101 protein-coding genes, 1 tRNA gene and 14 pseudogenes (2 of these 116 cut by a window edge) are annotated in these 115,343 nt (G+C 39.4%); 71 read left to right on the top strand and 45 right to left on the bottom strand.

From position 1 onward, the window contains the following. The 7 genes from zapE to lpdA form a co-directional block, all read left to right on the top strand. Positions 1-271 carry the end of a cell division protein ZapE gene (gene zapE / locus FS875_RS01070; RefSeq protein ID WP_144751804.1) on the top strand. 899 nt of this gene lie to the left of the window's left edge, so the window shows 271 of its 1,170 coding nt (coding positions 900-1,170); the start codon falls outside the window, past its left edge; it ends in the stop codon at positions 269-271. A 276-nt stretch (positions 272-547) separates the two neighbouring features. After that, entirely contained in the window at positions 548-1,510 is a 963-nt protein-coding gene (gene mdh / locus FS875_RS01065) for a malate dehydrogenase (protein ID WP_144751801.1), read from the top strand. 94 nt (positions 1,511-1,604) lie between these two features. Further along, on the top strand, positions 1,605-2,801 hold the full coding sequence (gene sucC / locus FS875_RS01060; RefSeq protein WP_144751798.1) for an ADP-forming succinate--CoA ligase subunit beta: 1,197 nt from the start codon (positions 1,605-1,607) through the stop codon (positions 2,799-2,801). A 3-nt stretch (positions 2,802-2,804) separates the two neighbouring features. Beyond that, a complete protein-coding gene (gene sucD / locus FS875_RS01055) occupies positions 2,805-3,707 on the top strand; it encodes a succinate--CoA ligase subunit alpha (protein ID WP_144751796.1) in 903 nt (300 codons plus the stop codon). A 164-nt stretch (positions 3,708-3,871) separates the two neighbouring features. Beyond that, positions 3,872-6,871, top strand: a complete 3,000-nt coding sequence (locus tag FS875_RS01050; protein WP_144751793.1) for a 2-oxoglutarate dehydrogenase E1 component — start codon at positions 3,872-3,874, stop codon at positions 6,869-6,871. 33 nt (positions 6,872-6,904) lie between these two features. Further along, positions 6,905-8,116: a 2-oxoglutarate dehydrogenase complex dihydrolipoyllysine-residue succinyltransferase gene (gene odhB, locus FS875_RS01045; RefSeq protein ID WP_144751789.1), complete on the top strand. Its 1,212-nt coding sequence runs from the start codon at positions 6,905-6,907 to the stop codon at positions 8,114-8,116. Positions 8,117-8,147: 31 nt separating this feature from the next. Beyond that, entirely contained in the window at positions 8,148-9,554 is a 1,407-nt protein-coding gene (gene lpdA / locus FS875_RS01040; RefSeq protein ID WP_144751786.1) for a dihydrolipoyl dehydrogenase, read from the top strand. 379 nt (positions 9,555-9,933) lie between these two features. On the opposite strand, the gene FS875_RS01035 is transcribed toward lpdA, so the two are convergent. Continuing rightward, a complete protein-coding gene (locus FS875_RS01035) occupies positions 9,934-11,172 on the bottom strand; it encodes a saccharopine dehydrogenase family protein (protein WP_144751783.1) in 1,239 nt (412 codons plus the stop codon). Positions 11,173-11,233: 61 nt separating this feature from the next. Then, positions 11,234-12,331, bottom strand: coding sequence for a carboxynorspermidine decarboxylase (locus tag FS875_RS01030; RefSeq protein ID WP_144751780.1), 1,098 nt, complete (start codon positions 12,329-12,331; stop codon positions 11,234-11,236). A 169-nt stretch (positions 12,332-12,500) separates the two neighbouring features. On the opposite strand from FS875_RS01030, the gene FS875_RS01025 reads away from it, so the two are divergent. From FS875_RS01025 to mnhG, 7 genes are all read left to right on the top strand, one after another. Then, on the top strand, positions 12,501-12,983 hold the full coding sequence (locus tag FS875_RS01025; RefSeq protein ID WP_144751777.1) for a BA14K family protein: 483 nt from the start codon (positions 12,501-12,503) through the stop codon (positions 12,981-12,983). Between the two features lie 246 nt (positions 12,984-13,229). Beyond that, positions 13,230-16,151: a monovalent cation/H+ antiporter subunit A gene (locus tag FS875_RS01020; RefSeq protein WP_144751774.1), complete on the top strand. Its 2,922-nt coding sequence runs from the start codon at positions 13,230-13,232 to the stop codon at positions 16,149-16,151. Further along, positions 16,151-16,492 (top strand): Na+/H+ antiporter subunit C, encoded by a 342-nt coding sequence (locus FS875_RS01015; protein ID WP_144751771.1) that lies wholly within the window; start codon positions 16,151-16,153, stop codon positions 16,490-16,492. Before FS875_RS01020 ends, FS875_RS01015 begins: the two co-directional genes overlap by 1 nt. Next, complete coding sequence (locus FS875_RS01010) at positions 16,492-18,114, top strand: monovalent cation/H+ antiporter subunit D (RefSeq protein ID WP_144751768.1); 1,623 nt, start codon at positions 16,492-16,494, stop codon at positions 18,112-18,114. The genes FS875_RS01015 and FS875_RS01010 overlap by 1 nt, the downstream gene beginning before the upstream one ends. Next, complete coding sequence (locus FS875_RS01005; RefSeq protein WP_144751764.1) at positions 18,111-18,596, top strand: Na+/H+ antiporter subunit E; 486 nt, start codon at positions 18,111-18,113, stop codon at positions 18,594-18,596. Before FS875_RS01010 ends, FS875_RS01005 begins: the two co-directional genes overlap by 4 nt. Beyond that, a complete protein-coding gene (locus tag FS875_RS01000; protein WP_144751761.1) occupies positions 18,593-18,874 on the top strand; it encodes a K+/H+ antiporter subunit F in 282 nt (93 codons plus the stop codon). The genes FS875_RS01005 and FS875_RS01000 overlap by 4 nt, the downstream gene beginning before the upstream one ends. Further along, positions 18,871-19,287, top strand: coding sequence for a monovalent cation/H(+) antiporter subunit G (mnhG, locus tag FS875_RS00995; protein WP_144751758.1), 417 nt, complete (start codon positions 18,871-18,873; stop codon positions 19,285-19,287). Before FS875_RS01000 ends, mnhG begins: the two co-directional genes overlap by 4 nt. A 16-nt stretch (positions 19,288-19,303) precedes the next feature. On the opposite strand, the gene FS875_RS00990 is transcribed toward mnhG, so the two are convergent. The 5 genes and pseudogenes from FS875_RS00990 to FS875_RS00975 form a co-directional block, all read right to left on the bottom strand. Continuing rightward, positions 19,304-19,696 carry an MliC family protein gene (locus FS875_RS00990; protein WP_144751755.1) on the bottom strand — a complete coding sequence of 131 codons (393 nt, stop codon included), beginning with the start codon at positions 19,694-19,696 and terminating at the stop codon, positions 19,304-19,306. Between the two features lie 17 nt (positions 19,697-19,713). After that, positions 19,714-20,109, bottom strand: a complete 396-nt coding sequence (locus FS875_RS00985; RefSeq protein ID WP_144751752.1) for an MliC family protein — start codon at positions 20,107-20,109, stop codon at positions 19,714-19,716. Positions 20,110-20,220: 111 nt separating this feature from the next. After that, the gene (locus FS875_RS10780) at positions 20,221-20,352 is read right to left on the bottom strand and encodes a hypothetical protein (protein ID WP_281282237.1); all 132 of its coding nucleotides are present in this window, start codon (positions 20,350-20,352) and stop codon (positions 20,221-20,223) included. 161 nt (positions 20,353-20,513) lie between these two features. Then, the gene (aroB, locus tag FS875_RS00980; protein WP_144751749.1) at positions 20,514-21,647 is read right to left on the bottom strand and encodes a 3-dehydroquinate synthase; all 1,134 of its coding nucleotides are present in this window, start codon (positions 21,645-21,647) and stop codon (positions 20,514-20,516) included. Then, a pseudogene (locus FS875_RS00975) lies at positions 21,622-22,255 on the bottom strand (shikimate kinase). Before FS875_RS00975 ends, aroB begins: the two are co-directional and overlap by 26 nt. Before the next feature lie 100 nt (positions 22,256-22,355). Between FS875_RS00975 and FS875_RS10105 the strand changes: the two are divergent. The 4 genes from FS875_RS10105 (at position 22,356) to FS875_RS00960 (ending at position 25,280) form a co-directional block, all read left to right on the top strand. Further along, entirely contained in the window at positions 22,356-22,529 is a 174-nt protein-coding gene (locus FS875_RS10105) for a hypothetical protein (protein ID WP_166428875.1), read from the top strand. Further along, positions 22,519-23,457, top strand: coding sequence for a site-specific tyrosine recombinase XerD (locus FS875_RS00970; RefSeq protein WP_144751744.1), 939 nt, complete (start codon positions 22,519-22,521; stop codon positions 23,455-23,457). The genes FS875_RS10105 and FS875_RS00970 overlap by 11 nt, the downstream gene beginning before the upstream one ends. Positions 23,458-23,535: 78 nt before the next feature. Beyond that, a complete protein-coding gene (locus tag FS875_RS00965) occupies positions 23,536-24,492 on the top strand; it encodes an acetyl-CoA carboxylase carboxyltransferase subunit alpha (protein WP_144751741.1) in 957 nt (318 codons plus the stop codon). A 38-nt stretch (positions 24,493-24,530) separates the two neighbouring features. Beyond that, positions 24,531-25,280, top strand: coding sequence for a L,D-transpeptidase family protein (locus FS875_RS00960; RefSeq protein WP_144751738.1), 750 nt, complete (start codon positions 24,531-24,533; stop codon positions 25,278-25,280). Positions 25,281-26,844: 1,564 nt separating this feature from the next. Here FS875_RS00960 and FS875_RS00955 read toward each other — a convergent pair. The 3 genes from FS875_RS00955 to FS875_RS00945 form a co-directional block, all read right to left on the bottom strand. Then, positions 26,845-27,906, bottom strand: a complete 1,062-nt coding sequence (locus FS875_RS00955) for a CobW family GTP-binding protein (protein WP_144751734.1) — start codon at positions 27,904-27,906, stop codon at positions 26,845-26,847. A 5-nt stretch (positions 27,907-27,911) separates the two neighbouring features. Then, positions 27,912-29,018: a D-alanyl-D-alanine carboxypeptidase family protein gene (locus FS875_RS00950; protein WP_144751731.1), complete on the bottom strand. Its 1,107-nt coding sequence runs from the start codon at positions 29,016-29,018 to the stop codon at positions 27,912-27,914. 644 nt (positions 29,019-29,662) lie between these two features. Next, complete coding sequence (locus FS875_RS00945; RefSeq protein ID WP_144751728.1) at positions 29,663-30,463, bottom strand: lysophospholipid acyltransferase family protein; 801 nt, start codon at positions 30,461-30,463, stop codon at positions 29,663-29,665. Positions 30,464-30,604: 141 nt separating this feature from the next. Here FS875_RS00945 and thiD point away from each other — a divergent pair, with 141 nt between their 5' ends. The 4 genes and pseudogenes from thiD to FS875_RS10345 all read left to right on the top strand — a co-directional run bounded on the left by thiD (position 30,605) and on the right by FS875_RS10345 (position 33,151). Then, positions 30,605-31,468, top strand: a complete 864-nt coding sequence (gene thiD, locus FS875_RS00940) for a bifunctional hydroxymethylpyrimidine kinase/phosphomethylpyrimidine kinase (protein WP_144751725.1) — start codon at positions 30,605-30,607, stop codon at positions 31,466-31,468. A gap of 713 nt (positions 31,469-32,181) precedes the next feature. Continuing rightward, positions 32,182-32,409, top strand: a pseudogene (locus FS875_RS10425) (NADPH-dependent FMN reductase); the annotation flags it as partial. 227 nt (positions 32,410-32,636) lie between these two features. After that, positions 32,637-32,853, top strand: a pseudogene (locus FS875_RS10420) (hypothetical protein); the annotation flags it as partial. An 88-nt stretch (positions 32,854-32,941) separates the two neighbouring features. Further along, the gene (locus tag FS875_RS10345; protein WP_207999924.1) at positions 32,942-33,151 is read left to right on the top strand and encodes a hypothetical protein; all 210 of its coding nucleotides are present in this window, start codon (positions 32,942-32,944) and stop codon (positions 33,149-33,151) included. A gap of 371 nt (positions 33,152-33,522) precedes the next feature. Here FS875_RS10345 and FS875_RS00925 read toward each other — a convergent pair. Further along, positions 33,523-33,597, bottom strand: a tRNA-Gly gene (locus FS875_RS00925). 194 nt (positions 33,598-33,791) lie between these two features. Here FS875_RS00925 and FS875_RS00920 point away from each other — a divergent pair. The 4 genes from FS875_RS00920 to holA all read left to right on the top strand — a co-directional run bounded on the left by FS875_RS00920 (position 33,792) and on the right by holA (position 37,560). Further along, positions 33,792-34,769 carry an ABC transporter substrate-binding protein gene (locus FS875_RS00920; RefSeq protein WP_144751721.1) on the top strand — a complete coding sequence of 326 codons (978 nt, stop codon included), beginning with the start codon at positions 33,792-33,794 and terminating at the stop codon, positions 34,767-34,769. A gap of 62 nt (positions 34,770-34,831) precedes the next feature. After that, entirely contained in the window at positions 34,832-35,728 is an 897-nt protein-coding gene (locus tag FS875_RS00915; protein WP_144751719.1) for an ABC transporter permease, read from the top strand. Then, a complete protein-coding gene (locus tag FS875_RS00910) occupies positions 35,721-36,515 on the top strand; it encodes an ABC transporter ATP-binding protein (RefSeq protein ID WP_144751716.1) in 795 nt (264 codons plus the stop codon). The genes FS875_RS00915 and FS875_RS00910 overlap by 8 nt, the downstream gene beginning before the upstream one ends. 4 nt (positions 36,516-36,519) lie before the next feature. Then, the gene (gene holA / locus FS875_RS00905) at positions 36,520-37,560 is read left to right on the top strand and encodes a DNA polymerase III subunit delta (RefSeq protein WP_144751713.1); all 1,041 of its coding nucleotides are present in this window, start codon (positions 36,520-36,522) and stop codon (positions 37,558-37,560) included. Between the two features lie 262 nt (positions 37,561-37,822). Here the strand turns inward: holA and FS875_RS10945 are convergent. Then, positions 37,823-38,090 (bottom strand): annotated as a pseudogene (locus tag FS875_RS10945) (integrase arm-type DNA-binding domain-containing protein); the annotation flags it as partial. 956 nt (positions 38,091-39,046) lie between these two features. On the opposite strand from FS875_RS10945, the gene FS875_RS00895 reads away from it, so the two are divergent. From FS875_RS00895 to FS875_RS00885, 3 genes are all read left to right on the top strand, one after another. Then, entirely contained in the window at positions 39,047-39,979 is a 933-nt protein-coding gene (locus FS875_RS00895; RefSeq protein ID WP_144751710.1) for a prephenate/arogenate dehydrogenase family protein, read from the top strand. 957 nt (positions 39,980-40,936) lie between these two features. Next, entirely contained in the window at positions 40,937-41,791 is an 855-nt protein-coding gene (locus tag FS875_RS00890; protein ID WP_144751707.1) for a YihY/virulence factor BrkB family protein, read from the top strand. Beyond that, a complete protein-coding gene (locus FS875_RS00885) occupies positions 41,788-42,300 on the top strand; it encodes a YaiI/YqxD family protein (RefSeq protein ID WP_144751704.1) in 513 nt (170 codons plus the stop codon). The genes FS875_RS00890 and FS875_RS00885 overlap by 4 nt, the downstream gene beginning before the upstream one ends. A 1-nt stretch (position 42,301) precedes the next feature. Here FS875_RS00885 and FS875_RS00880 read toward each other — a convergent pair whose 3' ends face one another. Next, a complete protein-coding gene (locus FS875_RS00880) occupies positions 42,302-42,997 on the bottom strand; it encodes a TlpA disulfide reductase family protein (protein WP_144751701.1) in 696 nt (231 codons plus the stop codon). Positions 42,998-43,030: 33 nt separating this feature from the next. Between FS875_RS00880 and argH the strand changes: the two genes are divergently transcribed. The 5 genes from argH (at position 43,031) to FS875_RS00855 (ending at position 49,835) form a co-directional block, all read left to right on the top strand. Further along, on the top strand, positions 43,031-44,431 hold the full coding sequence (gene argH, locus FS875_RS00875) for an argininosuccinate lyase (RefSeq protein ID WP_144751697.1): 1,401 nt from the start codon (positions 43,031-43,033) through the stop codon (positions 44,429-44,431). 76 nt (positions 44,432-44,507) lie between these two features. Further along, positions 44,508-44,687, top strand: coding sequence for an LPS translocon maturation chaperone LptM (gene lptM, locus FS875_RS00870; protein ID WP_144751694.1), 180 nt, complete (start codon positions 44,508-44,510; stop codon positions 44,685-44,687). A 9-nt stretch (positions 44,688-44,696) separates the two neighbouring features. Further along, complete coding sequence (gene lysA / locus FS875_RS00865; protein ID WP_144751691.1) at positions 44,697-45,971, top strand: diaminopimelate decarboxylase; 1,275 nt, start codon at positions 44,697-44,699, stop codon at positions 45,969-45,971. Positions 45,972-46,374: 403 nt separating this feature from the next. Then, entirely contained in the window at positions 46,375-48,810 is a 2,436-nt protein-coding gene (locus tag FS875_RS00860; RefSeq protein ID WP_144751865.1) for a TIGR02302 family protein, read from the top strand. Between the two features lie 260 nt (positions 48,811-49,070). Further along, positions 49,071-49,835 (top strand): methyltransferase domain-containing protein, encoded by a 765-nt coding sequence (locus FS875_RS00855; RefSeq protein ID WP_144751688.1) that lies wholly within the window; start codon positions 49,071-49,073, stop codon positions 49,833-49,835. 382 nt (positions 49,836-50,217) lie between these two features. Here FS875_RS00855 and FS875_RS00850 read toward each other — a convergent pair whose 3' ends face one another. Further along, positions 50,218-50,901 carry a response regulator transcription factor gene (locus tag FS875_RS00850; RefSeq protein ID WP_144751685.1) on the bottom strand — a complete coding sequence of 228 codons (684 nt, stop codon included), beginning with the start codon at positions 50,899-50,901 and terminating at the stop codon, positions 50,218-50,220. Between the two features lie 407 nt (positions 50,902-51,308). Here FS875_RS00850 and FS875_RS10415 point away from each other — a divergent pair, with 407 nt between their 5' ends. Next, a complete protein-coding gene (locus FS875_RS10415) occupies positions 51,309-51,503 on the top strand; it encodes a hypothetical protein (protein ID WP_246067836.1) in 195 nt (64 codons plus the stop codon). A 14-nt stretch (positions 51,504-51,517) separates the two neighbouring features. Here the strand turns inward: FS875_RS10415 and FS875_RS00840 are convergent, their stop codons facing one another. Together FS875_RS00840 and tsaD are read right to left on the bottom strand one after the other, a co-directional pair. Beyond that, on the bottom strand, positions 51,518-51,952 hold the full coding sequence (locus FS875_RS00840) for an EVE domain-containing protein (RefSeq protein WP_144751681.1): 435 nt from the start codon (positions 51,950-51,952) through the stop codon (positions 51,518-51,520). Positions 51,953-52,426: 474 nt separating this feature from the next. After that, positions 52,427-53,521, bottom strand: coding sequence for a tRNA (adenosine(37)-N6)-threonylcarbamoyltransferase complex transferase subunit TsaD (tsaD, locus tag FS875_RS00835; protein WP_144751862.1), 1,095 nt, complete (start codon positions 53,519-53,521; stop codon positions 52,427-52,429). A gap of 386 nt (positions 53,522-53,907) precedes the next feature. Here tsaD and FS875_RS00830 point away from each other — a divergent pair, with 386 nt between their 5' ends. The 6 genes from FS875_RS00830 (at position 53,908) to FS875_RS10095 (ending at position 59,255) form a co-directional block, all read left to right on the top strand. Then, positions 53,908-55,095 carry a COG4223 family protein gene (locus FS875_RS00830; RefSeq protein WP_144751678.1) on the top strand — a complete coding sequence of 396 codons (1,188 nt, stop codon included), beginning with the start codon at positions 53,908-53,910 and terminating at the stop codon, positions 55,093-55,095. A gap of 11 nt (positions 55,096-55,106) precedes the next feature. After that, entirely contained in the window at positions 55,107-56,669 is a 1,563-nt protein-coding gene (locus tag FS875_RS00825) for a heme biosynthesis protein HemY (protein WP_144751675.1), read from the top strand. 95 nt (positions 56,670-56,764) lie between these two features. After that, positions 56,765-57,502 (top strand): glutamine amidotransferase, encoded by a 738-nt coding sequence (locus FS875_RS00820; RefSeq protein ID WP_144751672.1) that lies wholly within the window; start codon positions 56,765-56,767, stop codon positions 57,500-57,502. Between the two features lie 157 nt (positions 57,503-57,659). Beyond that, positions 57,660-58,715, top strand: a complete 1,056-nt coding sequence (locus tag FS875_RS00815; RefSeq protein ID WP_144751669.1) for a DUF2125 domain-containing protein — start codon at positions 57,660-57,662, stop codon at positions 58,713-58,715. 204 nt (positions 58,716-58,919) lie between these two features. Beyond that, positions 58,920-59,075, top strand: coding sequence for a hypothetical protein (locus FS875_RS10100; protein ID WP_166428867.1), 156 nt, complete (start codon positions 58,920-58,922; stop codon positions 59,073-59,075). 24 nt (positions 59,076-59,099) lie between these two features. Next, a complete protein-coding gene (locus FS875_RS10095) occupies positions 59,100-59,255 on the top strand; it encodes a hypothetical protein (protein WP_166428874.1) in 156 nt (51 codons plus the stop codon). Here the strand turns inward: FS875_RS10095 and FS875_RS00810 are convergent. Continuing rightward, on the bottom strand, positions 59,252-63,961 hold the full coding sequence (locus FS875_RS00810; protein ID WP_144751666.1) for an NAD-glutamate dehydrogenase: 4,710 nt from the start codon (positions 63,959-63,961) through the stop codon (positions 59,252-59,254). The two genes, FS875_RS10095 and FS875_RS00810, sit on opposite strands and share 4 nt — an antisense overlap. A gap of 277 nt (positions 63,962-64,238) precedes the next feature. On the opposite strand from FS875_RS00810, the gene FS875_RS00805 reads away from it, so the two are divergent. The 4 genes from FS875_RS00805 to rpsP all read left to right on the top strand — a co-directional run bounded on the left by FS875_RS00805 (position 64,239) and on the right by rpsP (position 67,423). After that, positions 64,239-64,880 (top strand): carbonic anhydrase, encoded by a 642-nt coding sequence (locus tag FS875_RS00805; RefSeq protein WP_144751662.1) that lies wholly within the window; start codon positions 64,239-64,241, stop codon positions 64,878-64,880. Between the two features lie 234 nt (positions 64,881-65,114). Then, entirely contained in the window at positions 65,115-66,683 is a 1,569-nt protein-coding gene (gene ffh, locus FS875_RS00800; RefSeq protein WP_144751659.1) for a signal recognition particle protein, read from the top strand. A 24-nt stretch (positions 66,684-66,707) separates the two neighbouring features. Next, positions 66,708-67,004, top strand: coding sequence for a chorismate mutase (locus FS875_RS00795; RefSeq protein ID WP_144751859.1), 297 nt, complete (start codon positions 66,708-66,710; stop codon positions 67,002-67,004). Between the two features lie 50 nt (positions 67,005-67,054). Next, positions 67,055-67,423: a 30S ribosomal protein S16 gene (gene rpsP, locus FS875_RS00790; RefSeq protein WP_144751656.1), complete on the top strand. Its 369-nt coding sequence runs from the start codon at positions 67,055-67,057 to the stop codon at positions 67,421-67,423. 565 nt (positions 67,424-67,988) lie between these two features. Here the strand turns inward: rpsP and FS875_RS00785 are convergent. Continuing rightward, entirely contained in the window at positions 67,989-68,204 is a 216-nt protein-coding gene (locus FS875_RS00785; RefSeq protein WP_144751653.1) for a DUF1674 domain-containing protein, read from the bottom strand. An 83-nt stretch (positions 68,205-68,287) separates the two neighbouring features. Between FS875_RS00785 and htpX the strand changes: the two genes are divergently transcribed. The 6 genes from htpX (at position 68,288) to FS875_RS00755 (ending at position 74,993) form a co-directional block, all read left to right on the top strand. Continuing rightward, on the top strand, positions 68,288-69,328 hold the full coding sequence (htpX, locus tag FS875_RS00780) for a zinc metalloprotease HtpX (RefSeq protein ID WP_207999918.1): 1,041 nt from the start codon (positions 68,288-68,290) through the stop codon (positions 69,326-69,328). 34 nt (positions 69,329-69,362) lie between these two features. Further along, positions 69,363-70,730: an RsmB/NOP family class I SAM-dependent RNA methyltransferase gene (locus FS875_RS00775; RefSeq protein WP_144751650.1), complete on the top strand. Its 1,368-nt coding sequence runs from the start codon at positions 69,363-69,365 to the stop codon at positions 70,728-70,730. A 64-nt stretch (positions 70,731-70,794) separates the two neighbouring features. Further along, on the top strand, positions 70,795-72,492 hold the full coding sequence (locus FS875_RS00770; RefSeq protein WP_144751646.1) for a heparinase II/III family protein: 1,698 nt from the start codon (positions 70,795-70,797) through the stop codon (positions 72,490-72,492). Positions 72,493-72,662: 170 nt separating this feature from the next. Beyond that, positions 72,663-74,279 (top strand): bifunctional phosphoribosylaminoimidazolecarboxamide formyltransferase/IMP cyclohydrolase, encoded by a 1,617-nt coding sequence (purH, locus tag FS875_RS00765; RefSeq protein WP_144751643.1) that lies wholly within the window; start codon positions 72,663-72,665, stop codon positions 74,277-74,279. An 82-nt stretch (positions 74,280-74,361) separates the two neighbouring features. Then, on the top strand, positions 74,362-74,709 hold the full coding sequence (locus tag FS875_RS00760; protein WP_144751640.1) for a hypothetical protein: 348 nt from the start codon (positions 74,362-74,364) through the stop codon (positions 74,707-74,709). A gap of 131 nt (positions 74,710-74,840) precedes the next feature. Beyond that, positions 74,841-74,993 carry a DUF1127 domain-containing protein gene (locus FS875_RS00755; protein WP_144751637.1) on the top strand — a complete coding sequence of 51 codons (153 nt, stop codon included), beginning with the start codon at positions 74,841-74,843 and terminating at the stop codon, positions 74,991-74,993. 225 nt (positions 74,994-75,218) lie between these two features. Here FS875_RS00755 and FS875_RS00750 read toward each other — a convergent pair whose 3' ends face one another. Next, positions 75,219-76,034, bottom strand: a complete 816-nt coding sequence (locus FS875_RS00750) for an SURF1 family protein (protein WP_144751634.1) — start codon at positions 76,032-76,034, stop codon at positions 75,219-75,221. Positions 76,035-76,317: 283 nt separating this feature from the next. Here FS875_RS00750 and rpmB point away from each other — a divergent pair, with 283 nt between their 5' ends. Both rpmB and FS875_RS00740 read left to right on the top strand, forming a co-directional pair. Continuing rightward, positions 76,318-76,623, top strand: a complete 306-nt coding sequence (gene rpmB, locus FS875_RS00745; RefSeq protein ID WP_144751630.1) for a 50S ribosomal protein L28 — start codon at positions 76,318-76,320, stop codon at positions 76,621-76,623. A 112-nt stretch (positions 76,624-76,735) separates the two neighbouring features. Next, positions 76,736-77,423, top strand: a pseudogene (locus FS875_RS00740) (VUT family protein). A 599-nt stretch (positions 77,424-78,022) separates the two neighbouring features. Here FS875_RS00740 and cobT read toward each other — a convergent pair. The 3 genes from cobT to FS875_RS00725 all read right to left on the bottom strand — a co-directional run bounded on the left by cobT (position 78,023) and on the right by FS875_RS00725 (position 81,898). Beyond that, positions 78,023-79,927, bottom strand: a complete 1,905-nt coding sequence (cobT, locus tag FS875_RS00735) for a cobaltochelatase subunit CobT (protein ID WP_144751624.1) — start codon at positions 79,925-79,927, stop codon at positions 78,023-78,025. A 14-nt stretch (positions 79,928-79,941) separates the two neighbouring features. After that, complete coding sequence (gene cobS, locus FS875_RS00730; protein ID WP_144751621.1) at positions 79,942-80,928, bottom strand: cobaltochelatase subunit CobS; 987 nt, start codon at positions 80,926-80,928, stop codon at positions 79,942-79,944. 349 nt (positions 80,929-81,277) lie between these two features. Next, a complete protein-coding gene (locus FS875_RS00725; protein WP_144751619.1) occupies positions 81,278-81,898 on the bottom strand; it encodes a J domain-containing protein in 621 nt (206 codons plus the stop codon). Positions 81,899-82,017: 119 nt separating this feature from the next. Here FS875_RS00725 and FS875_RS00720 point away from each other — a divergent pair, with 119 nt between their 5' ends. Further along, the gene (locus FS875_RS00720; RefSeq protein WP_144751616.1) at positions 82,018-82,296 is read left to right on the top strand and encodes a BolA family protein; all 279 of its coding nucleotides are present in this window, start codon (positions 82,018-82,020) and stop codon (positions 82,294-82,296) included. 128 nt (positions 82,297-82,424) lie between these two features. Here FS875_RS00720 and FS875_RS10410 read toward each other — a convergent pair. The 3 genes and pseudogenes from FS875_RS10410 to FS875_RS00705 all read right to left on the bottom strand — a co-directional run. Next, positions 82,425-82,633: pseudogene (locus tag FS875_RS10410) on the bottom strand (Arm DNA-binding domain-containing protein); the annotation flags it as partial. Between the two features lie 216 nt (positions 82,634-82,849). After that, a complete protein-coding gene (locus FS875_RS00710; RefSeq protein ID WP_144751613.1) occupies positions 82,850-83,818 on the bottom strand; it encodes a tyrosine recombinase XerC in 969 nt (322 codons plus the stop codon). Between the two features lie 3 nt (positions 83,819-83,821). Next, a complete protein-coding gene (locus FS875_RS00705; protein WP_144751610.1) occupies positions 83,822-84,631 on the bottom strand; it encodes a SapC family protein in 810 nt (269 codons plus the stop codon). A gap of 145 nt (positions 84,632-84,776) precedes the next feature. On the opposite strand from FS875_RS00705, the gene rimM reads away from it, so the two are divergent. From rimM to FS875_RS00655, 10 genes and pseudogenes are all read left to right on the top strand, one after another. Further along, positions 84,777-85,307, top strand: a complete 531-nt coding sequence (gene rimM, locus FS875_RS00700) for a ribosome maturation factor RimM (protein ID WP_144751606.1) — start codon at positions 84,777-84,779, stop codon at positions 85,305-85,307. Positions 85,308-85,583: 276 nt separating this feature from the next. Next, complete coding sequence (gene trmD / locus FS875_RS00695) at positions 85,584-86,282, top strand: tRNA (guanosine(37)-N1)-methyltransferase TrmD (protein ID WP_144751603.1); 699 nt, start codon at positions 85,584-85,586, stop codon at positions 86,280-86,282. Positions 86,283-86,498: 216 nt separating this feature from the next. Beyond that, complete coding sequence (rplS, locus tag FS875_RS00690; RefSeq protein ID WP_144751600.1) at positions 86,499-86,939, top strand: 50S ribosomal protein L19; 441 nt, start codon at positions 86,499-86,501, stop codon at positions 86,937-86,939. A gap of 478 nt (positions 86,940-87,417) precedes the next feature. Then, positions 87,418-87,819 carry a succinate dehydrogenase, cytochrome b556 subunit gene (sdhC, locus tag FS875_RS00685; RefSeq protein WP_144751596.1) on the top strand — a complete coding sequence of 134 codons (402 nt, stop codon included), beginning with the start codon at positions 87,418-87,420 and terminating at the stop codon, positions 87,817-87,819. A gap of 18 nt (positions 87,820-87,837) precedes the next feature. Then, positions 87,838-88,224, top strand: coding sequence for a succinate dehydrogenase, hydrophobic membrane anchor protein (sdhD, locus tag FS875_RS00680; RefSeq protein ID WP_144751593.1), 387 nt, complete (start codon positions 87,838-87,840; stop codon positions 88,222-88,224). Between the two features lie 5 nt (positions 88,225-88,229). After that, positions 88,230-90,074 carry a succinate dehydrogenase flavoprotein subunit gene (gene sdhA / locus FS875_RS00675; protein ID WP_144751590.1) on the top strand — a complete coding sequence of 615 codons (1,845 nt, stop codon included), beginning with the start codon at positions 88,230-88,232 and terminating at the stop codon, positions 90,072-90,074. Between the two features lie 14 nt (positions 90,075-90,088). Continuing rightward, positions 90,089-90,868 carry a succinate dehydrogenase iron-sulfur subunit gene (locus tag FS875_RS00670; protein ID WP_144751587.1) on the top strand — a complete coding sequence of 260 codons (780 nt, stop codon included), beginning with the start codon at positions 90,089-90,091 and terminating at the stop codon, positions 90,866-90,868. 68 nt (positions 90,869-90,936) lie between these two features. Then, positions 90,937-91,235, top strand: a pseudogene (locus FS875_RS10405) (4Fe-4S dicluster domain-containing protein); the annotation flags it as partial. Between the two features lie 68 nt (positions 91,236-91,303). Next, positions 91,304-91,602 (top strand): annotated as a pseudogene (locus tag FS875_RS00660) (4Fe-4S dicluster domain-containing protein); the annotation flags it as partial. Between the two features lie 117 nt (positions 91,603-91,719). Then, a pseudogene (locus FS875_RS00655) lies at positions 91,720-91,957 on the top strand (succinate dehydrogenase iron-sulfur subunit); the annotation flags it as partial. Between the two features lie 1,203 nt (positions 91,958-93,160). Here FS875_RS00655 and virB11 read toward each other — a convergent pair. From virB11 to FS875_RS00560, 19 genes and pseudogenes are all read right to left on the bottom strand, one after another. Continuing rightward, complete coding sequence (virB11, locus tag FS875_RS00650) at positions 93,161-94,225, bottom strand: P-type DNA transfer ATPase VirB11 (RefSeq protein WP_207999915.1); 1,065 nt, start codon at positions 94,223-94,225, stop codon at positions 93,161-93,163. Then, positions 94,197-95,381: a type IV secretion system protein VirB10 gene (gene virB10 / locus FS875_RS00645; protein ID WP_144751581.1), complete on the bottom strand. Its 1,185-nt coding sequence runs from the start codon at positions 95,379-95,381 to the stop codon at positions 94,197-94,199. Before virB10 ends, virB11 begins: the two co-directional genes overlap by 29 nt. Further along, positions 95,381-96,187: a P-type conjugative transfer protein VirB9 gene (gene virB9, locus FS875_RS00640; protein WP_144751578.1), complete on the bottom strand. Its 807-nt coding sequence runs from the start codon at positions 96,185-96,187 to the stop codon at positions 95,381-95,383. Before virB9 ends, virB10 begins: the two co-directional genes overlap by 1 nt. 13 nt (positions 96,188-96,200) lie before the next feature. Further along, positions 96,201-96,896, bottom strand: coding sequence for a VirB8 family type IV secretion system protein (locus FS875_RS00635; RefSeq protein WP_144751575.1), 696 nt, complete (start codon positions 96,894-96,896; stop codon positions 96,201-96,203). Beyond that, positions 96,893-97,036 (bottom strand): lipoprotein, encoded by a 144-nt coding sequence (locus tag FS875_RS00630; protein ID WP_144751573.1) that lies wholly within the window; start codon positions 97,034-97,036, stop codon positions 96,893-96,895. Before FS875_RS00630 ends, FS875_RS00635 begins: the two co-directional genes overlap by 4 nt. Positions 97,037-97,247: 211 nt before the next feature. Beyond that, positions 97,248-98,086 (bottom strand): annotated as a pseudogene (locus FS875_RS10940) (TrbL/VirB6 family protein). A gap of 173 nt (positions 98,087-98,259) precedes the next feature. Further along, complete coding sequence (locus FS875_RS00620; RefSeq protein WP_144751570.1) at positions 98,260-98,967, bottom strand: TrbJ/VirB5 family protein; 708 nt, start codon at positions 98,965-98,967, stop codon at positions 98,260-98,262. Positions 98,968-99,064: 97 nt separating this feature from the next. Then, on the bottom strand, positions 99,065-99,949 hold the full coding sequence (locus FS875_RS00615) for a TrbL/VirB6 family protein (RefSeq protein WP_144751567.1): 885 nt from the start codon (positions 99,947-99,949) through the stop codon (positions 99,065-99,067). A 171-nt stretch (positions 99,950-100,120) separates the two neighbouring features. Beyond that, entirely contained in the window at positions 100,121-100,861 is a 741-nt protein-coding gene (locus FS875_RS00610) for a TrbJ/VirB5 family protein (RefSeq protein ID WP_144751564.1), read from the bottom strand. Continuing rightward, complete coding sequence (gene trwK, locus FS875_RS00605; protein WP_144751853.1) at positions 100,858-103,329, bottom strand: VirB4 family type IV secretion/conjugal transfer ATPase TrwK; 2,472 nt, start codon at positions 103,327-103,329, stop codon at positions 100,858-100,860. The genes FS875_RS00610 and trwK overlap by 4 nt, the downstream gene beginning before the upstream one ends. A gap of 5 nt (positions 103,330-103,334) precedes the next feature. Then, complete coding sequence (locus tag FS875_RS00600; protein ID WP_144751561.1) at positions 103,335-103,643, bottom strand: VirB3 family type IV secretion system protein; 309 nt, start codon at positions 103,641-103,643, stop codon at positions 103,335-103,337. 12 nt (positions 103,644-103,655) lie between these two features. After that, a complete protein-coding gene (locus FS875_RS00595; RefSeq protein ID WP_144751558.1) occupies positions 103,656-103,967 on the bottom strand; it encodes a conjugal transfer protein in 312 nt (103 codons plus the stop codon). Between the two features lie 142 nt (positions 103,968-104,109). After that, positions 104,110-104,421: a VirB2 family type IV secretion system major pilin TrwL gene (trwL, locus tag FS875_RS00590; protein ID WP_144751554.1), complete on the bottom strand. Its 312-nt coding sequence runs from the start codon at positions 104,419-104,421 to the stop codon at positions 104,110-104,112. A gap of 137 nt (positions 104,422-104,558) precedes the next feature. After that, complete coding sequence (trwL, locus tag FS875_RS00585) at positions 104,559-104,879, bottom strand: VirB2 family type IV secretion system major pilin TrwL (RefSeq protein ID WP_144751550.1); 321 nt, start codon at positions 104,877-104,879, stop codon at positions 104,559-104,561. Between the two features lie 127 nt (positions 104,880-105,006). Next, complete coding sequence (gene trwL, locus FS875_RS00580; RefSeq protein ID WP_144751547.1) at positions 105,007-105,324, bottom strand: VirB2 family type IV secretion system major pilin TrwL; 318 nt, start codon at positions 105,322-105,324, stop codon at positions 105,007-105,009. Positions 105,325-105,394: 70 nt separating this feature from the next. Continuing rightward, positions 105,395-105,705, bottom strand: a pseudogene (trwL, locus tag FS875_RS00575) (VirB2 family type IV secretion system major pilin TrwL). Positions 105,706-105,847: 142 nt separating this feature from the next. Beyond that, positions 105,848-106,165, bottom strand: a complete 318-nt coding sequence (gene trwL / locus FS875_RS00570; RefSeq protein ID WP_144751543.1) for a VirB2 family type IV secretion system major pilin TrwL — start codon at positions 106,163-106,165, stop codon at positions 105,848-105,850. Beyond that, on the bottom strand, positions 106,128-106,427 hold the full coding sequence (korA, locus tag FS875_RS00565) for a KorA family transcriptional regulator (protein ID WP_144751541.1): 300 nt from the start codon (positions 106,425-106,427) through the stop codon (positions 106,128-106,130). The genes trwL (FS875_RS00570) and korA overlap by 38 nt, the downstream gene beginning before the upstream one ends. A gap of 126 nt (positions 106,428-106,553) precedes the next feature. Continuing rightward, complete coding sequence (locus FS875_RS00560; RefSeq protein ID WP_144751538.1) at positions 106,554-107,174, bottom strand: lytic transglycosylase domain-containing protein; 621 nt, start codon at positions 107,172-107,174, stop codon at positions 106,554-106,556. Between the two features lie 707 nt (positions 107,175-107,881). Between FS875_RS00560 and FS875_RS00555 the strand changes: the two genes are divergently transcribed. Further along, positions 107,882-108,169: an H-NS histone family protein gene (locus FS875_RS00555; RefSeq protein ID WP_144751535.1), complete on the top strand. Its 288-nt coding sequence runs from the start codon at positions 107,882-107,884 to the stop codon at positions 108,167-108,169. Between the two features lie 1,179 nt (positions 108,170-109,348). Here FS875_RS00555 and FS875_RS00550 read toward each other — a convergent pair. Continuing rightward, positions 109,349-110,629, bottom strand: coding sequence for a ubiquinone biosynthesis hydroxylase (locus tag FS875_RS00550; protein ID WP_144751850.1), 1,281 nt, complete (start codon positions 110,627-110,629; stop codon positions 109,349-109,351). Positions 110,630-111,110: 481 nt separating this feature from the next. On the opposite strand from FS875_RS00550, the pseudogene FS875_RS10935 reads away from it, so the two are divergent. The 6 genes and pseudogenes from FS875_RS10935 to FS875_RS00525 form a co-directional block, all read left to right on the top strand. Beyond that, positions 111,111-111,653 (top strand): annotated as a pseudogene (locus FS875_RS10935) (DNA translocase FtsK 4TM domain-containing protein); the annotation flags it as partial. A gap of 441 nt (positions 111,654-112,094) precedes the next feature. Continuing rightward, a pseudogene (locus FS875_RS10930) lies at positions 112,095-113,546 on the top strand (DNA translocase FtsK); the annotation flags it as partial. Positions 113,547-113,942: 396 nt separating this feature from the next. After that, positions 113,943-114,165, top strand: a pseudogene (locus tag FS875_RS10925) (DNA translocase FtsK); the annotation flags it as partial. A 15-nt stretch (positions 114,166-114,180) separates the two neighbouring features. Next, positions 114,181-114,354, top strand: coding sequence for a DNA translocase FtsK (locus tag FS875_RS00535; protein WP_425456886.1), 174 nt, complete (start codon positions 114,181-114,183; stop codon positions 114,352-114,354). Between the two features lie 159 nt (positions 114,355-114,513). Beyond that, positions 114,514-115,137 carry a LolA family protein gene (locus tag FS875_RS00530; protein WP_144751526.1) on the top strand — a complete coding sequence of 208 codons (624 nt, stop codon included), beginning with the start codon at positions 114,514-114,516 and terminating at the stop codon, positions 115,135-115,137. A gap of 29 nt (positions 115,138-115,166) precedes the next feature. Next, positions 115,167-115,343 carry the 5' end (the start) of an exodeoxyribonuclease III gene (locus FS875_RS00525; RefSeq protein ID WP_144751523.1) on the top strand. Its footprint extends 639 nt past the window's final position, so only the first 177 of its 816 coding nucleotides appear in the window; it begins with the start codon at positions 115,167-115,169; its stop codon lies beyond the right edge, outside the window.

Below are 115,343 nucleotides of genomic sequence, written 5' to 3'. Positions count from 1 at the left end.
AGGAGAGCGTTACCATACGATTTTTGTCGATAATGTACCGGTGATGGATGATACATATCGTAATGAAACAAAACGATTTATTTTACTTATTGATGTTCTTTATGAACGCCATATAAGATTATTTATGTCAGCAGCAGCAAAACTTGAGGATTTATATAAGGGACATGCACAGACGTCCGAAACTTTTGAATTTCAGAGAACGCAATCGCGTCTTTTTGAAATGCAAAGTCAAGATTATTTAAAAGTTTGGGCAGAACGTTTTCTTCTTTAAGGGAAAAGCTGATTATCGTTTTACTTTTTGAATTTAAAAGAAGTGTAATAATTCTATTGTATTTTTTAAAAATTCACTTTATCGGTACATTTATAGTAATTTTCTAATAGTATGTTTCCGTGGAGGATTGTGGCTTCTATAAAGTAAAGAAGTTTAGTGAATTTCAGATTTTTTCTTTTGAAGACATTGTTGAAATGTAGCTAAAAGCAGAAAAATATTTAATATACCGGCGCGGCTTAAGTATATGCTGCGTTTTCTAAAGTTAGGAAAAATAAAATGGCACGGAAAAAAATAGCTCTCGTTGGTTCGGGTATGATCGGTGGTACTCTAGCACATATAATTGGGCTTAAAGAGCTTGGTGATGTTGTCTTATTTGATATTGCAGAAGGTATGCCGCAGGGAAAGGCTCTTGATATTGCTGAATCTTCACCTGTTGATGGTTTTGATGTCAGTTTAAAAGGTGCAAATGCTTATGAGGCAATTGAGGGGGCCGATGTTGTTATTGTAACAGCAGGTGTTGCCCGTAAGCCAGGTATGAGCCGTGATGACCTTCTCGGCATTAATTTAAAGGTCATGGAACAGGTTGGTGTTGGGATTAAAAGATACGCGCCTTCAGCGTTTGTTATTTGTATTACTAATCCCCTTGATGCAATGGTATGGGCATTGCAGAAATTTTCGGGTCTTCCCGTACATAAAGTGGTTGGTATGGCTGGTGTCCTTGATTCGGCACGTTTTCGTTATTTCTTGTCTGAGGAGTTTAAGGTCTCTGTTAAAGATGTGAGCGCGTTTGTTTTAGGAGGACACGGTGATTCAATGGTGCCTTTGGTGCGCTATTCAACGGTTGGTGGTATTTCTTTGCCCGATCTCGTGAAGATGGGTTGGACTACACAAGAAAGAATTGATCAAATTATCCAACGTACCCGCGATGGTGGTGCAGAAATTGTTAGTTTGTTAAAAACAGGTTCTGCTTTTTATGCACCGGCTGCTTCTGCTGTTTCTATGGCTGAAGCCTATTTGAAGGATACTAAGCGTGTTTTACCTGTTGCAGCTTATCTTTCAGGGGAATACGGAGTTAATGATACCTATGTTGGTGTTCCTGTCGTGCTTGGAGCGGGCGGTGTTGAGAGAGTCATTGAAATTGAGCTTGATAAAGAGGAAAAAAGTGCGTTTGAATATTCAGTGAATGCGGTTCAGAAGCTGTGTGAAGCTTGTATCGCTCTTGCGCCTGCTCTCAAATAAATTGAGTAAGATTCTGTTCCTTAAAATTAGAGTATTTAAAATATTAGTATTTGAAGATTAGTTAAAGTAATTCATAAAAGAAAAGGACAAATGCATGAATATCCATGAATATCAGGCCAAACGTCTGCTTCATGAATATGGAGCACCAATCGCAAATGGTGTTGCTGTTTATTCTGTAGAGCAAGCTGAAAAATGGGCAAAGAAGTTGCCTGGACCTCTCTATGTGGTGAAAAGTCAGATACATGCTGGTGGCCGTGGTAAAGGTAAGTTTAAAGAACTTGGCCCTGATGCAAAAGGTGGTGTTCGGCTTGCAAAATCCGTTGAAGAAGTTGTCGCATATGCTCAAGAAATGCTTGGTAAAACTTTGGTAACCAAACAAACTGGTCCAGAGGGTAAACAAGTCAATCGTCTTTATATTGAGGATGGTGCCGATATCGAGCGAGAGCTTTATCTTTCGCTTTTGGTTGATCGTAGTGTTGGTCGAGTGGCTTTTGTGGTTTCAACAGAAGGTGGAATGGATATTGAAACAGTCGCTGAAGAAACTCCAGAAAAAATATTAACTCTACCCATTGATGCTACACAAGGCGTTACCTCTGATGATTGTGCAAGGCTTTGTGATGCATTAGAATTGCAAGGGTGTGCAAGAGAAGATGGGGAAAAGCTTTTTCCCATTCTCTATAAGGTGTTTTGCGAAAAAGATATGAGCCTTCTTGAAATCAATCCCCTTATTGTGATGAAAGATAGTCATTTGCGCGTTCTGGATGCAAAAGTTTCTTTTGATAATAATGCCCTGTTTCGTCATTCAGATATTTTGGAATTGCGTGATACTTCTGAAGAAGATCCCAAAGAGATTGAAGCATCAAAACATGATCTTGCTTATGTCGCTCTTGAGGGTACAATTGGCTGTATGGTCAATGGTGCGGGGCTTGCTATGGCAACAATGGATATCATTAAGCTCTATGGCGCAGAACCAGCAAACTTCCTCGATGTTGGTGGTGGAGCTTCAAAAGAAAAAGTAACTGCTGCTTTTAAAATTATTACTGCTGATCCCAATGTTAAAGGGATTTTGGTCAATATTTTTGGTGGTATTATGCGTTGCGATGTCATTGCTGAGGGTGTGGTTGCTGCCGTTCGCGAGGTTGGTTTAAAAGTTCCTTTGGTTGTTCGTCTTGAAGGTACAAATGTTGAGCAAGGTAAAGCAATTATCAGTGACAGTGGTTTGAACGTTATTCCCGCTGATGATTTAGATGATGCTGCTCAAAAAATTGTTGCAGCCGTAAAGGGAGCTTAAACAATGTCAATTCTTGTGAATAAAGATACAAAAGTTCTGGTTCAAGGGCTTACAGGAAAAACAGGAACATTCCATACAGAACAAGCGCTCGCTTATTACGGCACGCAAATGGTCGGTGGTGTCAATCCTAAAAAGGGTGGTGAAACATGGGAAGGCTCTCAAGGCGAAACCTTGCCTATTTTTGCTAGTGTTGCAGAAGGAAAAGAAAAGACAGGTGCTGATGCTTCGGTTATTTATGTTCCTCCTGCGGGAGCCGCGGCGGCTATTATAGAAGCTATTGATGCTGAGATCCGTTTGATTATCTGTATTACCGAAGGCATTCCTGTTATGGATATGGTGAAAGTAAAGGCAAGATTAGAAAATTCACAATCGCGTCTTATTGGTCCTAATTGTCCTGGTATTCTTACACCAAATGAATGCAAAATCGGTATCATGCCTGGTTCTATTTTTAGAAAAGGCTCTGTTGGGGTTGTTTCACGGTCAGGAACCCTAACCTATGAAGCAGTTTTTCAAACAAGTCATGAAGGACTTGGACAGACAACAGCTATTGGTATAGGTGGCGATCCTGTTAAGGGTACAGAATTTATTGATGTACTGGAAATGTTTTTGGCAGATGATGAAACGCAATCTATTGTTATGATTGGTGAAATTGGTGGGTCTGCTGAAGAAGAAGCAGCGCAGTTCCTCAAAGATGAAGCAAGAAAGGGTCGCAAAAAACCAGTAGTTGGTTTTATTGCTGGTCGTACAGCACCTCCAGGACGCACAATGGGGCATGCTGGTGCTGTTATCTCGGGTGGAAAAGGTGGAGCAGAAGATAAAATTGCTGCAATGGAAGCTGCTGGGATTCAGGTTTCTCCTTCACCCTCAACGATAGGTAAAACCTTGATGTCGGTTTTGAAGGGCTAAGAGAAAACTTCATTTGAATAAGGGTATATATATCTTATTTAGATGAAGCGTTAGATGGAAAAAGGTGAGAGCTTTTTTGAACTTTCTGATTTTCATTTGTTTTGCAAGCGCTTAAAGGTCGGAAAAAGATATAAGGAGACGGAATAAATGTTCCGGAGAAATATATGGCAAGGCACGACGAGATAAATAGTCTTTTTGCACAAACGTCGTTTCTGTATGGTGGAAATGCGGATTACATAGATCAACTTTATGCCGAATATGAAAAAGATCCCAGCAGTGTAGATTCACAGTGGCGTACCTTCTTTGAAAATCTGCATGATAAAAAAGAAGATGTTCTCAAAAATGCTGAAGGGGCGACATGGCAACGTGATCATTGGCCGTTAAAGGCAAATAGTGAACTCGTCTCTGCTCTCGATGGTGATTGGTCTGTTCTTGAAAAACAGGTTGGTGATAAATTAAAGGAAAAAGCAGCAACAGATGCTGCGCGAAAAGGAATAGTCTCTAGCGAACAAGATATTATTCAAGCAACGCGTGATTCTGTTTATGCGCTGAGGATGATTCGTGCTTTTCGCACACGGGGGCATCTTCGTGCAAAGCTTGATCCCCTTCAATTGGCAGAAAAACTTGAGGACTATAAAGAACTTTCTCCAGAAGCTTACGGTTTTACTCCTGCTGATTATGAGCGGCCCATTTTTATTGATAATGTTTTGGGTTTGGAATACGCAACTATCCCGCAAATGCTTGAGATTCTCAATCGTACCTATTGTTCAACAATTGGTGTGGAATATATGCATATTTCTGATCCTGCTCAAAAGGCGTGGCTTCAAGAGCGTATTGAAGGACCAGATAAGCGTGTTGCTTTCTCACAGGATGGCAAAAAAGCGATCCTTAACAAGCTTATTGAGGCAGAAGGATTCGAACAGTTTTTAGATATAAAATATAAAGGAACAAAGCGTTTTGGACTTGATGGTGGTGAAGCACTGATTCCTGCTCTTGAACAAATTATTAAATGCGGGAGTGCTTTGGGAGTGCAGGAAGTTGTTTTAGGAATGGCTCATCGTGGTCGTTTAAATGTTCTTTCCCAAGTTCTTGCAAAACCACATCGGGCTATCTTTCACGAATTTAAAGGAGGGTCTTATAAGCCTGATGATGTAGAGGGGTCTGGTGATGTCAAATATCATTTGGGAACTTCAGCCGATCTTGAATTTGATGGTAAAAAAATTCATTTATCGCTTTTGGCAAATCCATCTCACCTTGAGATTGTTAATCCGGTGGTGATTGGAAAGGCGCGTGCTAAGCAAGATCAACTTGTGGGGCGTATGCATATGGATGCACTCCCATTAAATGAACGCTCAAAGGTTTTGCCATTGCTTATTCATGGTGATGCTTCCTTTGCAGGGCAGGGGGTTATTCAGGAAACTTTTGGTCTTTCAGGTCTTAAGGGTTACAATGTTGCTGGTTCTGTTCACGTGATTGTGAATAATCAGATTGGTTTTACAACAGATCCGCGTTTTTTGCGCTCTTCACCTTATCCATCCGATGTCGCAAAAATGATCGATGCGCCTATTTTCCATGTGAATGGTGATGATCCTGAGGCGGTGGTCTTTGTTGCGAAAGTGGCAACAGAATTTCGTCAAATTTTCCATAAGCCGGTGGTGATTGATATGTTCTGTTATCGTCGTTATGGGCATAATGAAGGTGATGAACCTTCCTTTACACAGCCGCTTATGTATAAGGCTATCCGTAATCACAAAACGACTCTTCAACTTTATAGCGACCAGTTGGTAGCAGAGGGGGTGCTCGCTCTAGAAGAGATTGAACAGAAAAAAAAGCATTGGCGGGATAAGCTTGAAGCTGAACTTGAAGCAAGTGCTTCTTATAAGCCAAATAAAGCAGATTGGCTTGATGGAAGCTGGACTGGTCTTAAAGCTTCAACCAGTGCTGATGAACAACAGTGTGGCGCGACGGGAGTTGAATTAAAAACTTTACAGGAAATTGGTAAGAAACTTGTCGAGATTCCAGAAGATTTTCATGTTCATAAAACAATTCAACGTTTTTTAAGCAATCGTGCTAAAATCTTTGAAACCGGTGAGGGCGTTGATTGGGCAACCGCTGAAGCTCTCGCTTTTGGCTCGCTTTGCTTAGAAGGGGCGCCGGTACGTCTTTCCGGTGAGGATGTTGAACGGGGAACTTTTTCACAACGTCATTCTGTTCTTTACGACCAAGAAAATGAAGCGCGTTATATTCCTTTAAATAATTTGCAAAAGGGACAAGCTCTTTATGAGGTTGTTAATTCTATGCTTTCTGAAGAAGCTGTTCTTGGTTTCGAATATGGATATTCCCTTGCTGAGCCGCGAGGATTAACGCTTTGGGAAGCACAATTTGGTGATTTTTCTAATGGCGCGCAAGTTGTTTTTGACCAATTTATTTCATCTGCTGAACGTAAGTGGCTTCGTATGTCTGGTCTTGTTTGTTTGTTGCCTCATGGTCTAGAAGGGCAAGGACCAGAACATTCTTCAGCACGTTTGGAACGTTTTCTGCAACTTTGTGCGGAAGATAATATGCAGGTTGCAAATTGTACAACGCCTGCAAATTATTTTCATATTTTGCGTCGGCAGATTAAACGTGACTTCCGTAAGCCATTGATCTTAATGACGCCGAAATCACTCTTGCGTCATAAGAGAGCAGTTTCTTTCCTCAGTGAAATGGCACCAGAAACGAATTTTCACCGCTTGTTGCTTGATGATGCGGAAAGACTCAAAGATTCTGTTATTAAATTGCAAAAAGACAATAAAATTCGTCGTGTCGTCCTTTGTACGGGAAAAGTTTATTACGATCTTTATGAAGAACGTGAGAAAAGAGGTGTTGATGATGTCTATTTGCTTCGTGTTGAACAGCTTTATCCTTTTCCTGCGAAAGCCTTGGTGGATGTGTTGTCACGCTTTTTGCAGGCAGAAATTGTTTGGTGCCAAGAGGAACCAAAGAATATGGGGGCTTGGTCATTTATTGAGCCTTATTTAGAATGGGTTTTGACGCATATTAATGCGCAATATTCACGTGCACGTTATGCAGGGCGTCCTGCAAGTGCATCACCGGCCTCTGGGTTGATGGTGAAACATCTAGAACAGCTTGCTGCGTTCCTTGAAGACGCATTAGGCTCTTAAATTTATGACTACTCTGATGTATGGAAAAATATTATGACTACTGAAATCCGTGTTCCTACTTTAGGCGAATCGGTTACCGAAGCAACTGTTGGTAAATGGTTTAAAAAACTTGGCGAAACTGTTGCTATGGATGAACCTTTGGTTGAATTAGAAACTGATAAGGTAACAGTTGAAGTACCCTCACCCGTTGCAGGGAAATTGTCTGAAATCATTGCAAAGGAAGGCGATACAGTTGAAGTGAATGCACTCTTAGGGACAGTTGAAGCTGGAGCTGCTGGTGTTTCTCAATCATTTTCGCCTGCTGCTACACCTATCCCTGCAGCTGAATCTACAGTAAAGCAATCTTCTTCCAGTGGTACAATGCCTCCTGCACCTTCAGCAGCGAAAATGATGGCAGAAAATAATATTGTAAAAAGTGATGTTGCTGGTTCTGGAAAGCGTGGACAAATTCTCAAAGAAGATGTTCTTGGCGTTTTCGAACGGGGAACAAAAACGCTTTCTCCTGCTGTTTCTACATCTAGTTCTTCTGTTACTCCTGTGCAGGAAGTCCATGAAGAGCGTGTTCGTATGACAAAATTACGTCAAACAATTGCCCGTCGTCTTAAAGATGCGCAAAATACCGCGGCAATGCTAACCACATTTAATGAGGTTGATATGTCCGCAGTAATGGATTTGCGTAAGCGTTATAAAGATATTTTTGAAAAAAAACACGGTGTTAAGCTTGGTTTTATGGGCTTTTTTACCAAAGCTGTTTGTCATGCATTAAAAGAACTTCCTGCTGTCAATGCAGAAATTGATGGTACAGATATTATTTATAAAAACTATGTTAATGCGGGAATCGCTGTTGGAACAGATAAAGGGCTTGTTGTTCCTGTGGTACGTAATGCTGATCAGATGTCACTCGCAGAGATTGAGAAAGAGATTGGTCGGTTAGGACGTCTTGCCCGTGATGGAAAATTAGCCGTTTCTGATATGCAAGGTGGTACTTTTACCATTACCAATGGGGGGGTTTATGGATCATTAATGTCTACGCCAATCTTAAATGCGCCGCAGTCTGGTATCTTGGGGATGCATGCGATTAAAGAGCGTGCAGTGGTTGTGGAGGGACAAATTGTGATTCGCCCCATGATGTATCTAGCACTCTCTTATGATCATCGTATTGTAGATGGCCAAGAAGCTGTGACTTTCCTTGTGCGTGTTAAGGAAAGTTTAGAAGATCCGGAACGCCTTGTTCTTGACTTGTAAAATACAATTTTCAGGATGAAAGGAAAAACGGATGTCTTATGATGTGGTTGTGATTGGAGCGGGACCAGGTGGTTATGTTGCAGCAATAAAAGCGGCGCAATTGGGGCTTAAAACAGCAATTATTGAAAAACAGGTAACATTAGGGGGGACATGTCTTAATGTCGGCTGTATTCCTTCTAAAGCATTGTTGCATGCCTCAGAAGTGTTTGCTGAAACGCAACATGGTTTTGAAACACTTGGTATTTCTATTGCAAAATCAAAGCTTAATCTTGAACAAATGATGGCGCATAAAAAAGCTGTGGTGACTGCAAATACAAGTGGTGTCTCTTTTTTAATGAAAAAAAATAAAGTTGACACTTTTTTTGGTACCGCCAAAATCTTAAGCGCAGGTCATGTGGAGGTTACTACTCGGGATGGTAGTACACAAAAAATTGAAACAAAGAATATTGTTATTGCTACGGGATCAGAGAGTTCAGGCATTCCGGGTATGAATGTTGAGATTGATGAAAAGGTTGTTGTCTCTTCTACAGGAGCACTTTCCCTTGAAAAAGTACCAACACGTATGATTGTTGTGGGGGCTGGTGTTATTGGTTCAGAGCTTGGTTCAGTTTGGAGCCGTTTAGGTGCTAAGGTAATCATTATAGAGTATCTTAATAAAGTTTTAGGATCAATGGATGGTGAAATTTCACGCCAATTCCAAAAAATAATGGAAAAACAGGGTGTTGAGTATAAGACTGGTGCAAAAGTAACAGCTATTACGCGCTCTACTTCAACGGCTCAGGTAAGTTTTGAAGCGGTTAAAGGTGGTACTTCTGAAACTTTAGAGGCTGATGTTGTGCTCATTGCGACTGGACGTTCTCCATACACGCAAGGTCTGGGTTTGAGTGAGGCTGGTGTTCAGGTAGATGAGCGCGGCTTTGTTGTTATCGATGCGCAGTGGCAGACAAATATTCCAGGAATTTATGCGATTGGTGATGTTGTTAAAGGACCAATGTTGGCGCATAAGGCAGAAGAAGAAGGCGTTGCTGTCGCAGAAATTTTGGCGGGGCAAAAGGGCCATGTTAATTTTGATGTGATTCCTAGCGTTGTTTATACTCAGCCGGAAATCGCTAGTGTAGGCAAGACAGAAGAAGAACTTAAAGCTGCTGGTATTGAATATAATGTTGGTAAGTTCCCTTTCATGGCAAATGGTCGTGCACGTGCTATGCAAAAGAGTGATGGATTTGTTAAAATTCTCGCTGATAAAAAGACTGATCGCGTATTGGGGGGACATATTCTTGGATTTGGTGCTGGTGAAATGATCCATGAAATCGCAGTTTTAATGGAATTTGGTGGTTCATCAGAAGATTTGGGACGTTGTTGCCATGCACATCCTACTTTATCTGAAGCTGTGCGCGAAGCAGCTTTAGCCACATTTGCTAAACCGCTTCATATCTAAATGGGATTTGAATATTTCATAAGCTTTCTTGGAAAAGCCTAAAAGATAGTTTATGAGTCAATTTATACGCTGTATGTTTTTGGAAAAACCGCTCTCTCAAGAGCGGTTTTTCTACATTTTCATCAATATATCAGAAAAGCTTTTTAAGTGTTCCAATCTATAATAAAATAGAATGCTATCTTTCAGGTAAATTATATCCAGTTAATAATTCTACGATTTCTCTATAAATTTTACAGAGAAATCTTATTTCTCAATATTTCTGTTAATTATAGAAGACCTTATTTGCTTGATACAAAAGATGATCTCAAACAGTTTTTACCATGCATCAGAGAGCTTTCTTATCGTAAAAAACAATATTTATATTGGCACTATAGATAAATTAAAACTGCAATTTTTTCTCTTCTTGTTGCTCTTTTATCCAGGTGGAAAGTCCCATACGGTCGAGAGATTTAAGAAAGGGTTGTGGTGGTAATTCTTCTACATTGATCATGGTTTTTACATCCCACTCACCGGTGGCAATAAGGAGAGCTGCTGCTGCTGCTGGTACGCCGGCAGTGTAAGAAATACCTTGTGCACCCGTTTCGTTAAAAGCTTGTTTGTGATCGGCTATATTATAGATAAACACTTCTCTTGGTTTTCCATCTTTTTTGCCTTTAATAAGATCTCCAATACAAGTTTTTCCTGTGTAGTCTGGTGCCAAAGAAGCTGGATCGGGTAAAACAGCTTTCACAACTTTTAAAGGAATGACTTCTTGACCTTCTGCTGTTGTAACAGGCTGTTCAGATAAGAGGCCAAGATTTTTCAAAACGGTAAAAACATTGATGTAATGTTCACTAAATCCCATCCAAAAACGGATATTTTCAACATCAAGATTTTTGGATAAGGAATGAATTTCATCATGTCCTGTCATGTAGGCTTTTTGTTTTCCAACAACAGGAAGATCCCATTCGTGGCTGACTTCAAACATTTTATTGGAAACCCATTTTTTATTTTGCCAAGACCATACTTGTCCCGTAAATTCACGAAAGTTGATTTCTGGATCAAAATTCGTGGCAAACCAACGTCCATGACTTCCAGCATTAATGTCAATGATATCAATATCAGTGATCTTATCAAAATAACATTCACGTGCTAATGCTGCATAAGCATTTACAACTCCTGGATCAAAACCAGCGCCTAAAATAGCAGTGATGCCAGCTTTTTCACACTCTTGGCGTCGAGGCCATTCATAATTGCCATACCAAGGTGGTGTTTCGCAAATTTTCATAGGATCTTCATGAATGGCAGTATCGATATAAGCACATTTGGTTTCGATACAAGCGGAAAGAACGGACATGTTAAGAAAGGCTGAGCCAACATTGATGACAATTTCACATTTGGTCTTTTGGATAAGTTTTACAGTTTCTTCTCTATTCATTGCATCGAGTTTGTGACTCTGAAGAACACTTTGTTCTTTCATTGTGTTTTTTTCTCTAATGGAAGAAATGATGGCTTCACATTTTTTGAGAGTTCGTGAAGCAATATGAATTTCACCGAGAATATCGTTGTTTTGAGCACATTTGTGCGCAACAACTTGTGCAACACCTCCAGCACCAATAATGAGAATATTTTTCTTCATCGTGGGATCATCTCCTTGTTCAATACTGTTTGTTGTATAATCGTTTTTTACGGTTATTCTTTCATGAAAGACTTATCTGATAATCATGATAGTTAAATTGACGTTGAAGCGTTAGTGTACCATCAAATTCTTTGATGACAATGGCAGGCATTGCAACGCCATTAAACCAGTTTTTCTTGACCATTGTATAACCTGCTGCATCCTGAAAAGACAATCTGTCACCTATTTTCAGAGGTTTTGGAAATTGAAATGTTCCAAAAATATCACCGGCAAGGCAGGATTTTCCGCAGACCATAATTTCGTACGGACCTTGATTTGGTTCTAATTTCGCATTTTCGCGGTAAATGAGAAGATCAAGCATATGTGCTTCAATGGAACTATCAACGATAGCGAGTCGTTTTTCATTATACAATGTATCAAGAACACTGACTTCTAGAGTGGTACTTTTTGTTATAGCCGCTTCTCCTGGTTCTAGAAAAATAGTGACACCATAGGTTTCTGAAAACTGTTTTAGGCGTTCTGCAAAAGCTTCTAAAGGATAATTTTCATCGGTAAAGTGAATTCCACCACCAAGGCTAATCCAATCAACCGCAGCGAAAAGTTCTGCAAATTTTTCTTCCATGTAGTGAAGCATTTGATTGAAAAGATTAAAATCAGCATTTTCACAATGGTTGTGGATCATTAAACCATTTATGAGTGGTAGAACTTCTTTTATAGCATTTTGGTTGGTTTCTCCTAAGCGACTAAAAGGGCGGGTGGGATTGGCAAGATCAAAATTGGATGCACTGATGCCTGGATTTAACCTGAGACCTCGTTGAAGAGTTTTTGTTGCATCAGAAAAACGTTGAAGTTGTTGAATGGAGTTAAAAATAATTTTGTCTGCATAGCTACAGACTTCATCAATTTCATGATCTGCCCAAGCAACCGAATAAGCATGGGTTTCTTTACCAAATTTTTCCCTTCCCAAACGTAGTTCATAAAGGGATGATGATGTGGTTCCATCCATAAATTCAGACATGACATCAAAAACACTCCATGTGGCAAAACATTTTAAAGCAAGCAAAACTTTCGCTCCGGACATGCTGCGTAAGCGAGCGATAACTTCCATATTTTTTATGAGCTTAGATTTATCTATAAGATAATAGGGGGTTTTTATCATTGTCTCTTAATTCTCTTTTGAAGGATCTTATTCTTTAGATCAACGTTTAGTACAAAGAGCAACAGGATGTCTCTAGAAAAAAGATTTTTAAAAAAAGAATCTGCTTCTGTCTAGCACTAGTAAGACTTTCTGTAACTGCGTTTTGTTTTTGTATGTTGAGATTTGCGTTATGTGTATGAAAAAAAAATTGTATTATGCTTTAGCTCTTGTACTCTTTGGCAGTTTTTTCATTATAACAACCAATATTGTGAATTTGGTGCAAGATAAAAGAGATCTTGAGAGCAAAGTGGTTTCTTCAGACTTTGGTGACGAGAATTCGGTGCCGTTGGTTTTTACAGGGCGTAGAGAACTTAATGGTTTTAAGGGCTATCATAATTATCGGCGTGGTTATGTTAAATATAAAGATAATTGGTGGTATCCTCAAGCAGCTTTCGTTGCATTACCAAATTCAGAAACAAAACATGCGCCACAAAAAATTATGTCAGGGGCGAAAAAGGTATTTTTAATCTCTTCTGCAGAGAAAAAGCAACCGTGGATGCTTAAACAACATGTTGAATCCTGTCAGATGCGTTATCGTTCTTACAATAAAAACGATAATAGTTATCAACCTTTTCATGGGCCTCGTAAGCAGTGTCTTTCACGTTTTTTTTAAAGCTAGAAGTTAATTAAATATAGAAAAACTTCTAGCAAACCTTGTCGTACTCATTCTCGTTCTTAAAATAAAGAGGGAATGTGTATGCTCTATTGTTTTTTATGTAATAGTGGCTTTTTGAAAATTTTAAATGCTTTTAAGTTTTATTAAATCTTATTATCGTTAAGTATGGGATGAGGGGGGTAAGAATGTAAATTCTTATTTTGTCGTCGACAAAATATTGAAGGACAATATGGAGTTTAAAGAATGACAACACGGGAAGCAATGTTAATGTTGCTCGTTTTGCTTCCCTTTGGCGGAAGTGCTGTTATCAGCTTGTTTCGTTCGACAGTAAAAAATAATGAAGCATGGTTTGCTGGAATTATTGCACTTTTCAGTCTTCTTTTTACAATCATGCTTTATCCATCGGTTCGCGAAAATAGCGTGGTACGTTTAGATATTTCATGGCTTCCAGAATGGGGTGTCGATTTGATCTTCCGTATGGATGGTCTGGCGTGGCTTTTTTGTTTGCTTATTACAGGTATTGGGCTTCTTGTTGTTGTCTATGCGCGTTATTATATGGATCAGGCAGATTCTGTGGCGCGCTTTTTTGCTTTTTTTCTGGCATTTATGGGATCAATGACAGGGATAGTTTTATCTGGCAATCTCATTTTTTTGGTTATTTTTTGGGAACTCACCAGTATTTTTTCTTTTTTGTTGATCGGTTATTGGTACCATAATGCAAGTGCGCGTGAGGGCGCGCGCATGGCTTTAACAATCACAGGTTTTGGTGGTTTTGCTCTTTTGGCTGGTGTTTTGTTGATTGGTCACATCGTTGGTAGCTTTGATGTGGATAAGGTGTTGCAGTCTGGGGATATGATCCGATCAAGTGCTCTTTATAATCTTGTCCTTATTTGTATTTTATTGGGCGGATTAACAAAAAGTGCACAGTTTCCTTTTCATTTTTGGTTGCCTGGTGCAATGGCTGCTCCAACGCCGGTATCGGCTTATTTGCATTCCGCAACAATGGTAAAAGCAGGATTGTTTTTGCTTGTTCGTTTATGGCCTGTGCTCTCAGGAACGGAAACTTGGTTTTGGTTGGTGGGATTTTCAGGGCTCTCAACGCTTCTGCTTGGAGCTTATTTTTCTATGTTTCAGCAGGACTTGAAAGGTTTACTTGCTTACTCAACGATTAGTCATCTGGGATTGATTACCACGCTTTTAAGTCTTGGTAGTTCGCTTGCGTGTGTTGCGGCAATCTTTCATATGGCTAATCATGCTACTTTTAAAGCTTCTCTATTTATGGCTGCTGGAATTATTGATCACGAGACTGGAACACGTGATATGCGTAAGTTGACAGGCCTTTATCGTACTATGCCTATTACAGCAACTCTCGCTTTGGTGGCGAGTGCAGCAATGGCTGGCGTTCCTTTGTTAAATGGCTTTTTATCAAAGGAAATGTTTTTTGCGGAAGCGGTTGAAATGCATATGGATTCATGGCTCGATTGGATTGCGCCTTATGTGGCAACGCTTGCTAGTCTGTTTAGTGTGACTTATTCTATACGCTTTATTCATGGTGTCTTTTTTGGAAACAAACCTGTTCATTTACCCAAATCTCCCCATGAACCACCGCATTTTATGCGTTTACCCATGGAACTTTTGGTATTTATTTGTTTGGCAGTTGGTATTTTTCCTAATTTAACAATAGGACCTATTTTGGATAATGCTGTTGTCTCTGTTTTAGGACCCATGACAATTCCTTATAGTTTGGCTGTTTGGCATGGGTTTAATACTCCCTTGATGATGAGTTTAGTGGCTTTATTAGGAGGCGGATTGCTCTATATCATCGGGCATCATTATTTTTTATCTTGTGATGATGGGCCTCCTTTTTTTCGTCATTTGAAAGGAACGCGCATTTTTGAACGCGTTTTGGTGGTTATTTCTTGGAAATGGGCACGAGCACTGGAAGCTATTTTGTCGACACGTCGTTTGCAAATACAATTACATTGGATTTTTTTGATATGTTTTGTCTTTGTTGGTTTGTTACTTTGGTACGATGGTTTCATTACAGCCGGTTCGTTACCACTTTTTCCACTTGATATTCCTTTTCTTGTTGTTTGGTTGGTGGGGGGATCGTGTGCTCTTTTAGTTGCTTGGCAGGCAAAATTTCATCGTCTTGCATCACTTATGCTGTTGAGTGGGGCTGGTTTGATGACTTGTGCAACCTTTTTGTGGCTCTCTGCACCTGATTTGGCAATAACACAATTGGTTGTTGAAGTGGTGACAATTGTTTTATTATTGCTTGGTTTGCGGTGGTTGCCTAAGCGTTTATATCATCCTGCTCCAACTTCTGTTTGTTTTTTGGTGCGTTTGCGTCGTATTCGTGATTTCGTGATCGCTCTTGTGGGAGGCGTTGGTGTGGCATGGCTCTCCTTTGCAATGATGACACGTCCTCAAGGCGCAACAGTTTCTGATTTTTTTCTGACGAATGCTTACAGTGGTGCTGGGGGGCGCAACGTTGTGAATGTGTTGTTGGTTGATTTCCGTGGTTTTGATACCATGGGAGAAATTGTCGTTTTGGGTGTTGTTTCACTTACGGTTTTTGCTCTTTTACGACGCTTTCGTCCTGCTCCTGAAAGTATAGATGCGCCTTTTCAACAACGTATCCAGAAAGCTTTTGATATGGCACAGCCTGATCGTGATGTGGGGGATACAGTTTTGAATTATCTTGCTGTTCCAGCTGTTATTATGGGGTGGCTCTTTTCAGTTATTATCGCTTTTTCGGTTTATTTATTCATGCGTGGGCATGATCTTCCAGGAGGTGGATTTGTTGGAGGGGTAACTTTAGCGATAGGCTTTATTTTGCAATATCTTGCCCGTGATATTCGTTGGGTGGAAAACCATTTGAAGGTTTTGCCATTGCGCTGGATGGGCTTTGGTTTGTTATTATCGGTCGTAACAGGGGCTGGCGCTTGGCTTTTTGGCACTCCTTTTTTAACCTCCTTTTTTCAATATACGCATCTTCCAGTCATTGGAAAGATTCCTATGGCGTCTGCTTTTTTATTTGATTTGGGCGTGTTTTCTGTTGTGTTGGGAGCAACAGTTCTTATTCTAATTGCATTGGCACACCAGTCCATTCGTAGTTATCGAATCGGTAAAAAACCTCTTTTGAAAGAGAAGGAAAACTAATGGAAATTGTTCTTTCTTTGGCTATCGGTGTTCTTGTTGGGTCAGGTATTTGGCTCATTTTGCGCCCACGAACTTTCCAAGTCATTCTTGGTTTGTCTTTGATTTCCTATGGTGTCAACCTTTTTATGTTTTCAATGAGTCGACCGCGTAGCAATGCTGCGCCAATTGTGGATCCTACTAAAGTGATTAATCCAGAAAATTATGTTGATCCTCTTCCACAGGCTCTGGTCTTAACAGCAATTGTGATTGGTTTTGCAACGACAGCTCTCTTTTTGGTTATCCTGCTCGTTTCACGCGGATTAACAGGTTCAGACCACGTTGATGGACGTGAGGTGCAGTGATGGCAGCCTATGTGCAACATCTTCTTATTTTACCTATTGTTGTACCATTAATTACTGGAGCTCTCCTGCTTTTTTATGATGAACGTCGCGCAAAACTTAAATCATTCATAAGTCTGTTTTCTGCGGGATTGTTGATTATTATCGCTGTTTTATTAATTACGCGTGCCCTTGAAATTGCGCCTGCTGCAGGGGTGTATCGGCTTGGCAATTGGCCTTCTCCCTTTGGAATTATTTTGGTCCTTGATCGTTTAAGCGCTATGATGCTTTTACTTTCCAGCTTGGTGATGACGAGCGCATTGGTTTTTGCACAGGCATATTGGTACAAAACTGGTCCTCATTTTCAGTCTCTGATGCAGTTTTTTATGGTCGGAATAAATGGTGCTTTTTTAACAGGGGATTTGTTCAATTTATTTGTATTTTTTGAAGTGATGTTAACAGCTTCTTATGGGCTTGCCTTACATGGCTCTGGTCAATTACGCGTGCGTGCCGGATTACATTATGTGGTGGTTAATCTTGTTGCTTCCTTGTTGTTTCTCATTGGTGCCGCACTTATCTATGGAGTCGTTGGTACTCTGAATATGGCTGATTTGGCTGTAAAAATAAAACAGATAGCTTCTGTGGATATTGTTCTCTTTGAAATAGGTGCTGCGCTTTTGGGTGTCGCTTTTTTACTCAAAGCAGGTATGTGGCCACTTAATTTTTGGTTAATGCCAACTTACAGTGCAGCAGCAGCACCGGTTGGGGCTTCTTTTGCACTTTTGAGCAAGGTGGGCATTTATATTATCTTACGTCTGACATTGTTATGGTTTGGTCCTGAAAGTGGATATTTCAGCTATTTTGGGCATCTGATTTTGTTTTATGGAGGGCTTGCTACTATAGCGTTCGGTTTTATTGGAATCTTGGCTAGTCAAGTTTTGGTACGTTTGGTAGCTTATAGCGTTCTTGTCTCTTCTGGGACATTGTTGAGCGCAATTGGGATTGGCCATACAGCACTGACAGCAGGTGCACTCTTTTATATCGTTTCTTCAACTCTAGCACTTAGCGCTTTTTTTCTTTTGGTGGAACTTGTGGAACGCTGTCAGGATGTAGCGGCAAATGTTTTGACTGTCACAATGGAAGTTTATGGTGACGATGAAGAGGAGGAAGAAGATGAGGTTGGTACCTATTTACCAGTAACTTTGGCAATTCTCGGGGGATGTTTTTGTATCTGTGCTCTCTTAATTATTGGCTTACCACCTTTTTCTGGTTTCGTGGCTAAATTTATGATGTTTATGGCAATTCTCAACCACACTCAGGGAAATTTATCTGTTTTTCTACCTGCTTACCAAGATTGGTTGTTTGTGATTTTTGTTTCTTTGTCTGGTTTTGCCACTTTAATTGCTCTCACCCGAATGGGTATGCGAACTTTTTGGGTTTCTCTTGAAGGAAGAATTCCGCGTGTGCAGGTGATTGAATTTGCACCTATTGCTGCTTTGCTTGCTTTGTGTTTTCTTATAACGATTGTGGCCGCTCCTGTGAGCCATTATATGTCTGAAACGTCTGAGACTTTGTATAATCCTCAAAATTATATTGGAAGCGTTTTAGGTGGTTTCTCTCTCAAAAATGGGGAGATCAATCAGTGAAGTATTTTTTCCCTTTCCCTTTTTTTAGTGCGGCAATTGTTTTGATGTGGTTGACCTTGAATGGTTTTAGTTTAGGTCAATTGCTTTTAGGAATTATTGTTGCTTTGTTTAGTGGTTGGGTGATGCGGTTTCTTGAGCCAGAAAAAGTCACCGTTAAAAGTTGGCGCGCAGTTTTTCGGTTGATCTTTCGCGTGTTTATCGATTCTATTATGGCAAATATTTCTGTAGCGCGCTTTGTTTTGACAAGAAGATCTCAAAAGCAGAAGTCTGGTTTTATTGTGGTGCCTCTTTTGCTTGAAAGCCGTACTGCTCTGGCGGTTTTAGCATGCATCCTCTCTGTTACTCCAGGAACCGTTTGGATTGCTTATAATAGAAAAAATAGTGAGCTTTTACTGCATGTTTTAGATTTTAAAGATGGATATAATTATCAACAGTCTATCAAACAACGCTATGAGCAATTGCTTTTGGAGATTTTCTCATGAGTATGATGATTCTTTATTGGGGGATTTTTCTTGCACAGTTTTTTTTGAGTTTGGCAATGCTTTTTGCATTGTTTCGATTAATTCGTGGTCCACGGGCGCAGGATCGAATCGTGGGATTGGATGCTCTTTATGTGACAACTATTCTTTTGTTTCTGACATTTGATCTTCGTTCAGGAACAACCATTTATTTTATAGCGCCTCTCATTATTGGTTTGTTGGGTCCTGTATCAAGTATTGCTTTGGCAAAATTTCTTATGCGAGGGGAAATTATTGAATGAAAAATGACATATCGCTTGTGGTTGCTATTGCTGTCACAGTCTTTTTAATATTGGGATCGGGTCTTACATTGATTGGAACGATAGGGTTGGTGCGTCTTTCCAGTTTTTATAAGCGTTTGCATATGCTTTCACTCAGTACCAGTTGGGGGGCTGGAAGTATTCTTATTGCATCGTTTCTCTATTCCATCTTTGTGGATCATCATATTGTGCTTCATGAGATATTATTGATGATTTTTCTACTCGTAACAATACCTGTAGCTTCCATGCTGGTATCACAGGCAGCAGCTTATCGACACCATTCAGAAAATACATTAGAAAAACCGCTGGCTCTTTTATCACATCAGACGAAAGATCAACCGATTACATCAGAAGAAATATCATCTGATGCGCATGAGAACCAGCGCGATTCTTGATATGCAACTGCCCTTTTTATTGCATACGTTGTTCTTCTACACAGCGAATAGGATTTTCTTCTTTTGGATCATTGATGAGATCATAAAATAAAGCTTCATTTTTAGCTGTCCACCATACATATTGCCCGCTTACATATTTTGCTCCAGAAGCAGCAATGACATTGGAACCGACAATACGCTTTCCTTTCCACTTGAAATCAACGAGCGCAATATTACCAGCAGTGTAATAAATTGCTTCAACAGACTCTTTATCCTTTCCCATATCGCATTTATAGGAAACAATTTCTGTCGTTGGTGCTGGATCATCTGGTACTTCAATGACTAAAGAACCAGCCAACGCATTGATTGAACTGAAGAATAATAGACTTAAAACGGCAGAAAACCGTAATGTAAAAGATGTTGTTTTCATAATATCCCTTTCATTCTTTAGAACAATAACATTGATTCATCTTTACAGAGGATAGGTTTTTGTTGTTCTGGATCATGAGCAAGATCATAGATTGTGACTTCTTTGTTCTTTTCCCACCAGATATACTGGGCTCCTGCATATTTTGCTCCAGAGGCAGCGATGACATTCGCAGCAATAACGCGGTCACCTTTCCATTTGAAATCAACCAATGTAATATTATCAGCTTTGTGATAGGTTGCTTCAACGCGCTCTTTACTTACTCCTGTATTACATTGATAGGTTATTGTTTGTGTTGTTGGCTCTGGACTATCTGCTACCTCAAGGATTATAGAGCCTGCTAAGGCATTATTTAAGCTAAAAAGTGATAAACTTGACGCGGCTAAAAATCCTAAGATATGTAGAGTTTTTTTCATAATGCTTCCCTATATTGCACGAAGAATAATTTGACTGATAGGATGGTGTCCACGGCAGGATTCGAACCTGCGACCCCAGGATTCATACCACTTCGATTTTCACCGCCAGCTTTAAAAGCTGTTTGTGGTCTGGACTGTCTCTTCACCATAAAGCTTATGCTCTTTAGGTGCTGCCCGTTCAGTCTCTACACCTTCCCCTTTTTGAAGAGGGGCTTGGCTCGGGATTGGCATATGGTTTCCCATGAAGCTTTCCCCGAATTTGAGCAGATCCACTTTGAAGATTTCTCCTCAAGGCGCCCAATTCTTTAGGAATCCTGTGCTCTATCCTACTGAGCTACGCAGACATCATCATATCTATTTCTTTAATAGAAGTATAAAAGCGAATCAATTATATTCAATATGAATTAACGAATTTCCGTTAATTTTTGTTCCAAAAAGGTTAAAACTGCGTTTGGTGGAACATTTTTTGCAATAAATGATTGGCCAAGTCCCCGTGTTAAAATAAACGTTAAGTTGTTTTGCGAAACCTTTTTGTCTTGAGCAATGAAAGCCATCAGTGTTTGTGCGTTTGGTAATTGGCCAGGGATATCCTTTAGTTGGGTAGGCAATCCCACGGCTTTACAATGGGCTTCAATGCGCTGTGTGAGAGCGGCATTTGTTAAATTCAATTGTGCGGAAAATTGATGGGCTAGAATCATCCCAATTGCTACAGCTTCACCATGGATTAAACGGTTTGAGTCATAAGCGGTTGCTGTTTCAAGCATGTGCCCAAATGTATGACCAAGGTTTAAGAGTGCACGTTCTCCTGTTTCGTATTCATCGCGTCCTACAATGTCGGCTTTAAATTGGCATGAGCGAACAATGGCTTCTGTTCGTACGGGGCCGTTGGAGAAAATTTTTTGGCCATTTTTTTCAAGCCATGCAAAGAATTCAGGTTGGTTAATAAGACCATATTTGATCATTTCCGCATAACCAGCGCGAAATTGGCGCAGTGGGAGTGTATCAAGAATACCTGTGTCAGCAATAACGCAGCGCGGTTGATAAAAAGTGCCAATAAGATTTTTACCATATGGGCTATTAATACCCGTTTTTCCTCCAACAGAGGAGTCAATTTGTGCAAGCAGTGTTGTGGGTATTTGAATAAAGTTCATGCCGCGGCGTATAATGCTTGCGGCAAATCCTGCTAAATCGCCAATGACACCACCACCAAAAGCAATAACACAGTCACCTCTCTCTAAACGTGCAGCAAGAATTTTATCAATGACGCTTTGCAGGGTGGAAAACGATTTTGATTGTTCTCCTGCTTCCACAATGATTGGAACTGTATGAATTTTATTTTTTGTTAATTCTGTTTGTAATGTTTCCAAATGGAGGGAGGCAACATTGCTATCTGTAACAATTGCTAAACGTGTTTGATGAAAATCTGTTTTCTGGAGAGAACGTTTAATCTGTAAAGCTGCTTGCGCAATGAGATTTGGTCCAATGATGATATCGTAACAGCGTTTGTCCAGCTTAACAGTGACGGTTTTGGTTTGCATGCTTGTTGTTCCTATGGTGATTGTTCTGTATCGAGGTAGTGATGCACAGACCGTATGACATTTTTTGCCACGGTAAGGCGGCTTTCTTTATGCGTGTGAATTATTACGTTGGCCTGTGCATAAATAGGATAACGCTGCTCCATGAGCTTTTGCATGGTTTCTTTAGGATTTTCTGTTTGGAGAAGGGGGCGCGTTTTGCGCTTCGAGACACGTTGCATGAGGATATCAAGGTCCGCTTTAAGCCAGATCGATATAGCATTTTGATGAATGGCTTTTCGGATGTTTTGATTTATGTAGGCACCACCACCGGTTGCTAAAATGAGAGGACTTTTTTTTATAAGATTGAGCATAACACGCTGTTCAAGAGCGCGGAATTCTGATTCACCATAAATTTTAAAGAGTTCGGTGATGGTCATTTTTGAAGCTTTTTCGATTTCTTGATCAGAATCATAAAAGGGCAAATGAAGCATCGTGGCAACACGTTTGCCGATGACTGATTTGCCTGCCCCCATCAAACCAACAAAGACAAGGGCTCGTTTATCCAGAGACGATAAGAGCTGACTTTTTATCTGTGTCATTGGAATATGTTTTGGTTGGTTATTTTTCATAACTTATTTCGGCATTTATCTCTTTTAAAGTCAATTCCTGTTAATCTTTGTAAGGCATAATTCGAGTCATAGAATAGTTCTGGGGAGAGTTTATTATCTTATGCCAACATTGACCAGATTTTTAATGATTCTTTTTATTTCCTTTGTTATTCTTCTTGGTATCATGGTTGCTCTTGTTGTTTTTGTTAAACCTGTAACTGTGGATATGTATGTTGATATTCCTTTGGATTCAGTAAATCTTTCTTCAACAGCGGATCAAGGAAATGAAAAGTGATATTGTGATAGAACGTTTTCTTGAAATGATGAGTGCTGAACGGGGTGCTTGTGACCATACACTTGCAGCTTATCAACATGATTTGCACTGGGCAGAGGAGGTTTTATCTTCCCGCTCTTGTTCACTTTTTTCAGCACAAAAAGAAGATTTAATTGGTCTTTTATCACTTATGCACAGTCTTGGTTGTGCAGCGTCTTCACAAGCGCGTCGTTTATCAACTTTGCGTCAATTTTATCACTTTCTTTATGCCGAAGGATTGAGAGAAGATGATCCTTCCCATGATATCGATGCACCTCGTCAGGGGCGTTCTTTGCCAAAAATCATCAGTGAAGATATGGTCACGAAATTGCTTGATTTGGCGCAAGCAGAGGTTGTCCAAGCAGATTATGGGTCAAAAGATTATTTGCGTGCATTGCGTCTTCAGGTGTTGATTGAAATGCTTTATGCAACAGGACTCCGTATTAGTGAATTGGTAAGTCTTCCTGTGCAAGCTGTTCGGGGAAAGGGGTATAGTTTTTTGGTACGTGGTAAGGGTAAAAAAGAACGAATGGTGCTGTTATCAAAAAAAGCCTGCCAGGTTCTGGCGCAGTGGTTGGAATTGCGTGATAAGGGAAAAGATGCAAAAAGCCCTTATCTTTTTCCTGCCCATTCTCAGACAGGGTATATCGCTCGACAAGTTGTGGCACGGGAGTTAAAAAGTCTTGCTACAAGAGCAGGAATAAAAAGTGAAGGCTTTTCTCCCCATGTATTGCGCCATGCTTTTGCTAGTCATCTCTTGCAAAATGGTGCTGATTTGCGTGCTGTTCAACATTTATTGGGTCACTCTGATATTGCGACCACTCAGATTTATACCCATGTATTGGAAGCAGGGCTTTATCGTCTCGTTAATGAACATCATCCGCTTGCTGATGAGCAAAAGGCTCATTAAAGAAAAGGTGATGTTTTTGAAAAATACTTTATAAAACGGATTATAAGTTTATAAGTGATACCAAATAAGTTGGGTACAATGTATAATTATCTTGATTTTGAAAAACCAGTTGCTGACCTCGATGGAAAAATTCTTGAATTAAAACAGATTTCTCAGGAAGAAGGCAGTCTTGATATGAATGATGAGATTGCACGCCTCGAAGCGCGTTCTCAAACAGCATTGCGCGATATTTATAAAAAATTGTCGCCATGGCAAAAAACACAAGTGGCTCGCCATCCTGATCGTCCCCATTTTATGGACTATTCTGCACGTTTGCTCAGTGATGTTACACCTTTGGCAGGAGACCGAAAATTCGCCGAGGATGAGGCTATTCAAGCAGGATTTGCACGCTTTAGAGGAGAAGCTGTCGCTTATATAGGTCAAGAGAAAGGGCATGATACGCAAACGCGTTTGCGCTATAATTTTGGTTCTGCTCGTCCAGAAGGCTACCGCAAAGCCGTACGTATTATGGAAATGGCCGATCGTTTCGGTTTGCCACTTCTTACTTTTGTCGATACGGCAGGCGCTTATCCTGGGGTGAGTGCTGAAGAACGCGGCCAAGCAGAAGCGATTGCCCAGTCAACAGCGGCAACTTTGCGCCTGAAAGTTCCGATTGTTTCGGTGGTTATTGGAGAAGGGGGGTCTGGGGGGGCGATAGCAATTGCTGCTGCTAATAAAGTTTATATGTTAGAACATGCTATTTATTCCGTTATTTCTCCAGAAGGTGCTGCTTCTATTTTATGGCGTGATCCAACCCGTGCAAAAGATGCTGCAATGAATATGCGTATTACTGCGCAAGATTTACATCGGTTAAAGATTATTGATGGCATTATTCCTGAGCCTTTAGGAGGAGCACATCGAGGCAAAGAAACCGTAATTGATGAAACTGGTGAAGTGATTGCAGAGGCTTTAAAGGATATGACTGGAAAAGATGGTGAAACTCTTAAACAAGAACGTTGGGAAAAATATCTTCAGATTGGTCGGTCTTTAACATAAGTCATTTTTTATGAGGGGATGGATTGGAGTTTTATTCGATGATATTCAACAGATTCCTCGCACTGTGTGTGTTGTTTGCAATGGGAATATTGACAGCGTGTGAGGGAAGATTGCCTGCTTCTATTCGTGCTAAAGTTGAGCAACCTCTCCCCCAAGAAATTCAAAATAGAATGGTTTTGTATGATATCGATCCTTATGCACCAATTATGATGCGGTTTTTTAAGCAGGAAAATGTTGCTGAAATTTGGAAGCAGTCCCGTTCTGGACCTTTTGTGTTGATGGCACGCTATGGCATTTGCAAATGGTCTGGTCAGCTTGGACCTAAATATAAGGAAGGGGACCTGCAAACACCAGAAGGTTTTTATACCATTAGTGCAAGTCAAATGAATCCTTATTCGAAATATTATCTTTCTTTTAATATAGGATTTCCTAATCTTTATGATAAAGCTCATGGACGAACAGGAAGCAATCTTATGGTACATGGTTCTTGCTTTTCCTCTGGTTGCTATTCTATGAGTGATAAGAATATGGCACAGATTTATGCCTTTGCACGCGATGCTTTTAGAGGTGGACAAACAGAATTTCAGTTGCAGGCTTTTCCTTTCCGCATGACCGATGCTAATATGGAGCGCTATAGATCTGATCCTCATTATCAATTTTGGGCTATGCTTAAGGAGGGCTATGATTTCTTTGAGGAAAATCGTATACCCCCAAAGGTTGAAGTGTATGAAAAACGTTACGTTTTTAATCGTGGCATAAACAAGACTTCAAGTGCTCTAACGCCTTGAGTATTACCTTCTCGTAAAATGGAGATCTTTCCAAAAAATAAAAAGATCTCCTTCTTTCTTTAGGAATGTTTTATTCCTTTTATCACTCATGCTGTAAAATCTTGTGTTTTCGTACGGTGATAGAAAGTCTATTCATGCATATGTGAAATACCATGTCATTTCTGTGTAGAATGAGTTTTTTGCATCAATCAAATAAAAAACTCTATGATTTTGGTTATATATTCTGGGCAAGGCTTATATGGTCAATTTGTGAGACGAATCACACAAGTTCAGTAGCAGGTAAACTTTATGCACGATTGAGAGATGGATTGATAATAATTCATGGTTTTGTAATCTGAACGAGAGATCCACATACTGTAAGCTTGTTTTATTTCAGATTTCTCTCATAGTGAATCACTCAAAATTCTTTGCTTCCCTCTTACAAGTGAGGTTGGCATATGGATAAAAATATTTGAAGATGAGAAATAAAATTCTTGTTATGTCTTTTCTCAAAGACAAGGGGTGTTGCATTACTTAGAGCGGAAAAAGTATGGTGATATTGGCTTGTATCTTCAAGTACGTAAAGATGGTGGTGCACATGCTTTTATCGTTATACCATTCACAGTATTTACGGGACGCGCCTACGAAATAGGTTTGAGTACATTGAAAGATATTGCTTTTAAAATGTACGTAAATTGGCCATACAGGAGTGTTCTGTTTGCATGGGCGTTACCACCACTTGTAAGAGAAATATACCTTTCATAAAGTGCTTAGATAGCATTCTTTGATTTAAACACTTTATCTTCTGCTGAAAATGTACTCACTGAGCGCTATTGCGATTTCTTTGCACTTGCTTCTCTCATACAAGTAAAGAGCTCGTCTTCTATGCTGAACTCTCTCCAGTCCGAAAAACTCTAGCGATTGCCTTTAAAATATAAAGATAAGTCCAAAACGTAAAATTTAAGGTGTCTTGTTCTTAAAAAGATAACACATTGACTTATCATAATAAATCAATGTTTTTTCAACTTTAATAACTCAAAAATGTTAAGTTTTTTGTATCCAAATCCTCTTATCTTGAATCAATTAAAATCGCCTGCTTGCACGTTTGGGGTGGTATATGGCTCAAAACATTTTAGAAAGGAACTAGAATATCTTTTATAAAGCTCTCAGGTGCCAAGAATTGTTGCAAGATTGAGAGCTCGTAAAGAGTGTGATGGTATCGTCTTAAATTTTCATAAGTGTGAAAATGGTGTGCATAATGGCTTTACCTTTATAGCATTTCTGGTTTCCGCTACAGTTTTCGTCATAAAATGGGGCTTGGTTGCCTTGAGGGATGTTCCTTGAAAACAAGTCGCGTAACTTAGCCATATAATGGCGTTTTGTGACGCTCTATTTTGCGTGAGGGGAATGACTCTGTAAAAGAGAAATCAATCTGATTATAGGTTGATAAGGAACAGAAGCTTTCATCTTTTATGAGGAGGAGATCAAATGATATGTTCATGCTTGTAGCGCGATATAATAGAACTTGTTTGAAAGACGCCCATCTTGTTCATTAGGATGTTTTTTGAAAAGATGGCAGAAAAGATTAAAATTTCATTCCTGGAATTACCAAGGGATTATCCATTATAGCGGTTTTATCGGCGGTATCTATTGCTGGTTTGTTGAAAAAAGCATTGAAAAGTTTTTCTATGACCTCTTTTTCAAGACCATCAGCAATGATGACAAGATGTGTTTGTGTTATTCCTTTTGGCCATGCTGGAAGTCTTGTTGGTGGATGAAAAAATGTCTGTATACCATGTAAAACAAGTGGGCGATGTGGGTCGTCACACAAGGCGATAATTGCTTTAATACGTAGTATTTTTGCGCCATAAAAATTGTTTAGGAGCTCTAAAAAAGTATGAAGGGTAGTATAGTCTATTGGTTCTTTACAGTTTAGTGAAAAAGCACGAATGGTTGAGTGGTGTGTATGATCATGAGGGGCAGGGGGGCGTCCTTGTTGAAATTGTGTCTTTTCTGCTTCTTTATCCCATAATGTTTTGCTTATTAATGCATTTGGACAGCACGCATCAGAGTGGACATCAATGATTTGTGCCGTAGGGTTTATTATTTTGAGTGTTTTAAGCAGCGTATTTGAAAGTGCTTTGGGGTTGGTGAGGTCCGTTTTGGTGAGGATAATTTTGTCTGCAAGTGCTAATTGTTTATGTATTTCAGGATAGCGTTCGAGTATAGACAGCGTGTTTAAAGTATCAAATGTTGCAAGAACAGTCTCAATCGATAATGTGCGCATTAAGAATGGATGGCTTAAAAGAGTTTGTAAAATAGGCGCTGGATCAGCCATACCTGTTGTTTCAATGATGATGCGGTTGAATTGTTTGAGATTTCCCGTTTGAACGCGATTTACTAAATCAGTCAATGTATCGATAAGGTCACTGCGCAAACGACAGCATAAGCAACCATTGGCAAGTTCGATAATTCCTTCTGTCGTTTTTTCAACTAAGAGATGGTCAATGCTTACTTCACCAAATTCATTGATGATCACAATACAATCAGCCAAAAGAGGATCGCGTAGCATCCGGTTGAGTAAAGTTGTTTTGCCAGAGCCTAAAAAGCCAGTAATAAGCGTGAGGGGAATGCGCTTTATTTTCATGTTTCTTATCGACCGTAGTTTGCGGCCTTTTTTATAGAGCTGTTTGCTGGTTTGTTATGTGGAATGTAAAGTTTTTTTAGCGGTTTTGCTGTAATGGTGGGCTCCTGAGGCGCACTAATGAGGCGTACTTGTAGAGGAAGTATAAAAGAAGGTGGATCAGTAATAAAAGGTGAAGAAAAGATAATTTTTCCTTGATCATCATAAGAATTCGCATGCATTTTTATGGCTTCAGGAGTGCACATTTGTTGTTTCATATCGCTTACTTGTGTTCTCTTTATACCATAGGGTTTTAGTGTTTCCAGCGTGAGCTCGGGTGTTCCTTTATGTAAAAAACCCGTTTCCAGCAGTTGTGCGGCATTTTCTTCTCTTTCACTTATATTATTGGCTCCTAAAATGACAGCAATAATTGTACGTTTATTGCGGGTTGCGGAGGCAACAAGATTAAAGCCAGAGGCACAAATAAAGCCTGTTTTCATGCCATCTATACCATGAAAACGACCAATGAGGTTGTTTGAATTGGGCTGAATTTTTCGTTTGTTACCAAAATCAATGGCAGGAATAGAAAAATAATGGGCATATTGCGGAAATTCACGGCGAATCTGAATCGCTAAAAGAGCAATATCGCGTGCCGTGGAGTAATTTTGTGAATCTGGTAATCCACTTGCATTAGCAAAATGCGTACCAAACATTTTTAAACGTTGCGCTTCCATATTCATTTTCTGTACAAAAGCTTCTTGTGAGCCGGCAACTGCTTCACTCATAGCAATGGCTAGATCATTGGTGGAAGTCGCCAAAGTAATCTTTAAGGCTGTTTCAAGGGTGAGAACAGAACCAGCTTTATAGCCTGAACGGTGTGCTGGAGCTTTCGCTGCATATTGGCTGATGGTGATGTGTTTTTGCGATGAAACTTTGCCTGCGCTCATGGCGCGGAAAATGACATAAGCAGTCATTAATTTTGTTAAGGAGGCTGGATACCAACGTTCAAAAGCTTGATTGTGCGCTAAAATACGTCCCGTTGTAACATCAACAGATATAAAGGGCTGAGACAGAGCAAAAGTGCTTATCAAGGTCAAAATAAGAGACAAAAAAAGATTAATAAAGAGTCGTTGCATTAAGTTTAAATCCAATACCTTCTTATCAGTGATTGAGGACTGTTTTAATTTAGTACAAAAAGCTTTTAAGTCTATGATAGAGAGGGGAGAGAGTTAATGCCGTATGCGTTTTTTTGCTGAAATAAAAAGACTACCATTTTTTAATTTTCCCCTTTGTGTTCAACTTCATGGCTTGTAAAAGCCCCTCATGCAATATCTTTTCCATCATGGATATTGCGCTATGCCTTACTCGTTGATCATGTTCTTCATTGAAAAAGACCATGCTATTGTGCTGTTTGTCTACGCATTTCTTTTAAAGAGATTTTTTATCTTATCTCCCGCCCCATCTCTTTGCACAGCTTGTAATATATCATCTACAGTTTATTCGGTCTTACCATTTTTGTGCTTATATTTATGCTTATAGATGTACAGACACCTACTGTATTCTACTTATCAACTTCTAATATTGCAACTGGTCTTCTCTTGAGACAGTTTATAATCAGTATATTTACTTCCTCTTTACAATATTTTGTGTTTTACACATTGTTCTCTTTTTCTGGAATACGCTGCAAGCAAATTTTTTGCTGTTTCCTTAGAGGTTAAGTAAGATGAAAAGTGTCCCTGTATTTGTTACTTTAAGCTTCATCTGAAAAGCGATTATTATTTTATTCATCAATATTTTGATCATGATATTTTAGTGCTTGAAGCTTTTTAATAGCACAAGCGGGTAACGGTGGGGGATTAGAATCTTGGGCTGCTAATAAAAGCAGTTCGTCACAGGCTTTTTCTGTTTTTTCAACGAGTTGGTTTAGAAAATCGCGTTTGCTTAAACCTGCTGCTATAGGGGGAAGGATGCGAACGCGAATTTTCCCAGGATAGCGGCGAAAATTGTTTCGTGGCCAATATAGGCCGGCATTATGCGCAATCGGAACAACTTGAAGTTCGAGCTCATTGTAGAGAGCAACAATTCCTGATTTGTAATTTGGCTTTTGACCGGGCTGTCGGCGTGTTCCTTCGGGAAAGATGAGAATTTGGCGCCCTTGTTTTGCTTTTTCTTTGGCTTTTTGTATGATGGTTTTTAAGGCTTTAATAGGTGTTGTTCTGTTAATGGGGATAATTTGTGTTTTTGCCATGTACCAGCCAAAAAGTGGAATCCACGTTAATTCACGTTTTAAAATAAGAGCAGGGTCATCCAAATAGGGGACAAGACCAAAGGTTTCCCACGCAGATTGATGTTTTGGAGCGATGATATAGGCCCCTTTAGGGAGGTTTTCTAATCCTTCAATTTCATAGGTTGTGCCGGCAATGTATTTTTGTAAAAAAAGTGTAACACGCGCCCATGTTTTGGGAACAATCCAAGCTTTTTTGCGTGGCATGAGAAAATAAACAGGGGCATAAAGAATCATTTGTATAAAAGTTGCTGTGTAAAAAGCGAAGGTAAAAAGAAGAGAACGAAGGATTAACACTATACTTTCCTATTTTATCTTTATAAGAAGGCTGGATATATAACGTAATTTATATGAGAAAACACTTTCTTTCTGTTTTTTCACAATTCTACTTTCGGGAACCTATTTTCCGATATTTACAAACATAGGGAAAAAAGGTTGATGAAACCACAAGAAAACCAAGATAAACTTTTTATTCCACGGATTTTATCTATTGCTGGTACTGATCCTTCTGGTGGTGCTGGAATGCACGCGGATTTAAAGGTTTTTTCAGCCATGAAAACCTATGGTATGAGTGTGGTTACGGCTGTTGTTGCACAAAATACACAGGGCGTGCGTGCTTTTCAAGCGTTGGATGCTTCTTTTGTTGCTGATCAAATTGACGCAGTTTTTGAGGATATTCACGTTGATGCTGTTAAAATTGGTATGGTGGCAAATGCTCAGATTGCGCAAGTTATAGCAGAGCGCCTTGCTTATCATAAAGCGCGTTTTATTGTTTTTGATCCTGTTATGGTGGCAAAAAGTGGTGATGTTCTTTTACAGCCTGACACCATTGAAATTATGCGTGATGTTCTTGCACCCATGGCGACTTTGATCACGCCAAATTTACCGGAGGCCACTCTGTTGTTGGGAGGTAAGGTACAATGGTCATTAAATGCTATGTATCAATATGCACCACAGCTTCTGGCACTTGGTTGTAAAGCTGTTCTCTTAAAAGGTGGGCATTTAAGCACTCTTGCTAAAGAGAATATGGAGAATGACAATTGTTCTAGTCCAGATCTTTATTGTGATGATGAGGATCTTGTTATGCTTGAGGCTCCTCGTCTTACAACTACTCATGATCACGGTACGGGTTGTACCATTTCTGCTGCAATTGCAGCTCTATTGCCTACACAGCCTTTGCTTTGTGCGGTTAAACAAGCAAAGGACTATTTGCATGGCGCCTTATCTGCCTCAAATGCTTTGCAAGTAGGGAAAGGGCGAGGCCCCCTTCACCATTTCTATGAGTTATGGAAGAGTATATGAAGCAATTGCTGTAAAAAATTTCTATTCTGTTGTGTATTTTGTTGTAATGTTTTTCATGCCCATACAAAAACGGATAAAATAAATGCCATTGGACATGAGGATTTAACTTAAGTGAAAAGAGATAGAAATTCTTAGTAACTTATTATTTTTTAAATTGATATTTTCCATTAAGTGAGAATTTTATTAGAATGGATTTTGAGACTTAAAAATTATAAAAAGAGGGAAAAATAGTAAAATCAGAATTTGGTAGCAAAAGTGAGAAAAGAAGATTTGAAAGGTCTTTGAAGATTTTTTACAAAGATTAAACAAGAAGTTGAGTGTATCTTAAAAACACGCCGAAAGACAAAAAGCAAAAAGATTTCTGCTCTCATTGGTTAGAGATATGAGTTTTTAATATTATTATAATTCCACAAACAGTAGCTCTTTACTGAGTCTAGAATTTTAAAATAGTTGAGGGCTATTACTATCTTTTATTTTTGAGGACGTTTCAAGGCTTTGCTTTGCCCAAAATATTATGAATGGTGATTGAGTTTAAATCATATTTTGCCATCACGATTGGTGTGATGATAGATGGTGTATTTCTATCAGTTGTGCTGTTTGCGATCATGTTTCAATATGTAGTCAGATTTATTGGGGAAAAGAGAGGGGGAATTCTATTAAATGTTGCAATTATTTGGGAGTCTATACGTCAACTATCATGAACAAGAACTGTCGCCAATTGCTTAGCTGATTACTTATTAATGCAGGGAGTATCGCTTCATTGGGTTGTTTTGCGTGAACAGCCTTGGCCGATTGTTGATCTAGATTATCATCATGATGTTGGGGCTCATCCAAGTGCTGCTGTCCGTCAATTTGTTAAAACAATTGCGACAGCTGATGGTGTTATTCTCGCTAGCCCCCTTTATCAAGGATCTTATTCGGGTGTTTTAAAATGCTCTTGATCATTTGGTCTATAATGCTTTTTTAAGAAAGCTAATTGGGCTTATTTCTTATGCTCATAGAGCCAAAAAATGTACACAACCATGTGAGCATTTGTTGCCAGTTATAGGCTTTATGGTTATCCCCTATAGTGTCAAGTTGCTTCAGCGAGAGAGGATTTTGTATCGGATGATGAGGGATGCCCATGGAAAGTTATCAATGAAGAGATACGGGCACGTTGTGCCCGACTTGCTACCCTTGTGAGGCAGAAGCACAAGCAGCAGCAGCTTCCGTCGGATAGGCTTTGTCGAGCCATAGGCAGTGGCTCTTTAAGCCTCGAGGGGCGCCCTGAAATCATGGCGGGTCAACCGCTTCTCTTGCAAGGGTTTCGAGGCGAAATCAATGGCCCATGGAAGGCTGCTACCGTGATCCATCGCTATGAAAAGCAAAGTGGCTACACCACATAAATCACCCTAGAAGCGCCAAATCAGGGAAAGGAAACAGGAGAAAAGGAAACTTGATCAGAACAGAAAATCAAAGGGACAACTTGTCCTTTTGAACGATGGTGATGATCATTTGGAGGAATTGGTGCAAGTTGCACCAATTGCAGAAAGAAGCAATAGTGCAAACATTGCGCAATTGCATATAGAAGTGCAATACGGTCAACATGACCGAATTCCTCAAAGCTTATTTTGTTTTGCTTTAGAAATCCGAAAAACTTTCAGTCAGTACCTTAAAAGAGGTGAGAACAATTTATTCCTGTAATTTGTCAAATAATGCGATTCCGGTAAAAGAACTGTTCATTACCAATTGCGATATTTAGGAGAAGAAAAAAAGATTCATTAAAGGGGCTTTAAATGATCTTTGAAAGGTCTTTGAAGATCCTTTGAGAACCCCTTAAAAATCATTTTAAAGAAAATAAATTGGTACAAAACTTGCTGGCAAGCTACATGCGTAAATGAATTAAAATCGTGATTTATTTGAGAGGGTAGATTGGCTTTGGGATTTTTCTGAAACGTCACAATACTTATCATAAAGAAGGCAATAGAAAACCCGTCGAAATTTTGTCATGACGTAGTTGAAGGACAATTTGTACAAGGTAGGGCAAAAATAAGCCTACAAGTATAAGACTTAAATGGAGCGGGCGATGGGATTCGAACCCACGACCCCAACCTTGGCAAGGTTGTGCTCTACCCCTGAGCTACACCCGCTCACCGATTCGAAACATTTTTTGCTTCAGATGTTGCTTGTATGGCTTAGGCTTTAGCGAATTGCAACAAAAAAATAACATGTCAGTCTGATTTATTTCGTAAATCTTTCAAAAATAAAAATAAAGATTGATTTTAGTAGTACTCTTCAATAGATTAACCGCTCTTTAATTGGAGCAAAAGAGGGGCGGATTTAAATGTTGAAAAGAATCAATATATTATGGGTTGTCATTGCAACTGTTTTTATCATGAGTAGCTTTGCAAAAGCTGGTGATCACGTTAAGCACATTAAGGTTGCAGTTACACAAATTATGGCACATCCTGCTGCAGATGCTGTTCGTAAAGGGGTTGTGGATACACTTGCAGAAAATGGTTATAAGCAGGGTGACAATTTCGAAATTACCTTTTTATCAGCACAGGGCAATATTTCTACAGCAACACAAATTGCACGTAAATTTGCTGGTGATAAACCCGATGTTATTGTAGCAATTACTACGCCTTCAGCACAAACAATGGTTGCGGCAACAAAAACCATCCCTATTGTGTTTGCTGCGATTTCTGATCCTATTGCTACCAAAATAGTTTCTTCACTTACAAAACCTGGTGGAAATGTAACAGGCTCTTCTGATCGCATAGATGTGGAAGCAAGTGTTAAACTTTTGCAAGAAGTAAAACCAGATTTAAAAAAAATTGGTTTCCTTTATAATGCCTCTGAAGCCAATTCTGTTGCAACATTGAAAACCTTAAAGGATGTAGCGGATAAAGCTGGCATTGAAATCATTTCTTCATCGGCACCTAAACCTTCTGATATTCAAGCAGCAACACGTGCTTTGGCTGGTAAAGTAGATATTATTTTTGTTCCGGCTGATAATACCGTGCTTTCTGTTTTAGAGGGTGCAGTACAAGTTACACAGGAAACGAATACACCTTTATTTACGGTTGATGCTAATTCTATTGGACGTGGTCCTTTTATGACACAAGGTGTCAATTTCTATGATGTAGGAGTTGAAGCTGGAAAATTGGCTGTACGTATTCTAAAGGGTGAAAAGCCTGGCGATATTGACGTTGTGCAAGCTGCTAATAATGATATTAGAATCGATGTGAAAGCAGCCAAAAAGGTTGGTATTGTTATTCCACAGGCAGTTATTGAACGTGCAACAAAAGTTCTTCAATAGGCTTCTATTCTATAACATTGACAAAATAAAAGTACGTTAAATTTTTATGGGGTGGTCTTTGGATGAGTATATTTGCGTTTTCTGGCGCTGTAGAGTTAGGCCTTATTTATGCGTTTGTGGCTATAGGGGTTTATCTCTCTTTTCGCGTTTTAGATTTTCCTGATTTAACGGTTGACGGTTCATTTCTTCTTGGCGCTTGTGTTTGTGGTGTGTTGATTCTTTTAGGTTTCAATGCGTGGATTGCTATGGTTGGTGCTTTTTGTGCTGGTATGATAGCAGGTTTGGTAACAGCTTTACTCAATTTGCGTTTTGGAATTTTGAATCTTTTGGCTTCGATTTTGACAATGTCAGCACTCTATACAGTTAATCTTCGTATTATGGGGATTATGGGGGGCTCTAATGTTAATTTGGCACTTTCTGATACGGCGTTAACACCCTTTTATAATTTATTTGGGTTACCTGATATCTTTGTGCGTCCTCTTTTCGTTGGTACTGTGTTGCTGGTGGTGGCATTCTTGATCTGGCGCTTTTTGGAAAGTGAAATAGGTCTTGCTATGCGTGCCATGGGAGCTAATCCACGAATGGCTGCTGCACAAGGAGTTCATACTTCAGCATTGATTTATTTTGGTATGGGGCTCTCTAATGCTTGTGTTGCTCTTGGTGGCTCCCTTTATATTCAAACTGCGATTGCTACCGATATTACTGGTGGAGCTGGTACGATTGTTTTCGGCTTAGCAGCGGTTATTATTGGGGAAACGCTCTTTCGTACGCGCAATATTTTTTGGATTATTGTCAGCTGTATTATCGGATCTATCCTGTATCGTGTGGCCGTGCAATTTGCTTTTGAGGCAAACGGTATCGGTATTGATACATCGACGGATCTGCAATTCATTACTGCGCTGCTCGTTGTTATAGCCCTTGTAATACCACGCTATTGGAGGAGACGTAAACATGATTGAGTTTTCTCACGTCAGTGTGACTTTTAAACCGCAAACCCCCTTAGAAAAACAGGCTCTCATTGATATTAATCTTAAGATTGATCAGGGTAGTTTTGTCACGGTTATTGGATCAAATGGAGCTGGTAAATCAACCCTGCTTAGTGTTTTAGCAGGCGCAATTCTGCCCACCACAGGAAAAGTGGTCATCAATGGACAAAATGTTTCTAGGCAATCGGTTAGTGAGCGTGCAGGAAAAATTGCTTGTGTTTTTCAAGATTCATTAATGGGAAGTTGTGGTTCTTTAACAATTGAAGAAAATTTGGCTCTTGCTGCTCTTCGGGGAAATCGTCGTGGTTTGCGGCCAGCTTTAAATCATGGAAAACGGCAGTTTTTTCGAGATATGATTGCGCAACTAGGCATTGGTCTTGAGGCATATATTCATAATCCTATGGACAGTTTGTCTGGTGGACAGCGCCAAGCAGTTTGTCTTGTGATGGCGACTTTAGCCCATGCGGATGTTTTATTGCTTGATGAACATACCTCGGCATTGGACCCTGGAATGGCTGATTTTGTGATGAAACTGACTGAAAAAATCGTTGAAGAGAAAAAATTAACAACTATTATGGTGACACATTCTATGCGTCAGGCTCTTGATCACGGAGATCGCACATTGATGTTGCATAGCGGTAAAGTGATTTTGGATGTCTGTCAAGAAGAGCGTAAGGGATTGAATGTCAATGATTTAATTGGCATGTTTCAAAAAGTGCGTGGGGAAGCTCTTGATGATGATGAACTGTTAATGGATTAATATTTTGGCTCAGAAAAAAGCGCATGAAGTTGGTCATTTTCTAACGCGTCTTTCACGTGCTTTTCCTATTGTTCTCATTTATGGACCAGATCGCGGGCTTGTTTGTGAAACTGCACAGCGCTTTGCTAAGCTTACACAGGTCGCAATAGATGATCCATTTTCAACGATTCGTTTGGATGCAGCTGAGATTGATAAAGATCCTGCTCGTTTGGAAAATGAAGCACGTACCTTGTCGCTGTTTGGCGGTGATCGTTTAATATGGATTTCTCATGGTGCTAACCAAAAAGGTTTTCTTACAGCTTTAAAGCTTCTTATTGAAGAGCCACCAGAAAAAAGTTTTATTCTTATTGAAGCAGGCGATTTGAAAAAAGGAACGGGTTTACGCAATGTTATTGAAACCGCAGCAAAAGCGATGGCTCTACCTTGTTTTGCCGATGATGCGCGTTCTCTTGATGCTCTGATTGATGAGGTTTTAGGTTATTTTAAAAAGACTCTTTCTTTGGATGCGCGCAAGTGGTTACACGAGAGTTTGGGAGGAGATCGTCTTGTTTCTCGAAGCGAATTAGAAAAACTTTGTCTTTATGCTTCAGAAAAATATATCACTCTTGAGGATGTGAAAGCTGTTGTCAGTAATGTGAGTGCTGTTTCTATCGATGAAGTGGTTGATGCTCTTTTATTAGGGGATATCAGAAATTTCGAGGCGCATTTTAGCCAACATATAACACAGCATGGAACAGTTTTCTTTATTTTAAGTACGGCACAGAGGCATTTTCAGCAATTACAGCTGTTGCGTTATCAGGTGGAGGTGGAAAGGAAATCTCCTTCTCTCGTGGTTTCTCAGGCAAGGCCACCGATTTTTTTTCAACGGAAAAAAATTGTGGAGCAAGCTTTAAAATATTGGAAGTTAGAACATATTGCCTATGCTATGGAAAAAATTCAAACTGCTGTTTTAGAAAGCCGTAAAAATCCGCTTTTGAGTGAAGCTATCATTCGTCAGGCCTTGTTGGGGCTTACAATTATTGCGCGTCGCCAGATGGCTGCTTAAAATATGAAGCTGTATTTGAAAGCTTAAAAATTTTTCTCATAAGTTTTCTTTGTTTTTGAACGATAGTGGTCTCTCATAGGGAGATTTGATGGGGTTTGCATTTATCAGAGAAATATTTAAAACGGGAAGGCAGCTTCATTTAAGAAGAATATAAAGATGTAAAGCTAAAAATCTATCTATCATTCTTTCATTCAGCTTTGCGGTTTTTTTCAAGCATCCACGGTTCTGTCTTTTAATAACAGAGATTATACATTGCTTAAGGCTTTTGTTTCTCACATTCTTTCATGGAGGGAGGTTCTTCATGCAAAACAGAGCGCCGCCCAGTTATATATTTACAGGCTTGTTTTAAAGAGACATCTCTCAATGCACCCAAACCCATTTCGCGACGGCGTTCATAAATGGATAACGATAAAGCCATTGAGCACGGACATCTTTATGCTTATGAAGCAGCAATCCTGCACCATCATTGTTTTCCAGCCTCTAATATGAGCCAACAGCTCTTGGCACTTGAGAGCATTCATAAGAGCCATTTTTACTCCTTTTTACTGGTTTTGTTTATGCACTAGCCTTGTTTGTGATGTGCAAGTTGCATGATTATCAAGAAATAACAGGTTTGAGGCCCCAAAATCTTACGAACTTCAGGGGCTTATTTAAATTGTAAGATGATAAAATAGTATTATAAATCAATGCATTGTGTCTATCATTCGTATAATCGATTTGAGGAAAACAAGAGAGTTGTAGGATAAGAAGTTTTCATTTTGATAGGTTTGGTGAAAGGTGAATATTGATTTTATTTATGGGTTTTTCTGGTCATAAGTAAGTTATGTTGTTTTTTCAAAACTCTTTTGTTGGTAGGGTGAAGTTTTTATTGGGAGAGTGAAATTTTCTCCGTATTTGTTTGGTTTATGGTATGGGGAGAAAAGAAATATTTTTAGAATGGCGCTGTCTTTTCATACGATTTATTGAATAGAATTTTTAATATTTGAGAAATTTGTATTGATTGTTGTGGTTAGGGATGGTGCTGAAACGCGAGTGTTGTGCGAAGAAATGATATCTGCTCGCAGTTTTGGGGTATTTGCGAATAAATCGTGGTTTTATGACCATTTTCATAAAAGTTTTTCAGGGTGCAAGATCCTTCATATTTGCTTTGAAAGAAGAAGATGCTGTTTTATGCTTTTGTGCGGAGCGGTTGTTATTTTTTTCAAGAATTTAAAAGGAACTATTTGTATTTTGTGTCATGGTGCATGCTTATAAGCAAGCATTGACAAATTTTAGAGCTTTATATTACCTTTCTCGCATTATTTTGGAGTGCATTTTCCAAATAAAAGTAATCTGTTAGTGGTTTGTGCAGAGAATTATCAGGTGGCCGCGTGATTTTTTTATTTATTCTTTTGCCGGATTAAATGTTTGGTAGATAATTTTTGAATAAACAGGTGGACAAATTTTCGCTTTATGACCATTTTCACAAAGTTTTTGAAGGTGAAAGATGCTTCCTATTCGGTTTGAAAAAATAGCTCTCATTGGTATTGGTCTTATTGGCTCTTCTTTAGCAAGGGTGATTAAAAAGAAAAATCTTGCAGCTCAAATTTCTATTGCAACGCGTCGTCAAGAAACATTGAAAAGAGCGCGTGAATTGCAACTTGGGGATTTTTATACGATCGATAATGCAGAAGCGGTTGAAGACGCAGACCTTGTTATTATTTCTGTTCCCGTTGGAGCAAGTGCTGAGGTGGCGAAAACCATATGTGATTATTTAAAACCTGGGGCGATTGTGAGTGATGTTGGCTCTACAAAAGCGTTGGTTATCGCAGAAATGGCACCTTTATTGCCCAAAACAGTTCATTTTATTCCAGGGCACCCAATTGCTGGAACAGAATATTCAGGACCGGATGCTGGTTTTGCTGATTTGTTTGTGAATCGTTGGTGCATTTTAACACCTTTTGCTGACAGTGATGCTACCGCTGTAGCGCTCTTGGCAGCATTTTGGGAAGCTTGTGGTGCGCGTGTCGAAAAAATGGAGCCTAAACATCATGATCTTGTGTTGGCTATTGTTTCGCATTTACCGCATTTGATTGCTTATAATACTGTTGGAACAGCCAGTGATCTAGAAAAGGTGACAAATTCAGAAGTGATTGCTTATTCTGCCTCAGGTTTTCGTGATTTTACCCGTTTGGCATCTTCTGATCCTGTTATGTGGCGTGATATTTGTTTGCATAACAAGGATGCTATTTTAGAAATGTTGAGCCGTTTTAGTGAAGGGCTTGCTTTTTTAGAGCAGGCAATTCGTTTGGGAGATGGTGAGACACTGTTTAACTTTTTTACACAGACACGTGCTGTGCGCCGTAGTATTATTGAGGCGGGGCAGGAAGTTGATGCTGCTGATTTTGGACGCTATAATGTTTTTAAAGAGGGCAGATAAAACAAGAGATTTTTTGTCAATTTTCTTTGTTTTTTCTAGGAATTTATGTTCCTTTAAGCAGTGGATTATTATAAAGAAAGATCTCTTATTGCTTCCAGATTATCTTATGATACCGCCTATGAATGATATCAGATAAGATCCATTGGCATGACTCCCTTGGCATATGCAAGATATAAATTAACGCTGCCATTTTATGTGCTCATTTCTGATGTTGTATATTAAAATGGGTGATGAGAAGTATTGTTATTTCTGTCTTTAAAGGGTTTTACCCATACGCTATCCTTTTTATGATGCATAAGGGAAGAGTTGTTCTTGGTTTGTTATGAAAAGGCTTAAAATGGGGTGTTCTATGATATTCGGCTTTCTCATTCAATATCAGAAATAATAAATTATCTTTATAAATCAGCCTATTTATATAAAATAGGCGATTTCTTGGATAGAGAGACGGGGGGGCAAAAGTTTTTATGGGTGCAGGATGATTGTCTGTGGCATGGGAATGCATAAAGCAATCACGGAATCTAGAGTTCCTCCTTTTAGTGGTTGGAGAGCTTGGGATAATGCAATGCCTTGCTTTTTGTATTTCATGGTTATTTCTGGATGATACCGATGGTGTCTTGATGCGAGGTTGTTTTTCAACTGTGATGGATGTGTTTTTAAATCACAAAAATCCTTGGGAGTGTATCCAAGGTTGTCATATCATAGGTTGATTTTGTTTCGTTTATATCAATGCGTCGTCTTTTTTATTCATAATCTTAGAATGTTATCTGTATCGCTCTTTAGTGTTTTGGGATTTTGATGCATAAAATTTTTTGATTTGTTATTTTCCAATTTGGCACATTAACTAGGCTTGACCGTATTGATTATTGCCCTTTATATTAAGAGGTATTTTTTTTAATTTTGATGATTTTTATAAAGTTTGTATAGATGAGAGAGAGTATTACCAGAAAGTATTGAGATTTGTTAAGGAATATCTTTTGGTATAGCTATCGTATTCTTGCTGATGCAATAAGCCATTATTGGCGTGATAATGGAAGTGCTTTTGCTAGTCATGTTGCGCTGTCGGGCCTGTTGGCATTTTTCCCTTTTTTTATTTTTGGAACATCTCTTGCGAGCTTTCTTGGTGCATTTACATACACGCCGCAAAAAATTAAAGCGCTTGTGCAATTATTACCGGATGTCATTGCAGATCCTTTATCTCAGGAAATTATCAGTGTTTCAACTATTCAGAGAGGGGATGTGTTAACGCTTTCTGTCATTGGGGCGGCTTATTTTGCTTCGAATGGAATAGAAGCATTGCGTGCCGCTTTAAATAAAGCTTATCGCGTTGTTGATCGACGGAGTTTGTTGTTTTGTCGTTTTCAAAGTTTATTTTTTGTCATCCTTGGAGCTTTTGGCCTTGTGGTGATTAGCTTTTTATTGATTTTAGCACCTTTGCTGATCAAAATTATGCAAAATCATTCTTTTTTCATTACCGAACATATCGGTATCATTCGTCTGTGGCGTTATATAATCGCGGCAGTTGTTTTATTTGTAAGTCTTTTGATTGTTCATAAATGGCTTCCAGCAGAGCGGCGGAAATTTATAGATATTTTACCAGGAATCGTGGTGACAATGTTGGTCTGGTTTATGGCTTCTATTGCTTTTGCACAGTATTTAACAATGTTTGATTATATTTCCACCTATGCAGGGTTAGCTTCTATTATGGTGGCTATTATTTTTCTTTACATATTAAGCGCAATTTTTATTTTGGGAGGTGAAATAAATGCAGCAATCATGTTTTATCGCAAGCATTTACAACATTCAGATAAATGAAAGAACCTTTTTTGTGTGAAAAAAGCCAAGAGACGAATAAACAGATCAAACCTGCCATCACTTTGTTTATTGATGCGGATGCTTGTCCTGTAAAAGATGAAGTTTACCGTGTGATGAATCGTTATCAGCTCAAAACATTTGTGGTGGCAAATCGCTTTTTAGTTCTTCCTAATGAATTGCTTATTGAAAGAGTGATTGTGCCTGGTGAACCCGATGGCGCAGATGATTGGATTGTTGAGCATGTGCATGAGGCAAGTATCGTTATTACCAGTGATATCCCTTTAGCAGCGCGGGTTGTGCGAGCTGGGGGTGTTTGTCTTTCGCCTATGGGGTGTATTTTTGATGTAAATTCTGTTGGTCAAGCTTTGGCAATGCGCAATTTGATGGAAGATTTGCGCGGACAGGGTAATATGATAGGTGGTCCACGTCCTTTTGGACGCAAGGATCGTTCTGCTTTTTTGTCAGCATTGGATTTGGCTATACAACGTTTAAAAAGGCGTGGTTATTAGGTTATTGGGCTTCTTTTATGACAGCTTTTATAAGCGCTTTGGCATCGTCATTGGCCCATGGAGCAGCACCATTATAGGAAGCAATCAGATGACCATTTTTATCAATTAAAACTGTGATGGGTAATCCTAAAGCAAGCCCTTGTTTTCGAAGGTTGTTGAAAATTTCCATTGTTTCATCGCGATAGTAGACTAAATTATCAGCGCCGACATTGTGTAAAAACTGTTGAATTTTTTGGGGAGAGGCTGTTTTATCGGTATTAATGGCTATTACATCGAAATTTTCTCCACCCAATTCACGCTTTAATGTTGCAAGTTCAGGCATTTCTGTGCGACAGGGTGCACACCAAATAGCCCATAGATTGAGCAGTATCGGTTTGCCGGTAAATTGTGCAAGTGTGTGGTCTTTTCCTTGAATATCCTTAAAAGAGAGTTGATTCATATCTGTGGGCGTATCAGAAAATCGCATATTGGCGAAAAAGCCTGTTGCGGCTTTTTGGAGTGCTCTTGTTTTTTCTGTTTGTGTTTTTTTGCTCTGTTCTTCTGAAATAAAGTTAGCAAAAAAAGGCGCTTTCTTGTTATAAGGACCTTTTGTGGCGTATAAACTGATACCAGCTAAGATGACGGCAACAAAAAAGGATATGATAAAGAGCTTCTTTTTGCTGTGCTTTTTTTGGTTACTAACAGTTTGAGGAATCATGATTTTTATCCTTTTTAGGGGTGTTTTTAGAGTATGACAGATGAAAAGCTAAAGAACCAAATGTGGGGTGGCCGGTTTATAGCAGGACCTGCTGCAATTATGGAAGAAATTAACGCCTCAATCGATTTTGATCAAAAACTTTATCGGCAAGATATTGAAGGTTCACTTGCCCATGCTGCAATGTTAGCGCAAACAAAGATTATTTCGCAATCAGATTATGAAAAAATTGTTCATGGTTTAGAACGTATTCGTCAAGAAATTGAGGATGGTACATTTGTTTTTTCACGAAAGCTGGAAGATATTCATATGAATATTGAAGCACGGCTTTGCGAATTGATTGGTCCTGTTGCGGGACGTTTGCATACGGCGCGTTCACGTAATGATCAAGTGGCTGTCGATTTTCGTTTGTGGGTGCGTGAGACAACAGAGAAAATAGCGCAAGCTTTAAAGGGATTAATAGAGCAATTGCTTGTTCAAGCAGAACAACATGTCGATAGCTTTATGCCTGGATTTACACATTTACAATCGGCACAGCCCGTTACATTTGGCCATTATATGATGGCTTATGTGGAAATGTTTGGTCGTGATTTATCACGGATGCGTGATGCTATTGAACGCATGAATGAATCGCCTTTAGGGGCTGCGGCTTTGGCTGGTACAAGCTTTCCCATTGATCGTTTTATGACAGCACAAGCATTAGGTTTTCGAGAACCAACACGCAACTCCATTGATAGTGTTTCAGATCGCGATTTTGCTTTAGAATTTTTAAGCGCTGGTGCTCTTTGTGCAATGCATCTTTCGCGTTTAGCAGAAGAAATTATTCTCTGGTCAAGTGAACAATTTCATTTTATTCGTTTATCAGATGCTTTTTCCACCGGCTCGTCTATTATGCCACAAAAAAGAAATCCTGATGCGGCGGAACTTGTGCGCGCCAAAAGTGGACGGTTGAATGGTGCATTGATAGGTTTGTTAACGGTCATGAAGGGGTTGCCCCTTGCCTATTCAAAAGATATGCAAGAAGATAAAGAATATGTGTTTGATGGCGCTTTAAATCTCGAATTATCGCTGGCCGCAATGACAGGGATTATAGGGGATTTGCGGGTCAATAAAGAAGCCATGAGGCAAGCAGCAGATTTGGGTTATGCAACGGCAACAGATTTTGCTGATTGGTTGGTGCGTGAGTTAGGGATACCTTTTCGTGAAGCTCACCATATTACGGGGCGTGTTGTGGCGTTGGCAGAGAAAAAACAATGTGGGCTTCATGATTTGCCATTGAGTGAACTTCAAACAATATGTTCAGAAATTAATGCAACAGTTTTTGATGTTTTGACAGTTGAAAAATCAGTTGAAAGCCGTAAAAGTTTTGGTGGTACAGCCCCTTCAGAAGTACTTTATCAAATTAGCTATTGGAAAGAATATCTTGTTACAGCTTGAAGGATGGGATTTACACTTCAACAAAGTAACCAACCCATAAAATAAAAAGAAACATCAATAGGAGAGCAAAGGGCATATGAAAATCATTTTAAGGAATTTAACAATTGTCCTTTTGGGGGGTGTTGTTATGGTTGGATGTGGACGTAAGGGAGCATTGGAGATGCCACCTCTCAATGTGGAGAAGCCTGGGCAAGGAACATCTGTTGCTAAAGGTGAAAAAGATAAGCCTTTTATTCTTGATCGTTTGATAAAGTAGGAGGAAAATGTGCAGTTTTTCCCCTATCGTCAAGCTATGCTCCATGCTGAAGGTGTTTCGTTTTCTACTCTTGCGCAGGATGTAGGAACACCTTTTTATTGTTATTCGGCTAACGCAATAATGACCCGCTTTCACGATTATCAAAAGGCATTTCAAGAGATGCCAAATTTGATTGCTTATGCGGTTAAGGCTAATTCTAATCAAGCAATTTTACAGCTTTTAGCCGCAAATGGATCGGGAGCGGATGTCGTTTCAGAAGGTGAGTTACGGCGCGCTCTTGCTGTTGGTATTCCTGCCAACCATATTGTCTATTCTGGTGTTGGGAAAACTGTGAGAGAGATAGATTTTGCTCTTGCCCAAGATATTTATTGTTTTAATGTTGAATCCGAGCCGGAACTCGAACAATTGTCGCAGCGTGCTGTGGCGCTTGCAAAAAGAGCACGTGTCTCATTGCGCATTAATCCAGATGTTGATGCAAAAACACATAAGAAAATTACAACAGGAAAGTCCGAGAATAAATTTGGTATTCCATTGGTGTTTGCAAGAGAGGCCTATAAAAAGGCTGCTTCTCTCCCTGGATTACAGGTTTGTGGTGTTGATATGCATATTGGGAGTCAGATCTGTGATTTAAAACCGTTTGAGGAAGCTTTCCTTATTATCACAGATTTTGTGCGCCAATTATGGGGTGATGGTTATGCGATAACACATATTGATATTGGCGGTGGGCTTGGTATCGCATACGGTCATGAACAACATGTCATACCTTCTCCTTTCGATTATGCAGCGCTGGTGAAAAAACATATTTCTCCTTTAGGAATAAAGATTATCCTAGAGCCGGGACGTAGCATTGTTGGTGAAGCGGGTGTGTTGCTGACATCTGTTCTCTATTTAAAAAAAGGTGAAGGGCGGAATTTTGTTATTGTTGATGCGGCGATGAATGATTTTATACGTCCAACACTTTATGATGCTTGGCAAAATGTGCTCCCTGTGAAACAAAGACCTGAAGATACATCATTCATTCAAGCCGATGTTGTTGGTTCGGTTTGTGAAACTGGGGATTATTTAGCTTTAAATCGCTGTCTACCCATTTTGGCACCAGGTGATCTTTTGGCGATTACTGGAGCAGGCGCTTATGGTGCTGTGATGGCGAGTACCTATAATAGTCGGCTTTTGATACCGGAAGTTCTTGTCCAAGATACACGTTATGCGGTTATTCGTCCTCGCCTTGATTATGCACAATTGATAGAATGTGATCATATTCCAGATTGGATTGAACGTTGTTAAGTGTTCTTGGCCTTATTTTGACTCAATTTTGATGAAACAACGCATGCTTTGGAAGTCATTTTTATGGGATTTGCTTTAAGCGTCATAAAATATTTTTCTTCAATATGATGAGAAAAGGTATAATCAGGTATTTTTAAAATACTATGTTGTTTCTCTTGGATTGCAGTTTTCTTTTGCATTCCCCAAGTGTAAAAGTGTAAAAATATAAAGTTGAAGAATATTCAGGGTAAGATTTATCTGGTAAGCCTATAAGGTGAATCCTATAAGTGGTTGGAAAGTCAACTGACTTGAGAGGAAATAATCTGCTTACAGGGTGGTGGGGATTTTAAAATCCTCGTTCTTTTAGGCCAAGAGAAGATCAAGGTCTCAATTCACCGCTGTAAAAGGGGAAAAATGCTTGTCTATGGAAAATGAAAACATCAAAAGTTTTGCAATTATAAAGCTTTTGTGTGTGCGCATTTTGATGTGGTTTATCCTCTTATTTGAGCGGATATGGGGGCGGTTGTTGCCGTTTTTCCTCGTTCTTAGTCTTTTTTGTTCGCTTAGTTGGTTGGGTATTTTTAGCATTCTCAGTTATTGGCCCCATCTGCTCTTGCTTGGGCTTATGTTGTTTTTGGCTGTGGGGAGTTTATTTTTTCTTCAAGGTTTTCGCTTTCCTAAAATGAAGGAAGTTCATCAGCGTCTTGAACAAGTAAACGGTCTTAAAAATCAACCCTTAAGCGTTCAAACAGATCATTTATGTGCTGAAAATGACGATGATTTTCGTACAATTGTTTGGCATGAACATCAACGCCGCATGGCAAGACAATTATCCCATTTAAAAACAGGGTTTATTCATCTTAATAGTGTGGCTTATGATCCTCTGGCTTTGAGAACTGTTTGTTTCCTGCTTTGTGTGTGTGCTTTTAGTTTTTCTTTTGGCTCGCTAGGAGGACGTTTAACAGATGCCTTTGATTTTCGTCCTTTCATTGATGAAGCATCTATGCGGGTTGATGCTTGGGTAACACCACCTGCTTATACCAGTGTTGCGCCCCTTTATTTAACAAAAGATGAGAAAACACAGGTGACAATTCCTCAAGGGAGTAATCTCGTTGTACGTGTTGTTAATGGGGCTGGTATTACAGTGAAAGCAGTCTCTAAAAAAGATGGGCAAGAAGTTTTGTTTGCAAAGAAAAATGAAAAGGTGACTTTGAATGAGCCAATTATTCATTTTGAAACACACTTAGAAAATTCAATAGATTTGTTGGTTTCATCACGTCATAGGCAACAGAAGTGGCATTTGCAGGTAATGAAAGATCAGATCCCCACAATTCGTTGGCTGGAAAAGCCAGGACGGATTTTGACTGGTTCATTAGAGTTACAGTATGAACTGGATGATGATTATGGAGTATCAAAGGCTTTTGTTGAAATAGAGCCTTTTTTGAATCAACATAAAAGCAATCTTTCCCTTTATAAAGCGCCTGAAATAAAACTTCTGCTGCCACGTGGTGGAAAGGGTAAAATGCGGACGGTGCAAGATGTATCAGCACATCCATGGGCTGGTGCGGAAGTCAAAATCACTTTGGTAGCAGAAGATGGTGCGGGACAACAAGGACGGAGCAAAACTTTTGTTATGATATTGCCACAGCGTGTGTTTTCGAATCCTGTTGCACGTGCGGTGATTGAATTGCGTCGTTTACTTGCTCTTGATGTTTCTATGCGCGAGCGTGTGCTCGATATGCTTTCTGCTTTGCTGGTGCGCCCACAAGAAGGGCTACAAAATTTTACACATTTTCTTGTTTTACAGAGTGTATGGACAAGGCTTTCTATGGCAGAGACACAAGAGGATTTGCGTGATGTCGTCGATTATCTATGGCAGATTGCTTTGGGTATTGAAGGCAATCAGCTTGAATCTGTCCAGAAAAATTTAAAACAAGCTCAAGCTGCTTTGCGTGATGCACTTCGTTATGGTGCTCCAGAGACAGAAATTAAACGGCTTGTGGAAGATTTACGTCAAGCTATGGATGCTTATATTCATGCTTTGGCTGAAGCGCCACACGATAAGAGTCATCCTAACAATAACAATATAAGGCGTCCCAATCTTGCAGAAGATTCATTGGAAAAAAAGCTGAATCTTATTGAAGAAATGGCAAAAACAGGTTCCTCTTTAGCTGCTGAACAACTGTTGGCTGAATTGGAAAAGACTCTTGATCATTTGCAAGTTCAAAAAGGCGATCAAGGTGGTGAGAAACATCAGAAACAATCTGCAAAGATGAAAGAAAAAATGGATCAGCTTGGAGATTTAATGCGGCGTCAGCAAGAAATTCTCAATGAAACACATCAATTAGAAAAAGAACGACAACGTGGAGAAAACATACCAGAGGAGCAAAGAAAATCTTTAAAAAAACGTCAGGATGCGTTGCAGTCTGAATTGTCAATGTTAGAAAAAGAATTATCAAGCCAAGGGTTTGAATCGCGTGATGCCTTCAAAAAGGCAGAGGAAAAAATGAATTCTGCTGGAGATGCTCTTGATCAGGGCAACAATCAAATGTCTATGCAAAATCAGGCAGATGCTTTAGAAGCTTTGCGGCAGGGTGCACAAAATATCGTGGAAAAAATGCGTGAAATGCTTAAAGAAGCCGGAGATAAACAAAATGCCAATTCGGGTTCTGAAGATCCATTAGGGCGCTCACTTTCTTCCACAACAGATCAAGAAGGGCAACAAGGCAGCTCTCTGCCACAAGAAAGTGACCAAACGCGAGCACGACAGATTTTAGAAGAGATTCGCAAACGTTTGGCTAAAGAGCATATCCTAGAAGTAGAAAAAAACTATCTTGAAAGGCTGCTTCATTTTAATTAATTACGGTGTGTTTCTTTTAATCGAGGCAAAAAAGGTATATGGAAGGCTTTTATAAGGCACAAGATTTAAAGATAAAGGACATGATGAGAGCGTTTGTTTGAAGTGATCAATAAAAATGTTCTGTATGTTGTTTTGTTATTTGAGTTTGAAATATGCAATATTAAAAGCTTTTGATATTGTGGAGAAAAGGCAGAATTCCATATAAAAGGGTATATGAAAGCCTGTGATGTTCAAAGTTTTTTTCTACGCGGTATGTTGAGTTGGATATAATCACACTGAGAGATTTTTATGCTTCGACACTTGGGTTGCGCGTGCAGGCGACATTGTGTGACCAATTAGATTTATGGTGGCCTGATCTTGCTGATAAACGGGTGATGGGATTAGGATATGCGCTTCCTTACCTTTCTGCGTTGCGTACGCGTGCACAACAATGTTTCGCTTTTATGCCTGCCGCTCAGGGCGCTGTACCTTGGCCTTGTGATGAGAAAGTTTCTACAGCACTTGTTTTTGAAGAAGACCTACCGCTGCCGGATGCTTCGGTTGATTGTGTGTTATTGGTACATGCACTGGAATATACAGAAAATTCTTTCGAAACACTCAATGAAATATGGCGTATCTTAGTGCCTAATGGCAGTTTAATTGTTATTGTTCCTAATCGTTCTGGGTTTTGGGCACGCAATAGTTCCACACCTTTTGGTTATGGCGAGCCTTATAGTCGACAACAAATTGCTCGTTTGTTTGAAAAAACAAATTTTATTTCTGAAGCCGTGCAAGAAATTGTATATTACACACCTTCTTCAGGTTATATCTCACGGTTATTCTCATTTTTTTATGGACCCTTTGCACGTCATCTTTTGCCTTATTTTGGTGGACTCTTAATGTGTCAGGCACAGAAACGTGTTTATCAAGGTTTGCTTGTAAAACGTCGTCAGTCGCGGCGTGTTTTTATTCCTGCACTATCACCCCAAGCCTATGAGGGTTTTTCTCATCTTTCTTCCAATTCCATCTCACGATGGCATTCTTGAAGTGTATACCTCAAGATCCTTTGAGTAAAAACTCTTTGACTGATATGAGGAACAAAAGAACATTATCATGCTCTTTTTCAGTTTTCTATGTTGTTATTGTTCCTATATTGAGACAGCTTATGCGTGGACATAGTGTGTGGTTTCAAACATTTTTTGTCGTCTGCGCTGTTTCTGTTTATGATGTGCAAGCAACATCTTTTATGAATGAATCTCAAATGGGTTTGTAGTGAAAAAGCTTATTTTATATAGGTGCTCATCCAAAGGAAAAATGATCAATGACCCTTAAAATGAAAATGCTCTCTTAAATTTTCTATGCAATTTATCGCGGAGAAAAATTGAGGGCATCAAAATTATTTTTGAAGCAGTTCATGTCAAAGAAGTGTTAAAGATTCAAACGATAGCCATTTTGATCGGTAATGAGAATTTGTGCGTTAGAGGGGTCTTTTTCGATTTTTTGTCGTAAACGATAAATATGGGTTTCTAGGGTATGGGTGACAATATTTTCATTATAGCCCCAAACTTTTTCTAACAGTGTTTCACGGCTTACGATTTGATCATTGGTAGAATAGAGGTATTTAAGAATAGCTGCTTCTTTTTCTGTAAGACGAATTTCATTGTTGTGTTGGTCAATAAGGAGTTTTTGTCCAGGTTTGAAAATATAGGGACCAATGCAAAAAGTTGTATCGTCACTTTGCTGATATTGGCGCAATTGGGCACGGATTCGTGCCAATAATACTGCAAAGCGAAAAGGCTTTTTCACATAATCATTGGCGCCTGTTTCAAGATCTAATAGGCTATCGCAATCTGTATCACAATTTGTAATCATAATAATGGGAGCACGAAATCCTTGGAGGCGTAATTTTTTCACAGCTGTACGGCCATTAAGATCAGACAGCTCAAGTCCAAAAATAGCTAGATCAACATTTCTCTCTTGGGTTATTGTTATTCCTGATTCAGCTGTTTTCGCTTGGAAGACTTCAAATTCCTTATGCATTTGCAATTGTTCTACCAAAATAGGGCGCAGATCATTATCTTCTTCAACAATTAAGAGGGTATAGCGGTTCATTTTTATTCCTTATAAGATATGTTGATGCACCGATTGATAGAGAGTAGTTTCATGAAAAATGAGATTTCATGCAAGAAAAATTGAAAAAGAAATTTCCTAAAAAACAAAATTTTGTTTCTTCTATGGCTGTTTGCTGACAAACAGAACATTATGCACAAGGCCTTTTGTGCATTTGTCAAAATCTTTTTTTATGCTCTAGAATGGCCTAGTATTTCCGTTTTTAAGCGTGAATATGTTTCTGTATCTTTTTAGCACATATGCGCTGTTTAAGTGGATTTTGTGGCAAATTTTATCACTCTTGCTACATTTTGTTTCGCCTTTTCACTGTCTTTGCAGGCAAGATAGTTGGTATGATTCGAGCGCTGATACCAATTATAATAGTTTAAGACATTTTGCTTGCGGTAACAGTGCTGAAAAAATATATTGTGAAGGATAGGCTTCATGAAATTGTTTTGGTTTTGAATTTGAATATTGCAGAACAAAAATGGCGAAAAAATTCTATATTTATGTACTTAGCGCAAAAGGATTATGCACTTACAGAAGGACGTATTGCACTTGCTTGCCGCGATAGAGAACATCTCTTGCTGCATATGAATTGGTGATGAAGATTATTATGTTAAGATGAAAACATCTCTTTTTTAAGGTTGCCCATTAAACAAACTTCTTTCCATTCATCTTCTGTTACGGGTTGTACTGATAAGCGACTGGCATTGACCAGCACCATATTTTTCAGTTTAGGGTTTGCTTTAATTTGTTTTAATGAGACAGGGGTTGGCATATCGCAAACTGCACGGATATCTACACATTCCCAGCGTGGATCAGAAGTGGTAGAATCAGGATGTGCTTCTGCACAAACCTCTACAATACCTACAATTTCCAGCCCTTTATTAGAATGATAAAAAAAGCCTTTATCGCCATATTTCATGGCACGCATATTGTTACGGGCTTGATAATTGCGCACACCATCCCATTGTTCTCCAGTAGTGCCTTTTTTCTTCTGCATGTCCCATGACCATTTATGAGGTTCAGATTTAAAAAGCCAATAAGCCATGCCTTCTCCTTTTCATGGATTGTGAATATTGATACATCACATCTCTATTTTTAGATGTATTTGAGAACATTGCCAAGTACGATCTTGAATTTAAAATGAAATAAAGAATGCAGATTATCGTTTGTTTCTTGGTTTTTTAATAGAGAATAAAATTGTCATATCATCATGCGTTATATTTGTTACTTGTTTTATAGAATGCGTGAAAATGTTCTGTCTTTTCCTTAACTCTTAGGAGCACAAATATGCGTGGCGAGCAGAGAATATGCTAAAGTAAATCACTAAGCATGATAAGTTTAATTATCTTTGATTTTGATCTCAAAAGACTCATCTATGATGATTGGGTTGCGTTGAAAAATGATGGACAAAAATTGTGTCGTGGAAGCTTTAAGAGGGCAATGATCATAGTAACGAGATGAAATATTCAATAACAGCCATTCATGTTGTGCTTTGTAGAGAGCATATATGTTGACTTTTTTAGGCTTTGGTTCCACGACGTCCCATTCCGATTAGGGGAGCAGATTTTTCGTCCAATGGCCAGCGTGAGCGGGGGGCAAGATCAAGGGGGCTTGTTTCTCCCCGGACAAGCTTTTGTGCACCAGCAAAAGCAATCATTGCGGCGTTATCGGTACATAAGGAAAGAGGGGGCGCTATAAATTCAAAACCATGTTGCTCTGCAAGTTTTTGCAATGTCAATCGAATGGCTTGGTTGGCAGCAACACCACCTGCCACAACTAAAGCAGGAGGACGCTGTCCTTGACCATGAGAGAGAGGATATTGCTGGGTAAAATGTTGTAGAGCCAAATGAATGCGGTCATGTAGCGTATCGGTAACAGCTGCTTGAAAGCTTGCCGCAATGTCAGCAACGTCGCTTTCTGTAAGAGGCGCCATGGCTGTTGCTGCTTGTCGAACAGCGGTTTTGAGACCTGAAAAAGAAAAATCTAACCGTTTTTCCCCTTTTAAAGGTCGTGGAAGAGGAATACGATTTTTATCACCCAATAAAGCAGCTTTTTCAAGTGCTGGGCCTCCAGGATAAGGAAGGCCTAAGAGTTTTGCTGTTTTATCAAAAGCTTCTCCCAAGGCATCGTCAATGGTGGTTCCTAAACGCTGGTAATTTCCTATTCCGTGAACAAGAATTGTTTGTGTATGGCCACCTGAGACTAACAGTAATAAATAAGGACATTGAACATTATGCGTTAGCATGGCTGTTAACGCATGGCCCTCCAGATGATTGACGGCAATAAAAGGCTTTCCGGTGGCAAGAGAGAGTGCTTTTGCACTCATAACGCCTACCAACAGCCCTCCTACCAGACCTGGACCACTGGTGGCAGCAATGGCATCAATATCTTGCAATTTTGTGTTCGCGTCTGTGAGTGCTTTGAGAATTAAACTATCAAGAATTTCAACATGGGCACGAGCGGCAATTTCAGGGACAACACCGCCATAGGGTGCATGATGATCAATTTGGCTCCAAACAACATTGGAAAGAATGCTACTGTTTTCATTATTGTTATATTCAACAACAGCAGCAGCCGTTTCATCGCAACTTGTTTCTATTCCTAACAGGCGCATTTCAAACAAAACCTTCTGTTAAAGATTCTTTCCTGTTGTGGGTACCACGAACGGAAAAAGATACAAGGAAATTCTCATAAAATTATTTTTTCTATAAAATGTGTTTTAAGGTATTCTTTTTAAATATAATGGTGCTCTTGACTTAAAATGAAATTGTGTTTTTTAGTATAAAATGGTGATATTTTTTCAAAATAATGTTTATTAAACTCTATAAGTCTAACGGTTTTCTATAAAAATAGAGTGTTAAAAATTTCGGTAAAGTTATACTCTTTAATAAAAATGGTTTTAAATACACTAAGTTCTTTTAGAAATTCTTTATTTTTTAAAGATTTTTTCATTTTATGATTTTATCAATAAAAGAAGAGTGTGCACAAAAAGTGACTAAAATGGTAGATTCTTCAAAACCAAAAGCTAAACCTCATTATGCTGGTACGCGTCGTAAAACGCCGGTGATTGAACATGAAACTGGGGATCATAATTCAGAACAAAGAACACAAAATCCAGTAGAATTGGATGCCATAGAGAAACAGAGTGAAAAAACTGAAAAGAAGAAATGCATGTCTTATAGGGCTTTGCTTTACATACTTATTTCAGGAATTTTAGGTGGTCTTATCGCTTTTTGTATTATGATCGGTCTTCAATGGACAGGTATATTCCCTTCTCCTTTGGTGAAAAAAAATGCTGTAGGGGAAAAAGTTTTACAAATTGCTGAAATCGCAAAAAGTCAAAGTGAAGAAACACGCAAGAAATTAGAGTATGTTCTTCAGGAAATTGATGTATTAAAAGCAGAATTTGCTGCTTTTGCATCGCAATATACAGAAACAATTCAAAGTAATGACACATTACAAGAGGAAAACAAAAAGGCTTTTACTGTTTTAGAGCAAAAAGTCAGTGATCTTGAAAAGTCTGTGCAAGCTTTTGTTGAGGTTTCAAAAGAGGTAGAAGCGGCTTTGTCCGTTGGACAAAGTCATGCAAGTGCTCTTGCTGCTTTCAAGCAACAGTTAGAAACTATGCAAGAAGAAATTGCTGCTGCAAAGAGTGAGAAAAAAGAAATCAATACTGCACTGTTTACTGCTATCAGTTCTCTAAAAAATGCTGTAGAACGCGGTGGATCTTATAGTGATGAATTAAAGCTCTTACAACAATTATCGCCTTCAATTGATGGACTTGATTTATTGCAAAAGACAGCAACTGTAGGTCTTCCAAGTTCAGCCCAACTTTCAAGTGATTTTGCTCGTGTTGCAGATGTCATCGTTGCAACACAAAATAGTGTTCCACCAAATACCGGTTTTTTGCAACGGATTTTAGCATGGGCAAAAGGTCTTATCGTTTCGCGTCCGATTGGAAATGTTGAAGGGGAAACATTGGGAGCAATTGCGGCGCGGATGGAAGTTGCTATTGAGAAAGGTGATTACGAAAAAGCTTTGAGCGAATGGCAAACATTGCCTCAAAATGCAAAAGATGTTTCGGTAGATTTTGTGCATCAGCTTGAAACACATATTGCTGTTCATCAGTTGCTTCAGAAGTTATTGATATCTGTGCAACAAGGATCTTTTAAGGCAACAAAGATGTAAATAGGCTCCAGATGATACGTGTTTTTATTTATAGTTTTGTTGTATGTACGCTCGGTTTATTGTTCGGGTGGGTTGCTAATCACAATGGTGTTTTGGTTCTCACGTTTTTGCATTTTCGCTTCTCTGCTTCTCTGCTTACAGTGTTAAGCGTGCTTATTTTGCTTTTTGGAATTTTAGCGCTTTTATGGTGGCTCTTTTCGGTTCTTTTTTCTGTCCCTAGTGCTCTTTCCAATTACTTTTATAAACGCCATAAAAGGCGCGGTTATGAAGCCCTTTCACAAGGGATTCTAGCAGTTTTTTCAGGTGATGGTGTGTTGGCACAACAAATGGAAGCTCGTGTTGACAAATATCTTGCCGGTAAAGATGAGCCGTTGGTAAAACTTTTACAAGCGCAGACCTTGTCATTGCAAAATAATTCTGCTGCTGCCATTCCTCTTTACGAGGAAATGAGAAAAGAAACACCAACAAAATTGGCGGGGCTTTATGGTTTGTTTCGTGAAGCTATCAAGAACAAAGCTTATGAAGCAGCACAGCAATATGCAGAAGAAGCGCTGGCTTTATCACCAGCACTTGTATGGGCAAATCAAACTGTGCTTGACCAGCTTAGCAGGAGCGGGCAGTGGGATAAAGCACTGACTGTTTTTGAACGTGCAAAACAAGCTTTACCACGCTCTGTTCGCTCGACTTCAGAGCGTCAACATATACAGGCTTTGCTGCTTTGTGGGAAAGCGCTTCATCTGTTTGAAACACATCCGGCAGAAGCACGTGCAGCCATTTTGAAAGCACATAAATTGGAGCCTGATTTTGTTCCCATAACAGTTATTGCTGCTGATATTCTTTATAAGCTTAATGAAGTGCGTAAAGCTGATAAGATGATTATGACAGCTTGGCAGAAAGAACCTCATCCTGATTTGAGTGCGCTTTATCTTGAAAGAGAAGAAGGAGCTGTGGGGCGATTGAAAAAAGCGAAAACACTTGCTTCTTATCATAAAGACACATTTGAAGCAGCTTTTCTTATTGCTAAAGCTGCTTTGGATGCTGGTGAGATAGTATTAGCAAGGGAGCAGGCACAAAAAGCGCTCCAGTATCATCAACGGGAAAGTGTGTACTTATTGTTGGCAGATATTGAAGAAGCACAGGGGAATAATCAGGGAGCTGTGCGTCAATGGCTTTCTCTAGCACTTCGTGCTGAACGTGATCCGGTGTGGATGTGTGATGGGTCTATTTTCGCCTCTTGGTCAGTGGTTTCTCCCATAACTGGACGTTTGGGCTGTTTTGAATGGAAAGAGCCGCCTCGTATGCCTCCCCTTACATTAGAGGCTGCCAATATTATGCCGAAAAAACAAGATAGAGAAGATATCGTGGAAGAAAGTGCTGGTGTTGAAGAAAAGACGCTTGAAGAGTTACCATCTCTAGAAGATTCCTTGTTGCATAATATACAGGGGGAAAAACAAGATATAAAAGAGCAAGATGTTAAAATGTTCAATAAAACCCATTTAAATGTTGATGATCCAGGGGTTAAAACAGAAGAAGAAGAGACATCTTTATCGAAAAAGAACTTTCATTTATTTTAAAAAGTAGAATGATAAGAAATATTGTTCGCCAAAATTATTCTTTTGTGTTTTAAAAACGAAATTTTACTTGGTTTACAGAAGTGGTTTGTTAAAAAATGTTTTTGAGTCAAAGGTGTGTTGGGCAGAAGAAAGAAACGAGTAAGCCAAGGATCGCAGTTGTTACTCATCGCCGGTCTACATATACAGGGCGGTTGGGAAAGTTTTTGCAACAAAGTGGTTTTGTTCTTGATATTTATCGCCCTATTTTGGGACAAAAACTCCCTGATACATTGCAACATTATACTGGTGTTGTCATTTTAGGGGGACCAATGAGTGTCAATGACAAAGATACTTACATTGCTGAGGAAATTGATTGGATTTCTTTATCGCTAAAAGAGAATAAGCCTTTTTTAGGCATTTGTCTTGGAGCGCAAATGCTCGCGCGAAATCTAGGAGGGCGTGTTGGAACAAGAAGTGATGGAATTGTTGAAGTGGGCTGGTATCCATTGGAAGCAACTTCGCAGGGAAAAGCAGTGATGAATTGGCCAGAAATGGTTTACCATTTTCATGATGAAGGTATTTATGATTTACCTAAAGAAGTAGAGCTTTTGGCAACAGGTGATACATATCCTACACAAGCTTTTCGTTATGGAAAAAATGCGTGGGGTATACAATTTCATGCCGAATTTACGCGGGCTATGATGCGGCGTTTGGTCTTGCGTTCGGCACATAAATTAACCGAAAAAGGTGCTCAACCCGCTTCAGCACATTTGCAAGGTCGTTTAATCTATGATCAAGCTTTGAGCAAATGGTTCGAAAATGCATTGCAAAAAATCTTTTTATATTCATCATAAGTGCAAGAGAGTTAAGAAATTTTTATCATTATGAAATAAGGAAAGTTTTTATTTTGTTTATGTTTTCTTCATTGAAATCAATCCGGAAAAGTTGTCCTTTAAGCTATTTGTTTTGTGGGCTATTTTGTTTTGCTCTGATACTTATTTATAGCACATTGTGGTTTTTTTTTCACGTAAAATAGAAGACTATGTAGCCGATCTCTTCGAAAGGGCTGCTGCCCATGATATGACGGTTTTATGCGAGCATTTTAGCAAGAGTGGTTATCCGTTACGTGTTGGTATTACTTGTGATCAAGTTCAGTTTACTTGGCCTTTGCATGGGGTTTCATTATCAACAGGCAATTTGACGGTTGGGACACCAATTTATGCTCCCCATTGGGTAGAGTTTAACATTCATTCTCCTGCATCAATTGTTTTTGATGGAGAAACTTCTATCGTGTCACAATGGCGCAATTTGGTCATTGAAACAGAACCTTATTGGAAAACAAGTAAGACCTTTAAACTGATAGCTGAAGGGCTTGAAATCTCCACCACTTTTTCCTCTCGTAAAGATCAGAAAGTTCAAGAAAAATTAGAATCGCAGACGGAAAACAGAAAAACAATACAAAAAAATATTGAAGATAAAGCATCTTTCAAAGATTCCCTAGATGTGATTATGCCTTCATTAAATCAAGAGGATGTGCCGCAAAAAATAACAGCAGAATTTTTACGAATTGATCTGAAACACGAGAAAAATCATTTATCGGGGCATCTTACTTTTGATGATTTTGATCCTTCTATGTTTTTTGCTTCTTACTTTGTGGATGTTCCCAAGATTGATGGCAATTTAAAATGGATTCTTAATGATGTACCTCATTTTTTTGAAAATAGAGGGGACAATTGGAAACAGCACTTGTATGGGAAAAATGGATTTTTAAAGCAGGGTGAATTGATTTTTCATACAGGTGGTACATTACATGTTAGTGGGCCTTTTTCTTTTGATGATGAAGGGTATTTAACAGCAAAATTTGATCTTGTTTTGGTAAAGCATATGGAGCTTCTTACTACTATGCAGCGTTTGTTTCCTGAGCAAGCAAACAATCTACAAGCTTTATTTTTTGTTTTAGGTGTTATGCCTAAAAGTGCAGATGGCTACCCTATTATTTCCTTGCAGGTTCGTCATGGCTGGGCAAAACTAGGTTTTTTAAAACTTGGTCGTCTTGCTCCACTTTGACTTTGAAAACTGCATTTTAAAATCGTGCGTTTAACTTCTGCTCTAGAGATCAAAATAGGGTTTTTTACTTTGAGCATTCTGCCTAAAAGAGCAGATGGTACCCCTATTATTCCCTTGCGGGTTCGTCATTGCTGGGCAAAACGAGGTTTTTTAAAACTTGGCCGTCTTGCTCTACTTTGACTTTGAAAACTGCATTTTAAAATTGTGCATTTAACTTCTACTCTAGAGATCAAAATACGGCTTTTTACTTTGAGTGCTCTGCCTAAAAGAGCAGATGGCACCCCTATTATTCCCTTGCGGGTTTGTCATTGCTGGGCAAAACGAGGTTTTTTCAAACTTGGTCGTCTTGCACCACTTTGACTTTGAAAACTGCATTTTAAAATCGTGCGTTTAACTTCTGCTCTAGAGATCAAAATACGGCTTTTTACTTTGAGTGCTCTGCCTAAAAGAGCAGATGGCACCCCTATTATTTCCTTGCAGGTTCGTCATGGTTGGGCAAAACGAGTTTTTTTCAAACTTGGTCGTCTTGCATCACTTTAAGTTTGAAAGCTGGTATTTTGAAGTTGTGCAATCAACCCTGCGGCAAAAGTAAAGCGAGAAATGTTGAGATCATTTTCAATAAGAGCGCTAATACGGTTTGTTACATTGTAAATATGCTCTTCTTCTATTTTATTCCAAGTGGCAAAAGGATCGTTTTTTGCTCCATAATTTTTTAGAATTTTTATAACAATTTTCCGTAAGCTTTCAGCAATATTTTCTTTAGCTTGGCTTAATGCCATACTATCATAATAATCAAGTACAGGAATTGTCTGACTTGCTTCATTAATGCGGTTGATACGAATAGCCTGCGCAAGTGAGAAATAGACCTCTGCCGTTTTAATAAGGTCACTATTGCTTTGTTGTGCAATCAGAGAAATATCACAAATTATTGGAGCGGTTTCTAAGAGAGCCAATTGTTTTGCTAAAGCTTTTGGTGCTCCTTCTTCACTATAATGGAGTGTTTTTTCTTTCATTTTTTTGTTGATATCTTTATCATTGGAATGCGTAAGCAGTTTTTCAATAACAGTACGCGCTTGCTTGATTGTTTGTACAAGCACTTCTAATGGAGTTGAGAGATCCATATTGCGCAATCCCCAATTTGTTGTCTCAAAGAGCATTGAAGTAATCGCTGCGTAGAATTTGTTTTGGACAAGACCGGGTATCTTATTATCAAGCTTATCGATTTGATCAGACAGTTGCGGTATTTCAAAACCATCGCACAGTGCGATGAAAACACGAACAATATTTTCAACCTTTTGTTCTGTGGCATCTTGTAACCGACTTACAAAAGTAGGTCCTCCACGATTGACAATATCATTGGCAAGCAGCGTTGCAATAATATTACGACGCAACTGATGGTTAATGATTTCTTTGGTAAAGCTTGTTTGAAGTTGTGTTGGGAAATAGTGCAATAAGATTGTATCAAAATAATGACTATCAATAATAGGGCTATGGGCAATTTCTTCTTTTAGGGTTAATTTAGCATATGCCAAAATAACAGCGAGCTCTGGACGGATAAGTCCCTGACCTTGTGTTATTCTTTGTCGTAAAATTTGTTCATCAGGGAGAATTTCTACTCTACGATCTAGAAGATTTTTTTGTTCTAAATCATGCATAAAGCGGATTTGATAAGGCAAATCAACAATGCTTTGGCTTTCAGCTAAAGAAAGAGCAAGGGGCTGCAAATAATTGTTGCGCAAAACCAATTGTTCAACTTGTGAAGTCATCTTTTTCAAGAGTTCATCGCGTGCTTCGCGGGTAAGTGTTTTTGCACGAAGAGCTGATGCTAGAACAATCTTGATATTGACCTCAACATCTGAACAATTAACACCTGCCGAATTATCAATGGCATCCGTATTGCAGCGTCCGCCACTTAAGACATATTCAATTCGTCCACGTTGTGTAACGCCAAGATTTGCTCCCTCACCAATCACTTTTGCACGAACTTGTTCACCAGTAATGCGGAGTGCATCATTGGCACGATCTCCTACTTGGGCATCGGTTTCTGTGGTTGCACGAATATAAGTGCCAATGCCGCCAAACCATAAAAGATCAACAGGTGCTTTAAGAAGTGCAGAGATAATTTCAAAGGGGGTTCCTGTTTGTTTTTCAAAACCAATAGCCTGTGCCGCTTCGGGGGAGAGCGTAATGGTTTTCATGGTGCGTGAGAAAATACCACCGCCCTTTGAGAGTTTTGTTTGGTCATAATCTTGCCAACTGGAACGAGGAAGTTGAAAAAGCCGCATACGTTCTGCGTAGCTTTCAGCTATGTTTGGATCTGGATCGATAAAGATATCACGGTGATCAAAGGCGGCTATCAGCTTTGTTTGTTTGGAAAGAAGCATGCCATTGCCAAAAACATCGCCAGACATATCACCCACACCAACACAGGTGAAAGGCGTTGTTTGAATATCGTGGTTAAAGGATTCTCGGAAATGTCTTTTAACCGCTTCCCATGCACCTTTGGCGGTAATGCCAATTTCTTTGTGATCATAACCTGCGGAACCTCCAGAGGCAAAAGCGTCATCAAGCCAAAAGTGGTTTGCTTGGCTAATACTGTTGGCTGTATCAGAAAAAGTTGCGGTACCTTTGTCTGCTGCGACAACAAAATAAGGATCATTACCATCATGGCAGATGATGTCGCAAGGAGGGATTATTTGATCGTTTACCAAATTGTCGGTGATGGAAAGCAAAGCTGTGATGAAATCAATATAAGCTTGACGTGCGGCTTCTATGACTATGGCACGATCATTCGTTTGGGGAAGGCGATGAGGATAAAAACCCCCTTTAGCACCAACAGGAACAATAACAGCATTTTTGACCTGCTGGGCTTTGACTAAGCTAAGAACTTCAGTACGATAATCGAGTGCACGGTCTGACCAACGAATTCCACCGCGCGCAATAGGACCGAAACGTAAGTGAACCCCTTCCACTTCCGGTCCATAAACAAAAATTTCGCGATAAGGACGCGGTTCAGGTAAGCCTTCAATTTGGCGTGGGTCTAACTTAGTGGCTAAAATACGCCGTGGATTCCCATCGCTAAGAGGCGTAAAGGCATTGGTCCGCAAACTTGCATCGATAAGATTACGATAACGGCGTAAGATGAGATCATCATCTAAACCCGATACGTTCTGTAATTTTTCTTCAATACGTTTTTGAATAACCTGTTGGTTTTCTTTTCGTTCTTTTTCCGTATGGCTTGGATGAAATTTCAAATGAAATAGTGCATAAAGATCTTGGGTAATGTCAGGATAGGTGTTTAAAGTTTGGGCAACACGGTCCTGTGAATAAGGAATGCCAGCTTGTTGGAGATAGCGTCCATAATGGCGTAAAATCACAATTTCGCGCCAATCAAGTTCAGCGGTTTGGGTTAGGGCATTAAAGCCATCATTATCAGCATCTTGTGCCCAAATGGCTTCAAATGTTTCGGCGTGCTTTTGGCCGTTTTTTTCAAAATCAATACACAGTTGGAAAGCACTTTCTAGTTGCATATCATGAAGATACACAGAGTGCCCGTTGCCATCTGGTAACTCAAGGGTTTGTTCAGCAATCACTCGAAAACCCATATTTTCAAGAAGTGGTACACGCTTGGAAAGGGCTAGTGCTTCATGGCGGTGAAAAAGCCGAAGAGAAATACCGCGTTTTTCTTTGTGGTGTGTGTGATAAAAAGTAACAAAAAGTGGTTTTTTGTCATGAAGACTTAAAATATGTCCCGCGTCTTCAATCGCGTCTTTAGCTGAAAAAAGGTCACGATAACTGTTGGGAAATTGGCGGGCTAAACGCGTTTGTTGCTCTGGTGTTTTATGGGTAAGAGCTATCGTTTGAACAGATTCTTCCCAACTATGTGCGATAGAACGCACATGTTGCTCAAGGGTTGTGCGTTCGATAAGAGGAGCATTTTCACCGACCTTGCGGTGGATGACATAATAGACACGTGTCAGTGTGCTTTCCAAAAACAGCGGATAGGATTCAAAAAAGTCACCTTCGTAGAGCTCAACAAAATATTCGCCAACTTTCTCGCGAACATTGCTGCTGTACTGGTCACGCGGTACATAGACAAGGATAGAGACAAAACGCCCAAAAGGGTCGGTATGGACAAGCACCCGCAAACGTGGACGCTCATCTAGCTGCATGATAAGTTTAGCATTTTCTGTTAATGTATCAATGTGAGAGCGAAACATTTCATCTCTTGGATAGGTTTCTAAAACACTGATAAGGGCTTTTCCAGAATAGTCAGCGCGATTGTGTCCAAGGCGTTGAATAATGGTTTCGGCTTTCTCTTTTAAGAAAGGGATTTGTAAAACAGAGCGTGTATAAGCAGAGGAGGTAAAAAGCCCAACAATGCGCAATTCTCCACACAGTTTATTGTCTTTATCAAAGAGTTTAAGACCAATATAATCAAGCCAAACAGAACGGTGAATTTTTGAACGGCTATTGGCTTTTGTAACAATAAAAAGGTTATCACTTTCCATAAAGGAGAGAATTTCTTGAGGAGGTTCTTCCACACGAGCATCGCCAATAATACGAATAGAGGCATCAGTTAAAATACCCAGTTCAATATCGCTCGCTGTAAAGGACTTTGTGGGTTCTTGGTCTTTGATAAAGTTATAAGTGCGCATGCCAAGAAAAATGAAATTATCATCCATCAACCAATTGAGAAATTCAATGGCTTTTTCACCTTCTTGTTTGTAGTGTGACGGGAGGCTTGTTTGATAGGCATGGATATGCTTTCTTACTTCTTCAAGCATCGGTTGCCAGTCTTGCACAGCAGCATTGACTTGTTCAAGAACTAAGGTCAGTTCCTCTTTGAGATTTTGTATCTGTTGTTCGCTTAAGGATTCAATATGAATTTGCATCAAGCTGATGCGTTGCCCAGAGGCACAATCAAGAACAGGGTGTGCAATGAGGTAAATATGGTTTTTATGTTGATTAAAGACATTTAAAATAGAATCAAGAAGGAAAGGCTTATTATCATTGACAAGGGTGATAACCGTTATAGGTTTGTTGCTACGGGTTAGGTTTTGTGCAAAGCAGATGGTGCTTTTTCCTGCCTTATGGAGATTGAAAGCATCAATGGCTGTGGTCGTGGCTTTTTGGAGTTCTTCGTTGGTGTAACAAATAATATCTTCTTTATCAGTGTGAGCAAAAAGGATTTGTTCTATCTTATTTTGATTACTTTTTGTCTCTGATGCTTGTTGTTTTAACACAGTGAATTTCCCTTTTTCGCTCTTGATGTTCTTTAAGCTTTTATCTGTATAATACTCTTTTCAGTGTAGCATCTTCTTGTTGCAGAGAATAGTTATTTTTGTTCTTTTTGCAGAGAATAGTTATTTTGGGAAAGGCTGAAATTGTTTTTTCACTTTAATTAATAATTTGTTATTTGAAGAGAATATCTTGTGTTGATAAATGGCTTTTTTAGTATTTTTGTGTGTGCTTGTATCTTAAAAGCTTGTTTTTTAAAATATATATGAAAGTAAAGAGAGAATGGCGTATTTACCTGAGAGACTTTTAAGTGGTTACCAATCCTTTATAAAAAATCATTTTGCACATAAAACAGCACATTATCAGCAATTGGCGACTGAAGGACAGAAACCTGAAGTTTTGGTTGTTGCTTGTTGTGATTCGCGGGCCATACCAGAAACGATTTTTGATGCTAAACCAGGCGAAATTTTTACTCTGCGTAATGTAGCAAATTTGGTTCCCCCATTTTCTCCTGATAACCAGTATCATGCAACATCAGCAGCAATTGAATATGCTGTGCAATTGCTGGAGGTCAAGCATATCGTTGTTTTTGGGCATGCCCATTGTGGGGGAGTGCATACTGCGCTTGAGGGAAGCTGTAAATCTTTATCGTCAAATGATTTTATTGGGCAATGGATAAGCCTTTTAGCACCAGCAGCACAAACAGTTATTGATAATAAATCACTGACCGCATCACAACAGCAGACCACATTAGAGCAGTTGTCTATATATCATTCGTTGAGAAATTTAGAGACTTTTCCTTGGATAAAGGTACGCAAAGATCAGGGTGTTTTAACATTGCATGGGGTTTGGTTTGATATTTCAAGCGGTGAATTGTGGAGTGTAGAACAGGAAACAGGTTGTTTTGTGCGTGTCGAGGTTTAATAAAGAAGAAGTATAAGCTTTGCTGTCTTTTAAAAGTATTGTATGATAAATCTTGACAAAGCTATGGTTTTATTGTTTGAAAGAATAAGCTTTCAGTGACAAAATTAACTTGGAGCCACCGACTGAGACCCCAATTTTAAGGGTATAAAGAGATCTCAGAGGTCAACATCCGACGGCGCGATGCGTTCTCGGATGCTGCTTTGGTTGGTTTGTTATGCAGCAATGAGGTAGAGAATGTTTGAATCCTTACAAGAACGGCTTGGCTCCATACTGTCTCATTTGACAGGGCGGGGAGCTTTGTCAGATCAGGATGTGGCAGCGGCGCTGCGCGAAATTCGACGCGCTTTATTGGAAGCCGATGTGGCGCTTGATGTTGCGCGTTCTTTTACCGATAGGGTTCGTGAAAAAGCAGTTGGCGCTGAGATTGTTAAATCTATTAAACCTGGACAGATGGTGGTTAAAATTGTCCATGACGAATTGGTAAAGGTTCTTGGAAGTGAAGGCGTTCTTAGCGATTTAAATGCACCGGCACCGGTTGTGATGATGATGATTGGTCTACAAGGTTCCGGAAAAACAACGACAACAGCAAAGCTTGCAAAGCGTTTAACGGATAAAAATAATAAAAAAGTTCTTATGGCGTCATTAGATACACGCCGTCCTGCTGCACAGGAACAACTCCGCCAATTAGGAGAACAGGCGAATTTGGCAAGTTTGCCTATTATTGCCGGCCAATCTCCCGTCGATATTGCAACACGTGCACTACAAGCGGCCAAATTGGGTGGTTATGATGTGCTGATTCTTGATACAGCAGGCCGTAACCATATTGATGAAGCTTTGATGCTTGAATTGACTGAAATTAAAGCTTGTTCCCTTCCTCATGAAATTATGTTGGTGGCAGATAGTTTGACCGGTCAAGATGCTGTTCATCTTGCTCGCTCTTTTGATGAGCGGGTGGGAATTACAGGAATTATCTTAACACGTATGGATAGTGATGGTCGCGGTGGTGCGGCGCTTTCTATGCGTGCTGTGACAGGAAAACCCATTAAAGCAATCGGGATTGGTGAAAAAATAGATGCTTTGGAAGAGTTTCATCCTCGTCGTATTGCTGATCGTATTCTTGGAATGGGTGATATTGTTTCTTTGGTGGAAAAAGCTGCTGAGACAATGGATCATGAAAAGGCAGCTGCTTTTGCAAAAAAAATGCAGGCCGGAAAATTCGACCTTAATGATTTGGCAGAACAATTGCAGAAAATGAAAAAACTTGGGGGAATGGGTGGAATTATGGGAATGTTGCCAGGTCTTGGTAAGGTTAAAGATCAGATCGCTGCTGCGGGACTTGATGATCGTTTGTTTAATCGTCAATTGGCTATTATTTCGTCAATGACCCCCTTAGAGCGCGCTCATCCAGAGCTGTTAAAACATAGCCGTAAACAACGTATCGCTAAGGGCTCTGGCACAAGCGCTGCAGATATTAATAAGCTTTTAAAAATGCATCGTCAAATGGCCGATATGGTCAAAGCTATAGGCGGTAAAGGTAAAGGCGGTTTGATGGGAAAAATGTTAAGCGGGCTTGGTTCTAAGATGGGCCTTGGTGGTATGGGAGCTTTGAGTGGTGATTCCACAAATCTGCCTGATTTATCAGGATTTGATGCAAAGCAGCTCTCAACACTTCAAAAGCAGATTGAAAGTGGTAATGGAGGAAAGGTCTTGCCTGGTCTTCCAGGGCATGGGCTTACATTTCCTGGTCTTTCCAGTGGCATTGCCGAGAGGGGAAAATTTCCTCAGCATCCCAAGAAAAAGTGAGATGCAAAGAGGAAAGGAAGTATGATGCAGGAAAAAATATTGGATGAATTAGCGCATTTACGAGCGTCTATTGATAATTTTGATGCAACTTTGATCCATATTTTGGCAGAGCGGTTTCGTTGTACCAAGGCTGTGGGGCAGTTAAAAGCCCGTTATAATTTGCCCGCAGTCGACCCTCTGCGGGAGCAACGTCAAGTAGCACGATTGCGGAAATTGGCTACAGAGAGCCATCTTGATCCTGATTTTGCTGAAAGATTTTTAAAGTTTGTCATTAAAGAAGTCGTGCATCACCATGAGGTGATCGCCAAAGAGCAAAAATGACGCAAATAAATTTAAACGAAAGCCAGAGCTGACAATAGGAGATAAAAAATATGGCATTAAAAATTCGTTTGTCCCGTGGAGGTTCAAAAAAACGTCCTTACTATCATATCGTTATTGCGGATGTGCGTAGTCCGCGCGATGGACGCTTTATTGAACGTGTTGGTGCATGGGACCCAATGTTGCCGAAAGATGGGCCGCGTGTAAAACTTGATGAAGAACGTATTCAATATTGGCTTGGTCAGGGTGCTCAGCCAACAGATCGTGTGTTACGGTTTTTAGATGCTGCTGGTTTGAAAAAGCGTCCAACCCGCAATAATCCGCAAAAAGGTGAACCAGGCAAAAAGGCACAAGAACGCATAGCTGCTGCAAAGCAGGCTGCTGAAGAAGCTGCCGCAGCTGAAGCCACTTCAGAAGCATAAAAAGTGTGGCTGTTTAAATAAGCAATTTTGTCTTGCAAAGATTTTATAGAAAAGTGAGTATTATCCGTTTTTGCCAGTCAAAAACGGGTTTTCTGTAAGGAGATATTTGTTTTTTTATAAATGGAATTCTTTGAAAATCCTGGCGTAGTTTGAGTTTTTGAGTCTCTATCATGTGATGGCTTTTTGCTGCTACGCCTCCTTTTTGAAGAATTTATCCCGTGATGGTATAAAACAGTACCGTGTGAGGTGGTTGTGATATTGTGATATAAGGCGTGGTAAGACTTTATACATTCCGTATTTTAGAGTGTGTCGTGCGTATTTGGAATGAGATTTTCCTATAAAGCTTCTATCAGTGGTTCATACAAATGGTCGGCAGGTGGAATTCACTAGACAAGAAGCTGGATTGTTTACAGACTGGTATGGGTAAAAATCCTCGTCGTTTAAGGTGCGGGTGAGGTGCGATGAGAAGGTTAAATATATTTAAGAGCCCTTATAAGAGCATCATGAATTATCAGTTGTTGTTTGCTAACAACTGCTCTCCTTTTGAAAAATGAATAGAGATTTTTTAAAAATCAATGGCGCGGCCTTTAATTTCCCAATCTCCATAGCGTGAAGGGTCTTTGCCACCGCGTCCACCATTTTCTAAAGGTTTTTCTTCATTTTTTTCATGTTTACGTCTTTCTTCAGCCTCATCTAAAGCACGTTGTGCTGCGGGAGAGAGAGAATTTTGTTTGCCTATGGTCGTATTTTGTGTTCTTATTTTGTCATCTTTTTTATCCATTTTACACCTATTCCATTGAAGAAGCAGAAAGAAAACCCCATCATATAATATTAATTGTATTTTATCATGGAGTTTTTTGAGTAATGAATATAATGCGTACAGCAATGCTTTTAGCTTTTATGACCGCTCTTTTTATGGGGGTTGGTTATCTTGTTGGAGGGGGCAGTGGCATGGTCATTGCACTTTTGATAGCAAGTGGTTTAAACTTTTTTTCTTATTGGAATTCGGATAAAATTGTTTTACGCATGTATGGGGCGCGTGAAGTTGATCAGCATTCATCTCCCACTTATTATAAGATTGTAAGCGATTTAGCCAAAAAAGCTTCTCTTCCTCAACCAAAGGTTTATATTATTGATAATGCCCAGCCCAATGCTTTTGCTACGGGACGTAATCCTCAAAATGCGGCTGTTGCAGCAAGTAGTGGGTTGTTAAACAAGTTGAGCGCAGAAGAGATTGCCGGAGTGATGGCCCATGAGCTCGCACATATTGAACATCGTGATACGTTGACGATGACCTTGACGGCAACGATTGCGGGAGCAATCTCAATGCTTGGTAATTTCGCTTTTTTTATGGGGGGGCAGCGTCATTCTTCTGAGAATTCTCATGGCGCTGGGGCAATCGGGGGGCTTATTGCCATGTTGGTGGCACCTTTTGCTGCAATGCTGGTGCAAATGGCGATTAGTCGCACGCGTGAATATGCTGCTGATAGGCGAGGAGCTGAAATATGTGGTAATCCTTTATGGTTAGCTTCGGCATTACGTAAAATTGCAGGCGGTGGGAATATAGTATACAATGAAGAGGCAGAACATAATCCAGCAACAGCACATATGTTTATTATCAATCCTTTGAGTGGTGAAGGGGCGGATAGTCTTTTTTCTACCCATCCAGCAACGGCAAATCGTATTGCTGCTCTTTATCGGCAAGCTGAAGAGATGATGAAGGGATCAAAAGCGAAAAACATGGGATGGAGTGAAGAAGGCGATTGGCATGAGAAGGGTAGAAACTTTCAAGATTCTGATGCTAATACAAGGGCCAATGTCTTGCAAAATCAGCAAAAGAGTGATTTTCAGCGCGTTACAAAGCGCCCTTCTTGGCTTCATTATGAAAATTCAAAAAAACCTTGATTAGTTGGTCTCTTAAAGGAATAAAGGTGTTGTTTTGAAACACGAAAATGCGGGGCGTGTGTCCGAAAAAAATGTTCCAGGGTTAGCTGTGCGGCGGGTGTCTGTTCGTCTTTTAGGAGCGGTGCTTGATAAAAAGACCTCTCTTTCGGGTTTGACAGATAATGAACATGGACACCCACAATATTTGGGGCTTTCGCAGCGAGATCGTTCTTTGTGTCGCGCTATTTTGGCAGCAGCGTTGCGTCATCGGGGGCAGATTACAGCCGCTTTATCACGCTTTTTAGCGCGCCCTTTACCCTCACAAGCACTTGCACTTCAGCATCTTTTGCATATCAGTGTGGCACAAATTCTCTATCTTGATAGCCCCGATCATGCTGTTATTGATTTGGCAGTGCGTGTGGCAAAACTTGACCCTCGTATGCGTCGGTTTTCAGGGATGGTCAATGCTCTTTTACGCAATGTTGCACGGGAGGCTGTCTTGTTACGCCAACAGCCTCCTCGCATTGAAGGGATGCCAGTGTGGTTTTCCCAGCTTTTAGTGTCGACTTATGGAAAAGAAAAAGCAGAACAAATTTTAGCAATTCAAAGTACTCTGCCGCCTCTCGATTTGACAGTGAAATCGGATAGTGTGGGATGGGCTAAACGGCTTGGGGGTGTTGTTTTGCCTAATGGTTCAGTCCGGCTGAGGAATTGGGATGGTTCTGTTGCTGATTTACTGGGCTATAAGGAAGGAGCTTGGTGGGTGCAGGATTTTGCTGCGGCGTTGCCTGCTGTTTTACTTAAGGATATTCAGGGAAAAAGGGTTGCTGATCTTTGTGCAAGTCCTGGGGGGAAGACCGCACAGTTGGCTTTGCAGGGCGCCGATGTGACAGCCATTGAACTTTCTGCTAACCGGATAAAGCGTTTAAAGGAAAATATGCAGCGCCTTCATTTTTCGGTTTCTACTTGGCAGGGGGATGTGAGAGATTTTCGTCCTCAACAGCTTTTTGATGCTGTCCTTCTTGATGCTCCTTGTTCTTCTACGGGAACAATACGTCGTCATCCAGATATTGTATGGACAAAATCGATGGACGATATCGTCAAATTAGCAGCGCACCAATATGATTTGCTTGTCGCAGCAATTGCTTTGGTAAAAAAGGGGGGATGCGTTGTCTTCTCCAATTGTTCTTTGGCAAAAGAAGAAGGTGAAGATCTCATTGAAAAAATTGTCTCAACACGTAATGACGTTGTTTTAGAGCCTATTTTTGCAGAAGAAATGAGAGGTATGGCACATTTGCTTTCGTGTGAGGGCGTTTTGCGTACAACACCGGCAGATTTTTGTCATGAAAATTTTAACGCTGATAACGATCTCTTGTTAGGAATGGATGGTTTTTTTGCCGCACGCTTGCGAAAAGTAGCTTAATTAACGGTTCATTTACTAAAATGGCTGAAATTGTACGCGATTCTGTACAGATGGAGATGAGATTGTGGCGATTGCGTTAAAGGGTTCTCAGGTAAAGACGTCGGACTTTGTGTATGAGGCACACCAGTTTATAAGGCGTTTATGGGTTGGCCCACTGTTTCGTTGGCGTTTTTCAGGATTTCGTCCCCATCAAATTTTAGCCTGTCCTGTTGATTTGCATTTGGCTGATCCGGTGATGGCGCACGAATTTTACCATGGCCGTTTTGCTTTTGCGGGCCATGTTGTCCATGCTGGTGCTGTATCCCCTTTTTCGTTAGTTTCTCCAACACCAGAATGGGAGATCGCTCTTCATGACTTTCATTGGTTGCGACATATGGCAGCAGCTGGGAGCGATTTGGCAACAGCACATGCGCGCGCGCTTGTAGAAGATTGGCTTGATCAGTGGGGTAAAAAAGTCAAGGGGCTTGCTTGGAGTGCTCCGGTGGTGGCAAGGCGTTTAATTTCGTGGATTTGTCACGCGAAAATGCTTTTGCAAGGGGCAAGTGAGCGGTTTGAAAAACACTTTTTGCGTGCGATTGGTTTCCAGTTTCGATATTTACGTGTCACGATTTCCAGTATGGAAAATAATGATCAACGCCTACAAGCAGCAGTGGCTTTAACATTTGCCTCTCTGGCTTTGCCGGTTTCAGAGGCAATGAAAAAAAAGCTGCAAACCTTTCTTATAGAGGAGCTTTCATGCCAAATTTTGGTTGATGGTGGACATATTTCTCGTAGTCCTATCGTTTTGCTTCATTTGTTAGAAGATTTATTGTCGCTGCGCCACCTTTTTATGCACAGTAATGAAACCGCACCGCGTATTTTGATTGATTCTGTGGAGCGTATGTTGCCGGCTTTGCGCTTTTTTATCCATGAAGATCAAACATTGGCGCATTTTAATGGAGTGGGACCCCTTATATCAGAACGGTTGTCGGCACTGTTAGAACTGGATGAGACAGCAGGGCAGCCTTTTAGTTATGCGCGTTATTCAGGATTTCAGCGTTTACAAGCTCATCAAACGACAGTGCTTGCCGATACAGGAAAATTTCCACCACGTTCTGCTGCCCAGCATGCTGGTTCGGGATGTTTGTCTTTTGAAATGTCTTCACAGGGAAGCCGCTTTATTATCAATACGGGAATTAATCCTTATGGACGTGAGGAATATCGACATTTAGGGCGTGTTACTGCTGCACACTCAACAGCAACCGTGAATGATTGCTGCGTGGGTGTTTTTCATAAAAAAAGAACAGGTGATACCTTTTTGCTCGAGGGGCCAACGGATGTTAAAGTGCGTCGTATAGAGGATGGCGAAAAGACTGGTTTTATTGCTAGCCATGATGGTTATGTGCGTCCTTTTAATCTTGTTCATGAGCGTGGTCTTATCTTAGCGACAAATGGTGATATGATCGAAGGTTTTGACCGCTTTTTTATGCCAAACAAGAAGCTTTCAAAGAGAGATAAGAAAGCGCAAAGTGAACAAAATAATGTTGCGGTTCGGTTTCATCTTCACCCAAAAGTGAAAGTTAAATATGATGGTAAGCGTGTGCATTTAGCTGTGGAGAACGGGCAAGAGTGGTATTTTATATCTCCTGATGCAGATATTTATCTTGAAGATTCAATTGATTTTGCTGAACAAACAGGGCCACAACGCACACAACAGATTGTTTTATATTTTCAACCTGCAGTTCAAGAAAAAGTTCGTTGGCGTTTTCTTCGCCGTTCATGAGAAGAGAGCTTCTCTTCTTATCATAATTGATAAAACAGCATGTTATACTTTCTATGTTGAAATAAGAAAGAAGCTTTATCCTTTCGGTATATTTTAGTTACAGCTTGTGCTATGAATATATGAGCTGATTTTACTTGAATTTTAACCATTTCATTTTTAGGATTCCTGTTATGGGTGTTGTTGCAAAAAATTTTCCCATACCTGATTTGCATCAGGTTCGTCGTGTGCTTCTCTCCGTGTCTGATAAAACGGGCGTGGTTGCCTTTGCACAAGCACTTCATGCTTACGGTGTTGAATTGATTTCAACAGGAGGAACAGCTAAAGCTTTGATGGCTGCCGGTTTACCTGTAAAAGATGTTGCTGAAGTTACAGGATTTCCAGAAATCATGGATGGACGTGTCAAAACACTCCATCCCTTAATTCATGGTGCTCTCTTGGGAGTCAGAGAAGATCCTAGCCATAAGAGTGCTATGGAGCAGCATGGCATTCATGGAATTGATCTTTTGGTAGTGAATCTTTATCCTTTTGAAGAGACTGTTCAGTCCGGTGCTGATGGACAAACCATTCTTGAAAATATTGATATCGGTGGACCGGCAATGATCCGCGCTGCAGCAAAGAATCATGCTTATACTGCTGTGGTAACGGCAGTGAGTGATTATGATACAGTTCTTGCTGAACTAAAGCAGCATGAGGGGTGTTTAAGTTTTTCCCTGCGGCGCCAGTTAGCAATGCGCGCTTATGCACATACGGCGGCTTATGATGCAGCGATAGCGGCTTGGTTTGCAAAAGATTTAAAAATTGAAACACCATCTTGGCAAAGTTTTTCTGGCCATCTTGAAACGGTTATGCGTTATGGAGAAAATCCGCATCAAACGGCAGCATTTTACCGCAATAATGAAAAACGCTTTGGCGTTGCAACGGCTAAACTTCTACAAGGTAAAGCACTTTCTTATAACAATATGAATGATACCGATGCGGCATTTGAATTAGTGGCAGAATTTGATCCCCAAAAGACTGCTGCTGTTGCACTTATTAAACATGCGAATCCTTGTGGTGTTGCTGAAGGTGCGAGTTTGAAAGAGGCTTATTTGAAAGCTTTGATGTGCGATAATGTTTCGGCATTTGGTGGAATTGTTGCCTTAAATCAAACTCTTGATGAAGAGTGTGCTGCAGAAATTATCAAAATTTTCACGGAAGTGATTATTGCCCCTGATGCAACAATGGCAGCGCGTGAGATTATTGCAAGCAAGAAAAATCTTCGTTTGCTGATAACAGGTGGTGTTCCTGATCCACGTTGTGGAGGACTTATGGCAAAAACGCTTGCGGGTGGGATTTTGGTGCAGTCGCGTGATAATATGGTGGTGGATGATCTTAAATTGCAAGTGGTAACAAAACGGGCGCCAACTCAAGATGAAATGCGTGATCTTCAATTTGCTTTTCGGGTAGTTAAACACGTTAAATCAAATGCTATTGTTTATGCAAAAAATAGTGCAACCGTTGGGATTGGCGCGGGACAAATGAGCCGCATTGATTCGGCGCAAATTGCTGCGCGTAAAGCTGAAGAAAGTGCAAAGAGAGAAGGTTTAACACAATCTCTCACAAAAGGATCTGTAGTTGCATCGGATGCTTTTTTCCCTTTTGCAGATGGTTTGTTGGCAGCTGCTGGCGCAGGGGCTACGGCGGTTATCCAACCAGGTGGTTCCATGCGTGATGAGGAAGTGATTGCTGCTGCTGATGCACATGATTTAGCGATGGTTTTTACAGGTATCCGGCATTTCCGCCATTAATGCTTTTGGTGCTTTTTCGTGCAAACAAGAGCGAGTGCTATCATGCGCTTGTTATCTTAGCGCATTTGGTTGTTGGCAGTTGTTGGCGCAAAGTACGGGCAGTTTTTTCCACCTCAGTGGTTTTATGCGTGATGGGGCAGTGATTGTGGCTTCTGATGCGCATGATTTAGCGATGGTTAAGTATTCGGCATTTCCGCCATTAATGCTTTTGGTGCTTTTTCGTGCAAACAAGAGCGAGTGCTATCATGCGCTTGTTATCTTAGTGCATTTGGTTTTTGGCAGTTGTTGGCGCAAGGTACGGGCAGTTATCCACCTCAGTGGTTTTATGCGTGATGAGGAAGTGATTGTGGCTTCTGATGCGCATGATTTAGCGATGGTTAAGTGTGCGAGATTTCCGTCGTTAGTGATTTGGGTGGTTGGTCTTTTTTAATGAGATAGATTTTAAATAATCTTTGGCATGTTTTAAACGCATATCTGTTATGAAGTTATAACACAACTCTTTTTTGTAATTTGCTCTATTCTTATCCGTTAAAGAGGGTAAATCAAATTTGAGTAAAAGATATGAATATTCTGCATTCCTATAGTAATTGGCGTCGTTATCGGCGGACAGTAAAGGCATTGAGTCGTCTTTCAACATATGAACTGAATGATCTTGGCATTTATCGTGGCAATATTGACTCAGTTGCGCGGCGCTATTCTTATAAGTCTCTCTAAGATTTATTTATGGTGCACCTTGAGAAGCGCTTTTGTTGCGAGCAAGGTGTGGTGCTTTTCTTTATTTGCGTTATTGTGAAGAGAGCGTATGGAAGGCAGGCATTTGTATGTTTACTGTGTGCTATTTCATAAAGTAGTTCTGAATTAAAATTCTCAATACAACAGAGGAGAATATGCTCTGTTGTGGAGTTTGTCTCTCTTTAAAAAAGCTGTTTAACAGCCGTTTTATGGAGTGGGTGTTTTGGGCGTGTTTTTGTAGTTTTTTTGCTGTAGCAAAAACAGAGAACCACCAAGAGTACCCGCAGCTAAGATAAACCATGTAATAGCGTAAACAAGATGATTGTTGCGAAACTGCACAGTGGTGAGGCCAGCAATGGGGAGGGTTCCTTGTGTTGCTGTTTTTTTCCCCGCATCAATGAAATAAGGTGCGACAGGGGATAAACCAAGTTGTTTTGCCATAGCGGGGAGCTCACGTGTGTACCATAAATTCTTGTCCGGATTATTTTTGCGTGGAAAAAAACCATTTTTTTCACTCATGCGCAGTAAACCTATAATTGTGGTTTGCTTTGTCTCTGCGACAGAAACCTGATGGGGTTGGGCATTCGTTTGTGATTGCTCTGAATTTTGAAAGTCATGACGCGCATCCATAGGAATAAAACCACGATTGATAAAGGTCAGGCTATTATCGGCTGTTTTTAAAGGGGTTAAAACCCAATAGCCCGTAGTCTCTTGAGCAACAGCAGTGACAAAAACATTTTTATCCGTCAAAAATCTTCCTGTAATAACAACCGGCCGATACTCGTCTTTCTCAAAGGTAATATGAGCCCATTGATCTTGTGGTGGTGCTTTTATGGGCGGCAAATGAACACGTTTATTAACACTGGTAATAAGATTCGTTTTCCAGTTTAATCGTTGTATTTGCCATACACCTAATGCACTAAAGAGAAGAAAAAAACACATACACAACATGCCAAACAGAAGTGAAGAAAAACGAAAATGTTTTTGTTGAAGCTCTGTCATGGAAGGAACTGTTTTGTTCATGATTAATGCTTCCTTTTAGAATAATGGCTATTCTTTTAGCATGGTGCGTGTAAAAAAAAAATATGATATATTGTCTTTCAATATGGAAAAAGATTATAGAATGCGTTGATAGGAGAGACAAAAAGACTTTACAAAAGTACTTGACCTTTTGGTATCAACACCCTATTAAAAGCACAACTTTCCAATAATATCTCCTTAAGAGGGTGGTGTGCGCTCTTTGTGTTCATCCTGTTTTGTGGATATTGGGATTTTAAGAGTTTTTCAGAGTTTAAAGGTGAAGTTTATGTCTCGTGCTTGCGAATTGACAGGAAAAGCAGTTCTTTATGGCAATAATGTTAGCCACGCGAACAATAAAACCCGTCGTCGTTTTTTACCAAATCTTTGCAATGTGACATTGATTTCAGAAGTGTTACAGCAAAATTATCGTTTGCGTATTTCAGCAAGTGCTTTGCGTTCGGTGGAGCATCGTGGTGGATTGGATGGTTTCTTGCTTAAGGCTGATGATAAAGAATTGTCACAACGTGCGCGTTTGTTAAAGCGCCAAATCGTTAAGAAAAAAGCTGAACAGAAGGCTGAACAAGCGGCGTAATTTGCTTTGTTATGACAAAGCTTGGTTGTTTTTTCGTTCTATAGAGGTATTGTTTTTCGTTGTAAAGTTTTTGATCGTTGTATTTGATTGGTTCTATACTTCAGGTTAAAAAATGTTTTTAGTAAGCGATTTTTTATTAGCACGGAGAGAGAGAAGGTGTATTGCCTTTTCGATTTTTGCTATGTGTCTTTCCGTGACTGCTTCTAATATTTTGGTGCAGTATCCTGTTTATTGGTTTGGTTTAAATGAGCTGCTAACCTATGGTGCGTTTACCTATCCCTTTGCTTTTTTGATTAATGATCTGACCAATCGTTTTTATGGTCCGGCTGCTGCAAGACGTGTGGTTTATGCTGGTTTTTTTGCTGGTGTCTTTGTTTCTTGGATTTTGGCTACTCCACGGCTTGCAATCGCCTCAAGTTTAGCATTTTTATTTGGGCAACTTCTTGATATTGCTGTTTTTACTCCTTTACGGCGAAAAACATGGTGGAAAGCACCGTTGGCAGCAGCATTGGTAGGCTCGGCTTTCGACACAATTGTGTTTTTTGCTCTTGCTTTTTCTAGCTTTTTTGCTTTTCTTGATCAAATAACAGGTTATGCCGATAGTTCAATTTTGGAAAGCACTTTTTGGGGAAGTGTTGGGGTTCCCATTTGGTTTTCACTTGCTTGTGGCGATTTTTTTATAAAAATTATTATGAGTTTGTTTATGTTAATCCCTTATGGAACAATTCTTAGCGTTGTGAAGTCTCCCCTTTATCACAGCCGTTCAAAAAGATGAATCGCCTTTTGTGGGAAACAAATAATCATTGTTGATTCTTGTGTTATTTTTAAAGAAGAAAAGATTTTGCCTTGTCTTTATCAAAAGCGTTTTAGCTGTATATGCTGTATAAAGATTTTCCTATAGATTTTTTATCTTTTAGTATAACCGCAAAATACTTTTTGAGTGTAGGAGATGACCCTCTTCTAGAAACTTGTGATTGTGCGCGTTCTCAATGTTTTGATTTTTTCAAATGTGATGACTTTTTATAAAAGCATTCCACAAATATCTGCTCTCTGAGGGGAGATGGCTTTTTTCAATATAATGGTATTTTGTGGTGGTATGCTGTGGCACTCTCTGTTTTTTGTGGGGTGATATAACTCTGGTGTAAATACTCTCCAATGCAAGAGAACGCGCATTAAAAGTTTGCAAAAAAAATGGTATTGGCCTTAAGAAGGTAAGGCTTTTATTGTAGGGAGTGCTTCGTGTGCATTTGAGCGTGCAATGGTTGGTTTGTTGGTAAGAAGAGAATGATTCATGGAGCGGGGGTGAAAAAAAGAGCGAAGTGAGTTGACTGGTCTCTTTATGGTGTGATGAAAATATTTTTTTAAGGGGAAAAGCCAAGTAAAGAATAAAGGGCTTGTTTTAAATTCTCTTATGGTGATGAGAGTGGTTTTTTTTATCACTAAAGAGTGTTTCTAATTGTTTTGTTATGGCGTTGGCAAGTTCGTCGGCATTCATAATTGTGACAGCATGTTGATAGTAGCGTGTGACATCATGACCAATGCCAATGGCAATGAGTTCTATTGGTGAGTGGCTTTGGATTTCTTGAATCACTGCGCGTAGATGTTTTTCCAGATAATTGCTGGAATTAACCGATAGTGTCGAATCATCAACAGGAGCTCCATCAGAAATGACCATGAGAATGCGACGTTGTTCACATCGTGATAAAAGGCGTTGATGCGCCCAAATTAATGCTTCACCGTCAATATTTTCTTTTAGCAATCCCTCTTGCATCATGAGACCTAAATTGCGTCGTGCGCGGCGCCATGGGGTATCAGCACTTTTATAAATAATGTGACATAAATCATTCAGGCGGCCTGGATGATTGGGTTTGTTTTGCTTGAGCCATTGTTCGCGCGATTGTCCTCCTTTCCAAGTTTTGGTGGTAAAACCTAAAATTTCAACTTTTACACCACAACGTTCAAGAGTTTGCGCCAAAATATCCGCACAACTTGCTGCAACCGTAATTGGTCGCCCTCGCATGGAGCCTGAATTATCAATGAGTAATGAAACAACGGTATCGCGAAATTGGGTATTGCTTTCCATTTTAAAAGAAAGCGGTTGCATGGGATCAATAATCAGCCGTGAAAGCCGTGCTGTATCGAGATATCCTTCCTCAAGGTCAAAAGTCCAGTTGCGATTTTGTTGTGCCATAAGGCGGCGTTGTAAGCGATTTGCTAAACGCCCAACAATGTTTTGCAAATGGTTGATTTGCTTATCAAGATAACGCCGTAAGTAATCCAATTCGCTTTCAGAACAAAAATCCGTCGCTTCCAAAACTTCATCAAACTGACGGGTGAAAACTTTATAATCAGTAAGTTTTTGCATTTGTTCTGAAACAGTGAAAAGATGTTTAGAATGACTCGATTCTCTTTTTTTAGAACCTCTTTCCTGTTCTTCTGCATCTTTATTGTTGTCGCTTGACTGTGTTGCTTGGGTTTTGCCTTTGTCTTGTACATCACTTTCTTGTTCAGTGGCTGTTTGTTCTTCACTCCTCTCGTGTTTTTGGTTTTGGCTCTCTTTTTCTGCTGGATTTTGAGGTTCACATCCATCTTTCGTTTTTTTATTGTTTGCACTCTCAGAGGTTTCTTCAAATTGCCCTGCCATTTTTAATGCAACAAGGATTTGACGAACAATCCGGGCAAATGCTTGTTGGTCATGAATATGATGAGTGAGTTCATTGAGTTCTATAGCAGCTTTTTGTTCAAGTTCTTGGCGCCATAACTCTAAGACAGGTCCTGCTTCTTTCGGGGGAGGGCGCTTTGTTATTTTTTCACGCAATAAAAGCGCAATTGCTTCTTGAATGGGGGCTTCACTTTGGCTACTAATTTTGTGATAATGAGCTCTTTGATATTTATCGGCAAGCATTCCATCAAGATTCTGTGCAATTCCCTCCATACTTAAAGTGCCAATTGCTTCTACGCGCGTTTGTTCGAGAGCATCAAAGATGGCACGCGCTTCCAATTCTTGCGGTGAAAATTGTGTGTGAATGTGCTTATCATGCCATGCTGTGCGTAGAGCCATGGAATCGCCTAATCCGCGGCTAATGGTGATATCTTTCTCTGTGGCATGTTGCGATAATTCCGGTAAACGGGCATATTTTTCGCTTAAAGACGGGCGATCATGACTAAAGGCAACTTCAAGATTGGGCGTAGCAGCAATGGCACGGATACAAGTGGAAAGTGCTTTTTTAAAAGCTTCAGCATTAAGAATGTTGTGGGAGGTATCCTTTGTCGAATTTTTGTTATCGCCAATATCGGTAGCCATGCGTGACAGATTCCTTAAGGCGAAACACCATGAATGAGAGATTCAGGAAGCTCTTCTCCAAAGGCACGCTGGTAAAATTCGGCGACCATGGCGCGTTCGAGTTCATCACATTTATTGAGAAAAGTAAGCCGGAAGGCAAAAGCAGCATTTTGAAAAATGGTCGTATTCTCTGCCCATGTGATCACTGTGCGCGGACTCATGACGGTGGAAAGATCTCCATTGATAAAAGATTGGCGTACCATGTCGGCAACATGGACCATTTTGGAAATTATCTTTTTTCCTTCTGTTGTCTGAAAAGATTTGATCTTTGAACAGACAATATCAACTTCTTTATCATGGGGCAAATAATTGAGTATCGTGACAATAGACCAGCGATCCATTTGGGCTTGATTGATTTGTTGTGTACCATGATAAAGCCCTGTGGTATCACCAAGCCCAATGGTATTTGCCGTTGCAAAAAGGCGAAATGCTGGATGAGGCATAATAACACGGCTTTGATCTAGCAAACTAAGGCGCCCGGAAGCTTCAAGGACACGCTGGATGACAAACATAACATCAGGACGTCCCGCATCATATTCATCGAAAACAAGGGCAATATTATTTTGATAAGCCCATGGCAAAATACCTTCTTTAAATTCAGTGATTTGTAAGCCATCTTTTAAAACAATGGCATCTTTTCCCACCAAATCAATACGGCTTACATGACTGTCTAAATTAATGCGGATACAAGGCCAGTTGAGGCGTGCCGCAACTTGTTCAATATGTGTTGATTTCCCTGTACCATGATAGCCAGAAATCATAACACGGCGGTTAAATGCAAAACCTGCTAAAATTGCTAAAGTTGTTTGCTGATCGAAAAGATAATTGGGATCTATATCAGGAACATGCGGGCTTTTTGTACTGAAGGCGGGCACCTTCATATCCGTTTCAATATGAAACAGATCACGAGCACAAAGTATGGTATCAGGCACATTTTCAACTGTAAGCTTTGTTTTTGTCATCGTTTTTCTGGAAGGGAGAGAACGCTATTTCCGTTTGTTGAAAAATGATACAAGAGTTAGACCACTTATGCAATGCCCTATGCTAAAAGTCTTGGATATAAAAGAGATTCTTTGTATTTTATAATATTGGGCAAAAACAAAGAGCGTTCAAGTGAGAGTGAATTTTATAGATACAATTTCCCTTAGCACAAAGCAGATTTCTTGAGAAAAGAATAAGCATATAACAGAACGCGAAAACGCTTTTGTAAAAATACAATTGCCTCTATTGGAGAGAGAATGGTGTTTTTTGATCTTCTCTTTCGTATTTTGTTATAGCTAGAACAAAACAAATCCCTTTGAATGTGTTTTTTTAGCACAAACCAGCTTTTTTGAGAAAATTATAGGCGTGTAACACATCACGAAAACGTTCTTCTGAAGAACGATTGCCACCATTGGAATCAGGGTGATGCTTCTTTACCAGCTCTTTATATTTTGCTTTGATATCTTCAGCTGAAGCATTCGCTGGTAATCCTAATGTATCAAAAGCTTTGGCTTCTAAAGGTTTTAATCTTCGTGATGGATTATTGGTTGAATGACGCCCAGTAAACAGTGTGAAGGGATCACGCATACGATTTTGATAGGCAGCTGTACCAGAACGAATTTGCGCATAATTGGCAGCTGTTTTTTTCGACGTCCCATTACTAAAATCGGTAGGCCATGTTGGGCGATGTCCTGTGAGAGCATCTTTTTGGAACTTGGCAATATCTTTATCACTAAGGCCAGAGAAGTAATTAAAATTTTTATTATAGGCACGCACATGTTCAATGCAAAAATGCAGATACTGCCCTTCGTGATTTCGGCCCGCTGGTGCTTTATGGGATGCCGATTTTTCACATCCTTCCCATTGGCACTGTTGTGTTTCTGCTTCAGCTTTTTGTTTCTTATTGGAGCTGATCCGAATTGAGTCGAATAATTTAGATGTTATTGTCATATCTTTGATTTATGCAAAATCAATTGATTTGACAAGAATTGACTTTTGAAAAAATTATTTTCACATTCGTTTGGTAATGAAAAAATACTTTGTATCGTTCATTTTGTGAAGGAAGAGAAATGTCTACAGAAGTTCAAACAACGATTACGAGAAAGCTTCAAGATGCTTTCCATCCGCAGAAGCTTGAGGTGATTAATGAGAGTCATCTGCATGCAGGACATCCTCATAATGAGCATGCTTTTGACGGTAAAGGAGAAACGCATTTTCGGGTGAAAATCTTCTCTTCTTCTTTTACTGGTATGACGCGTGTGGAAATCCACCGAGCAATTTATCAAGTTTTACAAAAAGAGCTCGCAACATGTGTGCATGCTTTAGCACTTGAAGTTACATCTGTTTAATACTCCTTTTTGTTAAAAGAGTTTTGCGGTGGAGAATAGAGTGTTCAGGTATGAAAAACGCGGAAATCTATTGCGTAATTTTATCTCAGTTTTACAGGCAGAATGCGTAACCTATGCTCCTGCTTTGGTGTTGCATATTCACGTGCTTGTTTTAAAGAAACATCTCTCAAAGCCCCCAATCCCATTTCACGGTAGTGCCCATGAAGAGTATAACGATAAATTCATTGAGCTCCCCCATCTTTACATTTATGAAGAAGCAAGCCGGTACCATCATTATATTTGCTAGCCCTCAACGTTGCGGCAGCCCGTACATTTGAGAGCAATTCATAAGAGCCATTTTTAGTCCTTTCTTAACAGTTTTATCCATACGCTAGTCCCGCTTTTAACGTGCAAACGAATGATTTTGATTGATGCAAGATAAACAGATTTGAAATGAGAGAAATTTATGATATTCGGGGCTCTTATTTAATATGAATAACGATAAATTATGATTATAAATCAATATGTTATCGTTTTACGTTATATCTGTTTATGTTTTCTTCCTATCACTATTCTAAGAACGTGGGTGTGCTTTTTGATAAATTTCCAAGAGATGCTCTGTATCGACGTGGGTGTAGGCTTGTGTGGTGGAAAGGCTCGCATGGCCAAGAAGTTCTTGTATCGTGCGTAGATCTCCTCCTCGTGATAAAAGATGTGTGGCAAAAGAATGGCGCAATGTATGAGGAGTCGCTGTTTCTGGTAAACCAAGGTGTGCTCGTAAGTTGCGCATAGCGCGTTGAATAATGGCCGCTTGTAGGGGGCCACCCCTTGCACCTCGGAACATTGGTTGGTTATCCACTAAAGGATATGGGCAGCATTTAAGATAATTTTGTACGGCTTCCTGAACAACTTTGATGAGAGGAACAAGGCGCGTCTTTCCTCCTTTCCCGGTCACGAATAAGCTTGTTTTTTGGGGATCAGAAAATTGTTCAGGCGTGAGGCTTAAGGCTTCGGATATTCGCATTCCACAGCCATAGAGAAGTACAAAAACAGCAGTATTACGCGCGGTAATCCATGGTTCATTTTCTTGTTGATTTTCTTGTTTGACTAAATGCAGAGCTGATTTTATCGCTAAAGGTTTTGGTAGCGATTTGGAGTGTTTGGGGGTGCGAACAAGTTTCGTAGCAGGAATTTTGACAATTCCCTCACGGGATAAGTAGTTAGAAAAAGAGCGTAAACCCGCCATTCCTCGGCTTAGGGAACGTGCACTTATCTTATTTGTGCGCCGGTAAGAAAGATAAGCGCGTAAATCAACAACACGCAAATTGGCAAGATCATTGAAGGTCGGTTTATGCCCTAAATGTTGACAGAGAAAAGACAAAAATTGCCGCGTATCACGTTCATAGGCTTCTACAGTTTTAACAGCCATGCGACGTGTTTCTAGCAAACAGTCTAGCCAATTTTTTCTTGCGGCTAAAACAGCATGGTCCGCTGGAATGAGAGGAATATTTTCATCTTTTCTCGTGTCATCTTTTATATGCATTTCTTAATTGAGAGTTTCTTTCTTGGTAGGTTCTTCACTCTTCTCATTTTGTGATTGTTCTCCACTATTGGCAAGCTGCTTTTCACCTTTGAGAGAGAGTATCTTTAAAAGATTATTCGTTGACATCAGATGTGCAAAGATCAATCCTAAAAAGCCGTTCTTATGGAGTTTGGCAAGTTGGCTTGCGGAGAGCTTATTCAGTTTTTCTTCATCCACAATCCAAAAATGCTCTAATTGCGCCGAAAGACCTTTGTCGTTTTTCACATTGATGGATTTTTGACTGAGAAGATCCATTTCCACAAGAGCGTCAATAAATTCAGCCGTTTTTTCCATAGCGATTTTAAAGCTTTCAAGAAAACGAATGCGCTCCTCCATAAAAGGAGAAATAGAACCATCAGAATTAAAAAGTTCTGTGCCGGCAACTTCATTAAACATGCCTGATTTTTGATCAAAGCAAACAGAAAGCTCTTTTTCATTGCTAATTTGGGCAAGAACAAAAGGATAACGGCGGACAAAAGCTGGAACATAAGTATTTGTTTTCCAACTTTTATCAGAGTCTATATAGTCATTTTCATCATTAGAAAGACCAACAAGAGCAGCGGATGTATAGTGCCGTTTCTTTTGTTCGTCTTCTGCTGACATAAATAAAATGGGATAGTCTAGTGCTGCTTGAAAATATTCGCTACTTGCTAAAGGAACCCAGTGGGTATCTTTGGCGAAAGACATATCACTTGGAGGGGCAAATTTAAGGTTTTTATGAGAAATTTTGTTGATTGGGGTGATATCTTTGTAAAATAGCATAACATTTGCCATAAGACTTCTCCTTATATTGATTTGTTTATTAATTTGCTGTTGTTACCAAGAAAGGTCTTTTGAGGAAGATTGTCTTCATTATGGCAACAAAATTGAACAGAAAATTACACGTGAAAGATTCGTTTCTGAGAGATAATATTTTTGCATGAAGTATAATAAAAAAAAGCTTAAAAATAAAGTCTATCTTGCCATTATTGGTCCCGCCCATGGTATAAAAGGAGATGTTTTGATGAAAGTCTTGAGTGCTAAGCCAGAGCATTTAAAGACTTACGGTGTTCTTTATGATGATATGGGGCACTGTTATGAAATTGTAACTCTTCGTGTACAAAAAAATAATGCCATTGTGCATTTTAAAGGAATTGAAGATCGCAATGCTGCGGAAAATTTAAAAGGTATTCGCTTATATGTTACCCGTGATCAATTGCTAGAGGATTTGACAGAGGATGAATTTTATCAAGTCGATTTAATTGGGCTTCGTATTCAAGATGATGTTGGTCAAATCCTGGGCGAGGTGAGTGGCTTTTTTAATTTTGGTGCTGGTGATTTGCTTGAAATGCGTTTGAATACTGGTAAAACTGTGCTTATTCCCTTTAGTAAAGCAGCAGTACCAGAAATTTGCCTTGCTGCTGGCTTTTTGGTTGTTGACCCGGTGGCTGCTGGTCTAAGGGATCAGTGAGATCATAACTTGAATCCCAAAATGAAAGTGAAGCCATAAAATAAAAGGGGAAAAGGTATGTAAAAATGCGCTCTCATTATGGGTGAAAACACTTTAATCCTAAAATGTTTGCTAGATTTTTGGATTATTCCTCAGTAAGACACACTTTAAAGTAGAGAGGATGCTGAATCCAGAGGAGATGAGTGCTGTTGTTTTGAATAAAGAGCATTGTTGATGTGAGTTGTTTGATATGGGTATTTGTACAGCTTGGGATGACAAGATAGAGAAAGAATAAAAATGAAGTTTCAAGCACGCATTTTAACACTTTATCCTGAAATGTTTCCTGGATTTTTGGGTTATTCTTTAGCCGGACAAGCTTTAGAGCGAGGAATATGGTCTCTGGAGACAGTGCAGATTAGAGACTTTGCTTTGGATAAGCACCATAGTGTTGATGATACACCAGCTGGTGGTGGAGCTGGTATGGTTATGCGGGCGGATGTGTTAGCGGCTGCGTTGGATAGTTGTCCAAGTGATTCGCCAAGGTTGTTGATGAGTCCTCGTGGACGACCTTTTGACCAAACTTATGCCCGTTCTCTGGCACAGGAGGCGGGGGTGACATTGGTTTGTGGCCGTTTTGAAGGTGTCGATGAACGGGTCATAGAAGCGCGGAAATTGGAAGAGGTATCTATTGGAGATTATATTCTTTCAGGGGGCGAAACGGCGGCATTGGTGCTCTTAGATACTATTATACGTTTGCTGCCTGGTGTGATGGGCAATGAGGCTTCTGCAAAATGTGAAAGCTTTGAGAATGGTTTGCTGGAATATCCTCAGTATACACGACCTGCTCTCTTTGAAGGACGCCCTATTCCGCAAGTGTTAACATCAGGGCATCACAAAGCTATTGCTGATTGGCGCCAACTGCAAGCTGAACTGTTAACGCGTCAACGGCGTCCTGATCTTTATGCGCGTTATGAGAAAAATCGTCAGAAAACTTGATTCATATCGTAAGGTGGTGTATGCCATAGCTCTCTTTTGAGAGAATTTTTTTATAAAGGTTTTTCTGTAGTTCCAAAATTAAAATGAAGGAATGGTGTATTCGCTCCTGTGTCATGCATAGCCTAAAGAGTGTTTTTGTCTTTAATTTAAGATAAACTTTTTTTGGCAAGAGTTGAGCGCTCTGACTGTTCGATAAAGAACATGAAGGATAAAGAAATGAATATTATCGCACAGCTCGAAGCTGAACAATGTGCAAAAATTGAAGCAAAACGCCAACTGCCAGCTTTTCAACCAGGAGATACCGTGCGTGTTATGGTGCGCGTGACTGAAGGTACTCGTACGCGTATTCAAGCTTATGAAGGAATTTGTATTGCACGTTCCGGTGGTGGGTTAAATGAAACTTTTACAGTGCGCAAAATTTCTTATGGTGAGGGTGTTGAACGGGTCTTTCCGGTTTATTCTCCCCTTATTGAGGGTGTTGAGTTGGTGCGCAAAGGGAAAGTGCGTCGTGCAAAACTCTATTATCTTCGTGGCTTAAGAGGTAAAGCGGCTCGTATCGCTGAAAAGAGAGATTACCGCAAAAAAGGTGAAAAACTTACTGAGACTGTCAATGCAGCAGCTGGAAGCGAAAATGCAGCAACGCAAACCGCTGAGTAATAACTGCGTTTGCTAGAATCTATGCAAAAGTAGCTTTATAGTGTGCATTTGCATCTCCACGATTCATATATTCTGTTAAAAAACGACCTTGAGAGTGCACAACAATATCAAGACTCTCAAAGTCTTTGTGTTTTATTTTTTTATTGCTGTTGGAACGCAAATATTCTTAGAGATATTGTTGATATTTAAAAGGGGACATTAGTATACTTGAAAAAATGGATATTTATATTTGAGAAACCATATTAGACCTTTGACGTGAAGATAAAATTGTATTAAATTAAAGCACGTTTTGCGGCTATATGCTTGTAAAACAATCGGTTTTTTTATGCGTGACCTTTAATCCGTTATTTGAGACAACCGACCTGTAATATCGGCATCTTGAAATGCCAAATAAATGAAATGATAATGCACTTTCTCGTTTTGTGCGAATCTTATCGCTCATAATGTGGTTGCAGTAAAAGCCAGGTCAGGATATTTTATGGCAAAGACAGTTAGGATAAAAGAGCGCCCGCGTTCTCCTCATATAAGTGTTTATCGTTGGACCATCACGATGGCGATGTCAATTGCACATCGTATTACCGGTATGGCTCTCTATTTTGGAATGGTCTTGCTCGCTGTTTGGTTAATGGCAGTTGCTTGTGGAGCTGAGGCATTTAAAACAGTTCAGGAGATTTATGGTTCTTGGCCGGGGCTTTGTATCTTGTTTCTTTATACCCTCGCTGGAGTTCACCACATGGTTGGTGGACTTCGTCACATCATTTGGGATTTGAAACCTTGCCTTTTAGATAAAAAAAAGGCAACGCTAACCGCTTGGGCAACAGTGTTTATTTCTCTTATTGTTACTCTTGTGATTTGGACTATTGGATATAGCATTGTTTAGCTGGGGGTGGAGAGAGCTATGAAAAAAGATTTTCGAACGGAACTTGCCAAAGTACGTGGGCGTGGAAGTGCGCATGAGGGAACAGAGCATTTTTGGTTACAGCGTTTGACAGGTTTTATAAATTTACCACTTTTGGTCTTTTTTATTGTTCTTATTTTTTCATTGGCTGGAAAGGATTATAGCGTGGTGCGTGCACGGCTTGCACATCCTGTTGTGGCTATTTTAATGGGATTGCTTACAATTTCAGTGCTTTATCATATGAAGCTTGGAATGCAGGTGGTGATTGAGGATTATATTCCACGCGAAGGTTTTCGAATATTTTTTCTGGCATTAAATATTTTATTTTGTTTTGTTTTGGGGGGTATTATCATTTTTGCTCTTTTGAAAATTGCGTTAGGGGGTTAACGGATATGGAAAGTAAAATATCATCTCTTGGCGCAAAAGCAGGGAATGCTCCTTATTGCACTGTTGATCATAAATTTGATGTTGTGGTTGTTGGGGCAGGAGGTGCAGGATTGCGGGCAACACTTGGGATGGCAGAGCAAGGATTAAAAACAGCCTGTATCACAAAAGTTTTTCCAACAAGATCACATACCGTTGCAGCGCAAGGGGGTATTGCAGCTTCGCTTTCCAATATGGGACCTGACAATTGGCAGTGGCATTTATACGATACCGTGAAAGGATCTGATTGGTTGGGCGATACCGATGCAATGGAATATTTGGTACGTAATGCACCTGCTGCTGTCTATGAATTAGAGCATTATGGGGTGCCTTTTTCACGGACGCAAGAAGGTAAAATTTATCAACGTCCTTTTGGTGGGCATACGACACAGTTTGGTGAAGGTCCCCCTGTGCAGAGAACTTGTGCAGCAGCTGATCGCACAGGACATGCGATTTTGCATACACTTTATGGACAAAGCTTAAAACATAATGCGCAGTTCTTTATTGAGTATTTTGCGCTTGATCTCATCATGACTGATGGTGTGTGTACGGGAGTTGTGGCTTGGAACCTCGATGATGGTACAATACACCGTTTTTCTGCCAAGATGGTTGTTCTTGCAACCGGTGGTTATGGACGTGCTTATTTCTCAGCAACATCGGCGCATACCTGTACGGGTGATGGGGGGGGAATGATTGCACGTGCTGGATTACCTCTTCAGGATATGGAGTTTGTGCAATTTCATCCTACAGGCATTTATGGTTCTGGCTGTCTTATTACAGAAGGGGCGCGCGGTGAAGGTGGCTATTTGATCAATTCTGAGGGCGAACGCTTTATGGAACGCTATGCACCTTCCTTTAAGGATTTGGCTTCACGGGATTTGGTTTCACGCTGTATAACCCTTGAAATTCGTGAAGGACGTGGCGTTGGTCCAAGAAAAGATCATATCCATTTGGTTCTAAACCATATTGATCCCGCTATCTTGCATGAACGTTTACCAGGGATTTCCGAATCCGCTCGAATCTTTGCTGGTGTTGATGTGACAAAAGAACCTATCCCTATCTTGCCTACCGTTCATTACAATATGGGCGGTATTCCTACCAATTACTATGGGGAAGTTCTTAATCCAACAGCTGATTCGCCTGATCGTGTTCAACCAGGGTTGATGGCGGTGGGAGAGGCTGGATGTGCCTCTGTTCATGGTGCTAATCGTTTGGGATCAAATTCATTAATTGATCTTGTCGTGTTTGGTCGTGCTGCAGCAATTCGTGCTGGTGAAGTGATTGATCGAGATGCGGAAATTCCACCTCTTAATGAGATTGCTTGTGATGAAATTATCGCGCGTTTTGATCGATTACGCTTTGCTCAAGGAACAACGCCAACAGCTGTCTTGCGTGAAAAAATGCAACGCACAATGCAAGAAGATGCTGCTGTCTTCCGTACGGAAGATTCTTTGCAACAAGGATGTCGACGAATAAGTCAAATTTGGGGTGAATTGGCCGATCTCAAAGTCACAGATCGCTCATTGATATGGAATTCTGATTTGGTCGAAACATTAGAGCTTGAAAATCTGATGGCCAACGCAATTACCACTGTTTATTCTGCAGAGGCCCGTTTAGAAAGTCGGGGCGCTCATGCACGTGAAGATTATCCAGAGCGGGACGATAAAAATTGGCGAAAACACACGCTTTCTCATTTGTCTAAAGATGGTAAGGTAACTTTGTCCTATCGACCTGTCCATGTTGATCCACTAACAGCTGAAGAAGATGGTGGGATCGACTTAAAGCGCATTGCACCTAAAAAACGTGTTTACTAAGGGGAGAATGAATTATGGTACAAATTAAACTTCCCAAAAATTCTCAAGTAAAGCCAGGCAAGGTGTGGCCTAAACCTGAAGGTGCTACGCAACTAACAGAATTTCATGTTTATCGTTGGTCACCTGATGATGAGGAAAATCCACATTTGGATACCTATTATGTAGATCGTTCCGCTTGTGGGCCTATGATTCTGGATGGGCTTTTGTTTATTAAGAATCATATTGATCCAACTTTAACACTTCGCCGATCATGCCGTGAAGGTATTTGTGGTTCTTGTGCCATGAATATTGATGGATTCAATACGTTAGCTTGTACCAAAGGTATGGATGATGTAAAACACCCCATTAAGGTCTATCCTTTGCCTTCTATGCCGGTGGTAAAAGATCTGGTTCCTGATTTGAAGCGCTTTTATGCACAACATCGTGTGATTGAACCTTGGTTGCAAACCGTTTCACCTGAACCTGCTAAAGAATGGTTACAAAGTTATTCTGACCGGCAAAAAATTGATGGTCTTTATGAGTGTATTTTATGCGCCTGTTGTCAAACATCATGTCCGAGTTATTGGTGGAACGGTGATCGTTATTTGGGGCCAGCCATTCTGCTCCAAGCTTATCGTTGGATTGCTGATTCACGTGATGAGATGTGTGGGGAGCGTCTTGATAATTTAGAAGATCCTTTTCGCCTTTATCGCTGCCATACAATTATGAATTGTGCACAAACTTGTCCAAAGGGATTAAATCCAGCAAAAGCAATTGCTGAGATTAAAAAACTCATGGTTGAACGGCGCCTTTAAAAGTTCATCAGTTTATGCGGGTAAAGGAGGGGATGTAGAGTTCTTCGCTATTTTGTACTTTTTTGCCCAAAAGAGACAGTCTTTATGCATGTATTTGGTTTGCCTATAGTGAGATCCTCGTGTCCGCGTTATTGCTGGAACGGTGATTGCACTTTGGGGCCAGCCATTCTGCTCCAAGCTTATCGTTGGATTGGCTCACTCACGTTGATGAGATGTGTGGGGAGCATCTTGATAATTTGAGAGAATCCTTTTCAACTTTATCGCTGCCATACTATTGATGAATTGTGCACAAACTTGTCCAAAGGGATTAAATCTAGCAAAAGCAATTGCTGAGATTAAAAAACGCGTGGTTGAACGGCGCCTTTAAAAGTTCATCAGTTCATGCGGGTAAAGGAGGGGATGTAGAATTTTTCGCTATTTTGTACTTTTTTGCCCAAAAGAGACAGTCTTTATGCATGTATTTGGTTTGCCTATAGTCAGATCCTCGTGTCCGCATTATTGCTGGAACGGTGATTGTATTTTGGAGCCAGCCATTCTGCTCCAAGCTTATCGTTGGATTAGCTCACTCACATTGATGAGATGTGTGGGGAGCGTCTTGATAATTTGAGAGGATCCTTTTCGCCTTTATCGCTGCCATACTATTGATGAATTGTGCACAAACTTGTCCAAAGGGATTAAATCCAGCAAAAGCAATTGCTGAGATTAAAAAACGCGTGGTTGAACGGCGCCTTTAAAAGTTCATCAGTTCATGCGGGTAAAGGAGGGGATGTAGAATTCTTCGCTATTTTGTACTTTTTTGCCCAAAAGAGACAGTCTTGATGCATGTATTTGGTTTGCCTATAGTCAGATTCTCGTGTCCGCGTTATTGCTGGAACGGTGATTACACTTTGGGGCCAGCCATTCTGCTCCAAGCTTATCGTTGGATTGGCTCACTCGCGTGATGAGATGTGTGGGGAGCGTCTTGATAATTTGAGAGGATCCTTTTCACCTTTATCGTTGCTATACTATTGATGAATTGTACATTAAACTTGTCTAAAGGGATTGAATCCAGCAAAAGCAATTGCTGAGATTAAAAAACGCATGATTGACGGCGCCTTTAGAAACTTATTCATTATAAGTACAATGTGGGAAGCGGGGAAGTATGTATTTTTTCGCTCTTTAGGATGATGCAGAGGATTAAATCTATAAAAGCTTATTGGCTTTGATATGTGCTTTATCCCTTTTAAAAAGGGATACCCCTTTTTTTAATAAAGAAAATATTTGCAATATAGAATAACAAGCTGGAAGAAATGAGCATTGCCTGAACAGTTTTGGTTTTCATAGAAATTATGCTTATTCCTGATGAATTTTCACGAGTAACTCATTTTGTATTCTTTTATATTCCTGTGCAGAAAAGAGGCATTTTGGCTGTTATTTAAATTTATTTTCTGTTGTCCAAGATATTTCTGAACATGAGAGAGAGCTTTTGAAAAGTGCTAACGATAGAGTGCGTCACTGTTGGGTTGTTTATATGGCATGGTCATTAAAAAATTCTTCTTGTTATATTCATTCTCTCATAGTTTTTGAATAGGAAAGACTAGCTATTATGATTTTTCAAACGAAATTTTGCATGCACAATCGTTTTTGTAGTTAGAAAGTGATCTGTAATGTTGTAAAATCATGCTAAAAAGTAAGTTGAGTTTTTATCAAAAAGTAATAAAATCATTTTCAAGATATTTTTAGAGGCAAATAAGGTTTGTCATAAAAAATAGAAGATGGTGCAAAGAAAACTTTAATGGAATTTGCTCGTAATTACATGGTAATGAGAGGCAATGTATTATCGATCAACAAATTGGCATGTGATTTGTTTCTGCTAAATTGTTTTAATGCATTAAGTTGTTCGTGCCGGTAGATTATATAAAGGATTCGTTCGATTAACAGATAGCTATGTTGATGACGTGAAAGTGAAATGTAGACTTTTTAAACAATCAGTTATCGTCTTTATGACAATAATGGTTTATTTTTTACTCATGAAAATATTTCATAGCAGTCCCATTGAGATATAAATTAAAAACCATTTCTTATTGTTGCATAAAAACATAGGTTTCAAAAATGAATGAAATTTCGTGCAATAAGAACCTTATGTGTGATTCAACTTTTCTCGTGGAGTTATCGCATTAATTTATTTTCTCCTCTGTTCCGAAAAGATTCATCAGAAAAATAAATGGAGGAGAAAGCTTATTTCATAAGGCTCAAAAAAACCGCGACAATTTGTCGCGGGTGTTATTGTCTGTCTAATACTGAAGAGCTTTCTTAAACAATCTTTGATTTAGAAAAAATTGGATCATAAAATACTTCAGAGAGTTTTCTATCTTTGAAAAACAATATCACATCCACTGTTGTGTAAAGCACTATTTTTATCATTTCTAGATCAAGCTGACGGCCAACTTCCGATCTTTTGATCAATGTGGCACACCGTTCAAAGGTTTGCAAAGCATTGTTGGCATGCGTTGTTGTAATTGATCCTGGATGCCCAGTGTTCAACGAGTTGAGATATTCCCATGCTTCGTTCCCACGCAATTCGGCAAGAAAAATTCGATCAGGCGATTGACGCAAACACGCATCTAAGCATTCATCAGCTGGAACACGACCTGCACCATTACCATAAAGCATATGAACGTGATTAGGATGATTGGGTAGAAAAAGTTCATGAACATCCTCAATGGTGATAATGCGTTCTTCTATGGGTACCTTTTCAATGAGCGAGCGAGCAAATGTTGTTTTACCCGATCCTGTTTTTCCAGCAATGATGATATTGCGTTTGTGGAGTACGCATTCTTTCAAAAATTCAAGAATTTTTTTCTCACGTTTGAGACTTAAGAGTTGTACTTCAAATGGCTCTAGCCGCGCGAAATCCTGCTTTGATAACAAGCTATTTGCTTCCTTTTCTGAAGGCTTATTAAAGCTTACATCAGCAAAATTATCAAATGCACCTTCCTTTTCAAGCTCCTCAAGCGTCTTAACCGTAAGGGAATGCTTGCGAATTACAAAAGATAGTGTGCCATCAATGACAGCTGGTGTTTGTACAATTGTACCACGTTGTCCACCAGGTAAACGTACATAATTAATGCTTCTGGGAGCCATACCATTATAAACGATCAAAGCCGTAATAAGCGTTTGTAAAAAAGCAGTCGTTAATTCTGGTACATCGTGTACCTGCCAACCCTCAAAGCTTTTTGTCCATACTTCACAGGGGCGGCAGATCGATACTTCAGTAACTTTCGGATCTTCTAAGAAATGATCAAGTGGTTGCAGAAGTTGTGCAACTGCTTGATCTTTCTGTATTTTATTAACGTGTAACGAGGTTGTAGACATCACTGAAATCCAAATCCCGAGCAACAAAAATATTTACGCGCTCACCTTGATTCTTATAAAGTGTTGGCGGAATGTTAATGGAGTTTTGAAGAACATCGTTCACTATCGACTGAGCATTCTGCACACCTTGGGGTAGTGTTTGTTCTTGATTCTCTTTATTCTCTTTATTTTTTGTATCTCTTCGCCAAACTTTGTCTTTTACCCATTCTCCTAAATCACCGATTATGCTTACCATGATTGCGCCACCAAATCGTTGCCAAAAATGAGTATCAACCCAACCACCTATACCAGCTTCGCCAAGAGGGCCAGTACCGGGTGAGTCAAGATTGACGATAACACCAGAAGGTGTTTCAATACGTGACCATTGTACGAAAACACGCGTTTGCCCTTGTTGTATGCCGCTCTGGTAAAAACCAACAACTTTAGAACCACGATCGAGCAAAACAACTCGGCCACTTGTAGAATAAACATCACGTGTTAAATGACATGTTGTCATACCCGGTTGCGTGGTAATAATTTTTGTCTCTAAGGTGCAATCTATTTGTGTGCCCTGCGTAATCAAGAGATCACGATTGCGGAGTTGTGCAGCATATGATTGACCTAACCGTACGGGCTGTAGGTGGTCGAATAATACACCACTATTTTGATCATTGTTAGATGCTTTATTTTTTGAATTTTCTGTAGAGCCTTCACTACTGCCACCGTTATTTAGACCAGAACTCAACATACGCTTGCGTGCCAATTCTTCAGAATCTTGTATCAAATGTGGTGGCATCGTTGTCTGGAGAAGTTTCGTTAAAGCTGCAGGAATCTCCGATGTTTGGTCTTCTGTTTGTATTGTTTTTTCACTTTCCTCCACTTTTGGTTCTTCTATAACACGCGGGGTATAACTCGGTATAATTTGCTGTACCGTCTGCTGCAGCTTTTCTTCTTCAACTTCTACACTATTGCGCATTTTTAAAGCTTTCCAAGTCAGGGCAATTGGTACCGCTATTATGACAACGAATCCTATCATTAACAAAGCACGCGCACCAGGAATGGTTGGACGGCGTTCCAAACCTAATTCAGAGCTCCCATAAGCACCTTCGATATGTGTTTGCTCAATATAATCTGATTCCGTATTTTTGTTGATTTCATCCCCTTTCTTATCACCAAACATTATTTTCCTCCTTTATTAACGCGATGAACCCTCGAAGACACTGTTCCTGTTGTGTTTGGTATACCATTAGGGTCATAGGCTTCATTAAAAACAGCTAAAGCACGCTTACCAAGTCGTACAAGCCACTTAGGATTAATCTTATGAACGGCAATAATATCATTAGAACTGCCTACCACAGTACGCGGTATGAGGCTTTCATTACCTTCAGCATCCACCACGTAAATTGATGGCATGTCCATATTGGCAGGAAACTTGAAATAGGTAATACGTCCATTATCCCAAACGTTGATCGGAGCGATATCTTGATTGCCGCTCATGGTGTAACTGAGGTTATAACCTTTCACTCCTTGGTGAAAAGCACGTTCAATGGTAAGACGATGAGTGTTTTCATCCACTTTTTGGGTATTTGTATCGGGATATTGGAAAGCTAATTCGTAGGTTGCTCCAGCACGGTCATTTCGAAACTGTAGTCGAAATTTATAGCTACGTTTGTCAGTCACAACAATGAGATTCGTATTAGCTAGTTCTGCTTTGGGTTTAATAAAGATATGTCGTCCTTTATGGGCAAAAGCATAGGCATCTGAGTCACCAAAGGCATGGGTGATATACTGTTCACCTTCTTCAAGGATAATATGTGTTGCCACACCAAGAACAGTTTCAATTTGAACGACATCAGCTACATTATACATGACATAGCGAATGCGATGATCATATTGTGAATTAGAGGGAGTTTTAAGTGCTTGTACAGGTACTGTATAAAGAGAGGAAAATGAAGACAGTAGAGCAACGAACACAAATTTTTTCATAATAATCAATTCCTTAATTATTCAACAGTATTTCCGGGTCAGTACGGTAACTGGTTACTTGGAAACCAAGTGGGTTAAGCAATCGATCAGATGATTTCATGGGAGCACCAACATATGTGTAACCAATTGTTGCGATCTGGTGTTGTTTTGGCCCAACTGCACCACTGCTTTCATGTTGTTGCGTGGTGAAACGCACGGTTGCTTGACCACGTCCATTTGGCTGAATTGAACGTACTTTAACTGTGATGCGCGCTTTATTAGAAAGCACTTTGTCACGTGCACCTTCACCTTCATAGATTTTATAAAATTCTTGTTGAACAGCTGCAGCACTTAAAAGTGCTGTTGTGTCATAGTTCAACTGAATGGTGTCGTAGTCGTAAGTTTCACGATTAAGAACATATTGATTGAGCCAATATCTGTCTACAACCTCACCATAGCTGGTCTCATGCTCGCGCATCACAGAAATTACATCAACCGCACCAGTTGTGTTATCAACGCGTAGCACTAAAGGCGTTGGAGCTGGTTGGGAGAAACCAACGACGCCACATATCATGCCAAACAACCCAAAAATGCCAACGGCACCTGCGACACGCCATGCTGTTTTACGCGATTTTACAAATTCATTTATGAGTTCACGCTCTAAGCCTCTGCTTTCTTCATAATAACTATTAAGTTGTTGGGCTTGTACTGGTTTAACTTGTTTTTTCATATGGTTCCTCGCTGAATTTCGGCAGGGACTGTTTTATTAATAGGTATACGGTTCCAATCACTTGGTTGTTTTAGCTTTGGAGCTAATCCGCAAGCGGATAAAATATTTACAATCAAAATTGTAAAAATGATTTTTTTCATTTTAATACTCCTACTTTACAACTGTAATGTATGCTTTTAGCACTTTTTTATCGTTATTTCAATTTTGATTATAAAATATATTTCCTATAATTGTGTTTATTATTTCTTTATTGTTTATGGAAATGTTCAGGCATAGTGCAGATATTTTTTTACTGGTTAGCTAATTTATTGTTTGATTACGTGGTTATTAAAGATTATTTTTTGCTGTCTCTCATTTCCATAGATGCCTAATGTAATATCTTTGCTAGAGCATTGGTAATGGTTGATAGCTTGAATAACACAGTACAATAGAGATAATGGATAAGATGAGGGTCCTCACCAAGAACATAACACACATTTTGTTGTTCATTAAATTTCAAATCAGTTATATAATTTGCAAAGATATTCATTATCAGACTAAATATGGTTGCTAGAAGTATCAAGGAGATTGTATAGCTTAGAATTTGAGTTACCCATTTTGCGAAAAACTGACAGGTTGGTTGCCAGAACGAGGCAATGATGAGGAATGGTCCAAATTCTATCAGAAGCACAAATGCGATTTTTGTGACTATGATGAATGCACCACTCGATTGCTGTTAAGAAGCTTGTTGCAAGCAAGATAAGAATACCAAAGAGGCTGTAAAGGAGCCTATCAGTGTTTAAGAAAGCTGCTTCTTTGAAAGCTGTGCTTGCACTTTCGAATTCTTTTTTGGTGACTTTATCAATCAAGTTGGTTAATTGCTTATTGTCGTTCGGACTCTTTATGAGCACGGCTGATAAGTCATGAGGCATTTTTGTTATTACAGTCGCGGTTTCTGGTTGATAAAGTCCTGCAGTTAGGGCAAAAGAAGTGATAATGCTCACTTGCAGGCAACGGCTTAGGAACCTAGGGAGTGGTATATCTATTGCACTACGCATGATGAGCAGTCCGTATACGATGAAAGATATAGTGAGACCGACTGATACGAAAGGTGTAATTGTAGCGACTGCTTTTGAGGAGATCTCCGTAACATATGTCGCTGTTGCTTTATCGATAGTATCGAAAAGCTGTGTGAACATTTGAAAACTCATGACCTTCCTCTTTAGTGAATTATCATTTTCGTGTGTTGCTAGGCACTTTTTACTGAAATTATTTTGCTGTAGAGTTGAATTTAATAAGTTTCTTAGATCATTGAAAAATATTTAAACATCACACGTCTTTTTTGCTTATATATCTGAAAGAATACGCTATACAGAGAACATAATTATGAAGGTCTCGTACTGTTATTAATGCGGATTTTTGGCATTGTTGATAGCTCTTTTCTAAAACTATATGCATGTAAGGCGCGCTTTTGCTGTTTAATAAGTGCTTGTTCTGCATTTCTAGAATGTGCAACCATTTGTAATTTTGTTGCTTCATTCTGTATCATAGCTAGCATGATCTTCATGCGTGCACGTATTTCAGCAATGCCTTTTAAATCATTCACCTTTTCATGAGCAACCAATAACTTTGCAATTTCCTCAAAACGACGTTCTATTGTAGAAAAAGCTTCTATACTTACCGCTTTATCGACAGCCGCTGCATGGTGAAGACGTTCAGTAATTACTGTGCGTCCCTCGTGAAGATCTGTAAAGCGTTCTACGTTTTCTTCTTTTTTTATATCTTCAACAGTTAACGATGTTCCACGAATTATGTCATCGTGCTTATTTTTATGGTAAATGAAGTTTGGTTGCGAAAGGAGAAGGTTTCCATTATCTTCTTTTTCTTTCGGCTTTGTTCGATTTCCTGATATCGAGGTATATATTTGTTGTCCGTAGTGAAGTTGTCTTTTGTTTAAATCAATCTGCTGTTTTATCAACTCAATAATTTTTGCATACTCTTTTGCTGAAATAGCGAAGTCTGCACTTGCTAGAGTTGCATTTTGTATTTCTAAAAATGCAATTACTCCTGTTATAATAAACAGCCTTTTCACATTTTACTCCTTTTCATATTCTTATTTTACAACTGTTATGTATTTTTCTAGTATTTTCTTATCAGTATTTCAATTTTGATTACAAAATATATTATTATTATTTTCTCATATGGATGTTATGAGAGGTATTGTTTTTTATGGTATCTGGTTTCCAAAGATGTCCAAAGGTAATACCTTTTGCTAGAGAATTGGCAATGCTGGATGTTTTGAGTAACAGAACAATGAAGAGAATAGATAAGATGAGAGCACCACCAATGGTGTAACCTATATTCTGGTATTTCTCCAATCTTATGTCGTTTGTATAGTTTGCAAAGATATGCATCATAAAGCTAAATATGGTTGCTAGAAGTACAATGAAGATTGTATAGCTTAGAATTTGAGCTACCCATCGTTCAAAAAACTGATATGTTGGTTGCCAAAGCAAGGCAATGATAAAGAGTGGTCCGAGTCCTACCAGAAGCACAAGTGCGATTTTTGCTAGCAGTATGAACGCGCCACCAATTGCTACGAGGAAACTTGTAGCAAGTAGGATAAGTATACCGAAGAGACCATACAGTAATCCATCGGAATCTAAAAAAGTACTTTCCTCAAAAATACGAACTGCAGAATTAAACCCATTGCCTGCTGCTGTGTCAAGCAAGTTAGCGAGTTGGCTATTATTTAAGGGATCGTTTATAAGTGCGCTTAACAAATCGTTTGGTAGTTCTTTTATTATATTTGCGATTTCTGGCTGATAAAGTCCTGCGGTTAGTGCAATTGAAGTGATAATACTTATCCGCAGGCAACGGCTTAGGAACCCAGAGAGTGGCATATCTATTGCACCACGCATGATGAGCAGTCCGTATACGATGAAAGATATAGTGAGACCGACTGATACGAAAGGTGTAATTGTAGCGACTGCTTTTGAGGAGATCTCCGTAACATATGTCGCTGTTGCTTTATCGATAGTATCGAAAAGCTGTGTGAACATTTGAAAACTCATGACCTTCCTCTTTAGTGAATTATCATTTTCGTGTGTTGCTAGGCACTTTTTACTGAAATTATTTTGCTGTAGAGTTGAATTTAATAAGTTTCTTAGATCATTGAAAAACTATTGAATTACGCATGCTTCCTTATTTCATGAGTGGAAAGAATAATATTGTAGTAAAAAATTTTATCGAATAAATTTTATACTAGGCATTTTCGTGTTTTTACTATTCAAAATTTTCATATTGCGGTTGTATTTTTTTTGCTTAATAAGTGCTTGTTCTGCATTACGTGAATAGTTAACCATTTGTAGTTTTGCGGTTTCATTCTGTATCATGGCAAGCATTCCAGCTATATATGCTTGTAGCTCAGCAATACTTTTTAGATCTCTTGTTTCATTGATTTTTTCTATGAGTTCTGAAATTTGATTAAAACGCTTCTCTGCGTCTTGAAAAGTTTTTAAACTTACAGCTTGATCAGCAATTGTTGCATATCGAATCCGTTTAGTGATGGCATCGCGGGATTCTTGAACAGACGTAGAAGTATTCTCTTTCTGAAGAATATCGTTAACTGATGTGAATATTTCTGAAGCGCTGTTTTCATCGTAGACCAATTCTGGTTTTTTGAGAAAAAAACTAGTGTAGTCTGTTTGCGCACTTCCAAGTTCTCGATTCTCTGTTATAGATTGATGTGTTTCTTTTGCTTGTTTAAGTTGTTGTTTTAATAACTTGATAATGTCTATATAATGCTGCGGTGTAACAGGTTTTTTAGGTGCAGGTGCGGGTTTTGATGATTGTACCCAAGGCCATCCGCTTGGAACTATTGATTTTAAGTCTGCGGCTCCGGCTCCTAATTGAATCCAAGCCAGTGCTGAGTTCGTGGTTCCTAAAATGACTGTTATTGCTATCGTGATAATTACCTTTCTCATGTTTCCCTCCTGTCAGTTTTTACATGTTTTAAAAAAACTGGTAACCATATTGCCGGATCATCACCTACTTCAGCAATAATGTTTTCAACAAATTCTGCATTATCAGGTGTGCCTGATAATACTAAGAGCTCCTCACTAAAATCACGTTCAACAGTTTTTCCATCGATTTCTACATGGAACTTACCAAGATTTAACTCTGCAAGTGCGGATTGATCACCTTGCTTGATAAGAAATCGGCGACTAAATTCCCCAAGTCCTTTGATCAGCTCAAATTCAGCGTCGGTGAGTTTAAAACCTTGTGTATAATCTTCATAACTTGCTTTGGGGTTGGCTAAAAAAATGTAGGTTGCACACTGCTGAATAAGCGTCTTGGCGATATTACTTTCCAAGGCGTCACTAGGCTCTTGAGTGGCGTAAACAAAAATACCATTTTGTTTACGAATGGTTTTTTGTTTGTTTTTTGCCAGATCTTCAAAATATGGATCTTGCAAAGGCTTCCAAAACTCATCAAAGATATACATAAAACGCTGTCCGCTAATCATTCCTTCTGTGCGGTAAAGCAAATACATCATGACCGGAGTACGCGTTTCTGGGTTATCTAAGAATTCAGTAATATCAAAACCGTAAATTTGATGGGTTGAGAGATCCAGTGCATCATCGGGATTATCAAATAACCATCCATAATCACCACCTTCACACCATTTTATCAAGCGAGCATGAACAGATGGGTGTGCGTTATAATCGTTTAAATGCGGATTGGGTAAGAACTGCACTAAAAAGGATAAACGACGCAATGATTTGTCAATATTGCTACTCATGACAGACATCACAGCCTGATTAATTTCCTCCTCATCATGATGTGTGACCTCACCACCAGCTTCTGCTAATTTTTTAACAAATTGTTTTAGAAAAATAAGGTTATCTTGTGTGGGAGGGAGCTGGAAAGGATTGAAACCACTTCGCTTACCAGGTTTAAATGTTAGATATCGACCACCCATAGCTCGAATAACAATTTCCATACCACGGTCTTTGTCAAATACAACAGTTGTTGGTTTAAATTTCTGTGCTTGTGCTAGTAAAAAACCGAGAAGTACAGTTTTACCAGAACCAGATTGTCCTATAAGAGCGGTATTACCAAGTAAGCGTTTATCTGTTGAATCTTCTTCGATTTTAGAGGCATGAAAATTAAAATAGAGTGGTGTTTTACTGGTTGTTTTCAGAATCGTAACTGCTGGCCCCCATGGATTCTCCGTTGGTTTGCCTGACATAAAGTTATGAAAGGACGAAAATGATAAAAAGTTTAGTGATGTAATTGGCGCTGGACGTGGTCGCCATTTCCAATTTGCCGGCAGTTGTGCCCAATAGCCAGCCTCTATGGCTAAATCTACGGGTTTTGGTAATACTGCTGCATCTAGCAATGCGGCACTTGCTTTTGCCATATAATCACGAACGTGTTGAGCTGTGTCACCATAGATGGTCAATGTACAATGATGTTCACCCATAACAAAATGCCCACTGACAAGCTGGTTTAGTGCTTCATCAATTTGCTCAATTTGACTTGTTGCCACATCACGAGCATCAATAAGATTACGTTGATGGCGCTGCAAATAATCCTTAGCAGCATGTCGCGAGAGCACTGAAAAACTCTGTGTCAATACGAATTCAAAGTCACTTTCTAGTAAAACATTCAATTGGCCTGGCTTTGTTGTCGTGTCGTATTCCTTAATCTCCAGCATTCCAAATCGACGCATTCCGCTGCTTGTTCGTAGTTCACCAAGCGCGCCCCATTTCGAGAAAAAAGGCCGATTGATAGACATATAATCGGCAAAACGGTCATAACAGATCGGCATGGGTCTGTATTCGCCATTGACAAGCATGCCAAGAAATTCAAGCGCAGAAGAATAAGCATGTCCATTTTTTTCATAAACACCAAGAAGCTCTGCACCATAACGCTTTAATGATTGACCTAAGGTATTATTAACATCATTGAGGGCCTTGATACATGACTCTTGCCTCATCTTTTTTTGGTCGAGTGTTTCACGCTCATGTTGGGAAAAGAATGACATAATTTTATCAGCAATCGGTTGGAAAACGACGGTTAAATACAGATCATTCACCATCAAATTATAACCGGTAAAGCTTTGCCGATATTTCTCATCAAGCTGATAACAAAAAATTTGATCGAATGCTGAATCTGGATATTCATAAACACGACGGCGTACGATATGTGTCCAAAATGACAAATTGGCTGATGCAATACCACGTAAAGTATTGTTTAACTCCTTGATCCACTGAAAAATATCCTCTTGTGAAGCGCTTTGATGCGAGCGCCCGTCAATCTTCCAGACCGACAAATATTCTGCATTTTTAGTAGAGATAATTGTATCTGTAATATGATGTGAATAGGGTATAAACAGGCTTACTGGTGTTTCTGATGTTAGACGTTTACCACTTTCAACAGCCATCATCATATTTATCTCCTTTTGCGGTAATCAGAGGGACTATAACTTGAAGCGCCCCAAAAACTTTTGTTGCGATTACGGAGTTTGGTATCAATCCACAACCACCAGATACGGAATGCTTTATCATCATTTTTTGTAATTTGTACCATAATGAACCATAGAGGTGGAGCGATTATCCACAAAAAGATGTTTATTGTCATAGCAACAATAGCTACACTGATAGCCATGACGATGAGTGGCATCATCGGTACACCCCAAAGGGTTGGAACGCGTGTTGCTCCTTTAAATAAGGGAAACGCTTCATTTTGTTGTGGTTTCATGTGTGGCTCTAGTCATTGTATGTGAAATAATATATGGCTAATATAGAATGCTGCCCCAGCGATGATGACACTGAACGCCCATCGCAAAAATGTAGCCCTTGCTATGATGCGAAATATGTAAATAAGTAATAAAAATAAAAGAATAACAGCAGAAATAATGGGAATAACCATACTAAGCCCATATTGCATACCCATGAGAATATCTAAGCTTTTAGTTTTTGTTTGAGCATAGGCTGGTTTAACCATTAAAGATATAATTGAAGTTATAACAATAGCACTAATCTTATCGCTAGTTCTTATTTGAAGAATATTTGTTTGTTTCATATCTTTTATCCCCATTATGGCTAACTTATTCTCGATAATATTTCCTTATTTTGCAGCATAAATAACACCACTACAGATATGTATACGTTCCATGGATAGAGTTTTAAAAACACTTTGTGTAACGTCTATTTCATAATTTGCTTCAATTAGACTTAAATAACATTTCGGCAAGCTGAGTGGCGGAACCTGCGATAACAACACCAATTGCCCACCGTACAAAAGTATCCTTTCCGATGTAGCGTCCCGCATAACCAATTGCCAAACACAACAATATGACAGCAGCGGCAACAGGAATAATTTTACTCGTAAGTTCTGTTTTCAGGGTAGTTAAAACCTTGTTAGCATTTCCTAGGTCAGCATATGCAGGATGACTCATAAAAAATGCGGTTAAGGATGCAGAAATTGCAATGATTCTGTTATTATTTTTTGATTGTAACTTATTAAATTGTTTCATGTTTTACTCTTATTAATATTTTTATAAACGCCTCATATTCTGCAACATGAATAATGTGGTATTTAGATATATTTAAAATTTTCAGATACAAAATTTACTTTAAAATAATAATATGGCCCATTATGTTTCTGTATTTATTATCCATTTACATTCAATAGCATTTTAGCAATCTGGAGTGCGGAACCTGCGATAACAACACCAATTGCCCACCGTACAAAAGTATCTTTTTCTATGTAGCGCCCTGCGTAACCAATTGCTAAACATAAAAGTATAACAGCAGCAGCGGTAGGAATAATCACATCCAATTGTTGTTTGAACTTGTCTAAAACTGTTTTTGCATTAGTTAAATCCTGTGCTTGAGCATACACTGGATGTGCCATAAAAAATACAATCACAGATGCAGAAGTTGTGATAATTCTATTACAAAATGTTTTTTGAAAAATATTTAATTTTTTCATTTTATGTTCCAATAAAGATTTTTAAAATACCATTTTTTACTATTTTATAATAAGAAATATTATTACAAGTTTATTTATAACTTATAAAAATATATTTTGTTATAAATAATATCAACAATTTAATACACTATGGCTTAAATAGCATCAAGGCAATTTGGCTTGCTGAACCAGCAATGACAACACCTATTGCCCAGCGTACAAATGTATCTTTCTCAATGTAGCGTCCCGCATAACCTATAGCTAAACATAAAAGTATGACAGCAGCAGCAACAGGGATAATTTTTTCAATAAGATCTTTTTCTAGAGCTTTTAAAACTTTTCCTGCATTTTCCAAACCGGCTACTTGTGCATATACGGGATTACTCATAAAAAACACAGTTATAATTACAGAAATTGCGTTGATTTTATAGTTACATTTTAATTGAAAATTCATTAATCGTTTCATATCATTTAACCTAATTAGATGGCAATTATTATAAATTTGTATAAAATAAACATATTCCTATTAAGTAAGTTTATTGATTAGCTTTAAATAATAAATTGGCAAGTTCAGCTGTTGAACCTGCGATGACAACGCCAATTGCCCATCATACGAATGTATCCTTTCTATGTAATGACCTGTATAAGCAATTGCTAGGCACAAAAGTATAACAGCCGCAACAGGAATAATTCCAATTAATTGAGTCTTGAAAGTGTCTAAAACTTTTCTTACATCTTCTAAGTTTTGTGTTTGAACATATATAGGATACGCTATCAGACAAACGGTTATCATGGTGACAATTGAAATAGACTTATTAACCGCCGCATGAATTTTTGACTGTTTCATATGATTTACTTTCATCCAGATTACAATTGGCACATTCATATGTAAACGATATCTTTACTGATATGCATAAAGTTACTAAATTCTAACTTTATCTTTGAATAAAAATAACACGTTATATAAATACTTTATGATTTACTCTTGATTATACTGGTGTAAATAGCATCAAGGCAATTTGGCTTGCCGAACCAGCAATGACAACACCGATTGCCCAGCGCACAAAAGTATCCTTTTCAATGTAACGTCCTGCATAACCAATTGCTAAGCACAAAAGTATAACAGCAGCAGCAACAGGAATAATTTTACCCAATTCTGTTTGAAATTTCTCTAAAACTGTTTTTGCATTATCTAAATTTTGAGCTTGGGCACATATAGGATGTGCCATAAAAAATACAGTTATAGCTGCTGTTGTTGTGATGATTTTATCACAAACTGTTGTTTGAAGAATATTTGCTTGTTTCATTTTGTTCGTCCTCATTAAGATTAAAATTGCCATAGATAACGCCTCTTTCATGAAGAAATTTAAAGAGATATTTCGGGTCAGCCCAAGTTCTTAACTTTCCTCTTTGCGTAAGAAGTGCATACTTATTTGCTTTTCCGGTGATTGGATCATCGGCAACAAATGTAAAATACCACTCTCTTTCTGAACGCATCACGATTGTAATTTCACGTGCTGCCTTCTGGCTAAAAGCTTTATCAACACTGTTTTGTTCTATCATTTTCATTATTTTCGCCCTCAATTAGAAGAAATTTTATGCAATCTTACTAATTAGAGCTTTAATATTTTCTTATCTACCTTTCATCATACTATTCCATCAAAATTATAGTTCTAATCTATAAATGTAGTTGCATTACTCTTGTTCTCTTTCCAATGAAGAATCGTCCGCTGTAAAAGCATCATGAGCACCGCTTTCTTTATGTGTAAAAGCATCTTCTTCTAAAGAGACAGGAAGAGATTCTATATTAATTGTTTGTTCTGCCTTTCTTGTATAAAGCTGTATAGTTTCTTGTGACGCTTCACTCACAGACGCAGGAGTTTCAACCTCGACATGTGATGCATTTTCTTGCATCCAAAGATCGGTAAAACCATTTTTGAAATTTTTTGTGTCGTAAAAGCTGAGCACAGTTTGTTCAATACTGTACTGCAAAGCTGTTTGTTTACAGCAATGTTTTAAAGCAGCTCTTACAACATTAAGATTTCCGCAAAGATCAAAAACTTCAGTGAGAGAGGGTTGTGACCATTCCTGATTTTCAACACCAATTTGCCCTAGATTTACGTCAAAATTATGTTTATTCCGTTTGATTGTTATGATTGTTTTTTGAGATACGAATGGGGAGTGTGATAATGCGTCACTCATGCTCAGTGTACGGACGTTATTCCATGACTCCTGCATGATGACAGCTGAAGGGACTGTAGTGTACAGAGTTGACGCGTATGCAGCAGCAACCATTATGAAGCTTGGAACAATCATAAGCGCCACACCCAATCACGAAAAAAATCATTGATAAAAACACTAAATTCGTGTGATTTTCTTGATCGCTGCCACATTGTATTTCTATGGATGTATGAAGTGAGCTTCTTTAGCTTCGAACATCTTTTGCAAACGTCGATTCTCTTCCTTTTAAGAATGCTTCTTGCATATGCTAAGATCCCATCAATGTGATGCCTATTATGTTTGTAAAAAAAGAGGTGATTTTTAAGCGATAACCATTTTGAGGGAACTATTGAGACCGATTGTTGTATATAATTCTCTGACTTTTTAAATTTTTCTGGAAAATATTGATATAAAGCAAAAAGCCGTTGTGTATGGGAATATTTCTTATTGCAAGAATAAACTACACGATCACTATGGGGAGAGGGCTTGTTCTTTAGCACATATTGCCATAGTTTATAAAATGGCGATTTATATTCACTTTTGACCGCTGGTTCGTGAGAGTTAGGGAAAGGCAATAGGCTTTGTATACCTCGATTATCCATTTCAGCGTTCAAACTGAAAAAGGATACGGTCGTGATAATTGCGATACAATTAAACAACTCTTCGTGGTCCAAAGCACATCTCCGTCAAGGTGACATATTCATCGTAGTTTTAATTTCGATAATAAATGGACGAAAATTGTCTATAATTGTGTTAAAAATATGGCAAAGCACAATTCTTTTTTTGCAAGGGGAGTAATTAAGGTGGATGATCTCAAAAAGATGAATTTTGATGAACTACAAGAAATGCGTGCCCAAATCGATGTGGAATTGAAAAAACGGCAAGCAAAAGAAAAACAAAATGCACGGCGAAAAATTCTTGAAATTGCTAGCGCACATGGAATTGATATTGCTGATCTTGTGAGTAAAGAACGTCATTATAGAAATCCCAATAATCAATGGGAGTTATGGAATGGGCGGGGGCGTAGGCCTAAGTGGATTAAAGAATGGCTCGAGAGTGGTTATACGCTTGAAGAATTAGAAGTAACATAATGCTTAAGCAATATTAAGAGATATGAAGATAGCAAGAGAACGGAACTCAAGTGCTGTATTCTGTCGGATGATTCGATGTGCAAAATGCTGAGTTAATATAGTGAAGTACGTTGAATGGTAAAATAAAGCTATAGAAAGAATGCATTGAGTTTATTTGAGTGGGAAAGGTGTATTGCTCATAAGGTGGAACCATCTATACTGTTTAAAAGCTCTCTGTGTCGTTACAGCTCTTGGCAGCGAGAATGTTCATGAGAGGTATTTCTTTATCTTTACTTGTTTTATCTACACAGAAATCTTTCTTGTGTTGTGCAAGAAAGTAATTGGCATTGATTTTCTGTGAGAGACTCGGATAAAAAATGATAGCATTCGGCGTTATGGTTTCAATTGAAAAATGATGATTTATCATGATGATAAATTAAGGTATTGTCGTAATAAACTGGTGCTATGATTCTGTTTGTTCGCTCAGATTACATTTGTTTTCGCAGCAAGACGATTTATGAGAAGTATTTTTCTCTCTTTCTTAAATGATTTATCTTTATACTGATTCCTTTGTGATGTGTAAGCGAGTGGCTTTTATTGATTTATCATAAAAGAGTTAAGCTAAAAATTTGCTGTTCTCAAGGTTCTCATTCAATATGCAAAGTGATGAATTTTCATTGTAAGTTAATGTGTTGAAGAATGTTTGTCTTGATGTTTTTTAATACTGGTTTGTAAAACAATCATGTGATGCTTTTATGAATTTGTTTTTTATGCTGTAACTGTAGAGTACAGGTATGCGCTTTATTTTTTATTATCTATGCAGTTAAGATAAGAAAGTATTTTAGAAGATAATTTTTTATAATGAATATTGGTTTTAGTATTTTGATAGGTTTCTGTGGTGCATTTTAAATGCATTTGTTCTCAAAATTCATAATGGAGATCACTCAAGAGCAGGGTATTGAAAATAAAAGAGGGGATCATGTTCTAGCTTTTGTTTGCTTTCTTTTACGTATGAAAAGAGGAAGCTTACATGCATCATTTTTCAGAGATCTTTAGGATAGGATGTAAGTCAGTTTATTGTATGTTTTGTAGAGTTTTTCTAAAAGCTTGGCATGGAAAATAAATAAAGAACTTCTCTGATAAGGGGAGCTTTACTCAGAATTTGCAAAAGAGTGAAATGGTGTGGCTTTTGCGTATTTTTTAAAGTGGGAGTCCATGTAGCAAACGTGGGGCATGAGGGGTAAGGCCGGCAGCTTCTTGAATAAAATATTTTTTTATTTTTGGTGTTTGATTGACAATACCAAGACCGGCGTCGCGTAGTATGCGCAAGAAGATATTATCATTAGAAAAGAGTTTGTTAAGCCAATCATTGCTTAAAGCCATACGTGTGGTTTCAAAACGTCTCCAGCTTTGATAGCGCTCTAAAGCGGTAAGGGAGCCAATATCAAGTCCCAATCGTGCTGTTTCAATAATAACTTCAGCAAGGGCAGCGCTATCGCGTAATCCTAAATTGAGTCCTTGTCCTGCTAGGGGATGAATTGTGTGGGCAGCATCGCCAACCAGAGCGAAACGAGGTTTAATACATTGACGTGTTAAGGAAAGCTTCAAGGGAAAAGCTTGACGCTCACCATTCCAAGAGAGCTTTCCAAGTCGATGACCAATACGTTTTTCGAGTTCTATTTCAAAAATAAAGGGATCAGCTTTGAGATAATATTGCGCAGTCTTATGATCTTCATTCCATACAATGGCCGATTTGTTGCCTTTGAGAGGCAGAAGTGCGAAAGGTCCAGCAGGTAAGAAATGTTGAATTGCTTGTCCATGATGGGGTTTTTCATGTTCAATGGTACAGATGATTGCTGTTTGTTTATAGGCATGAGAAAAGTTTTTCAGACCTGCTTTTTCGCGTAATTGTGACTGTGCACCATCAGCTGCAATAAGCAGTTTTGTTTGCCAAGTTTCTTTATTGTTTAAGGTGACGGTTGTATGTTGCTCTTCTTGGTGAAAATCAACAACACGGGTATCTGTCATGACAGGAATATCGAGATCTTTTGCACGCTTTTTTAAGGCGCTGATGAGTTCTCTATGTTCCACCATAGCTGCAAAAGGCTCCTCAGGGGTAACGTCTCCTTCAAAGGTTAAAAGAGTTGGTTTAACTGGATCATTTACGCATGCATCGGTGATGATCATGGAATGAATGGGTTGTGTATAGGGTTTTATCGTTTCCCAACATTGCAGTTGTTTGAACATACGAAGAGAAGCAGCAGCAAGGGCGATGGTTCGTATATTGGAAGAGGGAAGATTTTGTGGAGGAGCAGCATCAACAATATGCATTTTGAGTCCGGGGGCTGCTTGCTTGAGTGCTATTGCCAGCGTTAAACCAACCGCTGCTCCCCCCGCAATGAGAAGATCACATTGTTTTACCGTTTTATTGGATTTTGTTTCTTTATCGGATTTTACATTTTTATTGGGATCAGAATACACAACATTTCGTTCCATTCTTGGCAGTTTATTCGTTTTTAAAAAAGCTCTCTTTTTTGAATATTCCCTTTTATACAATATTTTGCGTTATATGTTAATTGCCTCATTGCTCCAAAAGATGTATTTTTTTCTTAACGTTTTAACATTTGCGCTGGCGGATAGAGAGGCTGTTTCTGTGGTTTGCTCCTTTTGGGGGCCGGTTGTATCGTCCACTTTAAATTTTACGGGGCAAATTTTGTCTCGAATATTTCATTTGATTTTATATTTTTATACTTGGTTTATGTCAAAAAACTAAAATCAGATGGGGATGATAGGGTATTTTTAAGTTGTATAAAATATGTTTTATCCTGCTTTCTTGAAAAAATCTTTATGTCAGAGCAGGTGAGAGAAGAGTTATGATTATGGTGATTAAAGCTGTGTTAGTATTTTGTGGTTATAATTTTACAACTCTTTAATGTGAAGGTTTTGTATTTGGAATTGAGAGATGCATCAAAGTTCTTTTCCTTATGATTCATTAGAAGCGCAAAAATCTTATAGTTCACGACTTATTGAAATGTTTTTGCGCCAAATTGGTGTTTTCATTGGGCTTGGACTTTTGGGTTTCCTTCTTTTTTGCGTTTTGGCTTTGGCAACGTGGAATGCTGCAGACCCCTCGTTAACGCATGCGAGTACCAATAAGATTACAAACTTGATGGGATGGCCAGGGGCGATTTTTTCAGATTTTGTTATGCAGTTTTTTGGTCTGGCAAGTCTTGGTGTGTTGTTGCCGCCATTATTTTGGTCGTTTCTTTTGTTGGCGCAAAAGAATATCTATAATTTGATTTTTCGCCTGTTTTTATGGGGGCTGTCAACGATTTGTTTTTTAATTTCTTTAGCCCTTATAACACCTGTTGCTTCTTTTACATATTGGCCATTGCCTATGGGGTTGGGTGGGGTTTTGGGCGATAAAGTTTTAGGGGCTGTTTATTCAATTTTTCCTGTTTTTCTTTCTCCTGTTCAGAATGTGTTGTTGGGGGGAGTTGTTCTCGTTTTAGGTTTTTTTATGGCTGCTTTTGCCGGCAATGTGGTATGGCGGCGCAAGACAAAAAAAAGAAAAGTAAAAAATGTCCCAAAAAACGAACATATTGATCCTCTCTTCGATGTATTAGAAGATACGGAACAGCAGACAGAAAGGGTACAGCATGGTTTTTTCGTGACAACTTTGGGCGCTGTTTTACATCTTTTTTATTTTTTACAAGCGCGCTTTTTTCGCCTTTTTTCCTACAAAAGTCGCTCTAAGAGACAAGAAAAGTCATTGGATCGAATTGAACCAATTTTTAGCGATGAAAAAATAAAATATCAAGAAAATCAGACGAAGGCGTCTGTTTCTCCTGCTAAAAGCCGTGCTGTGAAATCTTTAACGGCTTCTGCAAATGGTGGTTTTCTTCTTCCACATTTAGATTATCTTTCGGTTCCACCCCCATCTATTCGAGATGCAAAACTTTCTCCTGCTGCCTTAAAAGCCAATTCTCAGGAACTTGAGAGAGTGTTGTTAGATTTTGGTGTTAGGGGAAAAATTATTGATGCGCGCCCTGGTCCGGTGGTCACTTTGTATGAATTTGAACCAGCAGCTGGTATTAAGTCTTCCCGTATTATTGGTTTGGCAGATGATATTGCGCGTTCAATGCGTGCGATTTCAGCGCGTGTTGCTGTGGTGCCAGGACGCAATGTTATTGGCATAGAATTGCCCAATGCAAAGCGTGAAATGGTTTATTTACGAGAAATGTTACAAGCGCAAGAATTTGTTGAGAGTAAAGCAAAACTAGGACTTGCTTTGGGTAAGACGATAGGGGGAGAGACCGTTATCGCGGATTTAGCAAAAATGCCGCATCTTTTGGTGGCTGGTACAACGGGATCGGGAAAATCTGTCGCCATTAATACCATGATTTTATCGCTTCTTTATCGCATGACACCTGAACAATGTCGTCTTATCATGGTGGATCCGAAAATGCTTGAACTTTCAGTTTATGATGGCATTCCCCATTTGTTAACACCCGTGGTGACTGATCCGAAAAAAGCCGTGATTGCATTGAAATGGGCTGTTCGTGAAATGGAAGAGCGTTACAGCAAAATGTCTAAATTGAGTGTGCGTAATATTGATGGGTTTAATGCACGTCTCAAAGAAGCAAAAAGTCAAGGAGAGACAATGGCGCGTACCATTCAAGTGGGCTTTGATCATGAGACCGGTGAACCCCTATATGAAACGGAAACGCTTGATTTTAGCCCTATGCCTTATATTGTCGTCATTATTGATGAAATGGCTGATTTGATGATGGTTGCTGGCAAAGATATTGAAGGAGCAGTGCAGCGTTTGGCACAAATGGCGCGTGCTGCCGGTATCCACGTGATTATGGCGACACAGCGTCCTTCAGTGGATGTGATTACGGGGACTATTAAAGCAAATTTTCCAACACGCATTTCTTTTTCTGTCAGTTCAAAAATTGACAGTCGAACAATTCTTGGTGAACAGGGCGCTGAGCAATTGTTGGGGCAAGGGGATATGTTATTTATGATGGGCGGAGGGCGTGTCCAGCGTGTTCATGGACCTTTTGTGGCTGATGATGAAGTGGAGCAGGTGGTCATGCATCTCAAAGCACAAGCTTTGCCTGATTATTTAGAGACTATTACCCAAGAGAGCCCAGAAAATGAGGCGGATGCATCGCCGAATTCTCCTTGTGCAGATGACCCTTATAGCCAAGCTGTTGCAGTGGTTCTTCGTGACCGTAAAGCTTCTACCTCTTATATTCAGCGTCGTCTAGGAATTGGCTATAACCGTGCTGCTTCATTGATTGAGCGGATGGAAGAAGAAGGCATTATTAGTGCGGCAAATCATGCGGGGAAACGGGAAATTTTGGTGCCTGCTGAAGAAGAACGCTTTTGAGATAAAATCGCGTGATAGTTTTTTTTAAGAATATCTTCCTCTTTTCAAGAGGGGATGTATTCAGCGTTCTTCTTAAATTATAGCGTCAATGGCTGTTGCTTGTGAGCATTTATAAAAATGTTTTTTCACTGAAAAGAAAATTTATGTGAACGGGAGTGGTATTTTTGCTGCTTCATTTCCCATTGAGTGTTGGTTATAATCTGTGCTACTTTACGCATTGAATGTACGGAAATAGAGGATATTATGAGCGTGGCAAATGATGTGGGGACGCGGGAGATTTTCATGGCTTTAGAAACGCGAGAGCCGTTTGATTGTGTGGAGAGTGATGTAGGCAAGATTGGTTAGAAGAGTGCGGATGCGTTGTTGTTTTCTTCTTCAGCAGATGATTTCTCTAGTCAAGTGGTTGTTATTGTTCTTCGTGATCGCAAAGCTTCTACCTTTTATCTTCAACGCCGTTTAGGCATTGGCTATAGCCGTGCTGTTTCATTGGTTGCGCGGATGGAGAGAGAAAGGCATTATGAGCGCGGCAAATGATGTGGGGACGCGGGAGATTTTCATAGCTTTAGAAACGCGAGAGCCGTTTGATTGTGTGGAGAGTGATGTAGGCAAGATTGGTTAGGAGAGTGCGGGTGCGTTGTTATTTTCTTCTTCAGCAGATGATTTCTCTAGTCAAGTGGTTGTTATTGTTCGTCGTGATCACAAAGCTTCCACCTTTTATCTTCAACACCATTTAGGCATTGGCTATAACCGTGCTGTTTCATTGATTGCGCGGATGGAGAGAGAAAGGCATTATGAGCGCGGCAAATGATATGGGGACGCGGAAAATTTTGGTACCTGCTCAAGAAGAACACTTTTGAGATAAAATCTTGTGATAGCCTTTTTAAAGAATATCTTTTTCTTTAAGAGAAGGGTATTTTATTTGCTACTTAATTATAAAATGAACATGTATTGCTTGGGAGCATTTTTTATGAAAACGTCTTTTTTGCTACAAAGAAGAGTCTTTGGGATCGTGGGAATTACTATCTTTTTGTGCTTAACTTTTCCTGCTTTTTCGCAATCATACAGTAAGGTGGCATCCAATAAGGTGGCAAAAGCGCAGAATGTTGTGAGTACCTTTGCAGCAATTAAAACAATGACCGGTGATTTTATTCAGTTTAGTCCGCAGGGAAAAATGTCTCAGGGAACTTTTTATTTAGAACGTCCAGGAAAAATTCGTTTTATTTATAAAAAAATACCTTTACAGATCATTGCAGATGGCCAATTCATAGGAATTAATAATCGTGCACTCAATACGTGGAATTTTTCGCAGCTTTCTCAAACACCCATGAAGTTTCTGTTAGATGATAAAATTAATATATCATCGGGGCGTTTGTTGGCATTCCGTGAAGATCCAGGAGCAGTTACAGTTGTTCTACGGGATCAAAGCATGGGGGCAGGGCAAATAAGAATGGTTTTTGATTCTAGAAACGCTGCTTTACGGCAATGGACAATCGTTGATCAACAGAATTTGGAGACTACTGTTCAAGTCATGAATGTACGCACGGGGGTGAGATTTGCTGATGGGATGTTCACTCTCCCCTCGAATAAATAGTGCGTTTTACTTCATCGGAATTGAAACAGATGGTTTTTCGTATTGCAACTTGGAATATTAATTCTATCCGTTTGCGTCTTGCACAGGTTTTACAGTATTTGCAATTATTTCCTGCTGATATTTTATGTCTACAGGAGACAAAATGTCCAGATGCTTTATTTCCAGTGGAGGCCTTTAAAGCCGCCGGATATCAGTATATCGCGCTT

This window comes from Bartonella saheliensis (assembly GCF_902162175.1).
This window is presented reverse-complemented; position numbering and strand designations above follow the sequence as displayed.

Excerpts from the sequence above, each read along its gene's own strand:
- mdh (WP_144751801.1), top strand. The coding sequence starts at position 548 with ATGGCACGGAAAAAAATAGCTCTCGTTGGTTCGGGTATGATCGGTGGT.
- sucC (WP_144751798.1), top strand. The coding sequence starts at position 1,605 with ATGAATATCCATGAATATCAGGCCAAACGTCTGCTTCATGAATATGGA.
- sucD (WP_144751796.1), top strand. The coding sequence starts at position 2,805 with ATGTCAATTCTTGTGAATAAAGATACAAAAGTTCTGGTTCAAGGGCTT.
- FS875_RS01050 (WP_144751793.1), top strand. The coding sequence starts at position 3,872 with ATGGCAAGGCACGACGAGATAAATAGTCTTTTTGCACAAACGTCGTTT.
- odhB (WP_144751789.1), top strand. The coding sequence starts at position 6,905 with ATGACTACTGAAATCCGTGTTCCTACTTTAGGCGAATCGGTTACCGAA.
- lpdA (WP_144751786.1), top strand. The coding sequence starts at position 8,148 with ATGTCTTATGATGTGGTTGTGATTGGAGCGGGACCAGGTGGTTATGTT.
- FS875_RS01035 (WP_144751783.1), bottom strand. The coding sequence starts at position 11,172 with ATGAAGAAAAATATTCTCATTATTGGTGCTGGAGGTGTTGCACAAGTT.
- FS875_RS01030 (WP_144751780.1), bottom strand. The coding sequence starts at position 12,331 with ATGATAAAAACCCCCTATTATCTTATAGATAAATCTAAGCTCATAAAA.
- FS875_RS01025 (WP_144751777.1), top strand. The coding sequence starts at position 12,501 with ATGTGTATGAAAAAAAAATTGTATTATGCTTTAGCTCTTGTACTCTTT.
- FS875_RS01020 (WP_144751774.1), top strand. The coding sequence starts at position 13,230 with ATGACAACACGGGAAGCAATGTTAATGTTGCTCGTTTTGCTTCCCTTT.
- FS875_RS01015 (WP_144751771.1), top strand. The coding sequence starts at position 16,151 with ATGGAAATTGTTCTTTCTTTGGCTATCGGTGTTCTTGTTGGGTCAGGT.
- FS875_RS01010 (WP_144751768.1), top strand. The coding sequence starts at position 16,492 with ATGGCAGCCTATGTGCAACATCTTCTTATTTTACCTATTGTTGTACCA.
- FS875_RS01000 (WP_144751761.1), top strand. The coding sequence starts at position 18,593 with ATGAGTATGATGATTCTTTATTGGGGGATTTTTCTTGCACAGTTTTTT.
- mnhG (WP_144751758.1), top strand. The coding sequence starts at position 18,871 with ATGAAAAATGACATATCGCTTGTGGTTGCTATTGCTGTCACAGTCTTT.
- FS875_RS00990 (WP_144751755.1), bottom strand. The coding sequence starts at position 19,696 with ATGAAAACAACATCTTTTACATTACGGTTTTCTGCCGTTTTAAGTCTA.
- FS875_RS00985 (WP_144751752.1), bottom strand. The coding sequence starts at position 20,109 with ATGAAAAAAACTCTACATATCTTAGGATTTTTAGCCGCGTCAAGTTTA.
- FS875_RS10780 (WP_281282237.1), bottom strand. The coding sequence starts at position 20,352 with ATGGGAAACCATATGCCAATCCCGAGCCAAGCCCCTCTTCAAAAAGGG.
- aroB (WP_144751749.1), bottom strand. The coding sequence starts at position 21,647 with ATGCAAACCAAAACCGTCACTGTTAAGCTGGACAAACGCTGTTACGAT.
- FS875_RS10105 (WP_166428875.1), top strand. The coding sequence starts at position 22,356 with ATGCCAACATTGACCAGATTTTTAATGATTCTTTTTATTTCCTTTGTT.
- FS875_RS00970 (WP_144751744.1), top strand. The coding sequence starts at position 22,519 with ATGAAAAGTGATATTGTGATAGAACGTTTTCTTGAAATGATGAGTGCT.
- FS875_RS00965 (WP_144751741.1), top strand. The coding sequence starts at position 23,536 with ATGTATAATTATCTTGATTTTGAAAAACCAGTTGCTGACCTCGATGGA.
- FS875_RS00960 (WP_144751738.1), top strand. The coding sequence starts at position 24,531 with ATGATATTCAACAGATTCCTCGCACTGTGTGTGTTGTTTGCAATGGGA.
- FS875_RS00955 (WP_144751734.1), bottom strand. The coding sequence starts at position 27,906 with ATGAAAATAAAGCGCATTCCCCTCACGCTTATTACTGGCTTTTTAGGC.
- FS875_RS00950 (WP_144751731.1), bottom strand. The coding sequence starts at position 29,018 with ATGCAACGACTCTTTATTAATCTTTTTTTGTCTCTTATTTTGACCTTG.
- thiD (WP_144751725.1), top strand. The coding sequence starts at position 30,605 with ATGAAACCACAAGAAAACCAAGATAAACTTTTTATTCCACGGATTTTA.
- FS875_RS00920 (WP_144751721.1), top strand. The coding sequence starts at position 33,792 with ATGTTGAAAAGAATCAATATATTATGGGTTGTCATTGCAACTGTTTTT.
- FS875_RS00915 (WP_144751719.1), top strand. The coding sequence starts at position 34,832 with ATGAGTATATTTGCGTTTTCTGGCGCTGTAGAGTTAGGCCTTATTTAT.
- FS875_RS00910 (WP_144751716.1), top strand. The coding sequence starts at position 35,721 with ATGATTGAGTTTTCTCACGTCAGTGTGACTTTTAAACCGCAAACCCCC.
- FS875_RS00895 (WP_144751710.1), top strand. The coding sequence starts at position 39,047 with ATGCTTCCTATTCGGTTTGAAAAAATAGCTCTCATTGGTATTGGTCTT.
- FS875_RS00885 (WP_144751704.1), top strand. The coding sequence starts at position 41,788 with ATGAAAGAACCTTTTTTGTGTGAAAAAAGCCAAGAGACGAATAAACAG.
- FS875_RS00880 (WP_144751701.1), bottom strand. The coding sequence starts at position 42,997 with ATGATTCCTCAAACTGTTAGTAACCAAAAAAAGCACAGCAAAAAGAAG.
- argH (WP_144751697.1), top strand. The coding sequence starts at position 43,031 with ATGACAGATGAAAAGCTAAAGAACCAAATGTGGGGTGGCCGGTTTATA.
- lptM (WP_144751694.1), top strand. The coding sequence starts at position 44,508 with ATGAAAATCATTTTAAGGAATTTAACAATTGTCCTTTTGGGGGGTGTT.
- FS875_RS00860 (WP_144751865.1), top strand. The coding sequence starts at position 46,375 with ATGGAAAATGAAAACATCAAAAGTTTTGCAATTATAAAGCTTTTGTGT.
- FS875_RS00850 (WP_144751685.1), bottom strand. The coding sequence starts at position 50,901 with ATGAACCGCTATACCCTCTTAATTGTTGAAGAAGATAATGATCTGCGC.
- FS875_RS00840 (WP_144751681.1), bottom strand. The coding sequence starts at position 51,952 with ATGGCTTATTGGCTTTTTAAATCTGAACCTCATAAATGGTCATGGGAC.
- tsaD (WP_144751862.1), bottom strand. The coding sequence starts at position 53,521 with ATGCGCCTGTTAGGAATAGAAACAAGTTGCGATGAAACGGCTGCTGCT.
- FS875_RS00830 (WP_144751678.1), top strand. The coding sequence starts at position 53,908 with ATGGTAGATTCTTCAAAACCAAAAGCTAAACCTCATTATGCTGGTACG.
- FS875_RS00825 (WP_144751675.1), top strand. The coding sequence starts at position 55,107 with ATGATACGTGTTTTTATTTATAGTTTTGTTGTATGTACGCTCGGTTTA.
- FS875_RS00820 (WP_144751672.1), top strand. The coding sequence starts at position 56,765 with ATGTTTTTGAGTCAAAGGTGTGTTGGGCAGAAGAAAGAAACGAGTAAG.
- FS875_RS00805 (WP_144751662.1), top strand. The coding sequence starts at position 64,239 with ATGGCGTATTTACCTGAGAGACTTTTAAGTGGTTACCAATCCTTTATA.
- ffh (WP_144751659.1), top strand. The coding sequence starts at position 65,115 with ATGTTTGAATCCTTACAAGAACGGCTTGGCTCCATACTGTCTCATTTG.
- FS875_RS00795 (WP_144751859.1), top strand. The coding sequence starts at position 66,708 with ATGCAGGAAAAAATATTGGATGAATTAGCGCATTTACGAGCGTCTATT.
- rpsP (WP_144751656.1), top strand. The coding sequence starts at position 67,055 with ATGGCATTAAAAATTCGTTTGTCCCGTGGAGGTTCAAAAAAACGTCCT.
- FS875_RS00785 (WP_144751653.1), bottom strand. The coding sequence starts at position 68,204 with ATGGATAAAAAAGATGACAAAATAAGAACACAAAATACGACCATAGGC.
- htpX (WP_207999918.1), top strand. The coding sequence starts at position 68,288 with ATGAATATAATGCGTACAGCAATGCTTTTAGCTTTTATGACCGCTCTT.
- purH (WP_144751643.1), top strand. The coding sequence starts at position 72,663 with ATGGGTGTTGTTGCAAAAAATTTTCCCATACCTGATTTGCATCAGGTT.
- FS875_RS00755 (WP_144751637.1), top strand. The coding sequence starts at position 74,841 with ATGAATATTCTGCATTCCTATAGTAATTGGCGTCGTTATCGGCGGACA.
- FS875_RS00750 (WP_144751634.1), bottom strand. The coding sequence starts at position 76,034 with ATGAACAAAACAGTTCCTTCCATGACAGAGCTTCAACAAAAACATTTT.
- rpmB (WP_144751630.1), top strand. The coding sequence starts at position 76,318 with ATGTCTCGTGCTTGCGAATTGACAGGAAAAGCAGTTCTTTATGGCAAT.
- cobT (WP_144751624.1), bottom strand. The coding sequence starts at position 79,927 with ATGGCTACCGATATTGGCGATAACAAAAATTCGACAAAGGATACCTCC.
- cobS (WP_144751621.1), bottom strand. The coding sequence starts at position 80,928 with ATGACAAAAACAAAGCTTACAGTTGAAAATGTGCCTGATACCATACTT.
- FS875_RS00725 (WP_144751619.1), bottom strand. The coding sequence starts at position 81,898 with ATGACAATAACATCTAAATTATTCGACTCAATTCGGATCAGCTCCAAT.
- FS875_RS00720 (WP_144751616.1), top strand. The coding sequence starts at position 82,018 with ATGTCTACAGAAGTTCAAACAACGATTACGAGAAAGCTTCAAGATGCT.
- FS875_RS00710 (WP_144751613.1), bottom strand. The coding sequence starts at position 83,818 with ATGCATATAAAAGATGACACGAGAAAAGATGAAAATATTCCTCTCATT.
- FS875_RS00705 (WP_144751610.1), bottom strand. The coding sequence starts at position 84,631 with ATGGCAAATGTTATGCTATTTTACAAAGATATCACCCCAATCAACAAA.
- rimM (WP_144751606.1), top strand. The coding sequence starts at position 84,777 with ATGAAGTATAATAAAAAAAAGCTTAAAAATAAAGTCTATCTTGCCATT.
- trmD (WP_144751603.1), top strand. The coding sequence starts at position 85,584 with ATGAAGTTTCAAGCACGCATTTTAACACTTTATCCTGAAATGTTTCCT.
- rplS (WP_144751600.1), top strand. The coding sequence starts at position 86,499 with ATGAATATTATCGCACAGCTCGAAGCTGAACAATGTGCAAAAATTGAA.
- sdhC (WP_144751596.1), top strand. The coding sequence starts at position 87,418 with ATGGCAAAGACAGTTAGGATAAAAGAGCGCCCGCGTTCTCCTCATATA.
- sdhD (WP_144751593.1), top strand. The coding sequence starts at position 87,838 with ATGAAAAAAGATTTTCGAACGGAACTTGCCAAAGTACGTGGGCGTGGA.
- sdhA (WP_144751590.1), top strand. The coding sequence starts at position 88,230 with ATGGAAAGTAAAATATCATCTCTTGGCGCAAAAGCAGGGAATGCTCCT.
- FS875_RS00670 (WP_144751587.1), top strand. The coding sequence starts at position 90,089 with ATGGTACAAATTAAACTTCCCAAAAATTCTCAAGTAAAGCCAGGCAAG.
- virB10 (WP_144751581.1), bottom strand. The coding sequence starts at position 95,381 with ATGTTTGGTGATAAGAAAGGGGATGAAATCAACAAAAATACGGAATCA.
- virB9 (WP_144751578.1), bottom strand. The coding sequence starts at position 96,187 with ATGAAAAAATTTGTGTTCGTTGCTCTACTGTCTTCATTTTCCTCTCTT.
- FS875_RS00635 (WP_144751575.1), bottom strand. The coding sequence starts at position 96,896 with ATGAAAAAACAAGTTAAACCAGTACAAGCCCAACAACTTAATAGTTAT.
- FS875_RS00630 (WP_144751573.1), bottom strand. The coding sequence starts at position 97,036 with ATGAAAAAAATCATTTTTACAATTTTGATTGTAAATATTTTATCCGCT.
- FS875_RS00615 (WP_144751567.1), bottom strand. The coding sequence starts at position 99,949 with ATGAGTTTTCAAATGTTCACACAGCTTTTCGATACTATCGATAAAGCA.
- FS875_RS00610 (WP_144751564.1), bottom strand. The coding sequence starts at position 100,861 with ATGAGAAAGGTAATTATCACGATAGCAATAACAGTCATTTTAGGAACC.
- trwK (WP_144751853.1), bottom strand. The coding sequence starts at position 103,329 with ATGATGGCTGTTGAAAGTGGTAAACGTCTAACATCAGAAACACCAGTA.
- FS875_RS00600 (WP_144751561.1), bottom strand. The coding sequence starts at position 103,643 with ATGAAACCACAACAAAATGAAGCGTTTCCCTTATTTAAAGGAGCAACA.
- FS875_RS00595 (WP_144751558.1), bottom strand. The coding sequence starts at position 103,967 with ATGAAACAAACAAATATTCTTCAAATAAGAACTAGCGATAAGATTAGT.
- trwL (WP_144751554.1), bottom strand. The coding sequence starts at position 104,421 with ATGAAACAATTTAATAAGTTACAATCAAAAAATAATAACAGAATCATT.
- trwL (WP_144751550.1), bottom strand. The coding sequence starts at position 104,879 with ATGAAAAAATTAAATATTTTTCAAAAAACATTTTGTAATAGAATTATC.
- trwL (WP_144751547.1), bottom strand. The coding sequence starts at position 105,324 with ATGAAACGATTAATGAATTTTCAATTAAAATGTAACTATAAAATCAAC.
- trwL (WP_144751543.1), bottom strand. The coding sequence starts at position 106,165 with ATGAAACAAGCAAATATTCTTCAAACAACAGTTTGTGATAAAATCATC.
- korA (WP_144751541.1), bottom strand. The coding sequence starts at position 106,427 with ATGAAAATGATAGAACAAAACAGTGTTGATAAAGCTTTTAGCCAGAAG.
- FS875_RS00560 (WP_144751538.1), bottom strand. The coding sequence starts at position 107,174 with ATGATTGTTCCAAGCTTCATAATGGTTGCTGCTGCATACGCGTCAACT.
- FS875_RS00530 (WP_144751526.1), top strand. The coding sequence starts at position 114,514 with ATGAAAACGTCTTTTTTGCTACAAAGAAGAGTCTTTGGGATCGTGGGA.